The following is a 115,343-nucleotide window of genomic DNA, read 5'->3' on the forward strand; positions in this document are numbered from 1 at the left end:
CTGATGCCCTGATGATCGCGAAGGCATGGCGACGCAAAGCCGTAAAACGCAAACGGCCGCCCGAATGGGGCGGCCGAGTGTTTAAATCTTTAGAAAGACTTAGGCGAGGGCGAGGTTGATCGCGCTCTCACGGCCATCACGGCCGGCTTCGATGTCGAAGGTCACCTTCTGGTCGTCTTTCAGGCCGGTCAGGCCCGAACGCTCAACTGCAGAGATGTGCACAAACACATCCTTGGAGCCGCCATCGGGCTGAATGAAGCCAAAACCTTTGGTTGCGTTGAACCATTTCACTGTGCCAGTGGCCATGTGAATATTCCTTATCGTTTTCGTTGCTGTCCGCGGAGTGCGACAGCCCGGCGAGGTCACGTTCGAATCGATAGCCTGAGCGCCGGTTAGGGAAAACAGAGGGTCGAAGAGAAGTTCGTCAGCCCGCACCATATGACACGCCATTCGCATTCTGGCAAGACATTTCGCAGTTGATCTGACGCCATGGCGCGTCGGGAGTGTGACCGTAAACAAATTTTGCAAAACCGGCGATGAGGGGTCGCACATAGGATTTCGCGGCAGAATGCTCTGGGATATAACTGCCTGAGCAGGGCCGAAATACAGGAGGTGCCGCATGACTTTCGCCGTTCAGGCCCCGTCGCAGGACAAGTATGACGTGGTGATCGTCGGTGGCGGCATGATGGGCGCTTCGGTCGCGTGGTTTCTGACCGGGGAACAGGGGTTTGACGGCCGGGTTCTGGTGGTCGAGAGGGACCGGACCTATCGCGACGCCTCGACCACGCACACCAACAGCTGCATGCGGCAGCAATTCTCGAACACGCTCAACATCCGAATTTCGCAATTCGCGGCAGAGTTCGTCAAGAATCTGCGGCAGTTCATGGGCGGGGACGACCGGGTACCAGAACTGAAGATCCACAATTTCGGCTATATGTATCTGGCGGACAACGCGGCTGCGGCAGATGTCCTGCGTATGAAACACGCGACGCAGGTTGCTGCCGGGGCGGGTACGCAGTTGATGTACCCGGACGAGATCGGCGCAGCTTACCCGTTTTACAATCTCGATGGGATTATCCTTGGATCACATAACCGCATCGACGAAGGTTTTTGGGATGCTACGGCGGTGTTCGACTGCTGGCGGCGGCAGGCGCGTGAGCGCGGGGTCGAGTTTGTCGAGAACGAAGTGGTCGCGATGACGTTGAACACTGCCGGTACCAGGGTCGACAGCGTGACGCTGAAATCGGGCGAAGTGGTGGCCTGCGGACAGGTGGTCAACGCCTCTGGTCCGCGCGCGGCTGCGACGGCGCGGATGGCGGGAATCGCTTTGCCGGTTGAACCGCGCAAGCGCTTTACCTGGGTGTTTTCGGCGGAAACGCCGCTGGATCGCGATTTGCCGCTGACGATCGACCCGTCGGGCGTGCATGTGCGCGAATATGGTGGCGGCAGTTACCAATGCGGAGCGCATACCGCGCTTGATCCGGCGGTGGCCTACGACGATTTCACCATGGACCCGGATATCTGGCAGGATCACGTCTGGCCCATCCTCGCCAACCGCATCCCGCAGTTCGAGGCGATTCGGGTGCAATCGGAGTGGGCCGGCCACTATGCCTACAATACGCTGGACCAGAACGCCATCAGCGGGCCCCACACCACGATTGCGAACTTTTTCTTTCTCAACGGGTTTTCCGGCCACGGATTGCAGCAATCGCCCGCCATGGGGCGTGGCACCGCCGAATATCTGGTGCATGGCGAATACCGGACCCTCGACCTAAGCCCGTTTCATTTCGAACGAATCGCGGCCAATCGCCCAATAGTTGAAGAGGCAATCATATAACCGCTTTTAACCGCGTTGCATGGCGGTGCGTCTCGGGCCATTCACGTAGGCGTCGGATCGACTGTCGGCAAAGTGGCGTGACCAACTGGCGGTACAGACCCTTATAGAAGGAACCAAACAGATGAAAAAACTCGTCCTGACCGGGGCTGCAGGCCGCCTGGGATCGTATCTGCGCGAACCACTTAGCAGGATGTGTGACACGTTGGTGTCAACGGATATTGTGGATGATCTGGGCACGCTCTATCCCGGTGAAACCTATGTTCGCGCCGATCTGGCCGACCTCGCTCCGATGGTCGAGCTGTCAAAAGACGCTGATATGATTGTGCATTTCGGTGCCGTCTGCGACGAGGCCCCGTTCGAGCAGCTGCTTGGCCCGAACTTTGTTGGCGCCTACAATGTCTGGGAAGCGGCCTACCGCAACAATGTGCGTCGCGTGATCTATGCATCGTCGATCCATGCGGTTGGGATGCATCCCAAAACCGATTTTATCGGCATTGATGCACCGCATCGGCCTGACACCTTTTACGGTCTGGCCAAGTGCTTTGCCGAGGATCTGGCCAGCCTGTATTGGGACAAGCGCCAGATCGAGGCGGTGTGCTTGCGGATTCTGAGCTGCGCGCAGGTCAGTAATCCGCGCGCTGTCGGATCGTGGCTGAGCTATGATGATCTGATCCAGTTGGTGACGCGGGCCATTGATACGCCGGTCACCGGGTTCTCGGTGATCTATGGCGTGTCGAACAACGACCGCGCCCCGGTGGACAATTCCGGCGCGGCCTATCTGGGCTACCGACCAAAGGACAACGCCGAAGAGCATGCTGTAGCAATCTTTGCCGAGGCAGGTCCGCTTGACCCGGCAGATCCCGGCAACATGTGCCACGGTGGCCCGTTTGCGTCGGTCCAACTGGGCAACAGTGGCGTCGCGACCATGAACATCGTCGACGATCGCAAGAAGACCTAAGTCAGTCTCGTCCGAGGTGCAGGAACGGAAAAGGCCAGACCCGGTGCCCCGGATCTGGCCTTTTCATTGATACGCTGGGGCAGCGTCAGCCGACAAACAGGAAGTCGTCGACCCCAAGGTTCGCGGCGCTGATGCCCGTGACGTTGATGGTATGACCGTTAAAGCTCATCGTGATGCCCGCTGCCGTTGCATTGCCGGCGTCGCCGTCGATGTCGATGAGTGCATTGGTGATGTTGAGTGCATCAACCCGTCCCTGAAGCCCCTGACCGGTGACGCCGGACAGTCGGATGGTGTCGATGCCGTCTTCGAAGTTCAGGATCAGATCGATTTCACCCGGCGTCAGTTCGTTGAAGATAAAGATATCTTCACCAGCACCGCCATTCATAGTGTCGTTACCCGCACCGCCGTTAAGCCGGTCGTCACCCGCGCCGCCAAAGATCAGGTCGTTGCGCCCGCCACCGGCAAGGAAATCGTTGCCGGTGCCGCCGTCCACGGTGTCGTCACCTTCGCCACCGCCGATGTCGTCGTTGCCATTGCCACCAATCAGGCTGTCCCGTCCGGTGCCACCGCCAAGGCTGTCGTCACCGTCGCCGCCATCCACAGTGTCGTTGCCGAACGAGGCACCCATGGTGTCGTTGCCATTGCCGCCCCGCGTGCTGTCGTCGCCCGGGCCGCCGTTGACAATGTCGTTGCCTTCGCCACCGTCCATGACGTCGTTGTCCTGACCGCCGCCCATGGTGTCGTTGCCGCCGCCACCGTTCATGGTGTCGTTGCCTTTGCCTCCGCCCATGTTGTCGTTGCCGCCGTTGCCGTTCACCACATCGTTGCCGTCGGCCCCCGAGACCCGATCATTGCCCGCGCCACCATTTACGGTGTCGTTGCCTTCTCCGCCACCGACCAGGTCGTCGCCGCCTGCACCATCGATAGAGTCGTCGCCGCCTTTGCCATCAATGGTGTCGTCGCCGATGCCCCCTTCAAGAGTATTGTTCCCCTCGGTGCCGGAAATATTCTGATCCGGGTTGGGGTTGACGATCGCGGCTGTGTTGGCAGACAGCACCGATTCTGCGGTGCCCTGCCCGTCGATGTAATCGACCGCGACTCTGATGGTTTGCCCGACATCGGCAAGCGTCGGCGCATAGGCCGCCGCGTTCGCGCCCGCAATCTCGGCCCCGCCGCGCAGCCACTGGAAGCTGAAGGCACCCAGACCGTCCTCGTCCGCAATGGTCGAGGTGTTGACGCTTAGCGTGCCGCCGACAGTGGCAGAGCCACTGACATTCGCCGCACCGTTGGGTGCATCGTTGACGTTTGTGACGTCTGCGGTGGTGGTGCCAATCACGCTCTCGTCTGTACCAAATCCGTCGGTATAGCTCAACCGGACCGAGATACGCGCGCCCACATCCGCCTGACCCAAGGCCAGCGTGGTGACGGTCGCGCCAGAGATCGCCACCCCGTCCCGCAGCCACTGGAGCGAGAGGGCGCCCAGCCCATCAACATCGCCGATACCGGAGAACGACACCGACAATATCTGATCTTCGGCAAGCGTACCACTGATCACCGGGGTGCCAGTGGGTGCGTCGTTGACATTAAGCACCGTGGCGGCAACCGGAGCGGCGGTCACGGTTTCATCGACACCGCGCCCGTCGGTATAGCTGACCCGCAGGGAAATCGCCTGGCCGACATCGTCCTGCCCAAGAAGATAGGTTGATCCAGTTGCGCCCGAGATGTCGGTGCCGCCGCGCAGCCACTGGAAGTTCAGTGTGCCCAGCCCATCCGCATCCGCAAGTGCGCTTGTGTTGGCAGAGAGCGTCTGGCCCTGGGTCGAGATGCCGGTGATTGTTACGCCGCCCGTTGGTGGGTTGTTCGGCTCGACCACAGATTGGGTTTCGCCGCTCTCAACAGTTTCGTCGGTGCCGAACCCGTCAGTATAGCTGACCCGGACCGAGATCGAGGAACCCGCGTCGCCGATAGTCAGATCATAGGTTGTCCCGGTTTCGCCATCGATGTCGCTGCCGTTCCGCATCCATTGGAAGCTGAACGTACCCAACCCGTCGTCGTCGGTCAGGCCGCTGGCATCCGCCGTGAGTGTGCTGTTGACCGCCGCGGTACCGTTGATGATCACTTCGCCATCCGGCAGGTCATTGACGTTCGACACTGCAGGCGTCGGATCGCTGGTCGCCGTCTCAGCCGCGCCACCGTTGATCGAGGCGGTCACAGTCAGCGTCATTTCGGCGTTCACATCCGCCTGTTGCAGCACATATGTGGATGCCGTCGCCCCGTTGACCGGCGTGCCGTCCCGCAGCCATTGAAAGGTGACATCTGACACTGTGCCAAAGGCTGACAGGCCATCGGTGTTGCCGGTCAGAGTCTCGCCCTGCGTCGGCGTCCCTTCGATGATCACCGGGTCGGGACTGACGATTGCCACTGCCTCATCTTCGGTCGGGATCAGCACAGACGCCGCCGAGTCAATGAACGACAGACGGCCCGTCAAGGCAAAGTCCAGCACCGCGTTGTCAAAGTTGACAGTGCCCGGCAGCACACCGGCATTGCTGACAACCTCGGTCGCCAGCGCGATTTGCTGCGGGGTCAGATCAGCCAGTGTGACAATGTCGTCGGGGGTGCTGAATCCGTTAAAGAAATCGTCAAAGCTTTCGCCAGAACCATAGTGAAACAGGCTGTCGCTTTCGAACTGAAGACGCCAGTCCCCGGCATAGTCACCATAAAGCGTCTCGAATTCCAGCGGGCGGTCCACCGGGAAGCCATCGACAAAGGCGATATCGTTGTCGGGGTTGCCGTCACCGTTGCCCAGCAAACCCTCAAGCGTGCCGCTGTATTCGGACGACAGGCGAATATCCACATCGACGCGTCCGTCAATCACGGTCACGATCAACTGGCCATCACCATCCTCAATAGTGCCGTTCGCGCCGGCATAGACCACCGTGTAGGTGTCACCCTCGCGGTAAATCCGGTCATTGCCGATGTCGAGGAAGCTGAAGTCAGTGATGTTGACGGCAGTGCCGTTGATGAACACCGGCGTTGTCTCGGACCCGTCGATCATTACGGACGAGGTGCCCATCTGGGTCGCCACTGCCTCGGTCACGCTGACATTGGCGACGCCGTCCAGAGCGACAAAGCGCGCCTGAATTTCGAACGCTGCGGGACCGGTGCCCGGGGTGACACCATCGGTGCGCAGCAGCACAAACTCGCCAACCGCCTGGAAGTCATAGGCCAGCCCGTCCAGCGTCACGATATGCGGATCGCCCGAGGTCCAGCCAGTCAGATTTGCGTCGGGCAAGTCAGGCACCAGCGAAGTCAGGAAGTTGCCGTCGCGCACAAAGAATTCCCACAGGCCAGGAAGGCCAGTGTTGCCCAGCGTGGCGTCCAGCGCCAGCATCTCTTCCTGATTGCCGGATTGCGTCAGCTCGAAAAAGCTGCCGCCGGTGCCGGTGGACCAGCCAGCTCGGGCCACGACGCCGCCCAGACCGTCGGTGCCGCCGGTGAAATCACCGGAGGTCCAGTTGATATCTTCGTAGCGGAATTCGATGTTGAAATCGCCGTCGCCAGTATCGGTCAGAACCAGCTGGAAGGCATTGGGAATATCAGCACGGTTGTTGAAGAACCCGACATCGTCCCAGGTGATGATGATCTCGTTCGTATCCGGGTTGATATCCCAGAAGATGAGATTGGTGCCGGTCGAATTGCCACCCGGCGTAATGGCGCCGGGGCCGCTGTCTGTGTCCACATCGGCAAAGAACGGCGCAATGATCGGGTTACCCGTCGAGCCGTTGATCGCGGTCGGGCTGAACGCGCCCGACGCGGTTTCAAAGGTCACGTTGCCGTTGGAGTTGATGAACATCGAATTGTAGGTGGTGCCGTTCAGCAGGATGCCGCCTTCGAACACCGACGTGATATCAATCGACTGCGACCCATCGTCGATACGCGCCAAGGCGTTTTCGCCAAAACCGCTTGACCCGCCCAGACCGGTGCGCAGCGCCAGGCCGCGCTGCATTTCGTTCAGATCGACCGAGATGTCGGTGGTCATGTCGTCGAACTGGATCCGTTCGATGCCGATCAGCGTGTTCACATCACCTGACGAGGTGTGGGTCAGCTCACGCGTCTGTTCATCGACAATCGCCATCGTGTAATCCGAAGCATTGCCCGAGAATACGGCCGTGTCGAGGCCCTGACCACCCACAAGGGTATCGCGGCCTTCGCCTGCGATCAGAGTATCCTCACCGGTGCCGCCTTCGATGCTGTCGTCGCGGACACCGCCGTCCAGCACATCGTCGCCCTCATCGCCGCGCAGCGTGTCATCGCCATTGTCGCCGCGCAGCGTGTCGTTGCCGATGCGGCCCCACATCAGGTCGTCGCCGGTGCCGCCGTCAATGCTGTCGTCGCCGTCGCCACCATCGAGTGTATCCAGCCCCGAACCACCGTCGATCAGGTCATTGCCACGCTCGCCCAGAATGGAATCGTCGCCGTTGCCGCCCAGCAGGGTATCCTGTCCGCGGTTGCCGCGGATTGTGTCATTGCCGCCCAGTCCGACCAGACTGTCGTCAAAGATCGTGCCGTCCAACGCGTTGGCGTCATCGTCGCCAGTTTCGGTCTTGCCCAGCAGCGACGACACGGTCACCGTCTGGTCGCTAAAGCGCAGCAATTCGACATCATCCAGTTCGTCAATGCCGTCGGCCGAGGTCACGATGACGGTTGAGGTGCTGCCAGCCTTCAGCGCCACGGTGCTGTTGGCCAGCGTGTCGTTGAACACCGCAACGTCAAGCTCGCCCGAGCCGCCGTCGATGGTGTCGTCGCCAAGGCCACCTTCGAGTTCATCATCCTCTTCGTTGCCAAACAGTTCGTCGTCGCCGGCACCACCGCGCACCGTGTCTTCGCCCTGGTTGCCGCGCACTGTATCGTTGCCGTCGCCGCCATCTGCGGTATCATTGCCGTCGCCTGCGATCAGCTGGTCGTTGCCGGCGTCGCCGTTCAGAAGGTCGTTGCCGACGCCGGAATTCAGCGTGTCGGCGCCATTACCGCCGTTCATGACATCGTCGCCATCGCTGTCGATCAGCGTGTCGTTGCCTTCGCCGCCGCTGAGTGTGTCATCGTCGTCGCCGCCGGTCAGGGAATCCGCGCCGATGCCGCCAATGATCTCGTCATCGCCGCTGCCGCCATCGACGGTGTCGTTGCCGGTGCCCGCGTCGATAGTGTCGTCGTCATCGCCGCCAAAGATGTTGTCGTTGTTATCGCCGCCCCTGATCGAGTCATCACCTGAGCCGCCAAAGAGCGTGTCATTCCCGACACCGCCGTCGATGGTGTCGTCGCCGTCGATACCATCAATTGCGTCTGTTCCCGAGCCGCCCAAGAGGGAATCGTCCCCGGCGCTGCCGAAAATATCATCGTTGTCGTCGCCGCCGTCGACGATGGCGGACGTGCTGCCCTGCATCGAGATGGTGTCGTTGCCAGATCCGCCCTGTACGGTATTGTTCCCGTCGACGTCAAAGATGGCGTCGTCGCCCGCGCCGCCGTCCAGGCTGTCATCGTCTCCTGCGCCCTGCAGGGTATCATTGCCGTCGCCGCCCAACAGTGTGTCGTTGCCATCGCCGCCATCAAGGCTATCGTCCTCGGACCCGCCGTCCAGGCTGTCGTTGTCGTCGCCCCCCTCAAGGGTGTCATTGTCGGTACCACCGAACAGCGTGTCATTGCCGTCGTCGCCCTTTAGGGTGTCGTTGCCGGTGCCGCCATCAAGGCTATCGTCGCCGTCGTCGCCGAACAGGCTGTCATCCCCTTCTGACCCCAGCAAGGTGTCGTTTCCGGACCCACCGTCCAGAGTGTCGTTGCCGATTCCACCGTCCAGAGAGTCGTCATCCGCATCGCCGAGCAGGGAGTCATTGCCGCCGAGCCCAAAGATTGTGTCATTTCCGCCACCGCCCGGGATGGTTTCATCAGTGGCATCCCCAAAGATGGATTCGGGGTCGGGTGTGTTTTGGCGGATAAGGGACATGGCAGATGATCTCCGGTAAAAGTATAAAAGGATCGGTTAGGTGAGTGAAATTATGGAATAATACAAAAACAACTCGTCTAATTAAACGACATATTTCAATAACTCCAATGACCCCGCGCGACAGCAGGGTACTTTGCGCGGTAGGGTACTCACGAATGGTTTAACCGGACAACTGTTCTTTGGTCTTGACATTGGGTCGTCGGGCCGATTTGCGATGCGCCTTCTGAATGGCCCTCTGGGGTGCTGCGATGCGGCACTCTGGCGTCAAGCGGCCGAGGCGGCGGGTTGTGTTCCGTAACGTCATGGGAAGGTGCAATGTTTTTCAGATACGGAACGGGCATTTATTGAACCAATGCAGCTGTCTGGCTGGCGAACAGTTCAGAGTTAGGCGCTGGATGAGCGATCTCAGCCGGAAAAAAACTTTTCCGATTCGGCAGCTTAGCAGCATATCGGGCTGGGCGATGTCTCTTATGCGATTGTCGATTCGGCGCGACTCGTTCATAGGTTGTTTTGCGCGACATATTTTCGGCATCACGAACCTTCGCTGGCTCTGCGCTTCCGCGCCTGCAATCTATGAGCGTAAGCGCAATAAATTCCGTCACTTATCGCTGTTCTAGGCGCCGGCCAGATGCCGATGCCAGCTTTGGCATTTTACACAGGCGTGGTTTCCAGCCAAACTGCGGCCATGCCATCCGCCTCTGGGTTTATGGAGTGCCGCACCATGCAAGCCAGTTTTTCCCGTCGCAGCCTGATCGCGCCTGACCGTCTGCGGGCACTAATGCAACGATCCGACCTGCGTGGCGGGCTGCAATTGGGCGGCCATCTCGGAGCACTGTGTCTGACGGGTGCTGTGCTTTGGCAGCTTTGGGGCAGCTGGTGGGCGGTGCCAGTTTTCATGGCGCATGGCGTGCTGATCAACTTTCTTTACGCTGGCCAGCACGAGCTGAGCCACGAAACCGTGTTTCGCACCAAGCCGTTGAACGCGCTGTTTGGGCGGATCTTTGGCTTTGTGCTGATCTATCCGCGCGATTTCGACAAGATCCAGCATTGGGCACATCACCAGCACACGCAGAACTGGGAAAAGGACGGCGAATTGGTGCGCGAACCCTATACTCTGCGGACTTATCTGCTGTGGTTCTGGGGGCTGACCTATTGGCAGACGCGGGTGACGCGGATCGTGCGGTTCTGTCGTGGTGTGGTGGTCGAACCCTATATCCGTCCCGACGAAAATCGCATCGTGATCCGCGAGGCGCGCATTCACGCGGCGCTATATGCCACGATTGCAGGGGTGTCGCTTGTCACCGGCAGTTGGGCGGCGGTGATCCTATGGCTGGCGCCGATGATGCTGATGAAGCCGGTGCATCAGTTGCAAAACACGATTGAACATCTGGGTCTGAGTCACAAGAACGACATTCTCGAAAACACCCGCTCGACCCGCGCGAACGCGATACTACGCTGGCTGTGCTGGCAAATGCCCTATCACACCGCGCATCATACCTTTCCGGCGGTTCCGTTCTGGCAGTTAGGGCAGCTGGACGCCGTGATGCGTGAAAACGGTGCTGCGCCTCATGCGATGGGCTGGATCGAATTCCAGATCGAGGTGATCCGCAAACTACGCGCCAAATCCGAGGCGGACTATCCCTATGACGAGGTCTGGATCGTGCCGCGGGGCGATGGCCGCAGCCAGCGGGTTGAGGCCACATGAGACGTTTGCGCATCTTTCAATCGCTCTGGGCGATGCAGCCACACGATCAAAGCGGTGAGATGCTGCCATTGGACCGGGTGGCGGGCATGGTGGCGGACGCGGGATATGCCGGGCTGGCGATTGATCTGGGGGCGGCGGATATCGAGGTGGCGCATGCGGTGCGTCCGCATCTGGCACGCGAAGGGTTGACGCCGCTGATCGTCGCCTTTCCCCGCAGTGTCGAAAGCCTGCGAGACACGTTGAAAATGGCGGTGGATTTTGGGTCGCCCTATGTCAACGTGGTCGGGCAGGTGTTCCCGCTGACGGTCGAAGGCGCGATCCCGGTGATCCGCCGCTGGATTGAGATGTCGGATGAAATCGGCATGCCGATACATTTTGAAACCCACCGTAACTGCATCACCAACGATCTGTTTTCCACGCTGTCGCTGCTGGATGCAGTGCCCGAGATGCGATTGGCGGCGGATCTGTCGCATTACATCGTCGACCGCGAATTCAAACTTCCGCTCGCGGATTGGGAACGTGGCCTGCTATCGCGCTGTCTGTCACGATCCGACAGCTTTCAGGGCCGGGTGGCCAGCCGCCAGCAAATCCAGCTTCAGATCGGATTTGCCCAACACGCGAAATGGGTCACGCTGTTCGAATCCTTCTGGGCCGAAGGGTTTGCCGACTGGCGCGCCCGCAACGATACCGGCGATCTGGTGTTTTTGTGCGAACTTGGCCCGCCGGAATACGCCATGACGGGGGCGGACGGGCGGGAATTGTCGGACCGCTGGTCCGAGGCGCGCACGCTTATGGCGACGGCCGAGGCGCTGTGGGCGGATCTGGGTGGCGATGGATGAACGCTACAATGCGCCGCCACTGTCGAGTGGTCTGACACCGCTGGCCTGACCTTTGGATGCCAGGCAGCGCCAGCGGTCTTGCGGCGATCCAACGCCGACGATGACCAGCGTGTTGGCCGGGGTGAAGTCCGAGCTGATGACCGTGCCAGTTTGCCTTGCGGCGGTCTGCACGGCGCCCAGGCAGGCAGATTCGTCAGCGGTACTTCCGGTACGCAGGGCCGAGGGGGTGCGGTCTGACCCACCACTGCTGCACCCTGCCAGCGCGAGAAATGTCGAGACCATGATGATCCAGCGGTGTGACGTTGCCATTTTGTCGTCTCCGATCCGTTCGCTTTGACGATAGGGAAGCACAGATCGCTGCGGCGGGGCAACGCGAAATCCCAATGGGGTGCGCGCTCAGGCCTTTGAGCGGCTTAGAAAGCTGGCGACCGTCGCCGCAGCCGCGACGCCGTCGATGATTGGCGCCATGATACGCCCTCGCGCGCGGCGTGGGATGTCGACCATACCGGCGCAGCCCAGCACCAGCGCGTTGATGCAATCCTCGGCCTCGGCGCGTGCCATCTCGTCCAACACCCGCTCAGCGGCCGCGTCGGGATCATTCTCAAGCGCCAGCACCGGCACACCGCTGGCCCGGACACGGGCGCAGGCACCGCGCAGCCCGTAGGTTGTTATATTCCCTTCGAGAATCGGGATCGACACGGCAAGCGTTGTGACCACCGAAAACCGCGCCCCCGCCATCGCCGCAGCGTGATAGCCCGCCTGCCCGATGCCGATGACCGGACAGCGCGCCGCGCTGCGTGCTGCGGCCAGTGCCGTGTCGTCAAAGCATCCGATGATGATCGCGCCCGCGCCGTTGTCTGACGCCGCGCGCACCAGTTCCAGCAGCGGAGCGGTGGCGCGCTCTCCATCTTCAACTCCCTGGATCGACGGCGGCCCCTGATGCGAGGTCACGCCGATAAACCCGCCGCCCGGCACGGCCCGCCGTGCGGCGTCAAGCATCGCCGCCGTCATTGACACTGTGGCGTTCGGATTGATGATTGTAACGGTCATTCAGGTCAGACCATGCCCTTGCCTGCGTCTGAACCGGCCCGCGCCTGACGCCGGTTCATCAGCCATACGGTGATCAGAAATACGCCGATCACCAGAAATGAGAAGACAGTGGTCATTGTCCCCAGCGCAAAGATCACTGGCGTGGTGACGTTGGTGGTCATGCCGTAAATCTCAAGCGGCAGCGTGTTATAGCTGCCCGCCGTCAGCAAAGTGCGGGCGAACTCGTCATAGCTCAGGGTAAAGCCGAACAGCGCCACCCCGATCAGTGACGGCGCGATGATCGGCAACACCACATGGCGGATCGTCTGCCAGTTGGTCGCGCCCTGATCGCGGGCGGCCTCCTCATAGCTTTTGTCAAAACGGTTGAAGACTGCGAACATGATTAGCAGGCCAAAGGGCAGGGTCCATGTCAGTTGTGAGCCAAGGCCCGAGGTGGCCCAGTGGATCTTGAACCCCAGCTGCGAAAAGATCAGCCCGACGCCCAGCGACACCAGAATCGACGGGATCACCAGCGACGTGATGATCAGATAGAACAGCACTGCTGACCCGGCGAACCGCTTGCGAAACGCAAGGCCACCCATCACCGACACCACCACCGTGACCACCATCACAATCACCCCGAGCGCGAGCGATCGGCGGAATGATCCCCAGATGTCGCCGACGGCCTGCTGCTGAAACAGGTCGCGGAACCAGTGTATCGACGTGCCGCGCATCGGAAAGGTCAGCCCGCCTTGCGGCCCCTGAAACGACAGGATCGCAATGGTGATCGTCGGGCCATACAGAAACAACAGGAACAGGCCAAAGAATGTCGCCAGCACATAAAAGGACCGGGGTCTGGGTTCCATGTTCACAGCTCCTTTCGGATGTCGACAAAGCGCAGGAAGATGCCGATGGTGATCAGCACCGTACACAGCAGCACGACTGCGGTGGCCGAGGCCGAGGGGTATTGCAGTAGCGCAATATCGTTCGAGATCAGGCGCCCGACATTGGCGGATTGCGATCCTGACATGAACCGCACGGTGATGAAATCGCCCATGACTAGAGTGACGACAAAGATTGTGCCGATCATGATGCCGGGTTTTGTCAGCGGAATGATCACGTTCCACAGTATCTGACCGCCAGTGGCACCGGCGTCTCGGGCGGCCTCGATCAGGGATTTGTCGATCCGCATCATAGTGTTAAAGATCGGCACCACCATGAACAGCGTATAAAGATGCACAAAGGCAAGGATCACCGAAAAGTCGGAAAACAGCAGCCATTCCAGCGGCTCATCTATCACGCCCCAGCTGATCAGCGTCTCATTGGCCAGCCCGTTGCGGCCAAGGAACGGGATCCACGAGATCATGCGGATGATGTTCGAGGTCCAGAATGGGATCGTGCACAGCAGAAACAGCGCGATCTGCCAGGTCAGTGACCGCACGTGAAACGCCAGGAAATAGGCGACCCAAAAGCCGATTCCCAGCGTCAGTGCCCAGGTGATCGCGGCATATTTGAAGGTGTTGCCAAACACCCGGTAGGTCACGGGTGACCCAAAGAGGAAATCGTAATTCTCACCGGACAAGGCCGGGATGATGGAAAACTCGGTCGCCTGCCAGAAACTGACAATCACGATCACAATGATCGGTAGCACCAGGAACATCGCCAGGATCAGCGCCATGGGGGCGGCCATAAGCCAGCCGGTCACATGGCGGCTTTGAAGGGCCTGTTTCAGCATCATTGGCAGTCTTCCCCTGAGTCGGTGCAGGTCTGGAATGCCGCGCCCCCAGACAGCAGGGGCGCGGCGTGTTGTCTGTGTCAGCGCCAGATCAGGCCGCGATGAATTCGTTCCATTTGCGGACCATGTACTGGTTTTCGTCCATCACGGCGTTCCAGCAGGCCACTGCCCCCATCCGGTCGTTGAACGAACCGCCGTCGCGCACGTCGCCCGCAGCGGCCAGCTGGTCGCCGGTCGGGCTGCTAATGACGTCGGTGGCGGGCTTGCCTTCGAACCAGTAGCCCCATTCGTTTTCGGACATGAATTCTTTGGAGGTTTCCGGAACAGCCGAATAATAACCCTGACGCATCAGGTAGCCGCCGACCCAGCCGCTGAGGTACCAGTTGATGTATTCATACGCCGCTTCGAGTTCGAGGCCGCTCAGGCTGCTCGACAGACCGATGCCGCCGCCCCAGCTGCGATACCCCTCTTCCAACGGCTGGTAGACGCATTCAATGCCGCGCGATTTGACCGCTGTGATGGCGGGGGACCACATCGACTGGATGACCACTTCGCCTGATGCCATCAGGTTGACGCTTTCGTCGAAAGTTTTCCAGAAGGCGCGGAACTGGCCGGCTTTCTTGGCCTCGGTAAAGATCCCGAGGGTCATGTCGATCTCTTCTTTCGTCATGTTGCCCTTGTCGGGGTATTTATATTCGCCCATGGATTCCACGACCATCGCCATGTCCATGATCCCGATGGACGAGATGTCGAGGATCGACGCCTTGCCCTTGAATTCGGGGTTGAGCAGTTCCGACCATTTGCTGATCGGACGGCCAATCAGATCGGGGCGGATGCCCAGTGTATCGGCGTTGTAGATCGTCGGGATCAGGGTCATCCAGCCGGATTCTTCCTGAACAAAGTCGGTGCCGCCGGGACCAGAAGTAAAGCCGACGCTATGCGGTGCGGTGCCCTGCGCGATAGTGCTTTCGGGGGTCAGTTTACCACTGCGAAAGATGCCGACGATCTTGTCGTAATTGGCAATTTTGCTGGTATCCATCGCCTGAAGGTTGCCGGTCGGCCAGACCTTTTTGCAGATCCAGTATTCGATATCGGCAATGTCAAAGCTGTCGGGCTGCGTCGCGGCGCGTTGTGTCACCGCGTCACTGTCCAGTGCCGTCATTTCGAGGGTAAAGCCAAGGTCTTCTTTCACCTTGTTCGCGACGTCGTTCAGGTTTGATACCCCGGTGCCGAACTGGCGCAGGGTCACGTTCTTGATGTTTTGCGCCCAAAGCATCGGTGCCGGAAACGCCGAAGCGGCGGCAGCGGCCGTCGCGCCCTTGAGCACGCTGCGGCGGTTCAGTTTTGTCGATTTCATATCCATGTCTCTCTCCTTGTCAGACGTTCTGCGTGTGGCTGAGGGGGCCTCAGGCCAGCGCATGCAGTTGGGTGGCGTCCCAGCTCAGACCGATCTGGTCCCCTGGGCTTCGTGGTTTGTCGAAAAATGTGCTTTCGGGGACTAGGGCAGTGACCTCCTGATCGCCGGTCATGCGGGCCGTCACGGCCACATGGGTGCCCTGATATTCCACATGCATCACCGCTGCCTGTGTTTCGGATGCGGCAGGGTCAGTGATGGTAATGGCATCCGAGCGGACGGCAAAATGTCCGCGCGGCAGGGCGATCACGTTATGCCCGCCCATGAAACGGGCAACAAATTCAGTACGCGGCGCGTTGAATACATCACGCGCCGGGCCGGCCTGTTCGATCACCGCATTGTTCATCACGACGATCTCGTCAGCCAGCGCCAGCGCCTCGTCCTGACCGTGGGTGACATGCAGAAAGGAAATGCCCAACTCGCGTTGCAGCTTTTTCAGCTCACCCCGCATCCGAATGCGCAGGAACGGATCCAGCGCTGACAGCGGTTCGTCCAGCAGCAGCACTTGGGGCCGCGTGATCAGCGCACGCGCCAATGCGACGCGCTGTTGCTGTCCGCCGGACAGTTGCGCGGGCAGGCGGTCGGCATATTGGATCATATCGACCAGTTCTAGCATTTCCAACGCAGTTTTGTGCCGTTCCGTCTGATCGACGCCCTTCATCTTGAGGCTGAAGGCGACGTTGTCCTTGACGCTGAGATGCGGAAACAGGGCATAGCTTTGAAACATCATCGCGGTGCCGCGCTGGGCAGGGGGCAGATAGGAAATGTCGCGCCCCGCCAGCACGATTGAGCCGTCGCTGACCGTCTCATGCCCCGCGATCATCCGCAGAGTCGAAGATTTACCGCATCCCGATGGCCCAAGCAGGCAAACATACGAGCCAGAGGCGAAATGATGATTGATCGCATTTACGGCGACCGTACTGCCATAGCGTTTGGTCAACGACACCAGTTCAAGATCGTTCTGTTCCATTGTCGTCGAAGCCCCCGTTAGCGATTTGGACTGATGCGACAATGGCGGCAGTTTTCAGGCAATGAAAAACCCGGCGATGGGGCGCGACAGACGCAAGGCGATGAAAATTTACGCACATGCGATGGGGGTGTGCCCGCTGATTGCGCACATGATTGTATACAATGACCCAGAAGATCGCATCCAGACGGGAATCGGCTTGCCCACATCTGAACAGAGCGGCACCCTAAGCGTATGGCGCATACAGATTTGAACAAACAGATGATCCAGATGCCAGCTCAGGGGCGCGACGGCGGATCAAAGGCGGTGGTCGACGGGCTGTCGCTGGCGATCCACGAACATCGGCTGGCTCCGGGCACCAAGCTGGGCGAAGATGAGATCGGAGAGATCTACGGCGTCTCGCGCACGGTGGTCCGGGCCGCATTGCAGCAACTGTCGCATACGCAACTGGTACAGATCGAACGCAACCGGGGGGCCTATGTGGCGCAACCCACGCTGCGCGAAGCACGCGAGGTGTTCGAGGCCCGCGCCCTTCTTGAGGGCCGCACCGCCTGCTGGGCTGCGGAACGGGCCACGCCGCGGGATGTTGATCGGCTGGAACGCCACATCGCAGAGGAGCACGCCGCGCTTGATGTGCAGGACATGGGCCGGGCGCTGCGCCTGTCAGGGCAGTTTCATATCGAACTGGCGCGGATCGCGGATCAGGACACTATCGCAGGTTTTGTCGAAACTCTGATTGCGCGCTCGTCGCTGGTGATCGCGCTTTACTGGCGCCGCTCGGCTGCCTTGTGTGAAAGCAACGCGCATCACGCGCTGATTCAGGCGATCGCGGCCAATGACGGTCCCCGCGCTCAAGAGCAGATGTCGTCGCATTTGATCGACATTCTGTCATCGCTTGACCTGCGTGATCGAACCGCGCCGCCGCGGACCCTGCGCGATGCGTTGCTTGGCCATGCGTGAGGGCGCGCAGATCACGGTGATGACACTGCTGGATCTGGCGCAGGTGCTGGATTGGGCGGCGGCCGAGGGCTGGAATCCCGGCTTGGACGATGCGGATGCCTTTCTGGCCGCCGATCCTGCAGGGTTTCTGGTCCGCAAGGTCGATGAAACTCCGGTTGCCGCAATTTCGGTGGTGAACCACGATCCTGACTTTGCCTTTCTGGGGCTTTACCTCTGTGCGCCAGAGTGGCGCGGGCAGGGGCATGGTTTGGCGATCTGGCAGGCTGGTCTGGTTCACGCCGACGGGCGCACGGTCGGTCTGGACGGCGTTCCCGCGCAAGAGTCGAATTATGTCCGCTCGGGCTTTGTCCGTACTGGTGGCACCGCGCGTTTTGTCGGTCTTCTGACCGGGGCAATAGCCAAGGCGACCGGGTCAGATGTGCCCGGTGCAGTGGCGCCTGACCAGATCCCGGCACTGCTGGCGCGCGAATGGGTTCTGACCGGCATGGCGCGCGAAAGATACCTGACCAATTGGTTTGCCGAGACGCCGACGCGCCGCACCCGCGTGCTGTGCCGCCACGGTGCTGTGGCCGGGTATGGCACGGTCCGCCGCTGTCGTGACGGCGTCAAGGTCGGGCCGTTCTGGGCCATCGACAGCGCAGCCGCCGAAGCGCTGCTGGCCGATCTCGCGGCGGTGTTTGGGGTGACCGAGTATATATTTGACCTCCCGGACAGCGCGACAGATTTTCGGGAAATGCTGGCGGCGCGCGGCTTTGTTAGCACGTTTGACACCGCCCGCATGTATCTGGGGCCAGCGCCCGTCGCCGCGCCCGCGATGTTTCAGGCGGTCACGACGCTGGAGCTGAGTTAACCGGCGCCAGTCCTGCTTGACCCGCGATACTGCTTGCTCTTGACTGGCCGCAATACCGAAGGGGGAGGGAGCCAATGCGACCGATCATCGCCGCGATCTGCGCCGCAGTCGCGACCTCTGGATGGGCCGCGCAAGAGGTCGCGCTGCCCAAGCCATTCACCGACGCGGATTTTATCACGGTGAGCCAGGCCGAAGCCGCATTGGGCCAGCTGCTGTTCTACGATCCGATCCTGTCGGGCAACCGCAACATTTCTTGCGCGACCTGCCACCATCCGCGCTTTGCCACCGGCGACGGGCTGTCGCTGGGGTTGGGCGAGGGCGGCATCGGTCTGGGGCCAGAGCGGGTGGCCAACCCGGACAACCCGCCCGAACAGCGCATCCCACGCAATGCGCCGCCGCTCTTTAACCTTGGCCTGCGGGACATCCGTGTGATGTTCCATGATGGCAGGATCGAAGTTGACCCGACACGCCCATCAGGTTTTCGCACGCCGCTTGAGACCGATATGGAGCAGGGGTTTGTCAGCCTGCTCTCGGCGCAGACCATGTTTCCTGTGTTGTCACCGGACGAAATGGCCGGGCATTACGACGAAAGCGATGTGTCGCAGGCGGTCAGGCGCGGACAGCTGACGGGCGAGGGCGGCGCGTGGCAGATCCTGTCGCAACGGGTCGCTGCGCTTCCGGCCTATGCCGATGCATTTGCGCAGGTTTACCCGGCGATTGCCGGTGGCGCGCCGATCCGGTTTACCGATATATCCAACGCCATCGCCGCCTTTGTTGCGCTGGAATGGCGCGCCGATAACAGCGCTTTTGATGCTGCCCTGCGGGGCGAGGCGCCGCTGAATCCGCAGGCGCAGCGCGGGGCGGATCTGTTCTATGGGGCGGCGGGATGTGCGGCCTGCCATTCGGGCACCATGCTCAGCGATCAGGGTTTTCATGCCATGGGCCAGCCCCAGCTTGGCCCCGGAAAAGCTGAGCGGTTCGAAAATCACCAGCGTGACCTTGGCCGGATGCGTGTGACCGGGCGTTTGTCGCAGGCCTATGCCTTTCGCACGCCGCCGCTGCGCAACGTAACCCGCACCGGCCCATGGGGCCATGCCGGGGCATATGCCGATCTGCGCGCCTTTCTACGCCAGCATGCTGATCCGGCGGCGGGGCTGGCGCGTTATCAACCGCAGGCCGTGCTGACCAAAGGTGAGGTGGGCAAACCGGACTGGACGATCCTCGACGATCCTGCCGAGCGCGCAGAGATTGCCGCCGCAGTCACGATGGTCCCGGTGCCGCTGGCCAAAGTCGATCTGGACGCATTGATGGCGTTTCTCGACAGTCTCACCGATGCGGGGGCGATAACGGGCCGAATGGGGGTGCCGGATACGGTGCCGAGCGGACTGCCGATTGATCGCTGAGGCGGCTACTGGCCAGGTGTGTTTCTGAGGATCTCAATCCGCTGGTCTGATTGGACCATCTGCCAGGGATCCACGGTGCCATCTGGCCAGGTGATCTGCACCTGCACCTCCTGCGCATCGCCCAGACCAAAATGCATCGGCCCGGCCTGTCCGCTGCCATGCCCGCCGCCGATTGTCACCTCCTGCACCCATTTCGCGTCTTCGCCTGCCCGAACCGTGACCCAGGCACCAACCGCGCGGCTGTTGACGCCCTTTTGGCGTGGCTCGACCGCCAGCCAGTGGCTCGCGCCGGGGGTCAGATTCTGCCACAGTTCCAGCGGCGCGCGGCGATTCACCACCACAAGATCCAGCCGACCGTCACCGTCGAAATCCGCCAGACCCGCACCGCGTGAGCGCTGCGGCCCCGCGATCCCCGCCGCGCCGCCTGCTTCGGCAAAGGTGCCGTCCGGCTGTTGCATCAACAGGTTATTGGGGTCGGCCATGGCGTTTGAAGGCATCTGATCCACATTGCCCTTGGCGATGAACAGGTCGATCCGCCCGTCATTGTCCACATCGCCGAACTGCGCGTGCCAGCCAGTCGAAGGTCGCCCGTCGTCGCCCTGATAGGGTCGTTGCGCATAGGTGCCAAAGGCGTAGGGCACCGACCGCAGCGTCCCACCTTCATTGATCTGCAAGAGTTGATCGCCCATTGAGGTCAGCATCACATCCGGCAACCCGTCGCCAGATATGTCGCCGCTGGCGATCCCCATACCCCAGAGCGACACACGGTCCCAACCGTCCGCCTCGGTCCGAGGGGTCAGGGGATCCAGCCGCCACATTTCTTCGTAGCCGCCGCGCACATAGTAATGCCGGTCGTTCGAGATCCGCAGTTCAGGCACGCCAATACGCATCCAATCCGAGATCAGCATCGACAGCGCGCAAAAACCCGGTTCGAGCAGTATGGGCGCGCGGTAACCCGCCGCCCTGGGCCGGTGCAATTCATTGACGTCGCAGGCCTCGAACGGGCCATCGGGATCATCTCGGTTGACGTAATTACCAATCGCCAGGGTCGGCCAGTCGCGGTCTGCCTCCCATGTGGCGGAAAACGCGGTACTCCAGCGGTCGCGGCCGTGAAATCCCCAATCGGCGCGAGTGAAACCGCAGGCGCCGTCACCACGAAGCAGCAGGTTTTCGCCCACCCGCAGCAGCATCAGGTCCAGTGCTCCGTCACTGTCTACATCCAGCGGATATGCTCCGGTCACGCCGGTGAAGTCTTGGATTGTGCCAAGGTCAAACGCCAGCGGTGCACCCGGCGCGCTGGTGCGGTTGATGAACAGCCGCCCGGTGTTTTCGCCACCGGCGGCGTAGAAATCCGGCAGTGTATCGCCGTTGCAATCCAGCACGGCGACGCCACCGCCGACAAAATGCTCCCATCCGCCGCCATAGATGTGCTGCACGGGCAAAGCGCCAGCGCGGTCTTCAAAAACCGGGCCGGCAACGGCGCTGCAGGCCGACACAACCCAGATGGCGAATGCCTTCATCCGCTGACACCGTCGCGCGACTTGCTCAGACGAGCTTCAGTGACAGAGGACAGGGCCAACGCCGCCGCGCCGCGCGCCCAAAGCAGATCACCCCAGGCATGAACCTCGATCGCGGGGGCAGGGCGACCCGAGCGCAGGATCAGGTTTTCCATCTCGGCCAGAGTGTCGTCAGCATAGAGGTAGTCAAAGCGCATTCTCTCACCGCTTAGAATGATCAGCGCAGGGTCAAACAGGTTGGCGATATTGGCAAGCCCTACCGCCAGATAGCGACCCGCCCGGCGAAAGATCGACCGCGCCGCGCCATTCCCGGCCTTGGCATGATCAAAGAGGCTTTCGAGCAAAATTGACATGCTCTGCCCGTCCTTGTGCATCCAGTTCAATGCCGTCGTCGCCTCGCGCGCCAACGCATAATCGGCGACATATGCCTCAAGACAGCCGCGCTGACCGCAGCGGCACAGCGCCCCGTCCAACTGCACCTTGGTATGGCCCAGCTCAAGCCCCAGCCCCTGCGAGCCGCGATACAGCCGATGGTTCAGCACGAGACCCATGCCGACACCGTGTTCGATTGTCACAACGGCAAAATCCGCCATGGCACGTCCGGCACCGAACCACAGTTCGGCCAAGGCGACCAGATTGGCGTCGTTGTCGATGATTACTGGCAGGCCCAGCCGTTCGCTGACGATCCCGGCAAAGTCCAGATCCGATTCCTGCATGATCGGCGACCAGAATACCCGGCCCTGCGAATGATCGACAAATCCCGGCAGTCCCATGCCCAATGCTGAAATCTGCGAGCGCTCAAAACCGGCCGCCTGTATGACGCGATCAACGAGTTGCTCACAACCGGTCAGGATGTCCTCGGTGCTGCGCCGTCCCGGTTCGGCCGGGATCACTTGCGACGCGATCACGTTGCCGGTGAAGTCGACGACAACCGCAGTATGTTCGCGATCCGAAAACTTCATTCCGACGACGTAATGCGCATTGGCCCGCACCCCCAGCGCCACCGGGGGGCGTCCGCGCCCGGAATCGGCACCGTCGCGCGAAATTGCCACCTCTTCGAGCAGTCCAGCCTCGATCAGGTCAGAAGTCAGGGTGGTCACGGACGCCGGGCTGACGCCCAGCTCTTTGGCGACCTGAACGCGGGGCATCGTGCCAACCGCCCGCACCCGCTCAAATATCTGCTGGCGCAGCGGGCGCATTGCTTCGCTCAGCGGCGCGATCAGAGGACCGCAGCCATTTCGGTCAGTGGCGGGGGCGTTCGCGGTCTCTGCATCAAGTGACATTTTTTTGTTTGCCCGTAAAAGTAAAGCTGCGTCGAATTCTTTGCGTTCACCCTGCTTACTATCACTTTGCGCAAAAATCCTGCAAAATATTTATGCCATCGACGAAATCGTCGCGATTTTTATTTTGACAGCTAAATTAAACTAAGGCATCGTCACAGCACTCCGGAGAATCTGCCGGACGGGCCCGCAAAGGGGTCCCGTATCTATGGGAGGATACCTATGAAACGCACAATTCAGGCCGCCACATTGGCGGCCGCATGTTTTGCAGCGCCTGCATTCGCGCAAGATATGACCGTCGGCGTAAGCTGGTCCAACTTTCAGGAGGAGCGCTGGAAAACCGACGAAGCTGCCATCAAAGGCGCGCTTGACGCTGCCGGCATCGGCTATGTGTCGTCGGACGCGCAATCATCCTCGGCCAAGCAGCTGTCGGATGTAGAAAGCCTGATCGCGCAGGGCGTTGACGCACTGATCATTGTGGCGCAGGACGCAGCTGCCATTGGACCGGCCGTGGAGGCCGCGTCGGACGAAGGCATTCCCGTGGTCGCCTATGACCGCCTGATCGAAGATCCCCGGGCCTATTACCTGACCTTTGACAATGTCGAGGTTGGCCGGATGCAGGCCCGCGCGGTATTTGCTGCGCAGCCCACAGGCAATTACGTCATGATCAAGGGCTCGGCCCAGGATCCCAACGCGGATTTCCTGCGCGGCGGCCAGCAAGAGATTATTCAGGCCGCAGTTGACGCGGGCGACATCACCATCGTTGGCGAGGCCTATACCGATGGCTGGCTGCCCGCCAACGCGCAGCGCAACATGGAGCAGATCCTGACCGCGACGGACAACCAGGTCGACGCGGTTGTGGCTTCGAACGACGGTACCGCGGGTGGTGTCGTCGCGGCGCTGACGGCGCAGGGCATGGACGGCATTCCGGTGTCAGGTCAGGACGGTGATCATGCCGCGCTGAACCGCGTCGCACTGGGCACGCAGACCGTGTCGGTCTGGAAGGACGCACGTGAGCTGGGCAAGAATGCGGGCATGATTGCCGTCGCTCTGGCCAATGGTTCCGCAATGGAAGCGGTTGGCGGGTCGGTGAAATTCACCACCCCCGGTGGCAACGAGATGAACGCCACCTTCCTCGCCCCCGTTGCCGTGACCAAGGACAACCTGTCCGTTGTGGTCGATGCGGGCTGGATCACGCAAGAGGCGCTGTGCCAGGGTGTGACCGCAGGCCCCGCGCCCTGCAACTAAGCCACTGACGCGCCTCCGGCTGTGACCGGGGGCGCGACACCAGGGCGGATACCGCAGGCCGATGGTGCCGCGACACCGCCCTCCCAACTTACACGCGCAGATGAACGAGGTACGCCCATGGCCGATACCGCTACAAACGCTCTGACCGGGCGCAAAAAGAGTATTTTCGAGACACTCGAACTGGATACCCGCCTGCTGGGCATGATCGGTGCGTTCATTGTCCTGTGCCTGGTGTTCAATGTCTTTACAGATGGCCGGTTCCTGACACCGCGCAACATCTTTAACCTGACGATTCAGACGGTCAGCGTGGCGATCATGGCGACCGGGATGGTCTTTGTGATCGTCACACGCCACATTGATTTGTCGGTCGGCTCGCTCCTCGCGACCTGTTCCGCCGTGATGGCGATGACGCAGACCGTGGTGATCCCGCAGTGGCTGGGCCTTGGACTTGATTCGGCGTTGACCACGCCTGTGGCCATTCTGGTCGGGCTGGTTGTAGGCGGAGGCATCGGCGCGCTGAATGGCTGGTTCATTGGATATCTGGCGATACCGTCCTTTATTGTGACGCTGGGTGGGCTTCTGGTCTGGCGCAACACCGGCTGGTATCTGACCAACGGCCAGACCATTGGCCCGCTGGACGAGACGTTCCAGCTGTTTGGCGGCACCAACGGTACGCTGGGGGAAACGGCATCCTGGGTGGTGGGGGTCGTGGCCGTGGTGGCGGCGCTGTTGGCGCTGATATCGGCACGGCGCTCCAAAATCCGGCATGAGTTCCAGGTCAAACCGATGTGGGCCGAAATCCTGCTGGGCGCGATCATCGCCGGCGTTATTCTTGGCTTTGTCGCCCTGCTGAACGCTTACGAGGTTCCGGGTCCCCGACTGGAGCGGATGTTCGAAGCGCGCGGAGAGGTCATGCCCGAGGGCTATACCCAAGGGTACGGCATCCCGATTTCAGTCCTGCTATTGATCATCATCACCGTGACAATGACAGTGGTGGCGCGGCGCACCCGATTGGGGCGCTATATCTTTGCCACCGGCGGCAACCCGGATGCGGCGGAACTGTCGGGCATCAACACCCGCCTGCTGACGGTCAAGGTGTTTGCCCTGATGGGTGTGCTTTGCGCAATCTCGGCGGTGGTCGCGTCGTCGCGGCTGACCTTTCATTCCAACGATATCGGCTCGCTGGACGAGTTGCGCGTGATCGCGGCTGCCGTGATTGGCGGCACAGCGCTGGCAGGTGGGATCGGCACGATCTACGGCGCCATCCTGGGTGCGCTGATCATGCAGTCGCTGCAATCGGGCATGGCCATGGTCGGCGTCGATGCACCATTCCAGAACATCGTGGTCGGCATGGTGCTGGTGGCCGCCGTCTTTATCGACATCCTTTACCGCAAGCGCACGGGAGCGAAATGATGACCGAGACCAAGCTTGTTGAACTCCGCGACATCTCGATCTCGTTTGGTGGGATCAAGGCTGTCGATCACGTCAGCGTCGATCTGTATCCGGGCGAAGTCGTCGGTCTGCTGGGCCACAACGGCGCGGGGAAGTCGACGCTGATCAAATGCCTGTCCGGGGCGTACCGGCAGGACAGCGGCGACGTGTTCGTGAACGGCGAAAAGGCCGTGATCAACAACCCCCGCGACGCGCGGCGCTATAATATCGAGACGATTTACCAGACGCTTGCGCTGGCGGATAACCTTGATGCGGCGTCCAACCTGTTTCTGGGGCGTGAATTGGTCACGTCCTTGGGGCTGGTCGACGATGGCGCGATGGAGGCCGAGACCCGCAAGATCATGGCGCGGCTGAATCCGAACTTCCAGAAATTCTCGGCCCCTGTATCCGCGCTGTCGGGGGGGCAGCGCCAATCGGTGGCGATCGCCCGTGCGGTCTATTTCAACGCCAAGATCCTGATCATGGACGAACCGACTGCCGCCCTTGGCCCGCAGGAAACCCAGATGGTGGCCGAGCTTATTCAGGAACTCAAACGGCAGGGGCTGGGCATCTTCCTGATTGATCACGATGTGCATCAGGTCAAACGCCTCTGTGATCGTGCCGCCGTGATGAAGAATGGCGAACTGGTCGGCGTGGTCAAAGTCGATGACGTGACCGAGGATGATCTGCTGGCCATGATCATTCTGGGCAAGAAACCTGAACATTTGGCGGCGTGATGTATATTGGACTGGATCTTGGGACTTCGGGTCTCAAAGGAATTGTGATCGACGATGCGCAGCGCGTGGTGGCCGAGGCCACTGCGCCACTGACAGTCAGCCGCCCCCGCGATGGTTGGTCGGAACAGAACCCGGCTGACTGGATCTCAGCGTCAGAGCATGTGCTTGATGCGCTGTCGGCGACTGTATCTCTGGGCGCGGTTCGGGCGATTGGACTGTCAGGGCAGATGCATGGCGCGACCGTGTTGGACACCGCTGACGAGGTGCTGCGCCCCTGTATCCTGTGGAATGACACGCGTTCTGCGACGCAGGCCGCAGCAATGGACGCTGATCCGCATTGGCGGGCGATTTCGGGCAGCATCGTCTTTCCCGGATTTACCGCACCCAAGATTGCCTGGCTTCGCGAGAATGAACCGCAGGTATTCGACAGGATCGCCCGCGTGCTGCTGCCCAAGGATTTCCTGCGGCTGTGGCTGACGGGCGAACACGTGGCCGAAATGTCGGATGCGGCGGGGACAAGCTGGCTCGACACTGGCGCGCGGGATTGGAGCGATGATTTGCTGAACGCCTCGGGCCTGACTCGCGCTGCGATGCCGCGCCTGGTCGAGGGGTCTGACGTTTCGGGAACATTGCGTGCGGATATTGCCGGGCGCTGGGGTCTGCCTGCGTCCGTTGTGGTGGCTGGCGGCGGCGGTGACAACGCCGCATCGGCCATCGGCATGGGCGTGGTGCGGGCTGGTCAGGCGTTTGTTTCGCTGGGCACCTCGGGAGTGCTGTTTGCCGCCAATGACGGGTATCAGCCCGACCCAGCGACTGCTGTACACACTTTTTGCCATGCGCTGCCCGGCAAATGGCATCAGATGGGGGTGATCCTGGCCGCGACCGACGCGCTCAATTGGTATGCGGGGCTGGTGGGCAGTACTGCGACCGAACTCACAACAAATCTTGGCAGCCTGCAAGCTCCTGGAAAGACGCGGTTCCTGCCCTATCTTGGAGGCGAGCGGACGCCACTGAATTCGGCCACCGTGCGCGGTGCCTTTCTGGGGCTGGAACATGCTACTGACCGCGCTGCCGCAACGCGCGCCGTTCTCGAAGGTGTGGCGTTTGCGCTTTGTGATTGCCGCGATGCGCTGGCGGCCACTGGCACGACGATCAACACCTGCGTGGCAGTGGGGGGCGGCAGCCGGTCAGACTACTGGCTGCGTCTAATCGCTACCGCGCTGGATCTGTCGCTGTCGGTGCCCAAGGACGGCGATGTCGGCGCGGCCCTTGGGGCGGCGCGTCTTGGCATGATGGCGGCAACGGGCGATACCACCCTCGCCACGCTGCCGGTCCTGTCCCACACAATCGAACCAGAGCCCGCCCTGCGGGACGCCTTTGCTGCGGGCCATGCCCGCTATCGCGCCGCATCTGCGGCCCTTTCGGAGCTCACATGACTGATTTCTTCAAAGATATCCCCGCCGTCACCTATGAAGGTCCAGACAGCAGCAACGAATTCGCCTTTCGCCACTACAACCCGGACGAGGTTGTGCTGGGCAAGCGGATGGAAGATCACCTGCGCTTTGCCGTCGCCTACTGGCACAGCTTTGCCTGGCCGGGCGGCGATCCGTTTGGTGGCCAGACCTTTGATCGCCCATGGTTCGGCGACACGATGGATCTGGCGAAACTCAAGGCCGATGTCGCGTTCGAAATGTTCGACCTGCTGGGCGCACCGTACTTCTGTTTCCACGATGCGGATGCCCGCCCCGAGGGCGGCAGTTTTGCCGAGACGCGCCGCAATCTCGAGGAAATCGTCGATTACTTCGGCGAAAAGATGACCACCGCCAAAACCAAGTTGCTTTGGGGAACGGCGAATATGTTCACCCACCGCCGCTATATGGCGGGTGCTGCGACCAACCCTGATCCAGAGGTTTTTGCATATGCCGCCGCCACGGTGAAAAGCTGTATGGATGCGACGCAGAAACTTGGGGGCGAAAACTATGTCCTCTGGGGCGGGCGCGAAGGCTACGAGACGCTGCTGAACACCGATCTCGGGCGCGAGACGGAACAGGCTGGCCGGTTCCTGTCGATGGTGGTCGAATACAAACACAAGATTGGTTTCAAAGGCGCGATCCTGATCGAACCCAAACCGCAAGAGCCATCCAAGCATCAGTATGACTATGACGTCGCGACGGTCTTTGGCTTTCTCAAGCGGTTTGGACTGGAGAACGAAGTGCAGGTCAATATCGAGCAGGGTCATGCCATCCTTGCGGGGCATTCGTTCGAACATGAAATCGCGCTCGCCTCGGCATTAGGGATCTTTGGGTCCATCGACATGAACCGCAACGACTATCAGTCCGGCTGGGACACTGACCAGTTCCCCAACAATGGGCCAGAGGTGGCGCTGGCCTATTACGAGATCCTGCGCGCAGGTGGATTCACCACCGGAGGCACCAATTTCGACGCGAAACTGCGGCGCCAGTCACTGGACCCTCAGGATCTGATTTTGGCTCATGTCGGCGGAATGGACAGCTGCGCGCGCGGGCTCAAGGCGGCGGCAGCGATGCTGGCGGATGGCGGGCTTGAGGCTGCTCGTTCCGACCGTTATGCGGGCTGGGACACGCCAGAGGCGCGGGCTATGTTGACGAGCGATCTTGCCACGATCGCCACTGGAGTTGAGGTCAACGCTACCGATCCTGCGCCGCGCTCGGGTCGTCAGGAACGGCTTGAGAATCTCGTCAACCGCTTTGTCTGATCTTGTCGGGTGGTCGGCAACGCGTCGACCACCCAGTTTGCGGGGCAACAGTGCTGTGGCGTCAGTCTAGCCCGTCCGCCGCACTGGTGACTTTCAGCTTCCAATCTGCGATTAGAGTTCCTTCGGTCTGGAGCCTGCTTGCCAGATAATAGAGCCGTTGCGTCGCCGGGCCAGTCGGTGCCGTGACAAACCGCTGGCGCAGGTAATAAGGCGGAATCGCCTGCGAATAGAGCGTCGCCGTCACTGTGACTTTTTTGAGGTCGATGCCTGCGGGCAGGGAAATTCGATATTCTGTCCGGTCCGTGCCGGGTTTGAAATCCGGGTCCTGTAATGCGCGCCCTTCGGGTCGTGTCGCCTTCATGAAAGCTTCGGTCACTGCGCTGTCGCCGAATTTGGCCTGGAACGCGTCACTGCCCGGATCCAACGTGCCATGTGGTGTCAGCCGGTTGTCCTTGGGGTGGAAATCGCGCTGGACAAAACTGGTGGTGAATTCGCGTTTCGCATTCTGGGTCAGCTCCTCGTAGATTTGTACCTGATTTTGGTCATAGATCACCTGATGGTGCGGCTGATACAGCGCTTCGGTCGCACCTTCGGGCACAACATCCAGAAACTCGGTCTTGAGTGGTGTCTTGTCCGCGCCCAGGATCACCCCGGCGCCATTGGTACATCCCGAACACCACAGCATGTCACCATCGGCATCCACGGCGCGAACCTCAAGAAACGCGCGGCGAAATCCAACGCCCGAGGGCAGGCGATGCCCGGTCTTGTTGGTCACATCGACTTGCGCCAGCAGCCCGTCATAGCCCGCGGTCACAGCAACTGTGACATCAGCCGTTTCGTCCCGCGCCTGTAGCGCCATGGTGTCGATCGACAGTTGCGCGCCGTTGGTGGCTGACGTCATCGGATCGGTGCGGCTCATCCCCAGCTCGGCGCTGAATTGGCGAAGCATCTCGACCATAAAGACATTCAGCCCGACAAAGCTGTGACGTTTGTAGTCGTCTCGGAAGGGGACATCGACCTCATCCGTCGGCAGCAGATTTTCGACATCCGGCATCATGGAGTCCTGGATCGACGCGATCTGGGTTGTGATGCTGTCCAGTTTAACCTTGCCGTCCGCGCTTTCGAAATTGCCCTTCATGTGGCAATCTTGACAGGATTGTGCCGTGCCAGGTTCGTTGTAGATCGAGTTGACCCATTCCAGATAGGTTGCCTGTTCGACCGAATGCTGGAAATCGGTCAGCGCCTCGGGAAAGGTGACGCCGTACTGATCCTTGAGGAACGCCGCGCCATTGGCGCCGGCCGCATTGAATACGGCCTGATCGGCGGCGGTGTACCCTTCGAGAGGTTCGGACATATTTGCATCGACATTAGGCAGGTTGATCGTGTGGCAGGCGCCGCACAGTTCACTGTCCTTGATATAGTCGTCATGAACCGGGGTGATCCCCATAGCGTTCTGCATCGGTTTCTGCCGCACGTCCTGAAACGGGCCGATCAGGCGGTCGCTGTCGTTCAGGCGAAACACCCCTGTGGTGCCGTTCATCAGGTAGGTGTCGAGGGTGTTGTAATCCGGCTGTCCTTCGGCGCGCTGCGGCGGGGCAATGTGGTGGCAGACGGCGCAAGAAATGCCCTCACGCGCGAGATTGCCGTATTCATGGTAGGGCAGGGTGCCATCAGCCTCTTGCTTGGCCTTCTCTGCCTCGGTCAAGGGGTCGTGTAGCAAGGTGTAGGCGACCTTGAAATTGTTGGGATCCAACCCTTTGTTGGGCATCGCATGGGCGTCGATGCCAAGCTGGCGCTGGCCCATCGCACCGTGGCACGACAGGCATGTCGTGCCAAGATTCGAGGTAAGATCGCCGTTGCCCGCCTGTTTCAGCAGGGCGAATTCGCTCTCCAACTGGGCGTAGAAGATCGGGTCGCGCCCGGCCAGCCCCATCGGAGACCAGCGCCATTCGCCATATTCCGAGATGTTATAGCCTTCGCCGTAATTCGGCCCGGTCTGAAGGAACATTGTCGTTCCGTAGGGGGGACCGCCCAGCCCACCGTGACAGCCGACGCAATTGTCCGAACTCAGGAAGTGCTGCGGTGTGTCCGGGCGCGACGGCACGTGATCCAGCCATTGGCTGGGCAATGTCTGCACCTGAGTCACGTCGATGCCGCCTGCAGGCGGGAATGTTGCTGCAAACGCCGGATTGACCGCAGTGGGGGATGCCTCGGCCATGGCGTTAAGCTGACGCAACGCAGACTCGTCGTGAAAGAAATCGTCGATCAGGGCGGCTTCGGTTGCGCCCATCGCGGGGCGCTGCCACTTTGGCAAGTTGAAGGGGCCGGGAGGGAAGCCGGACAGATTGCGCCAGCTTTCATCGACGTTAAAAATTAACGGTTCGCCCGGAAAACCTTCGATATTGGCGAGCGCAGAGAAGATCAGTTCCTCGGCGGCAGAGGCGTGGCAGCGCATGCACGTCCCTGCGCCGGCCTGACCCGACGCCGGGCTGTAAGGCGGCTGGAAATTGTCAATCGCAGCGTCTTGCCCCACGGATGCAAAGAACCAGCCCCCGTGCGATATGGTCTGATCCTTGACCATCACCGTCCAGTTCAGCCCACCATCCTTGCGCAGATAGTCGAGCATCTCTTCCTCGACCTTGGCGGGGTCGTCGGGGTGCAAAAAGGTTAGCATTTCCCGGTATTCATTATAGTGGGCAGAGGGCGGAGACACCATTTCCTTGACCACCATCGCGCCGTCGGGAATGGCGCCGGTGCGCCCCCCCTCAAGCCAGGTCAAAACCTCGGGCGAATAGTAGATCCGCACGGCAGGGTGGACGCCGTAGCTGGTGCCAAGGACAAACGGCCCGGTGTCGCGCCAGCTTTTGTCGCGGGTCCAGCCAAGGACCGCAAAATCCCGCTCAGCGATAAAAGGATACAGCGCGCTTTCGTAGTCTAGCAGGGGTAGATCTGACGGCAAAGGCAGGGTGGCGGGCGCTTCGGATTGCGCCTGTGCAAGGCCCGGCTGGCCTGACATTCCAAGGGCAAGCGCCGCCAAAAGTATGAAACGAGCCATTCCAAAATCCTCCCTCAAATGCCTGACGTCAGAATGACCACAGGGATCCGATCACGCAACTTTTAATTGAAGTTTATTTTTTAACTCTCCGAATCGCGCGATGCATCCGGCTGATGGGGGTGCGGTCGCATGCATAAACTGGGTTAGTTTAGCGAACAAATTACTAAGATCGGACCGGGATATCTGGAAGCAACCGCACAATAGCCGCTGTGCGGGGTCTGGCCTGCCGCCATTCGTCTGATCCCGGGCTTGAGCTGACACAGTTCGATGGTTCAGGCGGGACAACATCGTGACACCACTTGACCTGGGCGCGGGCGCTGCCTAACCCTTTGGCCGTCGGTCCGGCGATCAGCATCCATTCTGTCCGCCGGCAAAAGGGAATACGGTGCGCCCATCGGGCAAACCCGGAGCTGCCCCCGCAACTGTGAGCGGTGAGCGACGCTGAACATGCCACTGGTACGGGATACCCGCACCGGGAAGGCCAGCCGAGCCACGACCCGCAAGCCAGGAGACCTGCCGACGCATTCACCCATACCTTGACGCGGGGCGCGTCGGGGTGGCGGAGAGTCCGCAGTGGTGTCATCCACGTCCTGCGGACAGGTCTTCCGGTCCCTGGGCATAGCGACACGTGACAGACCCTGACTGGGGTTCGCTCTGAAACAAGGACAGATCTTGCGCAATTTCTTTCGATCCGTCGTGGCGCCGACCGCGCTATTGCTGTCCGTCCTGATCGGGGCTGCTCAGGCCGATACTGATGTGCCAAGCGTGGTCTCGATGAACCTGTGCACGGATCAGCTGGCAATGCTGCTGGCTGCGCCGGGTCAGCTGCTGTCTGTCACGCGGGTCAGCGCTGATCCCAAAAGCTCGCCTATGGCGGAGGCCGCCGCGGCCTACCCGCTGAACAACGGTCACGCCGAGGAAATCGCGCTGTTTCAGCCTGACATTGTCCTGGCCGGGGCGTATTCCGATCCGCTGGCGATCGACATGCTGCGGCGCATCGGAGTCCGTGTCGTACAATTTCCGCTGACCTATGCGCTGGCCGAAATTCCCGACCAGATCCGCCAGATCGGTCAGGCCCTGAACCGCCCCGACGCTGCCGAGGATATGGCCCGCGACGTGGAACGCCGCCTTGATTCACTGCCCGCCGTGCCAGAACATCGCCCGCTGGCCGCATTCTTTTACGCCAATGGCTATTCGCTGGGAACCGGCACACTGGGCGACGATATTCTGACCTCTGCCGGGTTCGAGAACCTCTCGACCCGGTTAGGCCGCAGTCAAAGCGGCGCACTGCCATTGGAGATACTCGTCCTTGCGCAGCCGGATGCCCTTGTGTCGTCGATGCCGTATGGCGGCGCATCGCGCGCCGAGGACCTGCCGCAGCATCCGGCGCTGCGGCGCTATGTCGCCGAAGATCGCGTGCTGTTCAGCACCGCGGATTGGGTTTGCGGCACTCCATTTACCCTGCGCGCTGTCGAAGAGATGGCCGCCGCCCGTCTGGCTCTTACCCAAAGGATCGCGTTTCGATGACCGAAGATATCAACGCCAAGCACACCGAAAAGATGAAAAAGGTGCAGGCCGCGCGCAAAAAGATGATGGCCAAAAAGACCGTCACCAAGGGGTTGATCATCGTCCATACCGGCAATGGCAAGGGCAAGAGCAGCTCGGGTTTTGGGATGATCCTGCGCTGCATCGGGCATGGGATGCCTTGCGCGGTGGTGCAGTTCATCAAGGGGTCGATGCAATCCGCCGAGCGGGATCTTTTGAAAGAGCGGTTTGCCGATAAGTGCGCGTTTCATGTGATGGGCGAAGGCTTTACCTGGGACACGCAGGACCGCGAACGCGACATCGCCGCCGCCGCCAAGGCGTGGGACAAGGCCAAGGAGTTGATCCGCGATCCGGCAAACCGCATGGTGCTGTTGGATGAGATCAACATCGCCCTGCGATACGACTATTTGGTGGCCGAGGATGTGGCGCAATTCCTGCTGACCGAAAAGCCCGAGATGACGCATGTGGTGATGACCGGGCGCAACGCGCCGGACCGGTTGATCGAGATAGCCGATCTTGTGACCGAGATGAAAGAGATTAAGCATCCCTTTGCCAAGCAGGGCATCGCCGCCCAGCCCGGCGTCGAGTTCTAGGGCACGATGCCGCGCGCATTGATGATTCAGGGCACCGGCTCGAACGTCGGGAAATCAGTGTTGGTGGCGGGGCTGTGCCGCGTCGCTTTGCGGCGCGGGATCTCTGTTGCGCCGTTCAAGCCGCAGAACATGTCAAACAATGCTGCCGTGACGGAGGACGGCGGAGAGATTGGCCGCGCGCAGGCGTTGCAGGCGTTGGCATCGGGCCGTGCGCCGGTGGTGGATATGAACCCGGTGCTGCTAAAGCCCGACACGGACACCGGTGCCCAGGTCGTCGTGCTGGGCCGGTCGCGCGGACGGCTTTTGGCGCGCGATTACACCGGGATCAAACCGCAGCTTCTGGCCGAGGTGGCCGGCAGTTTTCGTCGTTTGGCGTCAACCGCTGATCTGGTGATCGTCGAAGGGGCCGGGTCCCCCGCCGAGGTCAATTTGCGCGGGGGTGACATCGCCAACATGGGCTTTGCCCGCGCCGCTGGTGTGCCGGTGGTGCTGGCGGGGGATATCGACCGGGGTGGGGTGATTGCGCAAATCGTCGGAACCCGCGCCGTGCTGGACGCAGGTGACTGCGCGCAGATCAAGGGATTTCTGGTCAACAAATTCCGTGGCGATCCCCGGCTGTTTGACGATGGTTATGATCTGATCGCGCAGCACTCGGGCTGGCCCGGTTTCGGGGTGGTGCCGTGGTTCGACCGGGCGCATCTGCTGCCTGCAGAGGATGCGGTCGACCTTGGCTCGGGCCCCGGTGATGGTCCGTTCCACATCGTATGTCTAATGCTGTCGCGGATTTCGAATTTCGACGACCTTGACCCCCTAAAGGTAGAACCATCAGTGCGCATGACCATGGTGCCGCCGGGCCACCCTTTGCCCGGCGATGCTGATCTGGTGATTTTGCCCGGCACCAAATCGACTCGTGGCGATCTGGCGTTTCTGCGCGCGCAGGGCTGGGATATCGACTTGTACGCCCATGTGCGGCGCGGTGGGCAGGTGCTGGGGATCTGCGGCGGATATCAAATGCTGGGCCACTGCGTTGCCGATCCCGACGGGATCGAGGGCGCGCCGGGAACCTCACCCGGCCTTGGCCTGCTGGACGTTGAGACAACGATGATCGCGAACAAAACCCTGAGTCGCGTCACCGCCGTTCATCTCGCGACCGGTGAAGGCGTTTCGGCCTACGAAATCCACATCGGCCAGACCACCGGCCCCGACACTTCGCGCCCCTTTGCTCGTATCGCTGAGCGGTCTGAGGGTGCCGTTTCGCCTTGTGGCCGGATTATGGGCACATATCTGCACGGGTTGTTTGGTGCGGACGGGTTTCGTGCTGCGTGGCTGCGCGGGCAGGGGCAAGTGCCGGGGGTGACGCAGTATTCTGCAACGGTTGAAACGATCCTCGATGCGCTGGCGAACCATCTTGAGGCGCATCTTGATATTGACGGGCTGTTCGCTCTGGCACAAGAGGTCCGTACCCCCACCTGAACCCGGAGCCGTCTCATGCCCCATATCATGCTTGTCACCGGTGGTGCAAAATCTGGCAAGAGCGCCTTTGCCGAGGCACAGGCGCGCACCCACTCCGGTCAGCCGGTTTATATCGCAACGGCTGAGCGCGGCGATGCCGAGATGCGCGCGCGAATTGACCGGCACCAGCTCCAGCGTGGCCCGGATTGGCGCACAATCGAAGAGCCGCTGAACCTGCTGGGTGCGCTGGAGCGCGCGCAGGGCAATGGTGCGGTGCTGGTGGATTGTCTCACACTCTGGCTGTCGAACCTGATGCTGGCGGGCGCGGACTGGCAGGGTGCGGTTGCACAGCTGTGTGCCGCGCTGCCGATGCAGCCCGATCCGGTCATCCTTGTCACCAACGAGGTCGGGCAGGGGATTGTCCCGGCAAATGCGCTGGCACGCGAATATTGCGATGCCTCCGGCGTGATGAATCAGGCGCTGGGCGCTGTGGCCGATTCCGTTGTTCTGGTCGTTTGCGGCCAGAGCCTGCGCATCAAGTGACCCTTAGTCCTTGGGCGAAAAACTGGCGGCGTCAGCCCGCGCCCAGCGTTCGGTGTACCCCTTGTCATCGCCAGACCCGTTGATCAGGAACCCGGCTGGCATGTAGGGAAACGCCTCGTCTCCGGTGACCATCTGATTGTCCGACTGCCGTGTCATGAAATGCCGCGGTAGAAAGGCGCGGGGATCGTCCAGACCGGCAGCCCCCGCCATTTCCCCCAGCGCCTTGAGGGTGTTGGTGTGGAACCGGGCGACACGCAGGCTTTTGTCGCCCACGTCCAGCGCTCGTTGACGCAGAGGGTCCTGCGTGGCCACGCCGACCGGGCAGTGGTTGGTGTGACAGGCCTGCGCCTGAATGCAGCCGATGGCGAACATAAAGCCACGCGCCGCGTTGCACCAATCCGCCCCCAGTGCCAGCGCCCTTGCGATGTCAAAGGCCGATGTGATCTTGCCTGCCGCCCCGATCTTGACCTGATCGCGCAGCCCCGCGCCAAGCAGGGTGTTGTGTACGAACGTCAGCCCCTCGTTCATCGGCATACCGACATGGTTGGAAAATTCCAGTGGGGCTGCGCCTGTGCCGCCCTCGGTGCCATCGACGACGATAAAATCGGGGACGATCCCGGTCTCGAGCATCGCCTTGACGATGCACATGAATTCCCGGCGATGCCCGATACACAGCTTGAAACCGACGGGTTTTCCCCCCGACAGATCGCGCAGGTCACCGATGAATCGCATCATCTCCAGCGGAGTCGAAAACGCCGAATGCCCGGCGGGCGATACACAGTCGATCCCCATCGGAATCCCCCGCGCCTCGGCAATCTCGGGCGATATCTTTGAGGCAGGCAGCATACCGCCATGGCCGGGCTTGGCGCCCTGACTTAGCTTGAGTTCGATCATCTTGATCTGATCCAGCGACGCCGTCTCGCGGAACTTGTCGCGGTCAAAGGTGCCGTCTGCCGCCCGTGCGCCAAAATAGCCCGACGCGACCTGATAGATCAGATCGCCGCCGCCAGCCTTGTGATAACGACTGACTGATCCTTCGCCAGTGTCATGGGCAAAGCCACCCAGCTTGGCGCCAGTGTTCAACGCCTGAATCGCGTTTGCCGACAACGATCCAAAGCTCATCGCCGAGATATTGTACAGCGAGGCATCGTAGGGCTGTGAACAGGCGGGATTGCCGATCCGAACCCGGAAATCGCTGTTGTCGAGATGCTTGGGCGCGATGGAGTGGGTCAACCAGGAATATCCGGCATCGTATACCCGCTTGCGGGTGCCAAAGGGGCGCTTGTCCTCGACCCCTTTGGCCCGCTGATAGACCAGCGCGCGGGAATCGCGGCTGAACGGTTCCTCATCCTGATCGCTTTCGATCAGGTATTGGCGGATCTCGGGGCGCACACCTTCGAACAGGAACCGCATATGACCCATCACCGGATAGTTGCGCAGAATCGAATGGCTGGTTTGGCGCAGGTCGTGAAACCCCAGCAGCGTCAACGCCACAAAGATGACGAGAGGGATCAGCATCCAACCCGACCACAAGCTGGCGACAAGGCACAGAATTGCGATCAGGGCGCAGCCAAAGAGCGTTGCATAGCGGTCCAGAGTGGCGAGGTGTTTCATAAAGTTTCCTGATTGGGCAATCGTTGCGGCGGCGTCATTTGACCAAAGTGCTATAGGGGTGAATTGTAAAAATCGTCAGAACGTGGCGGGGGTGCAGGCGCTGATCAACACGCAGCGCGCCTCACCCGAATTGCGAAACCGGTGTGGGGTCCGACTGTCAAAGATATAGGCATCACCTGCACCAAGGGTCGATGTTCTGTCGCCAACTGTCAGTTCGATCTCACCTTCAATGATGATGCCGGCCTCTTCTGCGGCGTGGCTGTAAAGTTCGGGTCCGGTGTCAGCCCCCGGCGAATAGGTTTCCCGCAGCATCTGGATGGTGTGGCGCGCGGCGTCGCCGACCTGACGTAATGACAATAGTCGCGCGGCATCGCGCGGCAGGTTCAGCGCCTCGGCCGGATTGATCTCTCGCAGCTCGTGGGCGCGAAAGATCATCGTGTCGCCGGGTTCGTCCGGCAGGTCGTTGGAAAAAAACTCGGAAAATGTCATCGGAACCGCATCCAGAATCCGCTTGAGCGAGGCGATTGACGGGCTGGATCGATTCTGTTCGATCATCGAAATCAGGCCGTTTGTCACCCCCGCCCGTTTGGCCAGTTCGCGCTGCGAGAATCCGTTCGCGTTGCGCAGGGTTTTTAGGCGCCGACCAATATCCATGTTCATTTCGAATCCCCCGGGTGACGTTCAATATGCTGAAAGAAAAAGAATAAATCGCGCATTGTGGACGTCTTTCCAAACCCGACCGTAACCGACTTGATCGAAATAATAAACAATACTACGCTGAGTCGACTCGTCGGTGCATACACCGGGAGCAGGGCACAAGACCCGTGGTAATGAAACATTTGCCGTCAGGCAGCCCAAGGGGGGGCACCGCGCGCCAAAGCCAGGGTGCAGGAGCGGCGGAAAACTGGACCATAGATTTTCAGGACGTCGGGGCATGATGCTTTGACACCACAGAAGACGTGTATTCTATCGCTGGATCCGCCGACGACCGGATGCACCTTTACGACCAACTACATCATTCAGGGAGACACGAATGACCTATCTCAAATCCATCGCCTTGGCCTCGGGGTTACTTGCCTCGACTGCTGCCATGGCGCAGGAAAAGTTCATCACCATCGGCACCGGTGGTCAGACCGGCGTGTATTTCGTCGTCGGCCAGTCGATCTGCCGTCTGGTGAACCGCAACAGCGCTGAGACCGGCCTGAAATGCACCGCCCCGTCGACCGGCGGCTCGATCGCCAACATCAACGCGATCAAGGCGGGTGACATGGACATGGGCGTCGCCCAGTCCGACTGGCAATACCACGCGTACAACGGCTCTTCGCAGTTTGAGGGCGACAAGTTCGACAAGGAACGCGCGGTGTTCTCGGTTCACTCCGAACCCTTTACCGTGATCGCCCGCAAGGATGCCAACATCAATTCCTTTGACGATCTCAAGGGGAAGCGCGTCAACGTCGGCAACCCCGGTTCCGGCCAGCTTGCCACGATGGAAGTGGTTCTCGACGCCAAGGGCTGGACCATGGCCGACTTCGCGCTCGCTTCCGAGCTGAAGCCCGCCGAACAAGCTGCTGCGCTGGGCGATAACAAGGTGGATGCGATCATCTACACCGTCGGCCACCCCAACGGATCGATCCAAGAAGCCGTATCCACCATCGAGGCCAACCTCGTGCCGGTGCAGGGCGAAGCCATCGACAAGCTGATCGCCGACAACCCGTTTTACGCGACAGCTACCATTCCGGGCGGCATGTATGCAGGCACGGACGACGATGTAACCACGTTCGGCGTCAAGGCGACATTTGTGACCTCGGCTGATGTTCCCGACGATGTGGTTTATGAAGTGGTCAAGGCAGTCTTTGACAATTTTGACCGCTTCAAAAAACTGCACCCGGCGTTCGAGAACCTCAAGGAAGAGGACATGATCAAGGACGGTCTGTCCGCGCCGCTGCATCCTGGCGCTGTGAAATACTACACCGAACGTGGCTGGATGTAATCCACACCCGGCGTCCCTGCGGGGACGGTAGCAACAATCAGGGTGGCGGCCAGATCGCCGCCCTGCTCTAACGATGTTCCCGGGTAGCAAGCCCGGCTCGGGGCGATGACCCTACAGGGATAATGTGACATGTCGGACAAAGACCAACAGCAGGCCGCCGCCGTTGAAATGGAAGCCGCAGGCCACGGGGGCCTGAGCCAGAACGAGCTGGATGAGCTTGTTGCCTCCTCCGACACTGGCGGGCGCAGCGTTGCGGGCCCGGTCGGCACGTTTCTTATGTTGGTCGCGCTGGCTTGGTCGCTGTTCCAGCTCTGGTTCGCCTCGCCGATCCCGTTCATCGTCGGCTGGGGTGTCTTTAACGATACCGAGGCGCGCTCGATCCATCTGGCATTCGCGGTGTTTCTCGCCTTTGCTGCCTTTCCCGCCACACGTACAAAATTCCAGCTTGGGCTGGGCATTCTGATCCCGGTGATCCTTGGCGTGCTGTTCATGATGGGGGCCAAGGATGGATCGTCGATCTGGTGGATCCCGATTGTGGTGATCGCGCTGGTGGCCTGCATTGTGCTCGGTTCACCCAAGAATAAGGTGCCTGTCTGGGAATGGGCATTGGCGATCATTGGCGCTGCGACCGCGCTGTATCTCTATGTCTTTTACCGCGACATTGCCGGGCGGGTCGGTGCGCCGATCACGCAGGATTTTGTCGTCGCGGTTATCGGCATAATGATCCTGCTTGAGGCGACCCGCCGCGCATTGGGCCCCGCCCTGATGATCGTGGCCTCGGTGTTCCTGATGTACACGGTGCTTGGCCCGTATATGCCCGGCATCATCGCCCACAAGGGCAACAATCTGTCGGAAATCGTCAATCACCAGTGGATCACCACCGAAGGTGTGTTCGGCATCGCGCTGGGGGTTTCGACCAGTTTCGTATTCCTCTTTGTGTTGTTCGGCTCTTTGCTGGACCGCGCCGGGGCGGGCAATTATTTCATCCAGGTGGCGTTTTCGCTGATGGGTCATATGAAGGGCGGACCGGCCAAGGCGGCTGTCGTATCCTCAGCCATGACCGGCCTGATTTCGGGATCTAGCATTGCGAACGTCGTGACCACCGGCACATTCACCATTCCGCTGATGAAGAAGGTCGGCTTTAGCTCGGAAAAGGCCGGAGCCGTCGAAGTGGCAAGTTCGGTCAACGGCCAGATCATGCCGCCGGTGATGGGGGCTGCGGCCTTTCTCATGGTGGAATATGTCGGCATTCCGTATTTCGATGTCGTCAAACACGCGTTTGTCCCGGCGGTCATCTCGTATATTGCGCTGGTCTATATCGTCCATCTTGAGGCCCTCAAGGCCGGGATGGAGGGGCTGCCGCGCGCCTATACGCCCAAACCTATCGTTCAGCGTCTGATCGGCATGGCGTTTATCGTGGCGATGATCTGCTTTCTGTCGTTTGCAGTCTATTATGGCATGGGCTGGATCCGCACATTGTTCCCGTCAACGGCTGGGTACATCATCTTTATCGGCCTCAGCGCGGTTTATGTCGCTCTGCTGCGGGTCGCGTCAAAAGAGGCGCCACTGGAACTGGATGATCCGAACGCGCCGGTGACATCGCTGCCGCTGCCGGGGCCGACGATCCGTTCGGGTCTGCACTATATCCTGCCGGTTGTGGTGCTGGTTTGGGCATTGATGGTCGACCGTCTCTCGCCCGGCCTCTCGGCGTTTTGGGCGGCGAGCTATATGGTCTTTATCCTGCTGACCCAGCGTCCGCTGATGCAGATGTTCCGTGGCGAGAGCCGTTTGGCCAGCGATATCAAAGATGGCTTTCACGACCTGATCGACGGTCTTGTTACTGGTGCGCGCAACATGATAGGCATCGGCATCGCCACGGCGACCGCCGGTATCATCGTGGGCGCGGTCAGCCAGACCGGCGTCGGTTCAGCCCTTGCCGATGTGGTCGAGGTGTTGTCAGGCGGCAATATCATGGCGATCCTGTTGCTGACGGCGGTCCTGTCGCTGATCCTGGGGATGGGGTTGCCGACCACGGCGAACTATATCGTGGTTTCTGCGCTGCTTGCCCCGGTCATCGTGACGCTGGGCCAGCAGAATGGGTTGATTGTGCCGCTGATCGCTGTGCACCTCTTTGTGTTCTACTTTGGGATCATGGCGGATGTGACGCCACCTGTTGGCCTTGCCTCGTTTGCCGCTGCGGCCGTGTCTGGTGGCGACCCGATCAAGACCGGAGTGATCGCATTCTTCTATTCGCTACGCACCGCCGCGCTGCCATTCCTGTTCATCTTCAACACCGAACTGCTGCTGATGAACGTAACGATTGCGCAGGGTATATTTGTCTTTGTCGTCGCCACCATTGCTATGCTGCTTTTTGCTGCTGCGACGCAGGGCTGGTTCTTAGCCAAAAACAAGGTGTACGAGTCGATTGCCCTGTTGCTGATCGCCTTTACCCTGTTCCGGCCCGGTTTCTGGATGGATATGGTGTTCCCGCCCTATAGCGAAGAGGCTCCGACCGAAATCGCCGCTGCTGCTGAGGATGTTCCTGCGGGGGACGAGTTACGCCTGCGGGTGTCGGGGGTCAACGATCTGGGTGATCCGATCGAATTTGTGGCCCTGCTGCCCATCGGCGAAGGGGCCACGGGCGAGGAAAAGCTAGAGAATGCCGGTCTCGCCTTCCGTACCGAGGAGGACAAGATGTTCATTGACGATGTGGCTTATGGCTCAGTCGCGTCCGATGCCGGGCTGGATTGGGATCAAGAGGTACTGCGCGTGCTTAAACCTGTCAGCACGCCGTCGAAATACCTGATGTTCATTCCTGCGCTGCTTTTGCTGGCTCTGGTCGTGTTCCTGCAGCGCGGTCGCAACGAAAAGAGCGCGCGCCAGAAGGCGGCAGCCTAATGCGCGCGAATAACCAGCATATAGGTAACATGTTTGTGGCTTTCCCGTGCGTCGCCGTGTCGGGAACTGCCCTGATACATTGCACTCAGGGCGCAAGAGCGTAAGACATGGGCAAAGCGGAACCACTCGGCGGGATGATCCCAGGGCGGTTCCGCGTCTATGGAGACCTTACCAAATGACGCCTTTCGCAATTGCCGGTGTACAAATGTACGTCCAGGCCCTTCAGCCCAATGTAGATGGCATGATCCACCGGCTTGACGTGCTGATGGCCCGTTTTCCTTGGACCCAGATGGTCCTGTTCAGTGAACTGGCACCCTATGGCCCGCTGGATAAATATGCGCTGCCGCCGGAAAATGACACGATCAACCTGTTTTGCGAGGCGGCGCGCCGCCATCGCGTCTGGCTGATCCCCGGCTCGATGTTCCTGCGGGGCGTCGATGGCTTGGTGCGCAACACCGCCGTGGTGATCAACCCGGATGGCCAGATCGTCAGCCGCTATGCCAAGATGTTCCCGTTTCGCCCCTATGAGGCGGGGATCACGGCGGGTACCGATTTCTGCGTGTTTGACGTGCCGGATGTGGGCCGCTTTGGCCTGTCGATCTGCTACGATATCTGGTTCCCGGAAACCACACGGCAACTGACGTCGATGGGTGCCGAGGTCCTGTTGAACCCAGTGCTGACCGGCACCACCGACCGCGACGCCGAACTGGCAATTGCACGGGCCACTGCGGCGCAGTTCCAGTGCTACGTCTTTGCCGTCAATGGCCTTGGTGCCGGCGGTGTGGGCAAATCCATCGTCGTCGATCCCAGCGCCACCGTCCTGCACCAGTCCGCTGGCCAGGAGGACATGTTCCCGATCGAGGTCGATCTGTCGATGGTGCGCCGTCAGCGCGAAACCGGCATGAAGGGTCTTGGCCAGGTGCTGAAATCCTTTCGCGATCGGTCCAACGATTTTCCGGTCTACGATCGGACCAGTGGCTCGGATGCGTACCTGTACACGCTCGGGCCGCTTGAAATTCCGCAACAGGGTAGCCGCGCCGGTTTGCACGTGCCGACCGGTCCAGAGGCACAGCTAGTGCCCGATGTGGCGCCCACTCACGACCCTCAGACGGCTCAGATCAACCGGCCTCACGGGATCCAGGCGGTCATGGGGAAAACATCCAGCGGCTGACACTGGCGCACTTCGAACGATGTGTTCGGACTGCACCGCCTGTCATCTGCCCAAGGGGAGACCAGACCGATGCAGTCCGTTAACGAATATTACTCCGCCGTGCAGCTCAGGTCGGATCGGTGGGCCGCACTGCGCGAAACCACCGACGCTCTGGCCAAGGGGGCGCCGGAACGCCAGATCACCGCGCTCAGGAAACGCGCGACGGCGCTGTTTGATGCCCTGGCCGTGATCGAACCCTATTGGGCGTTTCCGGGCATGTCGGCGTTTGAACACATGCGCCGCCAGTTCGAGCATGGCAAATTCGAAGATGTTGCCTTTTCCGTGCATCGTGCGCTGCGCGCTCTGACCTCGGGCGCGTATCGGCGGCGGCATGTACCGCTGGACCGCGACTCGGCTGATCACGACGAACAGGACGACGAGGCGATGCTGCCGCCCGAAGCGCGCGCCCTGTCCAAACCCTATTTCGAAGTGCTGATCGTGGATAACGTCAACGAACATCACGAACGTTGGCTCAAAAAGAACGTCCAGAGTATGCGCCGCCCCGAAGATCCGTTTCTTTACGAGGCGGTTGTGGTGCCAAGCCTTGAGGATGCGCTGATTGCGGTGTTGTTCAACCATAATATTCAGGCGATTGTGGTGCGTCCGGGCCTTGTGCTGAAATCCAAGGTCGCGATGCCGATGATCGACCGCTATCTGCAAAACGCGGCCGATCAGGGCGAAATCGACGGACTCAAACCCGAGGATTTCGGTCCTGAACTGTGTCGGCTGGTGGCCAAAGTCCGTCCCGAGCTGGACGCCTATCTGGTCACCGAACGCTCGGTCGAGGATATCGCCGGACTCGATCTCGGGATTTGCCGCCGGGTGTTCTATAATCAAGAAGACTTCATGGAGCTGCACCTGAACATCCTTAGGGGGGTGCAGGCTCGCAACAAAACCCCGTTTTTCACCGCATTGGTCGAGTATTCGAAGCAGCCGACCGGCGTGTTCCACGCGATGCCGATTTCGCGCGGCAAATCGATCACCCGAAGTCACTGGATCCAGGACATGGGCGCCTTTTACGGCCCCAATATTTTCCTTGCTGAAACCTCGGCCACGTCCGGCGGGCTGGACAGTCTGCTTGAACCGCACGGCCCGATCAAAGAGGCGCAGGAACTGGCCAGCCGCGCCTTTGGGTCGAAACAGACCTTCTTTGCCACGAATGGCACCTCGACCTGTAACAAGATCGTGGTGCAGGCGCTGGTGCGCCCCGGTGACATCGTGCTGGTCGATCGTGATTGCCACAAATCGCACCACTATGGAATGGTGCTGGCCGGGGCGCAGGTCTGTTACCTCGACAGCTATCCGTTGAACGAATATTCTATGTATGGTGCAGTGCCGCTGCACGAGATCAAGAAGCTCCTGCTCGACCTCAAGGCTGCGGGCAAACTCGATCGCGTGCGGATGCTGCTGCTGACCAACTGCACCTTTGACGGCCTAGTTTACAACGTCGAACGGGTGATGGAGGAATGTCTGGCGATCAAGCCCGACTTGGTTTTCCTCTGGGACGAAGCGTGGTTCGCCTTTGCCAGGTTCAACCCGACATATCGCGGACGTACCGCGATGAATGCTGCCAACAATCTGCGCGCCAAGTTTCGCACCGATGCACACGCCCGCGCCTATGACAAACAGCAGGCCAAGCTAAAGGACGCAGATGACGAGGTGTTGCTGAAAACCCGGCTGATCCCGCCGCCCTCAGCGCGGGTGCGGGTCTATGGCACGCAATCCACCCACAAAACACTGACCTCGCTGCGGCAAGGGTCGATGATCCATGTCAACGATCAGGACTTTAAAGGTGAGGTCGAACAGAGCTTTCACGAAGCCTATATGACCCATACCTCGACCTCGCCCAACTACCAGATTATCGCTTCGCTGGATGTCGGCCGCCGTCAGGTCGAACTCGAAGGGTTCGAGTTTGTACAACGTCAGATCGAGGCGGCGATGTCGATGCGCCGCGCCATCACCACCCATCCATTACTGCAAAAGTATTTCAAAGTGCTGACAGCAGGCGACATGATCCCCGAGACGCATCGCGAAAGCGGAGTGCAAAGCTATTATGACGCTGAGCAGGGTTGGACTGATCTGTGGGATTGCTGGGAAATGGACGAATTTGTCCTCGACCCGACCCGTGTGACGCTGGCCGTCGGTGGCACCGGCTGGGACGGCGATACGTTCAAAACCCAGATCCTGATGGACAAATACGGCATCCAGATCAACAAAACCTCGCGCAACACCGTGTTGTTCATGACCAATATTGGCACGACGCGGTCGTCGGTGGCCTATCTGATCGAAGTACTGGTCGAGATCGCCAAAGGCCTTGACGATCTGCTTGATGATGCCTCTCTGATGGAGCGCAAGGGCTTTGACCGGCGGGTGCGCAACCTGATGGAGGACTTGCCGCCGCTGCCTGACTTCAGCCGCTTTCACGACGCCTTCCGCGCCGATAACGGCACCCCCGAAGGTGACATCCGCACGGCGTTCTTTCTGTCTTATGATGAAAGGAACTGCGATTATCTGGAACTTGACGGCAGCCTCAAGGATGCGATGGATTCGGGGCAAGAGGTGGTATCGGCCTCGTTCATCATCCCTTATCCGCCGGGCTTTCCGATCCTCGTGCCGGGCCAGGTCGTCAGTCAGGAAATCCTTAGCTTTATGCGGGCGCTCGACGTCAGCGAAATCCACGGCTATCGCGCCGATCTGGGCCTGCGGGTCTTTACCAAAGAGGCGCTGGACGTGCTTGTCGGCGCCAAACTTTCCACCGCTGCAGAATAAACCAACAGATAGGGATACAAACACATGGCCACTACGGTTCTGAAAAACATCTCGGAAATCCGCCGGTTCTTTCACCGCAACGAAGACCCGGTCTATTTCATCTCGGCGACGAACTTTAACCTGCTCGGCATCGACGAATGGGTCAAGAATTTCAAATATATCTGCTATATCGACTGCTACGATGGCAAGCACCCGAACGTGTTCTGCCCGTCCGAACAGCCACACGCGGAATTTCAGTCGATCGAGGATATCAACAACTATCTGTTGCAGCACAAAGAGGTCATCGACTTCATCAAACGACGCGGCGGCAAACCCAAGTTTGTGTTCCTGATGTTCGATGAAGAAACCGAACGCCTGTCCAAAGAGTTTGGCGCCGATGTTTGGTTCCCCAAGGCCAAACTGCGCCAGTCGATGGACAACAAGATCGAAACCGTCCGCATCGGCAACAAGGCCGGCGTGCCGTCGGTGCCGAACGTTCTGGCCGAGGTGAAATCCTACGAGGATCTGCGCGCCACCTGCGAACAGGGCGGCATCGGGCACGACCTGGTGCTGCAATCGGCCTTTGGAGATTCGGGCCACACCACGTTCTTCATCAAATCCGAGGCTGATTTCCGCCGTCACGAGCATGAGATCATCGGCGAGGGCGAGATCAAGATCATGAAACGGATCGACTGCCGTGGGTCCGCAATCGAGGCATGTGCCACATCGCAGGGAACCATCGTCGGCCCGCTGATGACCGAACTTGTCGGTTTCAAAGAGTTGACCCCCTATCGTGGCGGCTGGTGCGGCAACGAGATCCTCAGCACGGCCTTCCCGCCCAAGGTTCGCAATCAGGCGCGTGATCTCACCTTCAAGTTCGGCGAACAGCTGCGCAAGGAAGGCTACCGTGGCTACTTCGAACTCGATTTCCTGATCGACAAAAAAACTGGCGATCTCTGGCTGGGCGAACTCAATCCACGCATCACCGGCGCATCGTCGATGACGAACCACGCCGCCTTTGCCCATGCCGATGCGCCTCTGTTTCTGTTCCACTTGCTGGAATTCTCGAAAAAGAAATTCAACCTTGATGTGGACGAACTGAACAACCGCTGGGCCGACCCCGAAATGATCGACGGTTGGTCGCAGATGGTGATCAAGCACACGGATGACAGCGTCGACATCTGCACCTCTGCGCCAGAAACTGGCATTTACAAGATGCTCGAAGACGGGCGTGTGGTGTTTGATCGCTTCGATTATCACCGTCGCGCTGTGGAATCCGAAAACGAGGCGTTCTTTCTGCGTATCCTGGGCCCCGGAGACTACCGCTATGAGGGTGCCGATATCGGCATCCTTGTGACCCGTGGCCGCTCAATGACCAAAGCGTTCCAATTGAATGATCGCGCCAGGAAATGGATTCACGGGATCAAGCAATCGGTGTCGGGTCGCCCCCTGCCGGTGGCCGAGGCAAGTCCGGCCTTTGCCGATCCCGCCTTTAAGATCATGTAGCGGATGACCATGTACTGGCGCGCCATATCCGAGGATCAGCCCGGCCCGAAATGGGCTGGGCTCTTCCGCGAATATTGGCCGGATTATCAGCGCTGGTGGCTCAAGGAGGGCGACAGCATGCGTGCCTCCTATATGGAGAGTGTGCGCATGTTGAAACGCCACATGCCGGAAATGCTGCCGCTCTACGATCAGCTTTGCGAGTTGGCGGGCGGCGGCGATCAGGCATCCCGATTCCTGTCGTTCTATTGCCCGCCGCCTTATCTATCGGGCTGCTCTCAGGCGCTCTGGCCCGGCAAGGCCCCTGTGCTGGTGCGCAACTATGATTACAATCCGAACGCATTCGATAGCCTGATTCTGCACACCAACTGGCAGGGCAGGCAGGTGATGGGCACATCTGACGGCCTTTGGGGGCTGGTCGACGGGATGAATGACGCAGGGCTTGCCATTTCGCTGACCTTTGGTGGTCGACGCATCGTCGGCGAAGGCTTTGGGGTGCCGCTGATTCTGCGCTATGTTCTGCAAACCTGCACGACGGCGGCCGAGGCCGAAGAGGTGCTAAAACGCGTCCCCACCCACATGAGCTACAACGTCACAGTTGTGGACCGAACCCGCAAATATTTTACTGCCATGATGGCGCCGGACCGCCCGACGATCATCACCCACGCCGCGGTCGCGACGAACCATCAGGAAAACGTCGAATGGATCAGCCACGCCCGCTTTACCGCCACGGTGGAGCGCGAACGTTACCTGTTGCAGCGCCTGACCCTGCACCGCGATACCGAAGACAAGTTCATCGCGGCTTTCCTCAAGCCGCCGCTCTACTCAACGGCGTTTGACCATGGTTTTGGCACGCTCTACACCGCCGTCTACCGCCCCCGGAAAAAGCAGATGGAGATTCGCTGGCCCGGCACAACGTGGCCCTTGTCGATGGACGCGTTCGAGGAAGGGACCCGCCAGGTCCAGATTCCGGGCGCGGCGTGACATCCGCCATCGCGTGATCGGCCAAGCCTTCTTCTCTTTCTAAATACGCCGGGGGGCCGGGGGCAGCGCCCCCGGTCGGCTCTGGAAACCCGCACCACCGTCACAGTTTTCTCCCCGACGCCAGCAACTTCAACATCGGATGCCCCATGTCCCACATCTTTCCCCGCTCGATGAAATCCGCACCACCGACAGCCGTAGGCGGGCAGGGCTGCTACCTTATCGATTCTACAGGCAAGCGATATCTCGATGCCTCCGGCGGCGCGGCGGTCTCTTGTCTCGGCCATGGCGACGCTACTGTGATCAACGCGATCAAGGCGCAGCTCGATCAGCTTGCCTATGCCCACACTGGTTTTTTCACCTCTGAACCAGCCGAGGCGCTGGCCGATCTGCTGATCGAACACGCGCCGGGTACGCTCGACCGGGTCTATCTGGTTTCCGGCGGCTCCGAGGCAACCGAGGCCGCGATCAAGTTGGCCCGGCAGTACTGTGTCGAAAAGGGCGAGCCACAGCGCGGTCGTGTCATCGCCCGCAAGCAAAGCTACCACGGCAATACCATCGGGGCACTTTCTGCTGGCGGCAATGAATGGCGTCGGGCGCAATTTGGTCCTCTGCTGCTCGACATGAGCCATATTGATCCCTGCTACCCCTACCGTTTGCAACATATGGACGAGAGCGATGCGGACTATGGCCTGCGTTCAGCCAATCTTCTGGAACAGGAGTTGCTGCGCGTCGGCCCGGAAACAGTCATGGCTTTCATCGCCGAGCCGGTTGTGGGTGCTACCGCGGGGGCACTTGCGCCTGCGCCCGGCTATTTCAAACGCATTCGCGAAATTTGCGACCAGTACGGCATCCTGCTGATTCTGGACGAAGTCATGTGTGGCATGGGGCGGACTGGCACGCTGTTTGCATGTGAACAGGACGGGGTCGCGCCGGATATCCTGTGCATCGCCAAAGGGCTGGGGGCGGGATATCAGCCCATCGGTGCCATGCTCTGTACAGCTCGGATTTACGATACCATCGGCGCAGGCTCTGGTTTCTTTCAACACGGCCACACCTATATCGGCCATCCGACCGCGGCGGCTGCGGCTTTGGCCGTTGTCCGGTCGGTACTGGATCGCAACTTGCTCGAGCGGGTGCAAACGCAGGGCGTCGCGCTGAAATCACTGCTCGACGAACGGCTGGGCCAGCACGCCCATGTTGGGGATATTCGGGGCAGGGGGCTGTTTCTGGGCCTCGAACTTGTACAGAATCGCGACACGAAAGCGCCCTTCGACCCAGCCCTGAAGCTGGCTGCCAAGATCAAGCAGGCTGCCTTTGACGGCGGCCTTGCCTGTTATCCAATGAGCGGCACAATTGATGGCAAACGGGGGGACCACATCCTGCTGGCCCCGCCGTTCATTATCGACGACGCGCAGATCACTGAACTTGTGGACAAGCTGGCCGCCGCGATCACGACGTCACTGCCGGGTTAATCCCCAAGCCGAACATTGGGACTCGCGCTAACATCCGCCTGAGAAAAGCCAATCTCGTCCAGTGCGAGATTGGCGCCGATGGCAATCACGATCATGGCGCCGATTCCGAGGATCATGGCTTTCATATTTCACTCCTTGGGCGCGGTTTGTGCGCGCAGATAGGCAATCAGATCGGCGCGATCCTGCGCGCCGGTGATGCGTTGCATGGGCATCTTTGTGCCCGGAATATAGTGCTCGGGTCCGATATCGAACAGGGCGTCCACCGTTTCAGCGGTCCAGATCAACGCAGTTTTGTCCAGCGCCGGGGAATAGGTGTAGTCGGCCACCGTGCCTGCCTGTCGTCCGAACAGCCCGGACAGGCTGGGTCCGGCTTTGCGCGCGCTGCCCGGAGTCAGGCTGTGGCAGATCGAGCACTTGCGCTTGAACTGTCTCTCGCCATTGGGCATCGCGTCGGGATCGGCAAGAAAGGATCGGTCGGTGGTTTGCATCTGACCGTGTTCGTCGATTGTCGCAATCGGCCAAGAATGCAGGGTGTCGTCCAGTCCGCCGGCATGAATATTTGCGCCATCCGGTGAAAATGCCAGGGTCCAGACCGGCCCGCGGGCGGCAGCACGGAAATCGCGCAGAACGCGCCAGGTGGCAGTGTCGACGACCATGATATACCCTTCGCCGTCACCCACGGCGAGCAGGCTACCATCGTTGGACGCTGCAAGCGCGAGGATCGGGCGGCGGTCAAGCGACAGGTCCGCCAATTCGTTGCCGCTGACAGGATCGACCACCCGCGTACCGCCATCCACCGCCCCATAGGCTAGCCAGCCTGCCACATCATTCAGCGCCAACTCGTTGATACCAAAGCCGTGTTCGACCAGTCGCAACGCCTCTTGACCGGTCGCCACGTCCCAGACCCGCAGCGACCCGTCCGCCGAGGCGGAATAAAGGCGCGTGCCGTCATCCGAGAACACAACATCGTTTACCGCGCCGGAATGGCCCCGCAGGAATTGCGTCGCCCCCCCCGTCAGCGACCATATCCCGATGCTGCCGTCCCAACTGGCAGATGCCAGAGTCGCGCCGTCAGGGGACAGCGCGAGTGCCTTGACCTTGCCTGCATGTCCCTCAAGCTGGGTCGCCGTACCGGTTGTCAGATCCCAGCGCACCAGCGCGAAATCGTCCCCCCCCGAGATGAGCTCGGTTTCGGAAACGAACAAGACGCAATTTACCGCCGCACGATGTTGATCCAGCCAGCGCGGCGTCTCGTCCTGCCAGAGTCCGACGGCATTGTCGAAACTCGCCGTCGCGATGCGCCCGGCGGGGGAGACGGCGATGCCCATGATTGGCCCGCCGTGACCGCTCAGCGCAAAGTACTCATCCGACGCCGCCGGGATGGGCCGCGCGGCCAGGCCCAGTGTCAGGACGGTCGGCGTCAGCAAGGCCAGGATCACCCCGCGCATGGCCTCATTCCGCCGGGGTTGCGCCCTTGGGGGATGGGCCTTTTCGCGCTTTGACCTCTTCGGCCCAAAGCGAATGGTGCTCTTTGGCCCATTGCTCTTCGACCAGGCCGCTGCCCATGGCGTCATAGGCACCTTCCATACCGAGCGTCCCGATATAGATATGTGCCAGGATGATCGCCATCAGTACAAAGCTGACAATCGCGTGCCAAAGCTGGCTGTACTGCATCTCTTGATGTGGGGTCAGATCGGCGGGCAGCGGGGCAAAGCCCAGCAACTCGGGCACACCCAGCGCGTTGATTTTGGCAAAGGTCGCGCCGAACAGCGGCATTTCAAACGGAAACAGCAGCGACAGACCCGAAACGGCGATCGACGAGCCCAGCACGATCACCGACCAGAAGATCAGTTTTTGCCCGACGTTGAATTTCTTGGCTGGCGGGTGGCCATGGCCGATGATGCCGCCGCCCTTGAGGATCCAGTTGATGTCAGTACGGTCTGGCAGATTGTGGATCACCCACATGATAAAAATCAGCACAAGCGCGACGATAAACGCCCAGCTGACGTTGTTGTGGAGCCATTTCGACCAAGTTGCGATAAACGCAAAGCTGTCGTGACCAAAGGTGGGTATCAGGAATTTCCGCCCCATGAGAGAGATCAGCCCGGTAAATCCGAGCAGCAGGAATGATCCGGCCAGCATCCAGTGGCTCGCTCGTTCGATCAGCTTGAACCGTTCGAGCTTGGTACCAGTCTTTTCGCCCTCGATCCGGATACGACCGCGGATCAGGTAGAACAGGGCCAGCAACGCGATGGTGCCCAGTAACAGATAACCGCCGTAGGTGATCAGTGGACCCCGGCGGAATTGCAACCACCACATGCCGTTGTCTTGGATCAGCACCTTGGCCCCCGGCCCGCGCTGCTGCGTCGAAACCTGTGCCTCGTCAAACCGTAGGGCGCGCCATAGTTCCGGATCCGATGCCCCGCCACGGGTGCCGAGGGGGGTATCGGCAGGTGGGGCGTCATCGGGATTCCCGATATTGTCGGCCCGGTAGTCATTGTCGACGTTAAGGCCCTGCTGACGCCGCAAAATATCCTCGAGCGTGGTTGCGCCGCCGGTCTGGCTGCGGTCGATGACAGGCGCAGGCTCAGCGGTGTTCTGGGCGTGTACTGAACCGGTGCCGATCAGCCCCGTGCATAGGGCAATCAGGCAAAGCAGTCGTGAAATCAGGGTCATCCTGAGTCTCCCTTGCAATGGGCGCGGGCCGGTGGTGCGGCCGGGTGCCATGGCGTTGTGGTCAGATCGTCTGGCCGTCAAATGGTATCGCACGGGGCGGCGTCGGCAAAGGCTTGGTTGCTCTGTTCGGCCAACCTCTGCCTGATGGTCAGAAGCCCCGGGCAATGCCGGGGCTCTGATTGTCGCGGTACAGGGGGGCGTTGATCAGCCGCCCTTTTGGTCGTAGGCCGTCCCCCAGCCCCATGCGCCAGATCCAAAGCCACGCGCGACAACGCGTTCGCGGTAGATCCCGGACACCACGTCACCGTCACCGGCCAGCAGCGCCTTGGTCGCGCACATTTCGGCGCAGATCGGCAGTTTGCCTTCGGCGATCCGGTTGCGACCATACTTCTGGAACTCGGCGGTGGAGTTGTCCTCCTCTGGTCCGCCAGAGCAGAACGTGCATTTGTCCATCTTGCCGCGCGATCCAAAGTTGCCGGCCTGCGGATACTGCGGCGCGCCAAACGGGCAGGCATAAAAGCAGTAGCCGCAACCGATGCACAGATCCTTGGAGTGCAGAACGACACCCTCTTCGTTCTGATAAAAGCAGTCTACCGGGCAGACCGCCATACAGGGCGCATCGGAACAATGCATGCACGCGACCGAGATTGACCGCTCACCAGGCGAGCCGTCGTTGATCGTGACCACCTTGCGGCGGTTGATCCCCCACGGAACCTCGTGCTCGTTCTTGCAGGCCGTGACGCAGGCGTTGCATTCGATGCAGCGTTCAGCGTCGACGAGGAATTTAGCTCGTGCCATGTGTCATATCCTCCTTATGCGGCCATGATCTTGCAGAGAGTCACTTTGGTCTCCTGCATCTGGGTCACGCTGTCATATCCATAGGTCTGTGCGGTGTTGGTCGATTCCCCCAACACATAGGGATCAGCGCCCTCGGGATATTTGTCCCGCAGATCGACCCCTTGCAGATGACCGCCAAAATGGAACGGCATAAAGGCAACGCCAGTGCCGACACGTTCCGTCACCATGGCCATCACCTTGACCTTGCCGCCTTCGGGGCCTTCAACCCATACTTGCGATCCGTCTCGAATGCCAAGGTTGTTGGCGTCACGAGTGTTGATCTCGACGAACATGTCCTGTTGCAGTTCGGCCAGCCAAGGATTGGACCGGGTTTCGTCGCCGCCGCCTTCGTATTCAACCAATCGGCCCGAGGTCAGGATGATCGGATACTCCTCTGAAAAGTCGTTCTTCTGGATCGACGCGTACATCGTCGGCAGACGCCAGAATTTCTTGTCCTCATAGGTTGGATAATCCGCAACCAGATCGCGCCGGTTGGTATACAGCGGTTCGCGGTGCAGCGGCACCGGATCGGGGAAGGTCCAGACCACGGCGCGGGCCTTGGCATTGCCGTAGGGGGCACAGCCATGGGCAATCGCGACGCGCTGGATGCCGCCCGACAGGTCGGTCTTCCAGTTGATGCCGCCGACCTGTTCGGCATAATCCGACGGCATTTCCCCCTGCTGCGAGGTTTCGCCGACTTCTTCGGTGCCATCGCCCGCGTTTTCCGGAGCCTGATAGCCTGCGACCTTTTCAATGGACGCGCGCTCTTCGGCCGTCAGATCACCGTCCCAGCCCAGATCCATCAGCATTTGCATGGTGAATTCTGGATATCCGTCCTGAATCTCCGACCCCACCGGGTAGACGCCTTCGGCCAGCAGGTTGTCTCCGTTGCGCTCAACGCCATAGCGGGCACGGAAGCCCATGCCGCCTTCTGCCACCGGCAGAGACATATCGTACAGGTTGGCCGATCCGGGATGCTTCATCTCGGGGGTGCCCCAGCACGGCCACGGCATACCGTAGAAATCGCCATCGGCCGGCCCACCCACGGCCCGCAGCGTCGTGCGGTCAAAGGTGTACTGGTTTTCCATGTGCAGCCGCATCCGTTCGGGCGACTGGCCGGTATATCCGACGGTCCACATGCCGCGGTTAAATTCGCGAGTGATATCCTCGATCAGCGGTTCGTCACCGTTGATCGCGATGTTTTTGAACATCCGGTCAGTGAAACCGAATTTGTCCGAGAACAATTTGAGGATAGTGTGATCCGGCAGGCTTTCGAACAGCGGTTCGACCACCTTTTCGCGCCATTGGAGCGAGCGGTTTGAGGCAGTGACCGAGCCGTAGGTTTCGAACTGGGTCGCCGCAGGCAGCAGATAGACACCATCGGTGCGGTCTTGCATGACGGCCGACACGGTCGGATATGGGTCGACCACAACCATCAGGTCGAGCTTTTCCATCGCCGTCTTCATTTCCAGCTGACGGGTCTGCGAGTTGGGCGCGTGGCCCCACAGAACCATCGCCCGGGTGTTGTCGGGCTGGTCGATGTTTTCTTTATCTTCCAGCACGCCGTCGATCCAGCGCGACACCGGAATCCCGGTTTCGTTCATCATCAGGCGGTCAGCGCCATCTGCTCCGGCACCGGGCATGGTGTCGAACCGGCCCTTGAGCCAATCCAGATCTTCCTCCCAGACGCGGGCCCAATGTGCCCAGCTGCCCGGTGCCAGACCGTAGTAGCCCGGCAGAGTATCGGCCAGAACGCCCAGATCGGTCGCGCCCTGCACGTTGTCGTGGCCACGGAAAATGTTGGTGCCGCCGCCGGCGGTGCCCATGTTGCCCAACGCCAGCTGCAGGATGCAATAGGCGCGAGTGTTGTTGTTGCCGTTGGTGTGCTGGGTGCCGCCCATACACCAGATCACGGTGCCGGGGCGGTTGTTGGCCAGCGTCAGCGCGACACGGCGCAGCTGCGATCCGGGCGTGCCGGTGACGCGCTCAACCTCATCGGGGGTCCACTTGGCCACTTCGTCCTTGATCTGGTCCATACCCCAGACGCGGGTGCGGATGAATTCCTTGTCTTCCCAGCCATTCTCAAAGATGTGCCACAGCAGTCCCCAGACCAAGGCCACGTCGGTGCCGGGCCGGAAACGCACATATTCGTCGGCATGTGCGGCGGTTCGGGTGAAACGCGGGTCACACACGATCAACGGCGCGTTGTTCTGCTCTTTTGCCTTCAGGATGTGCAACAGCGACACTGGATGTGCCTCGGCCGGGTTGCCACCGATCAGGAAGATCGCCTTGGAGTTGTGGATGTCGTTGTAGCTGTTGGTCATGGCGCCGTAGCCCCATGTGTTTGCAACGCCGGCAACGGTCGTCGAATGGCATATCCGTGCCTGGTGATCGACGTTGTTGGTGCCCCAGTAGGCGGCAAACTTGCGGAACAGATACGCCTGTTCGTTGTTATGCTTGGCCGAACCCAGCCAATAGACTGAATCTGGACCGCTCTCGTCGCGGATGGCGGACATCTTGTCGCCGATCTCGTTGATCGCCTGCTCCCACGAGATGCGGACCCATTCGCCGCCCTCTTTCTTCATCGGGTATTTCAGGCGGCGTTCACCATGTGCGTGCTCGCGGACCGCAGCGCCTTTGGCGCAGTGCGCGCCAAGGTTAAAGGGGCTGTCCCAACCGGGCTCTTGGCCGATCCAGACGCCATTGGACACTTCGGCAATTACGGTGCAGCCGACGGAGCAATGGGTGCAGACGGATTTAATGGTTTGGACCGCGCCAGTCACGGCCTGCTGCGCCGTTGCCTGCGTTACCGATCCTGCGGTGGCGGCAATCGCGGCCAGCCCGCCGATAGCAAGGCCAGAGCCCCGAAGGAAGGCGCGCCGATCAACCGAACTTCCTGCGATCTCGGTCAAAATGCCGGTGCGCTGGGACCGTCGTGCCACCCCGTTGGTCTTTTTTCTTAGCATGTTACCCTCCCTTGGTTCCCGATTGGTGCCTGGGTTTATCTATGTGCCGACCAAATCCACGTGCGTAGAAGGGTCGGTGTGTTGTTTGACCGGATCAGAACCGGGCGCTGTCAAAGTAAGCGCGGGTGTGCGCCGTATCCTGCATTTTCCCGTCGGTCTTGGCCGGGGCCGCTTCAGCGGTCTGACCGCTGGTCGCAACGGCCACAATCGCCGCAGGACCCGCTGTGCCGGCGAGCTTCAGAAAATCGCGTCGGCTGCTGGCCGTTTCGTCTTTCTTGGTCATCTTGGGTCTCCCTGTTGTTCGTGATCCGGCCGTGCGACCGGTTTCGATTTTGATGGACGCCTGCCCGCCATGTTATTCGGGGGCAAGGCGAAACGCCTCGCGCTCGATATCCATAAACGCGCGTCCGACTGATCCGACGGCACTATAAAGTATGGCTGTCTTGGCCTTCTCCAGATCGGCAAAGAAATGCCCGGCCCAAGGTGCCACGTGGCGGTTAAAGAACACCTGCTGGTCGGCCAATGGTGCGGGCGTGGCAAACCGGCCAACGATCAGTCCGGCCATCACCTCCATCAGGGTGGCGATGTTGTCCTCGGGCTCATAGACATTGGGCGCGCGAATGATCCGACGCGCGGACAAGTCATTTCGCAGGACCGACAGCGGCTTTTCGTTTAGAAAACCGGTGAGGTAATAGCTGGCATACGGCAGCAGTTCGCCCCGCCCCAAACCGATAAACAGCGCGTTGAACTCCGAACGCACACCCTTTGGTTTGGCGCTTTGGGCGCAGCCCGCCAGACGGGCGATCGCGCTGCCCAGCGGAGTGTCATCGCCGGTCAATCCTGCGGTCTGGACCAGCAGCATCTCGTCCGGCGGCGCGGCCAGCATCAGCCCAAGATAATTGTAAAGATCGGCGCGCAGCCGGTCCTCGGGGGATACGTCCGTGGTGCGGGCAGCGGCGCTGCTCATCCTGTCTCCGTTCCGAATCTAAAGCGCATGCGGCGCGGTTGCGCAGCAAACTCTTGTTGTGGTTCAATTTTCTCACCAATTACCGGTTCGGACATTGCGACTTTAGTCGTAGATGCAGGCGCGGCAATGGGGGTTTCCTGCGTGTGATCCTGTATGACTGCATTATTTACGAATTCGTCGGAAATATCCGTAATTTCTGCAGTTTCAGCGGAAATTTTCTCATCCTCTTTGTCTACATTGGCCTGCGCGCTTTCACGGGCCAGGGTTTCGATATGGTGGAGCATGCCCTTTCCCACCCGATAGGCGGTTGCGACTCCGGGGGCGTCTGTGGCGGCATTGGTAAAGTCGCCATCGTAGTCATTGAGCCCGTCCAGACAGGCCAGCACAGGGTTGGTGCGCCAGAATCGCCGCAGCGCCCGGCGTCGCAGCCGTTCCGGCACCTCCTTTTTCAGAAACGCGGTGAGGTCATCACCCAGTTTTAATGATTCGGGGTCGGGCAGGTTCAGCTCTGCCAGCAACTCGGCATCGCTCTTGTCGGCGGCTGCGGTCTCTCGGCGGCTTGTCTCGGCCTGTTCAAGGCTCTCGGCCTCTTTGGCGGATTGGGCGGCCGCTTCTGTTGCCACCCGCGCGCGTCTTCGGGACCAGAAATCGGCTGACTCAGTCATGACCCCTCTGCCTTTCTGGCGGTGCCCGGTGCGCGGTAGACATCCGTCGCCTGCTGAATCCGAGCGTCGCCGATACCGTTCTCGACGGTGTCATCCATATGCTTGCGCCGCTTGCGCTTGATGAACTGTTCTTCAACGTAGTGCGCGTCGACCCATGCGGCAACCCATGCGATCAACCCCTCGGACATCGGCAGTTTTTCGACAATCTCTTCGCCGCTTTCAGCATACATCTGGCCCTCGTGTGGCGAGGCAGTCACCAGATGGATCCGGTAGGGATACTCTCCACCCTCGGTGGCCCGAAGGACGACATAGAGGCAAGGCGCCGCCTCGGAGAGGGTGATTTTGTAGGCCTCGGCCTCACCACGGTAAAGGGTTAGGGGCATTGTGCCTGCATGATACTCGACCGCGTCGCCATCGGTGCGCAAGACCTTCCAATGCGCCGGTCCTGCGCCGGGCAACAGTGCCACCGGGGTCCATGCCCATTTGGCCCACCGGGTCACCCCCGGCAACCGCCGGATGACTACGCCCATGCCCATGCTGATGCTCTTGCGGTTGTGCAGATCCACGGAAACTCCCAGAGTGTGTGAGGCTTCCAGTATCGCCCGGTCCTTGTTTATGGCAAGCGCCTTCGCTATGCCAAGGGTCAGATTTTACAAAAATTTGTCCGGGGCCAAGGTCGCCAGAGTGCGGGTCAGAGTGCGTCGGCAAGGGGGAGCATCATGGGTAAAACGCTGTTGCTGTGTGATTGTCTGGGTAGCCAGACGGTTGACGCGGACGCCATTGCTGCTGCCACCGGGATGACCTGTTCGCGGGTTCACACGGGATTGTGCCAGCACCAGACCGACATTGCGGCCCGCGCGCTGGCGACGGGTGACGTGATCGTTGCCTGCCAACAGGAGAGCGCGCATTTCGAGGCGCTGGCCGAAGAACTGGACGTCGATGTCCCCGGTTTTGTCGACCTGCGGGACCGCGCGGGCTGGAGCGACGAGGGCGCGCAGGCCGCACCCAAGATGGCGGCGCTGGCTGCCGAGGCGGCGCTGGTGCTGCCCGAACCGCGCGTGCTGGATGTGGTGTCCGAGGGCGTGTGTCTGATCCTTGGGCCCGGAGATGTAGCCTTTGCGGCCGCCACGACCCTGGCCGATACGCTGGCCGTGACGGTGTTGCAAAGTGATGATGCGGACGTGCCGCTCGACCGCCGTTTCGACGTGATCAGGGGGCGGCTGACCCGCGCGCAGGGTGCGTTGGCCGGATTTCACCTGACGATTGACGGGTTCCGGCAGATCCGCCCCGGTGGGCGCGGCGCTCTGGGCTTTACCGATCCGCGCGATGGCGCGCAGTCGGACTGTGACATCATTCTTGACCTGCGCGGCGACACCCCGCTTTTTCCCGCGCCGGAAAAACGCGAAGGCTATCTGCGCGCCGATCCACGTCAGCCCGTCGCCGTAGCTGCGGCTGCGGCCCGCGCGGCGGCTCTGGTCGGCACGTTTGAAAAGCCGCTGTATGTCCGGCTCGAAGAATCGCTTTGCGCCCATTCCCGTGCGGAACAGGTCGGCTGCTCGAAATGTCTGAACATCTGCCCGACCGGTGCGATCACCTCTGCGGGCGAACATGTGTCGATAGACCCGATGATTTGCGCTGGTTGCGGCGCATGTTCGGCGCTGTGCCCGTCGGGCGCGATCACCTATGATGCACCGCCGGTTTCCAGCGTGTTCCGCAGGCTCGACACGCTGGCGTCCACCTATCGCAAGGCAGGGGGGAATGAACCGCGCCTGCTGGTGCATGATGACGATCACGGGGCCGAGATGATCCGCCTAGCTGCCCGATTTGGCCGGGGTCTGCCAGCGGATGTGATCCCACTGGGCATTCCTGCGTTGGCGGGCTTTGGCCATGCTGAAATGCTGGCGGCGCTGGGTTGCGGTTTTGCCGGGGTCGACGTGCTTCTGGCCCCCCGGACCGAGCGCGACACACCCGAGGGAGAGGCCGCGCTTGCCAATGCAATCGCGGGCCGTGCGGCTGTGACGTTGCTGGACCTGAACGACCCCGAGGCACTGAGCGATCACCTGTACACTGCACAATCCGGTGCGGCGCTGGCGCAAACCGTCTTGTCGATCGGCGCCCGTCGTCAGGTGGCCCGCGTCGCCGCCAAGGCACTGCGCCCCGAAGGTGGCGTGATCGACCTGCCGCCCGCTGCCCCTTATGGTGCGGTGTTGGTGGACACCGATGCCTGCACGCTTTGCCTGTCGTGTGTGTCGCTATGCCCTTCGGGCGCGTTGGGCGACAACGAGGACAAGCCACAACTGCTGTTTCAAGAGGACGCCTGTCTGCAATGCGGGATCTGCGCCACGATCTGCCCCGAACAGGCGATCACGCTGAAACCGCAGCTTGACCTGAATGACGCGGCGCTGTCGCAGCGGGTTCTGAATGAGGAAGAGCCATTTGCCTGCGTCGAATGCGGCGGGCTGTTCGGCGTCAAATCCACGGTTGAGAAGATCGTGGAAAAGCTGGCGGGCAAACATGCCATGTTCGCCAACCCACAGACGGCGCGGATGATCCAGATGTGCGACAAATGCCGGATTGCGGCGCAGTACCATTCCGAAAACAACCCGTTTTCGATGGGCACACCGCGCCGCCCACGCACCACGGACGATTATCTGGCGGAACGTGTGGCAGACAAACCTGTGCGCAAGGATCACTGACGCCCAGCCGGTGCATTCCGGTTTATCATCTGGCCATCACTGCGACTGAATCGGCGCGCCCAGATCTGCGGGCGACACGGCAGCCACAAAGGCCAGGATATCTTCTAGCTCGTCCAGCGTGATCTCAACCGGCGTTATTGGTGATGGATAGCTTTGATCGAATGGCAGCGTGACTTCGGCCACCTGCGTGAACGCCGGATGCGGATTCAAGGCATAAAACCCCATGAACCGGTCGCGCCAGTTCGAGAGGGTGCGCAGCACCGCAAAGGATGGCGTCGATCCGATCGCTTTCATCCGGTTCACCGCCCCGACCACATGGCAGCGCCCGCAATGCTGCAGCGACAGCACCGCCCCGCGTGCCGCGTCGCCGTCAAACCGCATCGGTGCCACAATGCGTTTTTCCGTCACCTCGGTTGAAAAAACTGCGACTCCATCCGCCATGAACCCGCCCACAGCCGAGCGTCCCGCATCTGATTGCAGCCAGTCGGCAAAGCGCTGCGCGTCCGCGTCCGTGCTGACCTCAAGCCGCCAGACCTGTCCCAGCCCCTCGAACGCCACGGTGCCTGTGTCGCCAAAGGTCGCATCCGCCGCAGCCCCCGCATCCACCAACGCCACCCGCGTTGCCGTCTTTAGCGAAAACCGTGGCAGCATGTATTTCATCAGACCGCTGTCTGCCAGGATATCGGGAACCGCCAGCCGGAACATCTTGTCCGCGTCCTGCGCCATGGCGGACGTCGCGGCCAGTATCGCCATCAACGCACCAATGATGAGCTGTTGCATGATGGCTCCTCCTCCGGCCCCGTCAAGCTTGGCTTGCAAGCCTAGGGGTCGTGCCCTAAACCCGTCAATGCTTCATGCAGAGTTCAGGGGAGAGACGGATGAGCGACGATTTCAACATGTCGATGCGCAAGTTTCTGAAACAGGTCGGTGTCACGTCGCAGCAGGCTATCGAAGAGGCCATGCGCAAGGTCGACGCGCCCGAAGGCAAGACATTCGAGGCCAAGGTGGTGCTGACGGTTGACGGGCTCGACCTTACACATGTCGTCACCGGCAAGATTCAGGGATAGCGATTTGGCACTGACACGCGATGCGGTTCTGGCCGCACTTAAGGCGCTTCGCGATCCTGTCTCGGGTGACGATATCGTCACGGCCGGACTGGTCCGCGCTCTGACTGTCGAAGATGGCGCTGTGCGTTTTGTCCTCGAAGTGCCGGGTGACAAGGCGCAGGCCTATACCCCGGTCCGCCAGCAGGCCGAGGAATTGGTGCGCGCCCTTGACGGGGCGTCCGCCGTGTCGGTGGTGATGACCGCCCATTCGGCGCAAAAGGCCCCACCGGATCTTAAGGGGTCAGGCCATTCGCACGCACCAAAGCCGCTTCAGGGCGGGCCCGAAAAGATTCCGGGCGTGGATCGCATCATCGCTATAGCCAGCGGCAAGGGCGGTGTCGGGAAATCCACCCTGTCGTCCAACCTCGCCTGTGCGCTCGCGGCCGAGGGGCGGCGCGTCGGGTTGCTGGATGCCGATGTCTATGGGCCGTCGCAGCCGCGGATGCTGGGTGTCTCGGGGCGGCCTGCGTCGCCGGACGGCAAGACGATCCTGCCAATGCGCAATTTTGGCGTCACGATGATGTCCATTGGCCTGATGACAAACGAAGGTCAGGCGGTTGTCTGGCGCGGCCCGATGTTGATGGGTGCCCTGCAACAGATGCTGACGCAGGTGCAATGGGGGGCGCTTGATGTGCTGCTCGTGGACCTGCCGCCCGGCACTGGCGATGTGCAGATGACGCTGGCGCAAAAGGCGCAGGTCGACGGCGCGATTGTGGTCAGCACACCCCAGGACGTGGCGCTGCTCGATGCGCGCAAGGGGATCGACATGTTCAATCAGATGAAGGTGCCGATTCTGGGCCTGATCGAAAACATGTCGACGCATATCTGTTCGAACTGCGGATTCGAGGAACATATCTTTGGCCATGGCGGTGTCGCGGCTGAGGCGGCCAAACTGGGCGTGCCGCTGCTGGCAGAAATTCCGCTGCACCTGGATATTCGGCTGGCATCGGACGGGGGCGCGCCTATCGTGATCTCGAAACCCGATAGTCCGCAGGCGCAGGCGTTCCGCGATGTGGCGCGCGCGATGATCGCGGCAGGGCAGGCATGACCACCGCCCCGCAGTTCCCCCCGCTGCTGAGCGGGCTGCATTCTGCGGGGCATGACCCGTTTGACGCCGCCTGCCAGACGGCGCGGACGGGCTGCGATGCCGGTCTGATTCTCTATGATGCAGGCCCTGATCTGCGTGCGGCGATCATCCTTGCGCCCGAAGTGCCGCTGGCGCAGGCCGTGGCGATGCTGCCGCTTTGCGCCGTCGGGTTGCAGAACGCGCTGGGGGCATTGGCGCCGCCGGAATTGCCGGTGCATTTGGAATGGGGCGGCGCGGTGCGTGCCAACGGCGGGCGCTGCGGTGGCTTTCGGATCGCTGCGTCGACCAACGATCCCGACGCGGTGCCGGATTGGCTCGTCACTGGCTTTGAACTGCGGTTTCAGCCTGCCCCCGGCGACGCCGGTGAACACCCAGACGAGACCGCGTTGCACGCCGAAGGTTGCGGCGACCTTGAGCCGCTGGCGCTGTTGGAAAGCTGGTCGCGACACACGCTCAACGGTCTTAACCGTTGGGACGTGGACGGCATCGCCCCACTACATCGCGAATGGAGCGGGCTGGCCCACGGTCTGGGCCAACCCATGACGTTCAAAGGCCAGTCGGGCACCTTTCTCGGGGTGGACGAGGCACTGGGCCTGCTGCTCAAGTCAGGCAAAGACACCCGCCTGATCCCGCTCACTGCTTTGCTGGAGCAATATTGATGAAACTTGCCCGCGCAATCCACTTTGACACCTCGGATATGAACGTTTTTCATTCTCCGGCCCGGACCGGGGAATGGTGCATCTCTGGCGGGTTCGAATTCTCGAACTGGAGTGACGGCGATCTGGTCGGCAAGGCGCGTCAGGCGTTTGCCAACGGCTGGCTGGGGGTCGAGACCTTTGGGCGCGTCAGCTTTGTCGCCGTGACACAGATGGAACAGGGTGAACATGATGCGCTGGTGGCAGCGTTGGCGCAGCACTTTGTTGATGTCTACGGTGCGCCGTCGGTCGAGGCCGCGCAGGGCGTTGCAGCGGCAGAGATCGACCAGATGATGGCGCTCTGCGATGAGCATGCGCCCAACACCTTAATCACTGTCGCCCGCGATCTGACCGAGGCGGGGGTGCGCGAAACCTACCGGGTGATCGAAGCACAAGACGCCGATATCATGCAGTTTGCCGTGCACGGGTCGCTGGACGAGTGACCGAAGCGCGCTTTGCCAACTTCAGGGCGTGTCGGCGGGGATGGTTTTACAATAGCGCCCTGATCGGCTCTAGCATCCCTTTGTTGCGAAGGGTGCGCACCGGGTAGCTGTCGTCGTTCAAAAATCGGTCGAGCGAAAATCCCGGTTCGATCTTGATCAGCTTATCGGCCACGGTGCGGGCCTTGTCCAACTGACCGTCCATCGCATACAGCGCCAGAAGATGACGGTGCGCCGGGCGAAAGGACGGCGCCTGCCGGGCTGCGGCCTCGCCTGCCTCAATCGCGGCGGCGGACTGGTTGCAGCCAATGCAGACGATGCAATGATACAGATCCCACCATTGTCGAAACGGCGAAAAGCGCGCGATGTCACGGGCGCGCTGCGACATGGCAATCGCTTCGATTTGATCGCCTGCCAGCATCCGGGACACCGACAGCGACAACCAGCCAAAGCCACTGGTCGGGTTGCGTTCGACCGATTGTTCGGCCAGATCCAGACCACCCGCCGCATCGCCCAGCATCATCACTCGCACCTGAGAGATCAGCGCCTGAACCAGCGCGTTGTCGGCGCCTTCCTCAAGTGCGCGCTGGTTGAAAAACAGTGTCTCATCGCGCAGCGCCTCTGGGTTGGGTTCCAGAAGTTCGATCATCTGGATTGTGCGGATCAGGCTGCGCCATGCGGTGTAGATGCCGTTTTGATCCACGTCATGGGCTTGTGATAGCAGCGAATCCGCTTCGCGCAGCGCATCGGGTTCAAAGCTGAACATGCGGTACAGCGCCAATCGCGACAGGGCCGTGGCGCGTGCCTCGGGGCGGGCGTTTTCGACCGTCAGCGGCAGTTTCCCCAGCGCCCGGTCTGCGGCTTCGAACACAATCGCGGCGACCTCGTGTTGCGAGGTCAGAACCTGTTGCGGATTGCGGACTTCCTTGAGCTTGGAATACAGAATCCGCCCGGTCGGCACATGCACAACTTTGATAAAGACCATGCTGCCGCCGTTTTCACCGACCATGCCATCCAGGCTTTCACCGACATCGGTGATATCGCACGAGATTTCCAGATCGCCGCGATCATCGCTGCCAGCATCCAGATGACGACCGGATTGGCGCCAGGCGCGCACCTGTTCGGCGATGCTTTCGCCGATCTGATTGGCCAGCACTTCGCCGATGAACTTTAACTTCCCGCTGCCGTGGTCGGCAGTGGTGCAGCGGATCAGCAGGCCGGTGGCAAGGGCGGGGCGGGCGGCATCCAACCGCGCCTGATAGCGGGCCCGTTCCTCGCGCAGCCATTCCTCAAACTCGGGATCGCGCACGTCCAGCCCTTCGAGCAGCTCGCGTCCTTCGTCGATGCGCAGCGCGTGGTCGGTGACATCCACCGCCACCTTGTCCGGGTCCAGCGCAACCGAGTTCCGGTCGCTGATCAGCGCATCGGCGTGTTCCCCCAGCGCGTTGCGCAATTTGGTCAGGGCCTGCCGCATGTTGGCGCCAGACTGTTCGGGGGCAAAGGTGCTCCATAGCTTGTCCTCGATCCAGCGGCGCGGGCGGCTCATGCCTGGTGACAGTGCCAGCAATGCAAGGATCGCCTGGTTCTTGGCCCCAGAGGGGGTGCGTGCCACGTCGTCCCTGATCAGCACCATGAATGGGCCGACCAGTCGCAGGCTGACGGGCTTTCTGGTGCTCACGACTGTCCCCTAAGCTTACACCTCGCCGGAGTCTGACGTCATCCCGGCGGTTATTCTGGATCATCCATTCGGACATTGCGTCACACATCGTGGCGCGCCACACTGCCCTCAGACGCAAACGTTAACATTTTGATGTGATCCGGGCAATCCGCGTGAATAGCGCGTGAAATTTTCTTGCGCTGTGCAGATGGTCTTTGACCGTTTGGGGGCGATCAGGGCACAACAGACCTATATTTCTTACACGACGAGGTTGGATATGACTATTTTTGGCGGGCAAGGTGGTCAGGGCGGCCAAGGAGGTCAAGGTGGCCAGGGCGGTCAAGGTGGTCAGGGCGGTCAAGGGGGGCAGGGTGGACAAGGCGGTCAGGGTGGCCAAGGAGGGCAGGCCCATGCTGGCGGTCCCGCTTCGCCTTATCTGAGCACCGCGCTGGCGGCGGCCCGTGACGGCACCATGCACAGCTGGTCTGGTGCCGCGTCGCGCATTCCGGCGCAGACCGGTCGATCCTCATGGGAGGCGTTCCAGAAGCTGGACAGTTTCCCGCGCCGCGCCGTGCTTGACCAGATGTTGCATGGGCTCTTCGCGCTCGACATCGCTGATCCGACCGGCCCCAACGCTGTTGCCCACCTGACCATCGGCACTCAGCGCCTTGTGACGCTGCACAAACCGACCGACGCCTTTCTGGCCGAGCATCAGCTGCCGTATCTGCGCACGGCCGCTGATCTGCGGATGGACCGGCTGGCCGAGATTCAGGTTCAGACCTCGGACATCATGTCGTTCTATGGCGGTGTTGGTTACATGCATCCCGAGGCGACCAAGTGGAGCCACTGGATCGCCGCTGCCGTGTTGCGCCTGTGTACCCATGTGGAAATGCCGATCAAGATGGCGTTTGACGCGGCACGCCCCATTTCGATGAGCTATGAGGTGCAGCCGATCATTCAGACGCCGGGTCATGGTAGCTGGCCATCGGGTCACGCGACCGAAGCATTTGCGTCGGCCACCGTCCTTAGTCGGCTGCTCTATCAGAGCGCGTTCAACCCGGTTACTGCAGTTGCGCAGCAAAACGAACTGATGCGTCACGCTACGCGTATTGCCACGAACCGGACGGTGGCGGGGGTGCATTTCCCATCCGACAGCATGGCCGGCGCCGTGCTGGGCATCACCATGGCCGAGGCATTGGTGAATCTGCTCGAGGGCAACAGCACGACGCCTGCGCGCACCTTTCATGGTGACAGCTACACCGGCGATTTCAACCTAAGCCTGCTGTCCGGTGGTCTGGGTGATTCGACAATTGTCAGCACCGGGTCGGCCACGCTTGACCCCGCGACGGTACCGGCATGGCTGAAATCCATGTGGGAAACCGCCAAGGACGAGTGGTGAGGCAATGCGTGGCAACTGACCGCGCCGGATCGGTCAGGCGCGGTCAATTGCCACAGTGAGAACTCTGGCAATTGTGGTCCGGTTGACCTGCTAGTCGCGTCACAAACGCGGGCGCGCGCCGTCTTGCATGTCCACCACAGCGATGCCCAGCCGCGCGGCATATTCTGGCGCGGTCGGCGCGAGAACCAGAGCGGTGGGATCCAGGTCGTCCATCTGTGTTCCGCCGCCCTGCGCGGCATTGGCCGAAATGACCTCTGCGCTGCGCGCCAGGGCCCGGGTCAGGCGCCCCGCTGCCGCCGAGGTGCCGTTCAGCAACCGGGCCGAGCCTGAGTAGGTTCCGCTGGCCAGAACGCCCCAGAATATCCGGCTATCATCGGCGCGCGTGCTGGCATTGACCGGGCCTGGCGTGGTCCATACCGCCCCCTCCGAGGTGTAGACCGACGGGCGATAAGTCCCGTCCGCAGCATACCATTCAGCCGCGCCGACGCAGAACACCTGCCGTGTCTGCATAGTGGTCAGGGCATTCAGGGAACCATCACGCCGGATCGGGCAATCCGGGCCCAGCCCGGACCAATCCTGCTGCTCGGCATCCCAGGCATAAGCTGCGGTATCGTCGAAATAAGATTGCCGCCCGCGCGGCGCATAGTCTGGCAGGCTTTCTCCTCGCTGGATTTGCAGGGATATCCGGGCTGCTGCTGATCCGCAGTAGCGCACGGCGACGGTCCAGGCCCCGGACGGTGCGATTGCCTCACCGGCGATCTGGGCGTTGGTCGGACCCAGCGCGAGCATATAGCAGGCACGCTGCGCCACGCCCGGCTCAAGCACATGTTCGGGCACGTGATAGATCCGCGCGACGGCTTCGCCTCCGAGTTCGAGCGAGCGCATAGAGCCGGGTGCCATTGCCACAAATCCCGAGGATATGCCGTCGGGAGAGGTCAGCGACAGTTCTAAATCGGTCGATGCGGTGTCGGAATCACAATGCACTTCGAGATACGAAGCGGTCAGATCATCAGGCTGCGACCGCCAGGTGATCTGCCGGTCTGTGGCATGGCGCGGCACCGCGTGCGGATAGTCGAACGTCGCGACCTGCCGACTGCGCCAGTTGTTGCCAAAGGACCAAACGATTCGCACCGGCTGGCCCGTGATGGTTTCCCAAAGCCGCGCCTCGCGGGCGATTTGGTATTCGGCAAAGCGGGTGCCGTTCTTGGGCCCGGCCAGCATCCCCATCGACAAGTTGACGATCACGGGCGCCTTTGGGTCGATCATCTGCGCCTGTTTCAGGATCCAGCGCAGACCCTGCACCATGTAGCTTTCGAACCGTGTACCCGAGGTGTCCTCGATCGCTTCGGGGGGCAGTTGTACCGCCAAAAGCGGCCAGTCGCGCACCGTCTCAGTCGCGTCATCGGGGTCGGCACCAGCCGCGAGGTCGAGCACATGAGTTCCGTGGCTTTGACCGAATTCGGTCGACCGGTGGCCGCGCTGCCCGTACAATTCGGCGTTGAGTTCTGCATAGGTTGCGGGTTCGTCCAGCGCTGAGCCCTGAGCCAACATCGCGTCAATTTCGGTTGCAGTCAGGATACGGCCCAGATGCGCCCTCCGCTGGCCACCGGCGGGCTTCTGCAGGCGTTCGAGCGATTGCAGCCAAACCGCGTGAAACCGGGTCTCGTGTCCCCCTTCTGCGCCAGAATTACGCCGAAACCGCGTGTTGAGAAAGCCGATGCCGTCGTCAATGATCGCCACAATCGGCGCAGCGTTCCGTGGCTTGGCTGTGCTGGCGATCACCGCCTCGAGCATGTCGGTCAAGTCCAGGTCAACGGTGCTGCCCACATCCAGCAACTCAAACAGCGTGGCATCCGTTGTGGTGCCGCTGTTCAGCCTTCGGTAGAGTGCATATTCGTCAGGCAACCCCTTGTCGACCGTAGGATCGGCGATGCGGGCCGCCAATCTGGCGTATTCCAATGGGTCCATCACCAGCGGATCGGCGGCATCGTTGACGCGTGCGGCGAGCGCCTTGCGCGCAGAGCCCATGGCGCTGGTCTGGCCTTGCGGTCTTAGCCGGACAAAGATCGGCTCGAACCAGTCATGGCCGTCGGGATCAGGCGGCAGCAGCGTGGCGCGCCGGGTTTGCAGCAGCCGGGACCAATCCAGATAGGCATCCCAGAAATCGGCTGTGACTGGCGCGCTCCACTGCATTGACATCAATGTACTCCTGAAAATCTGTGCTACTATAGATGTCAGCAAACGCCTGGTCCGTCCTAGCGTCAAGTTGGACCGGGTGATTTGCGCTAATTTTACGGGCACCCGGGCAAGGTCGATGCTTTCCCCTAGGGAAATTTTGACCTGATAGCGCTGGAATAACGCCCCACTCACGCTGGGTTCACGCTGACATGGCATCCTGGCGTTAACATCTATGAAGATCCGACAGGGCGCTGCGCCATAACGGATCCGATCTGCCGAAACAGGGGGAACTATCATGACCGCCCAAAGACCCGCCAATACCGTTCTGTTCCAAGTGATTACCGGCGGTCAGAATCGCGCCGCCAATCAACCACCCGACACCACCGCCGCGTTGCCCCGCGCCCCGCACCTTGGGGCCGATGCGCTCGCGGCGCAGATGGCCGAGCTGTATGCGCTGGCGCTGATCCGTGACTTGCCGCTCGACGCTCCGTTCGCCCCGGATGATGTGGTGCGGATCGACGGTGTCGCCCGTTTCACCCTGCACGACCTGCTGTGCGAATTGCATCGCCTCCCGTGGTTCTCCCGCCACACCGTTCCCAGCGGTGATGCTTTTCCGGCAGGGACGCTGTCCCCGTCCCGGCAGGGTGTTGCCGGTCATCGCGCTGTGCTGCGGCACGGCTGCGATGGCCGGTCTGTTCTAGACAATCTATGGCCGGATCAGCCCGGTCCGGATGGGTCCGGGCGTGGCCTCTCGGCGTTTCTGGCGCTGTGCCCGCCGCGTGACCATTCGGGGGGCGAAGGCGCCGCGCCGACCGTTCACTGCGCCATGTCGCACTGGAGCCGCTGGATAGCGGCAACCACCGGTGCAGAACTGCCGTTTCCCGGCCGTGCTGGCACTGCGCAACAGGGAATCGCGACGCCGCGCGACCTTGCCGGGCACACCCGCCGCCATGGCATGCAAGCGCCTTACGGTGCTGCGCTCTGGTTGCTTGCTCGGGGTATGCCACTGGACGCTGGGTTGCGTTCCGGCTGGAACGGGCCACGTCTGATGGCTGTGATGACCGAGGCGGCGCAGCGGGCGCAGGCCTTGTCGGACAGGATGCGGGCCCGGCCGGGACGCATGGTTCGACCCGGAGTCACGGCGGCGCGCCTCACGCTGATGCAAGCGGGAGAGGATATGCAGACTGGCGGCGAAAGTGCGTGTCTGCACTCAGCTTTGGTGCTGCTGAACCGTCATTGTCCCCGTCTGCTGACCTGGATCGCGCAGTTCAACACTCAGCTCGGCACCGGTCGCTTTGCGCTTCCTGATCGCGATGGCGGGCATTGCGACGGCTGGAGCCCGCTGCATTTTGGCCAGAATCTGATGCTGCCGCAGATGCCGTCGCTGCATCCGGGCGAAGCAACGGGCCGGACCCTGCTGGTCGGTACGATGATGACGCTTCTCAAGGCGGTATTCGCAAGCGATTCTGCAACGCTGCCCGGCACAGACCGCGATCTGGGGGCCGAATGTGATACGCTGGCTGCAAACATGGCACTGGGCCGACTGATGAGCAGCGGGATCTATCCGTCGGAAAGCCGTCAAAGCCTGCGCATGGGTCAAAGCCTGGCCTTGCAAGTCCTGCGCTGCGCGCTCGAGTCGGATTGCGGCCCGGCCAGCCTGACCCTGACGGATTTCGACGGTCAAAGGTTGCGGCTGTGCCGACGTGGTCAGGGCGCGGGCTTGTCACGCGTCACGCTCGAAGTGGATGGCGTTGCAGCACTTTGGCCAAGCCAGGGCGAAAGCGCGGGTCCGATACTGACTGCCGTGGTGTGATCCGCTAGCGCGACATCGCATCAGTCGATGGGGTTCGCGCCATCCGGGGGTATCCGGGCGTCGGACATCCGTGCCGAGATTTCCAGGATCAGCTTGCGCTTGACCGCCTCGGCAAAGTCGGCGCGGCTGTGGGCCGTCACGACAAAGGCACCCGGCCCGCCAATGACCCGCTCTTCATACAGCGCCTCAAGCCCGCCCTGCGCCCGCCCCGGATCGTCCGGCGACAGGATCGGCAACGCGTTGATTGTGACGCCTGCGGCAATAACCTGTGTGCGGGCCTCGTCAATGCCGGGCCCGGACCAGTTGTTGGCCGAATCGCCCGAGAAATCGATGACCCGCCGCCAACCGTAGATGTCATTTTCGTCCATCAACCGCAGCCCTTCGAGCAGCGCCGCCCCGATGGCATTGCGCCCATAGGCCAGCCGGGGCTGCGCCTGCAACGCCTGTGCAAACCCTTCGGCCGACTCGGGTCCGTCAATGCGCGTCCAGTCGACAACCGTCACCTGATTTGCGGCCCATTCCACATAGGTCACAGCAATTTCGCCATATGCCGTGCCGCGGATTGCCGCCAGAACTGCGGGATCGGTAATCGCCTGGGCGTAGCCCTGCCGCTGAAAGGCGATCTCGCGCGCGTCGATTGAGCCTGAGGCATCCGCCAGCAGTACAAGTTCAAGATCCGTGTCCTGCGCCTGCACGGCCAACGGCATGACGATGGCGGCAAGCAGGATCACGGCAAGATGGCGCATGGTGGCAGTCCCCGGCTTGGTGGATATTGGGGTCGAGGATGGGATGTCGTACCCTGCCTGTCCAGCCTTAGCGGCAGATCCCGCGCCGCGCGGCGCCGCGCCAGGGCAGGCGTACCGCAGGATTGCCTAGAACGGCATCAAGGCGCGTCATCGGCATCGCCTCGGTGATCATCGCCCGCAGCCGTTCGGTACGCGGTGCTTCGGGGTCGAGCAGTTGACAGCAGACATATTCCTCGACCACGGCACCCTGTTGCTCGTAACCGTAGTCCAGAAACCGCCCCGGGCTGTCGGGGTCGAACAGGTAGGGATCGGCGCTGGCACCATGTTCAGACACGGCCTTGAGCGGGTGGTACCCGGTCAGGGCCCTGTTCTGCCATTGCCAGACGTGGGTCATCTCGTGCGCCAGCAGCATCGCGTCCGCCACATCAATCCGGTCGGGAAAGCCCGGCACAAAATCGTCCCGATACAGATCTTTGCGAAACAGAACCGTGCCGAACAGCGTGGTGGCGCCGGGTGCGACGGTGACAGTCTCACCTTTGGACGGCGGGTAGAGGCGCTCCTGACAGGTCAGCCGGGGCCGCACCGGACGGGTCGTGGTGATCGCTGCCGCCGGATGGCCACGCACCAGCCGCACCTGATCGGGGTTCAGCGCGGGCCCGTGCATCGCGTGCAGGAAACGCACCTCGTTCGGGGTGAGCGGGCGCCCGCAGGCGGTGAGGATCAGCAGGACAAATAAAAGGGCACAGCGCATGGCGGCGATAGGACCGCAGGACGCGGATGCTGGCAAGGGGCCGTTGAGCGTCGGCATCAGGGGAACGGCGCGCGGGCGCAGTGCGCCACGCGCGCCCGGCGGGTGGCTACACCTTCTTACCGGCGATTGTGGTCGCACCCTTGGCGCCGGAATTGGCGGTGGCCAGCACCTTTACCTTTTCCTTCTTCGGTTTCTTGGCTTCCTTGTTGCCTTTGTTCTTTTCCTTGGACATGGGGGTCTCCTGCACACACGGGTTCCCGAACGGCGATTGCCCATCGGGTCGATGCTCAGAGGGGGCAGGGGAGCCTGACTGTTGCGGTCAGGGCGATGTCACCGGTGAGGCAACGGGTATCTGCGCGGTTTCGCGACGATTTGCCCGTGGGTGGAATGTGCGCCTGCGCAGGCCGCCGCACAAGGGGCAAGAGACGGGATTTTGTGTCCCTGCACCACGTGTCATGACGTTTGCATAACTCCGAATTCGGCGTGATGCCGCACGGTTGGCCAAGCAAGGTTTACAACTGGGAAAACGCCGCGGGCGCGACCCCGACGCGTATGCGTGCCGCGTGATTCCGCTGGCTCGCAGCGCCCCGCAACTTTGGCGGGGCGCTGTATGGGATCGTACGAATGCGGGCAATCGCGATCAATTCCGGCCGGTAGATCGGCATGCATGCTCGGAATCGGTTAGGTTACAGTCACGCTCAAGGAGCCTAGCCCGGCGACAGCGATTTCCATGACGTCGCCTTTGGCCACCGGCCCCACGCCGGAAGGAGTCCCGGACAGGATCACATCCCCGGCGGCAAGTTCGAAATATTCTGACAGATATGCGATCATTTCAGGCACTTTCCAGATCATCTGATTCAGATCGCCCTCTTGCTTGAGGTCGCCGTTGACCTTGAGTGTGATCGCGCCTTGGGACAAATGCCCGACAGAGGCGACCGAATGCACTGGGCCGACGGGGGCAGAGCGTTCAAACGCCTTGCCAATTTCCCAGGGACGGCCAGCCTTTTTCATCTCGCCTTGCAGATCTCGGCGGGTCATATCCAGCGACAGGGCGTAGCCATATACGTGATCCAGCGCAGACGCGACCGGGATATCGGTGCCGCCGGATTTGAGCATCACGGCAATCTCAGCTTCGTGATGAACGTCTGAGGAATGTGGTGGATAGGGGAATTCGCCCGACGGATCGAGGTTGTTGGCATTTTTCTGAAAGAAAAATGGCGCCTCGCGGTCCGGGTCATGCCCCATTTCGACCGCGTGCGCGGCATAGTTACGCCCGATGCAGTAAACCCGGCGCACCGGGAAGCTGGCGTCGCTTCCGGCAACGGGCAGCGCCACAACAGGCGGCGTTTCAATCACGAATTCAGCCATCAATATCTCCGATCTTGCAGCCAAGGACTTGGCGCGCTGATTGTTAGCGTAAGTAAAATCAATCGCAACCAATTTTTACGTTTAAGATATATTTCTTGATTTACCTTATTGATCGGCCAATATTCAACGCAATAGCCGCGCTTTGGTTGATCAATATGGAGGACGCAGGTGTATTCACGGCCAGAATCGTCAGACCGGGACGACGCGATCACCGTCTTGCGTGAGTTCATCGAGGCGGGCACCTACGCGCCCGGCGACCGGTTGCCGTCAGAACGTGAACTGATCGGCAGTCTTGCGATGAGTCGCTCAACCCTGCGCAAGGCGCTTGATGCGCTTGAGCGGGAGGGGACGATCTGGCGGCATGTGGGCAAGGGCACGTTTGTCGGCAGTACAGATGCCACCGGCGGTGTCCCGGAACTGTCGCAGCAACTGACACCCGTCAAGATGATGCGCGCACGGCATTGCATCGAAACCGCAATCGCCCGCGAGGCGGCGATCAATGCCTCAGCCGAAGCGCTGGCCCGCATTCGGACGGCCCGTGACCGTGCTGTCGCGGCGACGACCTGGGTTGAATACGAAGCGCAGGATGATCGGTTTCATCGCGCCATCGCCGAGGCGACTGACAACATCATGCTGCTGACGATCTTTGACCAGCTCAATCAGGTGCGTCGGGCCGTGGCATGGAGTACGGTTGTCCGCGAAACCGCGCGCCCGTCACCGGGTCATTCCAGTTTCGCCGAACATGACGCCATCACTGCTGCGATTGAGTCGAGAGAACCAGCAGCGGCCTTTGACGCCATGCGCAAACATCTTGGGTCGGTTTCGGCACGTTTGTTCGACGACGCATGAACCGGTCCTTCTGTCGTGGCGCCTTAGGAACAAAGGGCCTATCCTGCGGCGCCGTCTGTTACCCTGCCGAATGATCGCGCGGCGCTTGATGCTGGTGACGATCCCTTGCAAAATGCCGCGCAAAGCATCGCATCAGGAGAGATCTACCATGGCCAAACTCAAGACCACCGCAGCCGAACTGGTTGCGGCTGCCCGCGCCAGGATTGTTGAGGTCGAGACACCGGATGCCATCGCTATGGTTGAAGATCCGAATGTGGTTTTTGTCGATTTGCGGGATGTACGCGAACGGGAACGGTCGGGATTTATCCCCGGCAGCTTTCACTGTCCGCGTGGGATGGCCGAATTCTGGATCGACCCGGACAGCCCTTATTTTAAGGATATCTTTGGTCAGGAGGACAAGAAATTCGTGTTCCACTGCGCCTCGGGGTGGCGATCAGCAATCACCACCGCCACGCTGAATGACATGGGGTTTGAGGCCGCGCACCTCAAAGAGGGTTTTTCGACATGGGCCGCGCAAGGTGGGCCGGTCGAAAAGCCATGATCCCGACGAAGTAGCCAAACGCGAGTCAGGGCGGGCGGCCCGGATCAGCCGACGTGCCAGAAATGCGCGACGAGCAACGTTGCGCCAACGCCTAGCGCCAAGCCCAGACCGGACCACAACAGGCGTCCCGGCCAGCGGCGCGACGCCTCGGGCTGGCTGGGTTGCGCCTGACGAATCAGCGCCGCCTCGACCAGTCGGGGCAGGCGCGGACCAAAACGGGCCATGACCATCGCTGTTTTCCCCAGATCACGCGCCACCGCACGCGGGCCAATCGAAGTTTTGATATAATCCTCGACCACCGGCTGCGCGACTTTCCAGATGTTCATATGCGGATTGAGCGACCGCGCCACCCCTTCGACCACCACCATCGTGCGTTGCAGCAGGATCAGTTCGGTTCGCGTCTCCATGCCGAAACGTTCGGTGACTTCAAAGAGATAAGACAGCAACCGTCCCATGGAAATCCGCGTCGCATCCATACCGAAAATCGGCTCGCCCACCGCACGCAGGGCGCGGGCGAATTCATCGACGTCGCGGTCGGCGGGCACATAGCCTGCCTCAAAATGCACTTCGGCGACGCGCATATAGTCGCGACGAATGAACCCGAACAGGATCTCGGCATAGACGCGGCGGGTATATTCGTCGATATGCCCCATAATGCCAAAATCGAGCGCGATCACATCGCCATTGGGCGCCACCTTTAGGTTGCCCTGATGCATGTCAGCATGAAAGAATCCGTCGCGCAGTGCGTGCTTGAGAAAGAGTTGCAGAACCCGCTCGCTTATCGCGATGCGATCATGACCGGCGGCGTCGATCGCGTCATTGTCCCCCATCGGCACACCGTCGGCCCAGCCCAGCGTCATCACGCGGCGTCCCGACAGATCCCATTTGACCGAAGGTAAGGTGAAGCCGACGTCATCCGCCGTGTTCGCCGCATATTCCGAGGCAGAGGCAGATTCCAAACGCAGATCGAGTTCGCCCATCACCACACCTTCGAAATGGGTGATGACATCCATGGGATGCAATCGGCGCGACGCGGGCGACAGCCATTCGATCAGCGTCGCCGCCAGATAGAACGCGTCGATATCCTTGCGAAAGGCACGTTCGATCCCGGGGCGCAGCACCTTGACCGCGACGGTTTCGCCGGTCTCGGCTATTTCAGCGCGGTGGACCTGCGCGATAGAGGCCGCAGCCACCGGATCGCTGAATGTCGAAAACAGCTTATCTGCCGGTTCGCCCAATTCCATCTCAACTGAGGCTTTGGCTTCGGCGACCGAGAACGGCGGCAGCTTGTCCTGCAGCACGCGCAATTGCACGGCCATGGCATCGCCCACCACATCCGGGCGCGTCGAAAGCACCTGTCCGAATTTGATATAGGCCGGTCCCAGCGCGGTCAGCGCCCGCGTGGCCGGTGGCATCGTCACATCGCCTTCGTAACCCAGCCATTTGAACGGCCAGCCAAGCACCCGCGCGGCCATGCGCAGCGGCCGGGGCGCGTCCACAGCATCCAGAAAGACGCCCATCGCGCCAGTCCGTTCAAACGTGGCACCGGTGCGGATCAGCCGCCAGATATTGTGCGGTCCACGCATGTCAGAGTTTCCAGCCGGAATGCAGGCAGGCAACACCCATCGTCAGGTTACGATACTTTGCCTGCTCGAACCCGGCGGCACGTACCATGCCCAGAAAGGTTTCCTGATCCGGGAATTTTCGGATCGATTCGACGAGATACTGGTAAGAGTCGCGGTCCCCCGCGATGATCTGACCCATCGCCGGAATCACGTTGAACGAATAGCGGTCATAGGCCCATTGCATTGCCGGGCTGGGAATCTGGCTGAATTCCAGCACCATCAGGCGCCCACCGGGTTTGAGCACACGGAACGCTTCGTTCAGCGCTTCTTGCGGGCGGGTCACATTCCGGATGCCAAAGGAAATCGTGTAGACGTCGAATGTGTTGTCCTCAAAGGGGAGCGCCATTGCATCCCCTACAACCCAGTCAAGCGATCCGGCCATCGCCTCGGCCTCGGCGCGTTTGCGACCTTCGATCAGCATCGGTTCGGTCAGGTCAAGGACTGTCGCATGACCGCGCCCGGCACGTTTCAGGAAACGGAACGATATATCGCCAGTCCCGCCAGCCACATCCAGCAAAGTTTGCCCGGCACGCGGTGCCAGCCAATCCATCATCGCATCCTTCCAGACGCGGTGAATCCCCATCGACATGGCATCGTTCATCACGTCGTATTTCGACGCGACCGACCCAAAGACGCCCCGCACGCGCCCGGCCTTTTCATCCTCCGGGACAGTTTCAAAGCCGAAATGCGTGGTCTTTTCATACGGTTCAGTCATAATTTCGATCCGTTCGCGCCAGTGTGCCGTAGCATTTGTGCATAAAGAGATGTGGTGCAAAGAACAAACAGTCAAATCCGCGCAAGTGTTCCGCAGCGGAGAACCCGGAAATTGGGTCCACTTGCTGCTTTTGGTCCGGGCCGTGCAGGACGAATACATGCCGACAACGTTGCCGGGCAGGAAACTGGTCCGCGTTCAGTAGGGCGACATCCGGACACCAGAACCCAGACTAAAGCGCCTGTTCACTCTGGGTGCGGCGTATTTTCTTCGGAGGGGTCTCCGGCCACTCCGACCTATGTCGGGGGCAGACGACGTTGCGTCCCATTCTGATCACTACTCTAAAGATTAATGGATACTGACAAAGCGTCATTCATTCCTCTGATCGGACAGCATATACTGGTCGCTCTGCCCCGCATGATCCTGACTGGATATCCGAATGCCCGAATTACCCGAAGTCGAGACTGTTCGTCGTGGCCTCGCCCCCGTGATGGAGGGGCAGAGGATCGCGCAGGCCGACGTAAACCGTCCGAATTTACGATGGCCGTTTCCACCGAGCATGGCGGGGCGGCTGACGGGGGCCAAGGTGTTGCGGCTGCGCAGGCGATCGAAATACATCCTTGCCGATCTGTCCTCTGGCGAAACACTGTTGATCCACTTGGGTATGTCGGGGCGGATGCTGATATCAGGCGATCCGTTGGGCCGGTTTGTGCAGGAACACCCGGCGGCGCAGAAACATGACCATGTGGTGCTGCATATGGAATCGGGTGCCCGCGTCACCTTTAACGATCCGCGACGGTTTGGCGCGATGGATCTGTTGGCGTCAAACACTGTCAATATGCACCCGCTGTTGGCCGCAATCGGACCCGAACCGCTGGGCAATAGCTTTGATGAGGGATATCTGATTTCTCGGTTTGCCGGACGGAATACACCGGTGAAATCGGCACTGCTGGATCAAAAGACCGTCGCCGGGTTGGGGAATATCTATGTCTGCGAAACACTTTACCGGGCGCGGATTCATCCCGCGCACAAGGCAGGGCGCATCGCTGCTGCACGGGTTGGGGCGCTGGTCCCAATCATTCGACAAGTCCTGGAGCAGGCCATCGAGGCCGGCGGATCCAGCCTGCGCGATTTTCGCCAGGCTGATGGGGAATTGGGGTATTTCCAGCACAGCTTTGACGTTTACGGGCGCGAAGGCGCGCCCTGCCGAACGCCTGACTGCCACGATTCTGTGCAGCGACTGGTCCAATCCGGTCGGTCAACGTTCTATTGTCCGACTTGCCAGAGATAGCTTGAATACCGATCCCGAAGTGGTAAGGCTTCAATTTCTGACCGAAACAATCGAAGGCATGTTTCATGGCCTATGAGACGATCATCGTCGAAGTAGAAGACCGCGTTGCTACCGTAAAACTCAACCGCCCTGATGCCCTGAATGCCCTGAACACCCAGATGCTGGGTGAGCTGGCTGCGGCGTTGCGGGATCTGGATGCCAACGACAAGGTTCGCTGCATCATCCTGACCGGCTCGGCCAAGGCGTTTGCCGCCGGCGCGGACATTAAGGAGATGTGCGAGAAAAGTTTTGTCGAGATGTTCCTGTCCGATTTCTTTGCCAGTGAGCACAAGGCCATTGGGCAGATCCGCAAACCGATCATCGCCGCTGTTTCTGGCTATGCGCTTGGGGGGGGGTGCGAATTGGCAATGATGTGCGATTTCATCATCGCCTCGGACACGGCCAAGTTCGGCCAGCCTGAAATCAACCTGGGCGTGGTCGCGGGGATTGGCGGCACACAGCGCCTGACCCGGCTGGTCGGCAAATCCAAAGCGATGGATATGAATCTGACAGGTCGCTTCATGGATGCCGAAGAAGCCGAGCGTTCCGGCCTGGTCAGCCGCGTCGTTCCAGCCAAGAGCCTGATGGAAGAGGCACAGGGGGCCGCCGCCAAGATTGCGGACAAATCCATGCTGACGACAATCGCGGTCAAAGAAGCGGTGAATCGGTCGTACGAAACGACTCTGAGCGAGGGTCTTTTGTTCGAGCGTCGGCTGTTTCACGCCATGTTCGCCACCGAAGATCAAAAAGAAGGCATGTCTGCCTTTCTGGAAAAACGCACGGCGCAGTTCCGCGACAAATGACGCAATCCGCAAAGCGGCGGTTTTCCTGTTTGCATTTGCGCATAACTGCCTTATAGGACGCCGCTACATGCGTGTGATGCCCGCTCTGGCAAGAATCGATCCCGAGCTGTGCTCTTGGGGCAGGTGTCCTTACACGACGACATTTTGACCTTTAGACACTGGGAATCGACACATGGCCAATACGCCGCAGTCCAAAAAACGCGCAAAGCAGGCAGATGCCCGTTTTGCTGTCAACAAAGCCCGCCGCTCGCGGATTCGCACATTCCTGCGCAAAGTCGAAGAGGCGATCGCATCGGGTGATAAGGACGCCGCGACTGCCGCATTGCGGGCGGCACAGCCCGAACTGATGCGTGGTGTGACCAAAGGCGTGTTCCATAAAAACACCGCTTCGCGCAAAATTTCCCGGCTTTCTTCGCGGGTTAAATCGCTCGGTTAAGCCGACCCCGATATTGGGTAAAATTGCAAAAGACACCACTATCAGTGGTGTCTTTTTGCATTTTATTTGCGCTTGAACGGCTTAACAGATTCTTTTCCGTGGAAAGCTGAGTCAAGCGTGAAGAAGAGTTGTCGGCCCTCTGCCAACGCTGGTACCTTCACCAAGCGAGTCACATCGCATTTCGGGGGGACATGATGGCGAACGCGCTGCCACAGCTTGGTGGTCAGCGGTCGCATATTCGAACTGGTCAATTGACCAGGGAACAAAGGCGTTGCCTTTGAACATGTCCGTATACAACTGCCGATCGCGGGCAGTTCTGATGTTTTGGGGTGGGGCCCCAAAATGCTCAGGCGCGCGGTTCGGAGAATATACCAACAGGTATTTGGCCTTTGCCGCTGCGGCAAGGGACCTGACCTGTCGTCGCGAATGCATGTGGCTGATGCGCGTTTGGGTGTGACCGCGCAATGTGTTGTTGGGGCACGATCTTGGGAATGGAACTGAGGAAATATGACACAGGAACAATGGGGCGCGTTGCAGCACAAGTTGTGTGAGACGGTAGGCGAGAACAATTACAAGACGTGGATCAAACCACTCAGCTACGATGGCGTGAACGAAGGGGTGGCCCTCTTCAAAGTGCCAACAAATTTCATGAGCACCTATGTGTCTCAGAATTACGGCGACCTGTTGCTGGCGCAACTGTCGACCGTCACGACGGAAATTCGCAGAGTCCAATTCAAGGTCGCAAATGGAGAGCGACCGCGCGTTGCGGCACCGGCCGCGCGTGTGGAACCAACTGCCCCCAGTAGCGATCTGCTGCGCGGCGCACCGCTGGACACGCGGTTCACCTTTGACACCTTCGTCGTCGGTAAACCCAACGAACTGGCCCATGCGGCTGCGCGCCGCGTCGCCGAAAACGGCCCGGTCACGTTCAACCCCCTGTTCCTGTATGGGGGCGTTGGCTTGGGTAAAACTCACCTGATGCACGCCATCTCTTGGGAACTGCGGGCCCGCAGCCCGGAACTGAACGTGCTGTATCTTTCGGCGGAACAGTTCATGTATCGATTCGTTCAGGCACTGCGTGAACGCCGGATGATGGATTTCAAAGAGATGTTCCGTTCGGTCGACGTGCTGATGGTTGATGATGTTCAGTTCATCGCCGGCAAGGACAGCACGCAGGAAGAGTTCTTTCACACCTTCAACGCGCTGGTGGATCAACAAAAGCAGATCATCATTTCTGCCGACCGCGCCCCGGACGAGATCAAGGATATGGAAAACCGTATCCGGTCGCGGCTGCAAAGCGGTCTGGTCGTTGACCTTCACCCGACAGATTATGAACTGCGCCTCGGCATCCTCCAGACCAAGCTTGAGGCCCATCGCGCGCTGTATCCCAGCCTCGGCATTGACGGCGGCGTACTGGAGTTTCTCGCGCATCGTATCTCGACCAACGTCCGGGTGCTTGAGGGTGCGCTGACCCGGCTGTTCGCGTTTGCGTCGCTGGTGGGCAAGCCGATCACGATGGAATTGACGCAGGATTGCCTTGCTGATGTCCTGCGTGCATCCGAACGCAAGGTCAGCATCGACGAGATCCAGCGCAAGGTTGCCGAGCATTACAACATCCGTCTGGCCGACATGATCGGGCCGAAACGGTTGCGCAGTTTTGCCCGTCCGCGTCAGGTTGCCATGTATTTGTGCAAACAACTCACCAGCAGATCGTTACCGGAAATCGGCCGCCGTTTTGGTGGCCGGGACCATACCACGGTGATGCACGGCGTGAAACGGATCGAAGAGCTTAAAATTCAGGACGGACAGATCGCCGAGGACCTGGAATTGCTGCGTCGCGCGCTCGAAGCCTGAGCCGCGAAAACAACAAACGTTGCGCGGGCTGCCGTTGGGTGGCCTGTCGCCCTTGACGCTTCTGCAAAACAATCGGACAAAACGCATAAATCGGTTGGAGCAGAGTGTGCGCCGGGCTACGGTGCACCCCCGACCAAGCGGAGAGGGTCAAGAAATGAAGTTCAGCATGGAACGCGGTGCGCTGCTCAAGGCAGTGTCGCAGGCACAATCAGTCGTCGAGCGCCGCAACACGATTCCGATCCTCGCCAACGTGCTGATCGAGGCCGAAGGCGACAGCGTGATGTTCCGCGCCACCGATCTGGACATCGAGGTGCTGGACAAGGCACCGGCCCAGGTCGAACGCGCCGGTGCCACGACAGTATCTGCCGTCACCCTGCACGAGATCGTGCGTAAACTGCCCGACGGCGCGCTTGTCTCGCTCAGCGAAGATGGTGCTTCTGGTCGATTGACGGTTGAGGCCGGTCGCTCGACCTTCTCGCTTGCCACGTTGCCCAAAGAAGATTTCCCGGTCATGGCGACCTCGGAATATACTGCCAATTTTTCGGCCCCGGCGCAGGTGTTGCGGCGGTTGTTCGACAAATCGAAATTTGCGATCTCAACCGAAGAGACGCGGTATTACCTCAATGGCGTCTACATGCATGTGGCAGACGGTGACGGCGGGCAGAAACTGCGCTGCGTCGCAACCGATGGCCACCGCCTTGCCCGGATCGACGCCGACCTGCCCGCCGGAGCCGTAGCCATGCCGGGCGTGATCGTCCCTCGCAAGACGGTGAACGAGATGCGCAAGCTGCTGGATCAGGACGACATGGCGATTGCCGTGTCGGTGTCGGAAACCAAGGTGCGCTTTGCCACGCCGGACATCACGCTGACTTCCAAAGTGATCGACGGCACATTTCCCGACTACACCCGAGTCATTCCGCAGGGCAACACTCGCAAGCTCGAAGTCGATGCCGCCGAGTTTGCCAAGGCTGTCGACCGTGTCGCCACCGTCAGTTCTGAACGCTCGCGCGCGGTAAAGCTGTCGCTGGATGAGGATCGGCTGGTCCTGTCGGTCAATGCGCCGGATTCTGGCGCCGCCGAGGAAGAGTTGGCTGTGGCCTATGGCGACGAAAAGCTGGAAATCGGATTTAACGCGAAATATCTGCTGGAAATCGCCAGCCAGGTGGATCGCGAGAATGCGGTATTCCTGTTCAACTCTTCGGGTGATCCGACCCTGATGCGCGAAGGCAATGATCTGTCCGCGGTCTATGTCGTGATGCCGATGCGGGTGTGACGTACCCGACCCACGTTGCGCCAACCGGTCTGATGCCCCTATCGGCACGCCGGTAGGAGGCCCTGGTGCCGCTCTATCTCGAATCCCTGACCGTTTCGCACTTCCGCTCGCATAAGCGGGCAGTGGTTTCGGTGGACGCGCGCCCCGTTGCTTTGTCCGGCCCCAATGGTGTGGGTAAGACGAACCTGATCGAAGCCGTATCGCTGTTTTCACCCGGTCGCGGGATGCGCCGTGCGTCAGCGCAGGAGATGACCCGACGCCCCGAAGCGCTGGGGTGGAAAATCACCGGCCTGTTGCACGGGCCGCAGGGTAGTCACGAGGTCAGCTTTCTCTCCGAGAATGGCGCGCCGCGTCAGGTCCGTATTGACGACAAACCGGCATCGCAGACCGCCCTTGGCCGCATCGCGCGGGTGCTGTGGCTGGTGCCGTCGATGGACCGGTTGTGGATCGAGGGTGCCGAGGGTCGGCGGCGGTTCTTGGACCGCATGACGCTTAGCTTCTTTCCAGATCACGCCGACTTGTCGCTGGACTATGAAAAGGCGATGCGCGACCGCAACCGGCTGCTCAAGGACCAGGTTCGCGATGCGGGGTGGTACGCCGCGCTTGAGGCGCAGATGGCCCGCACTGGCGCTGCGATCCACACCAACCGGCTGGCAGCGCTGGCGCAGCTAAGTATCGCGCAAGCAAGTGCCGAGACCACCTTTCCCGCCGCTGATCTGGCGCTGATTCAGACCGAAGGCACCCTGCCCGAATCCGAGGACGCCCTGCGCGCGGCATTGGCCGACAGCCGCCCGCGCGACCTGATGGCCGGGCGCAGCCTTGTCGGGCCGCACCGCGCCGATCTGCTAGGCACATACCAGGCCAAAGATGTGCCCGCCGCCGATTGTTCGACAGGAGAGCAAAAGGCGCTGCTGATCTCGCTCATCCTGGCCAATGCGCGGGCGCTGGCACAAGATTTCGGTGCGCCACCATTGCTGCTGCTGGACGAAGTCGCGGCACATCTGGACGCAGACCGGCGCGCCGCACTTTATGACGAGATTTGCGCGCTCGGGGCGCAGGCGTGGATGACTGGCACCGGGCTTGACCTTTTCGACAGCCTCGGCGAAAGGGCGCAATATATTCACGTAACGGAATCTGGCGGTCTGTCCGCCGTGGCGGGGCCGACATGACGATTAGTATTGCCGATATCGCCCTTTATGCCGGGGCGTTGCTGATCCTGTTCCTGACGCCGGGGCCGGTCTGGGTGGCGCTGATTGCGCGGGCGCTGTCGGGTGGGTTTCAGGCGGCCTGGCCGCTGGCACTGGGCGTTGTTGTCGGCGACATCCTCTGGCCGTTTCTGGCGATCCTTGGGGTTACGTGGATCGTCAGCGTCTTTGCCGGGTTCATGACCTTTCTGCGCTGGGTCGCCTGTCTGACATTCCTGATCATGGGCGGCCTGATCATTCGCAATGCCGATGCAAAAATCTCGACTGACAACCGGCTGACACGGCCGGGCATGTGGGCCGGTTTCGCGGCTGGACTTGTGGTCATCCTGGGCAACCCCAAGGCGATCCTGTTCTATATGGGCGTGCTGCCAGGGTTCTTTGATCTGACCGCCCTGCGCTGGCCCGACATGGTGGTGATTGCGGGGATTTCGGCCATCGTGCCGCTGCTGGGCAACCTTGTGCTGGCGGCGTCTATTGACCGGGCAAAGCGGTTGCTGACGTCGCCGCGCGCGTTGGGGCGGACGAACCGGATCGCTGGATCGCTGCTGATTGCGGTGGGTCTGATCATTCCGTTCATCTGATTTCTCTGACACCGGCCGACGATGTCTGAACTGCTGTAGGGCGCCTGTTGGGGTGCCACAAAATATAGTGTCAGTTGCGTGACAATCCCCCTGGAAAACCCTATAACCCGGTCACCAAGAACAAGGAAAAACCGAATGGCCGATAACGAACAGATCCCCGAAGAATATGGTGCAAGCTCCATCAAGGTTCTCAAGGGCTTAGAGGCTGTTCGCAAACGTCCTGGGATGTATATTGGCGACACTGATGACGGCTCGGGTTTGCACCATATGGTCTACGAAGTTGTGGACAACGGCATTGACGAAGCGCTGGCCGGTCACGCAGACGCGGTGAACGTCAAAATCCACGCCGACAACTCGGTCTCGGTCAGTGACAATGGTCGCGGCATCCCGGTCGATATTCACGACGGCGAAGGCGTGTCGGCGGCCGAGGTCATCATGACCCAGCTGCACGCCGGCGGCAAATTCGACCAGAATTCCTATAAGGTGTCGGGCGGTCTGCACGGCGTCGGTGTCTCGGTTGTGAACGCGCTGTCCGATTGGCTTGAGCTGCGCATCTGGCGCAATGGCAAGGAACATTACGCCCGCTTTGAGGGCGGATTCACCGTCGAATCCTTGCGCGTTGTCGGTGACGCCAATGGCCGCAAAGGCACCGAGGTGCGCTTTCTCGCCTCGACCGAGACCTTCTCGAACCTCGAATACCACTTCGAGCAGCTGGAAAAGCGTTTGCGCGAACTGGCCTTCCTCAATTCCGGCGTCCGCATCATTCTTGAGGATGAACGCCCCGCTGAACCGCTGAAATCTGAATTGTACTATGACGGCGGCGTGCGTGAGTTTGTGAAGTACCTTGATCGTTCGAAATCGTCGATCATGGCCGAACCGATCTACATGACCGGCGAAAAGGATGACATCGGCATCGAAATCGCGATGTGGTGGAATGACACCTATCACGAGAACGTCCTGCCATTTACCAACAACATCCCGCAGCGTGATGGCGGCACCCATATGGCCGGGTTCCGTGGCGCGCTGACCCGGACAATCAACAATTACGCCCAAGCCAGCGGCATCGCTAAACGTGAGAAGGTCACCTTTACCGGCGATGACGCGCGTGAAGGGCTGACTTGCGTGTTGTCGGTCAAGGTTCCCGACCCCAAATTCAGCTCGCAAACCAAGGACAAACTGGTCTCGTCCGAGGTCCGCCCGGCGGTTGAAAGCATGATGAACGAAAAGCTTGCCGAGTGGTTCGAAGAAAACCCGAACATCGCCAAGGTCATCGTAGGCAAAATTGTCGAAGCGGCCCTGGCCCGCGAGGCGGCGCGAAAAGCGCGTGACCTGACACGACGCAAGAACCCGATGGATGTGAATTTTCTGGCCGGGAAACTCAAGGATTGCTCTGAAAAAGACCCCTCCAAGACCGAAATCTTTCTGGTCGAGGGCGACAGCGCCGGCGGGTCCGCTCAGACCGGGCGTGACCGTGGTACACAGGCAATCCTGCCGCTCAAAGGCAAAATCCTGAACGTTGAACGCGCCCGTTTCGACCGGATGCTGGGTAGTCAGGAAATCGGCAATCTTGTCATGGCGCTTGGCACTGGCATCGGGCGCGATGAATTCAACATCGCCAAGCTGCGCTACCACAAGATCGTCATCATGACCGACGCTGACGTCGACGGCGCACATATCCGTACCCTGCTGTTGACGTTCTTTTATCGTCAGATGCCCGAACTGATTGAGAACGGGCATCTCTACATCGCGCAGCCGCCGCTATACAAAGTTGCGCGTGGCAAGTCCGAGGTCTATCTCAAGGATCAGGCCGCGATGGACGAATACCTGATCCAGCAAGGCGCGGACAATGCGATGCTGCGCCAGGGCAACGGCGAAGAGATCGCCGGTCAGGATCTGTTGCGCGTGGTCGACGAAGCACGGCAGTTGCGCCGCGTTCTGGACGCCTTTCCCACACATTATCCACGCCATATTCTGGAACAGGCTGCCATCGCCGGTGCGTTTGTTCCCGGTGCCATTGACGCCAACCTTCAGGGCGTGGCCGACAAAGTGGCAGAGCGGCTGAACCTGATCGCGCTGGAATATGAAAAGGGGTGGATGGGTCGCATCACCCAGGACAAAGGTATCCGTCTTGCGCGTATCCTGCGTGGCGTCGAAGAGGTGCGCACAATGGATGGTCCCATGCTGAGGTCTGGCGAGGCACGTAAAACCGGCAGTTTTACCCAGAGCCTGCAAGCGATTTACAACCTGCCCGCCACGTTGGAACGCCGTGACCGCAAGCAACTGATCCATGGTCCGCTGGACCTTTTGGCCGCTATTTTGGAAGAGGGCGAAAAAGGCCTGTCGCTACAGCGTTACAAGGGCCTCGGAGAGATGAACCCGAGCCAATTGTGGGAAACCACACTAGACCCAGACGCACGTACTCTGTTGCGGGTCAAGGTTGATGACATGGCCGAAGCCGATGACCTGTTCACCAAACTTATGGGCGACGTCGTAGAGCCACGCCGCGAATTCATCCAGCAGAACGCACTGAATGTGGAAAATCTCGATTTCTGACGGTTTGTAGGGAAGCACATAAAATTGCGCGGCGCGTATAACTTTGCGCGTCGCGGATGATACCGAAAATATGAAGACCCATTAATTCAATAACTTACGTGATCGTCGCAAAAATACTGGACTTAGAGGTTCGCGCCAAGTTCGCTGCTTCTCTTTCAAACCTGAGTGTACTTTCAAATTGCCCCTCGGTCAGTCTTTGCCCATCGCCCATGACAGCGCGCACGTAGTTTGTATCCTCTCCGTCGTAGCTAAGCCTTTAGATTAAATTCTATATTCTCTCAAAAAATTCACTAAGGACAGTTTCGAACTGAGGACCAAGTCTGGCTTTTGCCATCCAGATGCCAGAAGCGCAGAAAATAGACTACCGCGGAATACGCGAGGCACCAAATATTGATGGCGAAAGCCGACTTTGGTTACTCGGTTTGACAGGACCGCGCAATGAGTGGAGCCTCGAGGCCATTTGTCGCTCTCTTGGCGTTCAAGAGGGAGATAAGGGACGTTGCCATGGTCCCTGACGGTTGACGGCAAGCCCTACGTGCCTCACCGATTTCATGGAGATTTCGTTCGGTTTTCAGATTGATTTATTTTCACTTTTTATCAATACTTGCAGGTGTTTAGCGCAAGAATTATAAAATTCCGAGACTTCATGTCAACGGCGGAGACAAAACCGGCCACGTGGCGGCGCAAAAGTAGGCCAATGGCGGGGCACCAAGCGCCATGGCGCGTGCGCTCTCCAGATAGCCGGCGCGTGCCATGGCGCATTGGCCCGGAGGGCCAGTTCTGCAAGGTGTGATCAGGTGGCGGCTTGGGCCTTTCGGGCGCGGCTTTGGCTGAGGCGATAGCTTTCGCCGTTCATCTCGAGAATGTTGACGTGGTGTGTCAGCCTGTCGAGAAGGGCGCCGGTCAGGCGCTCGGTGCCGAAGGTTTCGGTCCATTCGTCGAAGGGCAGGTTGCTGGTGATCAGCGTGGAGCCGCGCTCATAGCGCTGCGAGATCAGTTCGAACAAGAGCTCGGCGCCGGTCTTGGAGAGCGGCACGAAGCCCAGTTCGTCGATGATGAGCAATTTTACGGCAGCCAGCTGCTTTTGCAGCCGTAGCAGCCGACGTTCGTCGCGGGCTTCCATCAACTCGTTGACCAGCGCGGCGGCGGTGATAAAGCTGACAGGCAGCCCCTTCTGGCAGGCGGCCAGCCCCAGCCCGAGGGCAACATGGGTCTTGCCGGTTCCACTGGGCCCCAAGGCGATGACGTTCTCGCGTCGGTCGATCCATTCGCAGCGGGCGAGTTCCAGCACCTGCATCTTGTTGAGCTTCGGGATCGCCTTGAAGTCGAAGCTGTCCAAGCTCTTGGTTGCCGGGAACTTCGCGGCCTTGATACGCCGCTCGATCATCCGCCGCTCGCGGTCGATCAATTCCAGCTCGACCAGACGCGCCAGGAACTGGACATGATCCAGCCCCTCGGCGGCGCATTGGCGGGCGAGTTTGTCATATTCCCGCAGGAAAGTCGGCAGCTTCAGCGTCTTCAGATGATCCGCAAGCAGGATCTTCGGGGGCACGGTCATGCTGCATCCTCTGACATCAGGGACATATAGCTGGCCGCGGATGTGGTCTCGACGTTCGCCCGCGGCAGGTATGGGTAAACATCGAGATCCAACTTCGGCGGCCGTTTCTCGACGTGGCAGAGGACAAGGTGCTTGACGGCATCAAAGCCGACCGCGCCCAGTTGCAGAGCCTTCTTCACGGCGGCATGCAGATCGTCGATGTCGAAGGTCTCGAGCAGGCGCAGCACCTGCACATATTCCCGGCGTCCGGCTTTGATCATGCGCGCTTCCATCAAGCGGCGCAGGGTCGCGAACTCCGACGGCAGGTCCCATTCTGCCAAGGGAGCCGCCTGGTCGAGAGCGTTGATCTTCTGCTCGATCAGCGGAAGGTAATGCCGCGGATCGAAGACCATGTCCTCGCGGTCGTAGCAGCGCGGATGACGTGCGATGACCTCGCCGCCGCAGCCGATCACGACCACGTCGACATAGCCCCTGATCCAGACGTCACGATGGCCGTAGGCAACCGGGACCGAGTAATCATTGGTTTTGTAGCGCACCAACGCCTGCGAACTGACCCGTCCGGTTGTCTGATCGCAGGCATCGAACGGCGCCACAGGCAGGTCGGACATCGCGGCCAGATCCCGCTCGAGGCGTTGGCCAATCGTCTCGGACTGACCTCGCAAGACATCCGCCTGACGTTTGAGACACTGTGTCTCCAGGTAATCGTTGAACGCGTCCCAGGTCGCGAACCGCGGGATTGGCACCATGAAGTTGCGGCGCGAGTAACCGACCAGGCCTTCCGCATTGCCCTTGTCATTTCCCTTGCCGGGTCGCCCGTAGCGGTCACGGAACAGGTAATGTGACAGGAACCCGCTGAACAGCGTAGCCCTCTGACGTGACCCGTCCGGCAGGATCTTCGCAACCAAACAGCGGTCGTTGTCGTAGAGCACCGACACCGGCACCTTGCCGAAGAACGCGAAGGCGTGGACGTGGCCATCAACCCAGGCTTCGGCAGTGGCCGCCGGATAGGCACGGACATAGCAGGCGTCGCTGTGCGGCAGATCCATGACAAAGAAATGCGCCTTCTGCTCGATGCCGCAGATGACGACCACCGCCTCGCCAAAGTCGGCCTGGGCATGACCGGGCGGATGCGCCAGCGGCACGAACATCTCGCGGCCGCGCCGTTCGCGCTGTCGCATGTAATCCTTCACGATCGTGTAGCCCCCGGTGAAGGCATGCTCGTCGCGGAGCCGCTCGAACACCCGCTTCGCCGTGTGCCGCTGCTTGCGAGGGACCTCCCGATCGCCGTCCAGCCAACCGTCGATGATCCCGGTGAAGGCATCCAGCTTCGGTCGCTTGACCGGCGCCTTCCGCCGATATCCAGGTGGAACCGAAAACGCCATCATCTTGGCTACGCTATCGCGCGAGATGTTGAAATGCCGCGCCGCCTCACGCTGGCTCATGCCCTCAGCACAGGCCAGCCGAACCTTCCGATACAAATCCACAGTGAAAATCCTCCCGCCCTCCCTGTCACCAGAAAGGGTAAAGGTGGACGACTTTTACACCGCCCGCAGCAGGCTCATCCCGCCGCTACCGTGGCCGACTTTCGCACCGCCGTTTTCACTTCATCTACGCTTGGAAGCTCGACAGCTACAATGCGATGAGCAAGGTCTGCTTTCCTTGCGTCTTTCTCACGCTTGTTCAAGCCATCCCAGCTTCTGAGATAATTGGTGGAGATGGTAGCTGTTTCTGGATTGGCGTCTTCGTAACTGTCCGAAAGACACCTATGGGCGAATACATATCTTTGTGGGTGCTTAATAAACCCTGCCCAAGCACGGATGTTTTTGTCTGCTTCAGTCTCTTGATAGCGATCTGGCTCTGAAGCCGCCTGAATGTACTCCCTGAGAACATCAAGGGATATCAGGAATATGGACTTGTCCCGATTTAGTTCCGGTCTCTTTCGAGCGATATTCGCAATGAAGGAGACACAAATTGGCACCAAGATACAGCGACGAGTTCAGACGTGATGCGGTTCGCATTGCAACAAGCAGTGGACTGACGCGACCTCAGATTGCGTCTGATTTAGGGGTTGGTGTTTCGACACTGAACAAGTGGGTTCAACACCATCAGAATGATGACCTGATGTCCGGCCCGCATGAGGATGTGGAGAAGGAGAACGCCCGCCTTCGCAAAGAGAACCGGCTACTCCGCGAGGAGAGGGAAGTGTTAAAGAAGGCGACGATCTTCTTCGCAGGCCAAAAGGCGTGAGGTTTGCCTTTATCGACACCTGGAAGAAGATCTGGCCCATTGAGTTTCTATGCCGCGTTTTGCGGGTAACTTCCCGTGGGTTTCGCGCCTGGAAGATCCGCCCTTGTCTGACGTCAGCGCTTTTGGGACAGATTTGAGGATTTGAACAACGGAGGATTTCTGGTTCATCGTAGCTTTCAAGGAGCGAAGATGAACAAGACATCCGGAACGTCGAAGGACGCAGCTGACAAGCTGGTCAAGAACATCCGCCGCAAGACGCGGCAGACCTATTCTGCAGAGGAGAAGATCCGCATCGTCTTAGCTGGCCTGCGCGGTGAGGAAAGCATTTCGGTGCTATGTCGGCGGGAGGGTATCGCCGAGAGCCTGTATTACAGCTGGTCGAAGGAGTTCCTGGAGGCTGGCAAGCGTCGCTTGTCTGGCGATACGGCGCGCCAAGCCACGTCGCCGGAGGTGAAGGAGCTTCGCTCTGAGTCTTTGGCCCTGAAGGAATGCGTGGCCGATCTCACCCTGGAAAACCGTCTGCTCAAAAAAAGTATGACAGGGGCTGGGGAGGTGGAGGAATGAGATACCCTGCAACCGAGAAGCTTGAGATCATCCGCACCGTTGAAGGTTCGCATCTGCCCACCAAAATGACGCTGGATATGCTGGGCATTCCGCGCACGGCTTTCTACCGCTGGTATGATCGCTACGTCGAGGGCGGGTTCGATGCGCTGGCCGATCGGTCTCCTCGACCAGGGTCGGTCTGGAATCGAATACCCCAAGACCGGCGCGATGACCTGATCGAGTTTGCGTTAGAACATGAGGCGCTGACGACACGTGAACTGGCGGTCAAATACACCGATGAGAACCGGTATTTTATCTCGGAATCATCGGCTTACCGCATTCTTAAAGCAGCTGATCTGATCACGGCGCCGGACTATGTGGTGATCAAGGCCGCGGACGAGTTCACGGACAAGACCACGGCCATCCATCAGCTCTGGCAGACCGACTTCACCTACTTCAAGATCATCGGCTGGGGCTGGTATTACCTGTCCACCATCCTCGACGACTACAGCCGCTACATCATCGCCTGGAAGCTTTGCACAAACATGCGGGCCGAGGACGTGACGGACACGATTGAACTGGCTCTGAGCGCATCGGGCTGTGACCAAGCCGTCGTCCGGCACAAGCCGCGCCTGCTGAGTGACAACGGGGCCTGCTACATCTCTGGCGACCTCGCCAAGTGGTTGGGAAATCAAAAAATGGGCCACGTTCGCGGGGCACCATTCCATCCGCAAACCCAGGGCAAGATTGAGCGCTGGCACCAAACTATGAAGAACCGGGTTCTGCTGGAAAACTACTACCTGCCCGGCGATCTCGAACGCCAGATCGGGGCCTTCGTAGAGTATTACAACAACGCGCGATACCACGAGAGTCTCAACAACGTCACGCCCGCCGACGTCTACTTTGGGCGCGACAAAGCCATCCTCAGAGAAAGGAAGAAGATCAAGATACTGACAATCCGCGAACGCCGCTTGCAACACCAAAAACAAGCCGCATAATCAATCACACAAACGAGCCAGAGCCTCCAATGCTCAAGCCGCTCTGATGTCCCATTTTATATGACGACGGACATCTTGGTGCCAATTTGTGTCTCCTTCATTGCGAATATCGCTCGAAAGAGACCGGAACTAAATCGGGACAAGTCCAAAACGCCGACGAAACCTCAATCTTCCGCCGCTTAACGTGTCAACATGCTTCATGGTTACTGTCATAGCCATTGCCCAAAGAGTCTCCGTTGTGACCCGGAAAGTGTCCCAACAAACCGTCGAAGAGCCTGATAAGCTTGAAAATAAGGGTGATCGGCATGCGATCTGGTGCCCAGGAGAGGACTCGAACCTCCACGGCCTTGCGGCCACTGGCACCTGAAGCCAGCGCGTCTACCATTCCGCCACCTGGGCAGGTGTCGTGAAGCAGGCATCTAAGCTGGGTGCGCTGCACTGTCAACGGGCTTTTTTACGAATTAGGCAATCGCGGCCACGCAGCACTTGTGCGCGCAATTGCAGGTCATTAAGCAGAGAGGGCAGGCTTGGCTGGAGAGAGATCAGATGTTCAAACTCGTCACCATCTACGGCGGCTCCGGTTTTGTCGGACGCTATGTCGCACGGCGCATGGCCAAAGCGGGCTGGCGCGTGCGGGTTGCGGTGCGGCGTCCAAACGAGGCGCTTTTTGTCAGACCTTTTGGCGCAGTCGGACAGGTCGAACCTGTGTTCTGCAATATCCGGGACGATGAATCGGTTCGCGCGGCGATGATTGGCGCCGATGCCGTCGTCAATTGCGTCGGCGTTCTGGTGGGGCGTGGAAAGAACAGCTTTGACGCGGTTCATGTCGATGGTGCCGAACGGATTGCCCGTCTGGCGACCGAGCAAGGTGTGGCGCAGCTGGTTCAGATGTCGGCCATCGGCGCGGATTCCGCAAGCGAGAGCACCTATGCCAGCACCAAAGGCAAGGGGGAGGCCGCGACGCTGGCGGTTTACCCCGATGTGGTTATCCTGCGCCCGTCGATTATCTTCGGGGCTGAGGATGAATTCTTTAATCGCTTCGCCAAGATGACGCGCTTTGGACCGGTTCTGCCGATTGTAGGCGCCGACACGCGGTTTCAGCCGGTCTATGTGGACGATGTGGCCAAGGCGGTTCAGCAGGCGGTCGAGGGGGGTGTTGCCCCAGGCGTTTATGAACTGGGTGGGCCGGATGTCAGTACGTTCCGCGAACTGATGGATCAGATGCTGCGGGTCATTCAGCGCCGCAGACTGGTGATTAACGTGCCGTTCCCCGTGGCGCGAATGAAGGCATATGGTCTAGATATGATTGAAAAAATCTCTCTGGGACTGGTGCGCAATGGGCTGATCACCCGCGATCAGGTCCGCACCTTGCGATATGATAATGTCGTCGCGGACGGAGCAAAAGGGTTTGCCGACTTGGAGATCGCGCCCGTGCCATCTGAGGCGGTGTTGCCGGATTACCTCTGGCCTTACCGGCCTTCAGGTCAGTACGCGGCGATCAAGGATTCGGCGAAGAACCTGCGCGCCCGCTAAAGACGTTTGTGGCGCATCAGAGCCCGGCAACGGTGCGGCGCACCACCTCGACCCGCGCAGCGTTGGGCGGATGGCTGCCCAGGAAACGGTTGCCGGGGTCGGGAATGCGGGCAAAGAACGCGGCCCCGCGCACGGGATCAAACCCGGAGCGAACCGAAATGATGGTTCCCAACTGATCAGCTTCAAGCTCGAATTCCTTGGAATAAGTACGCGCGCCGACAGCAGCGCCGAATTCTTCGGCTGAGCGTACGCTTTCTGCGCTGGCTCCGCTCATCGCGGCAAGGCCGGAAAAGATCACCGCGCCAACTGTAGCATTCTGTTGCGTCCGCGCTAGGTGACCAAGGATGTGATGGGCGGATTCGTGTCCCATGACAAAGGCCAGTTCGTCAGCATTCTGGGCCGACGCGATCAGAGCCAGATTGAACGCGACGATCGGACGGCCATCGCGGGCAACGGTCTGAAATGCGTTCGGTTCCTGTCCGGGGCGATCATCGACCACAATCAGGAAATCGCAATTCATCCGGGGCGCGATACGGCGGCATTCCTGTTCGGCCACGGGTTCGACTGTGTCGACCACCTGAACAAACGTGCGCGCGGCACGTTGCGCGCGCGTGCGTATTTCCGTTTCATCCGATGTTTCGCCCGGAATCGGCAGGGTTGCTACGCTTGGCGGCACGGCGCAGCCCGAGAGGGCAAGACAGAATAGCGGGATAAGCCAGCGCATGTAGGCTCCAATTTGACAGAGGTTCAGAAATAGAGTGCGATGGCCTCTGAGGCCAGTCACATTTTCACAATCCGAGTGATCCCTTTGAATATTCAGCAAATATGGACAATCGACGCGACAGAGGCCGCAGGGGCTGGGCAAGACCCGGCAGGCTGGATATTCTGGGCGCATGTTTAGCATAGAGCATGAATTTGACGCGACCGTCGTCACCCTTGTTGACGAGGGTGAGGTGCCGTTGCAAGAAGATGTGATCGTCAGTTCCTTTGAGGAATGCGTCACGGTCGAACAATACGATCCGCGCACTGACAGAGTAAACAAGATCACGCTGTCGATGACGCAGATGCGCGATCTTGAGGCGGCGATTTCGCTGCCCGAAGGGGTCTATACCCGATCGGGCTAAATCCCCCGACCAATCTGGCTATTCGACCCGGAACACCTTGTCGCGGCTGTGTGCACCGTGTTGCAGGACAAGACGGGTTCGCGCGATGCCCATCGCCTTGGCCAGCAGCTTTTGTACTGCGGTTGTCGCCTTGCCATCCGTCGGTGCGGGGGTGACATAGATCCGCAGCGCGCCGGTGTCGTCCGTGTCGATACGGTTCGCTGCTGCCTTTGGTGTAACGCGCACACGGATCAGCGTATTGCTGTGGGCAAGGTGGGACAGGTCGGGCAGGGACATGCGGACGGCTTAGCACAGGGGCTTTGCATGGTGTTGATGAAATCTGTGACGATTTGCGGTTGAAACCTGACAGTTTGCGTCAGACATATGAACAAATTGCAAGGAGCTGACGATGCCCGTACCCAACCCCGCCGCGCTGGAATTTCTGCTGACCCGCCGGTCACGCCCGGCCAAGACGCTGTCCGGCCCCGCGCCGACCCGCGATGAACTGGTCCCGATCCTGACAGCGGCTGCCCGGACGCCGGACCATGGCAAACTTGAACCATGGCGCTTTGTTGTGCTTGAACGCGGCGCGCTGGATCGCATGGCCGCTGCTGCCACTGCGCGGGCGGCGGAATTAGAGCTGGACCCCCTCCAGGCAGACAAGGGGCGCGCGCAGTTTTCCGACAGCCCGCTGTGCGTCGCCGTGATCGAGGTGCAGCGCGATAACCCCAAGGTGCCCGAAATCGAGCAGACCTATTCCGTCGGCGCCGTCTGTCTGGCGTTGCTGAACGGCGCGCTTGCGGCGGGTTGGGGCGCCAATTGGCTGTCAGGTTGGGTGGCGCATGACCGCGACTTTACCGCCACCACGCTGGGGCTTGAGCCGCACGAACGTGTGGCGGGCTATATCCACATCGGCACCGAAACATCGGCCCCGCCAGACCGTCCGCGCCCGGACCTGGACCTGATCACAACCTGGGCCAGCGAATGATCCTGGCATCTTTTCTGCGATCCCTGGGCCAGATGGGCGACCCGCGCTTTCGCCGGGTGCTGTTTCTGGGGATCGGGCTGGCTGCCGCGCTGCTTGTCGGGTTCTATGCCGGGTTCCTGTGGCTGCTGAACGCGATGGTGGGCGATACGACAACTGTGCTTCTGCTGGGCGAGGTGCGCTGGCTCAACGATCTGCTCAGTTGGGGATCCATCGGGTTGATGCTGATCCTGTCGGTGTTCCTGATGGTGCCGGTTGCCTCGGCCATAACGTCGATGTTCCTCGACGATGTGGCGCAGGCGGTCGAGGACCGTCATTATCCGGGTTTGCCGATCGCGACTCGGGTGCCTTTTGGCGATGCCATGCGCGACACGATCAACTTTCTTGGTGTGCTGATCGGAGCGAACCTGCTGGCGTTGCTGCTGTATGTGTTTCTGGCTCCGGCGGCGTTGTTCATCTTTTGGGGGTTGAACGGCTTTTTACTGGGGCGTGAATATTTCACCCTTGCCGCCATGCGCCGGGTCGGACGGGACGGGGCCAAGGCACTGCGGCGCAAGCATATCGGCACAATCTGGCTGGCCGGCGTGTTGATGGCGATGCCGCTATCCCTGCCGCTGGTCAATCTGGTGATTCCGATCCTTGGCGCGGCGACGTTTACCCATCTGTTCCACGCACTTCGGGCAGAGGGCTCATCCGGTTAAAATAGTCGAGATCGCGGACGGTGAGCATGCCGGAAAAGATCACCCCCGCGATGATTGCCCACAGGACCGCAGTCACGCCCGTGGTGATCCATGCCTTTTTCTTTAGCCCGTGCACCTCGGGCGATCCCGCATGTGTGCCGGGGACAACGCGCCCGACATCCCCCTGGGTTTGCAATCGAATCGGAATCACCACCAGAAAGGTCAGAAACCAAAGGACAGCGAACAGCACGATGGCAGATGTGATGGACATAGAAGGTGTTCCTTGCTCGGTTCATACGATCAAATAGGGCGCGTTCAGACCTGTTCCAGTTCGACCAGGCATCCGTTGAAATCTTTTGGGTGCAAGAACAGCACAGGCTTGCCGTGCGCGCCGATTTTTGGCTCTCCTGATCCCAAAACGCGGGCGCCGGTCGTCACAAGATGATCGCGCGCGGCCAGAATGTCATCGACCTCATAGCAGATATGGTGGATGCCGCCCGACGGATTCTTGTCGAGGAAGCCTTTGATCGGGCTGTCTTCTCCTAGCGGGTAGAGCAGTTCGATTTTGGTGTTGGGCAGTTCGATAAAGATGACGGTAACGCCGTGGTCGGGCTCGTCCTGTGGGGCGCCCACCGTCGCGCCCAATGCGTTTCGATATTGTGCGGCCGCTGCGTCCAGATCCGGTACAGCGATGGCGACATGGTTAAGACGGCCGATCATAGATGTGTCCTCCGCAGAACATGATTTGCCCGGTTATGGCCCCGCAGGACGACAAGGGGCAAGTGTCCGATGTGGATTAACGGTCTGTTAGCGTTGATATCACATCCTCGGTTTACCAGAATCGGAGGGCGCAATGGACGATACGGACCAATTCGGAGTCACGCAAAAACCAACCGCGATTCGACCGCTGCTTGGGCTGACGGTTCTTGTAGTCGAAGACAGCCGGTTCGCCTGCGATGCCATGCGGCTTTTGTGTCTGCGGGGCGGTGCGCGGATTCGGCGTGCCGATTGTCTTAGATCCGCGCGGCGTCACCTACAGGTCTACCGACCATCCGTGGTCATTGTCGACATGGGGCTGCCTGACGGACCCGGGGAAGATCTGATAGCAGAACTCGCTGTCTTGTCGCCGCGTGTTTCGGTTCTGCTGGCGACGAGTGGCGATGAATTCGCCGAAGGCAGGGCCATGGCGGCAGGTGCCGACGGCTTTCTGGCCAAGCCGATTTCCAGTGTCTACGCGTTTCAACATGCGATCATTTCGCAATTGCCTGCGGCGCGCCGCCCGCGTGGTCCCCGCGCCGTTCACGAGGAATCGGTAACGGCCGATCCGATCGCGTTTCGGGACGACATGGTTCATGCTGCGGATGTGCTTGTCGCCGATGCGGATGACTGGACATTGTCCTACGCGGCCCAATTCCTGTACGGGGTCGCCCGCAGTGCGGGAGATGGTCCGCTGGCCTCTGCGGCGCAATCCCTGAGCGAAGCATGCGCTACCGGAGACCATGTCGGATCCACGGTCTCGCGCTTGTCGATGATGGTTCAAGACCGGCTGGCAGAGCGAATGGCGATCTGAGGGGGCCGACACCAGGTCACAACAGCAGCCGCGGATCGGTGCCAAGGTCGAGACCGGGAAAGACCACATTTTCGATCAGGCCGGTGTCCAACCCGTAAAGTGAACGCAGAATCCATCCCGCATGGGCCCGCACATCGCGTGTCGGCATAAGGTCGCGCCGGTCATACAGATCGGCTTCGCTCAGGCCCGGCCAATCGGACACAACCCGCCCGCCGCGCACCGCACCGCCAGCGAGGATCATCAGCCCGCCGGTGCCGTGGTCGGTGCCCTGTGTTCCGTTCAGCCGTGCAGTGCGGCCGAACTCGGTCATCGCCATGACTGTCGTGCGGTTCCAGACCGAATCCCCCAGTCCCTCCTTTAGGTCGAGGATCGTCCGGGCCAGACGGTCCAACGCCTTGCCCAGATTCCTGGCCTGTTGCTCGTGTGTGTCCCAGCCATTGATGGAAAAGGTCGCGATTCGCGAGTCACCGCGCAGCCTGTCTGCGGCAAAGCTGGCAATTCGGGTTTCGGCATTGCCCTTGCGGGCATTTTGCCTGTCTTCTGCGACCATCGACATCATCTGATCAAAGCCGCCCGGCGCGGCCACAGCATCGCCGTCGCTTTCAGCGAGGGCCAGAGCTTGCGTCATGGCTGCGGCGAATGCCGGATCGTCCTGCATCACCCGCCGGGCCAGCCTGACGGCCTGAGGGGTCAGCGCCAGATCCGCTTCGGGCGACCAGCGGGACACTGGCGCCGGGCCATCTATTACGGCCATATTCTCTTGACCGATGGCATAGGCGGTTTCGGAATGCAGACCGGGATAATGCTGTAGCAGACGGTTAAGCCAACCGTCGCGGCTCAGCCCCCCGCTTAGATCGGGTATTCCCGCCTCAAGCAGATCCTGCCCGTCGAAATGGCTGCGCTTGTCGCGATAGGGGGTCGAGACCGCATGAACAAAGCCAAGCTGCCCCTGTCGCCACATCGGCAGTAGGGGGCCAAGCGCCGGATGCAGGGCGAAATATCCGTCCAGATCAATCGGTCCGTCCGCCGTGCCGGGGCGCGGACCACCCCGAAGCGCGGCAAAGGCCGGGTCGCCGTAGGGCTGCACCACATCCAGCCCGTCCATCCCGCCGCGCAGGATGATCACCACCAGCCGGTTGTCCCCCGGTGCGGCAGCAAAACTGACCGGGGTCATCAGCGGGCTGGCCGCAAGCGAGCATCCAACAAGCGCAGAGCGCGACAGGAAACCGCGACGGCTCAGGGTTTTCGACACCATGGCTTTTACATCCTCTGAAACGCGGGCGAGGCAAGGATGATCCCGACCCCGTCTGACCGGCTTTCTGCCGCGCTGGCTGCGAATTGCACGGTCGGAGTCGCCCGTGGACCCAGCGCAGTTTCAACAAAATCGCGCGGATCGGGCAGATCCGGTCGCAGCATCTGCGGCACAGTCACGGCCCATTGCAGCCGCGCGGCCAACCCTTGGGGCGTGATCCAGGCGGCGTCATCTTCATCCAGCCCGTCCGGGCCGTCGGGCAGTTCCCAGGTCTGGCCCATCAGTCCCAAGGGGCGGATCAGCTGCTCCAGCATCCTGCGGCGCGTCCAGTCATCAAACCGATTGGGCGGAACCGCCAGGGCCCGCATTGTTGAGCCGATGAAATCCATCGGCTGTTTCACATTCGACTGATCCGTTTGCATACTGGCTGGATGACGCAGCATTTCCCCGTAAACAGCGCGCAAATCACCACGCGTTTCAACGAATCTCTGCTCCAGCGCCGCCACAAGGTCCGCATCAGGACTGTCTGAGACAAAATGCATCGCCAGCTTTCCCGCAATGTGCCGTGCCGTTGCGGGATGCCGCGCAAGGTCGCGCAACGCGGCCTCGATGTCGTTTCGGATAGTGTCCCCGCCGCCATAGGTCCGACCCAGCACGGTTTCCGCGCCCGGTTCGGCGAAATCCTCGCGAAACTGTATGCCGGTGCGGGGGTGCAGTGTCACGCCGGTGAACAGCTTGGCCAACTCGCGCACATCGGTCTGGGTATAGGGGCCGTTGACGCCCAACGTGTGCAGTTCCATCACCTCGCGGGCGAGGTTTTCATTCAGTCCGCGGGCGGTCTTGCCCTTGGCCGCATGGGGGCTGTTCGGGCCGACCGATCGCCGCTGATCGAGGTAATATACCATCAACGGGTGCATCACCGTCGCGATCAACAGATCTTCGAACAGGCCGCTCATGTGGGGGCGTATTGCCGATTCGATATAGGGGGACGTGCCGGCCCGCCGCACCCCGGTCTTGCCGCTTGCCGTGAAATGGTCGGCCCAAAAAAACGCCAGCCGTTCGCGAAAGGGCTGCGGGCTCCAGGTGCGGCGCATCAGGTGCTGGCCAAACCAACGGACCTGATCGCTGATCGACTGCTGCCTGGTTGCCTCTTGTGCATCGGTGGCGGCCTGCTCTTTGTCGGTGCCGCGCGCGTCGCGGCGGGCCTGGGCCTGCGTGTCAAACGTGAACAGCCGGTGTTGAAACTGCGGGAACGGCTCAATTTCAAAGCGCTGGGCAGCCTTGTCCGGGCCATCCAACGTATCGAGAAGTGCCTCGGGCGATTGCGCAGGTGCCAAGCCGGGCGACAGACCGCAGCCGAACCGTATATCTGCAAGTATGGGATCAAAGCGCACGGGCGCTGGCCTCCTGCCATCACGACCTGACTAATATAGGACAGGCCGGGCGGATTTGCATCTGCTCGGCCTGTCCGGTCGTGTATTCGGCAAAAGGTTGCGGGCCGGTCCTAGTCCTGCGGGATCACGCGCAGCGACAATTCCATCAGCTGATCTGGTGTCGGATCAGAGGGGGCGTTCATCATCAGGTCTTCGGCGCGCTGGTTCATCGGGAACATGATGACTTCGCGGATGTTCGCCTCGTCCGCCAGCAGCATCACGATACGGTCGATGCCCGCAGCACATCCGCCGTGTGGCGGAGCACCGAACCGGAAGGCGTTGACCATACCGCCAAAGCGCTTGCGCACCTCTTCTTCACCGTAACCGGCAATCTCGAACGCCTTGAACATGATCTCGGGACGGTGGTTCCGGATTGCGCCGGACACCAGTTCATAGCCGTTGCAGGCCAGGTCATACTGATAGCCCAGCACGTCCAGCGGGTCACCCAGCAGTGCGTCCATCCCGCCCTGCGGCATGGAGAAGGGGTTGTGTTCAAAGTCAACCTTGCCGCTTTCGGCATCCTTTTCGTAGATCGGGAAATCGACGATCCAGGCAAAGGCAAAGCGGTTTTTGTCTGTCAGCCCCAGCTCTTCACCGATGGCGGTGCGGGCACGACCTGCGACCGCCTCGAATTGCTTGGGCTTGCCACCCAGGAAGAAGGCGGCATCACCGACACCAAGGCCAAGCTGCTGGCGGATCGCTTCGGTCCGCTCGGGGCCGATGTTTTTGGCCAGCGGACCGGCGGCTTCCATCGCGCCAAAAGTTAGATCATTGATTTTCCGAGCTTCATCGATGTCTAGAACGTCGCCCGTTCTCACCAAATTTCCAATCCGGACGAAGGCTGACTGAAACTCAGAACTTCCTTCCTTTTCAGCGACCTCAATGAAACTCTGGAGCTTGGCTTCGTCTAATTGTCGACTTTCGATCCAACCGGATAGAACTTCGTGAACCGGATGAGGGGTACGCTCCCTCCAGAAGATATACCCCATTCCCGGCAAGCCCTCTTTCTGGGCAAAGGCGTTCATGCGGTCACAGAACTTGCGCGACCCGCCTGTCGGCGCCGGAATTGCGCGGATCTGGGTGCCGTCCTGTTCCAGCAGCTTGGCGAAGATTGCAAAGCCGGAGCCTGCGAAATGTTCGCTGACGACCTGCATCTTGATCGGGTTGCGCAGGTCGGGTTTGTCGGTGCCATACCACAGGGCCGCATCGCGATACGAGATTTGCGGCCACTCGTGCGGCGCATCGACGGGGCGGCCGCCGAACTCTTCAAACACGCCCGCGATCACCGGCGAAATGGTGTCGAACACGTCCTGCTGGGTGACAAACGACATTTCCATGTCGAGTTGGTAGAAATCGGTGGGCGAGCGGTCGGCGCGGGGGTCTTCGTCGCGGAAACAGGGCGCGATCTGGAAATATTTGTCAAAACCGCTGACCATGATCAGCTGTTTGAACTGCTGCGGTGCCTGCGGCAGGGCGTAGAATTTGCCCGGATGCAGGCGTGACGGCACCAGAAAATCGCGCGCACCTTCGGGGGACGACGCGGTGATGATCGGCGTCTGGTATTCGCGGAACCCGTTGCCCCACATCCGTTTGCGGATCGACGACACCACGTCGGACCGCATGGTCATGTTTTTCTGCATCACTTCGCGGCGCAGGTCGAGATAGCGATAGCGCAGGCGGGTTTCCTCGGGGTATTCCTGGTCCCCAAAGACGATCAGCGGCAGTTCGTCCGCGGCACCCAGCACTTCGATATCGCGGACGAAGACTTCAACCTCACCGGTGGGCAGCTTGGGGTTGATCAGGCTTGCGTCGCGGGCCTTGACCTCCCCGTCGATACGGACACAGTATTCCGAGCGGACCTTTTCCACGTCTGCAAATGCAGGCGAATCCGGGTCGCACAGCACCTGTGTGATGCCGTAATGGTCGCGCAGGTCGATGAACAGGATGCCGCCGTGATCGCGGATGCGGTGAACCCATCCCGACAGGCGGACATTGGTGCCCACGTCGGTTTTGGTCAGATCGGCGCAGGAATGGCTGCGATAGGCGTGCATGAGTTGACCCCTTGGGATGCGCAAAAGTTAGCCGCCGATACACCCGTCATGGCCGTGAAAGTCAAGGGAACTGCCGGTTTCGCGCCTCATATTGATGGAAAAGTGGTCTTTGTCCGGGCCTGAGCAGCAAGGCGGCGGCGTCAGGTCGGCGCGGTGGCGTGGATGACGCGGCGTCTGGGGGTTGCGCCGACCCCCGCGATGTCTATAACCCACGACAATTTGCACCCCGGAGGTTCCTTCCGAGGGTCGATCATCCCTGCCGAATAGATGAGGTCAGCCATGCCCAAACGTACCGATATCAACTCGATCATGATCATCGGAGCGGGGCCCATCGTGATCGGGCAGGCCTGCGAATTTGACTATTCCGGTGCTCAGGCATGCAAGGCGCTGCGGGAAGAGGGATACCGGGTCATTCTGGTCAATTCGAACCCCGCCACGATCATGACCGATCCGGAACTGGCCGATGCCACATATATCGAGCCGATCACCCCCGAGATTGTCGCTAAGATCATCGAAAAAGAACGCCCCGACGCGCTGCTGCCAACGATGGGCGGACAGACCGGGCTGAACACCTCGCTCGCTCTCGAAGAGATGGGCGTGCTGGCAAAATACGGCGTCGAAATGATCGGTGCCAAGCGTGAGGCCATCGAGATGGCCGAGGATCGCAAGTTGTTCCGCGAGGCGATGGACCGGATCGGACTGGAAAACCCCAAGGCGTCGATCATCACCGCGCCCAAGTTGCCCAACGGCAAGGCTGACCTGAAAGAAGGTGTGCGGCTGGCGCTGGAAACGCTGGAATATGTCGGCCTTCCGGCGATCATCCGCCCGGCCTTTACCCTTGGCGGCACAGGCGGAGGCGTTGCGTATAACCGCGAGGATTACGAACACTACTGCCGCACCGGCATGGATGCCTCGCCGGTGAACCAGATCCTGGTGGATGAGTCGCTGCTGGGCTGGAAGGAATTCGAGATGGAGGTGGTCCGCGACAAGGCGGACAACGCCATCATCGTCTGTGCCATCGAAAACGTCGATCCCATGGGCGTGCACACCGGCGATTCGATCACCGTGGCCCCGGCACTGACCCTGACCGACAAGGAATACCAGATCATGCGCAACGGCTCGATCGCCGTTCTGCGCGAAATTGGCGTCGAGACCGGCGGGTCGAACGTGCAGTGGGCGGTGAACCCCGCCGACGGCCGTATGGTTGTGATCGAGATGAACCCGCGGGTGTCGCGCTCGTCGGCGCTGGCGTCCAAGGCGACGGGGTTTCCTATTGCCAAAATCGCGGCGAAGCTGGCAGTCGGCTACACGCTGGACGAGTTGGACAATGACATTACTCAGGTGACGCCCGCCAGTTTCGAGCCGACAATTGACTATGTCGTGACCAAGATCCCGCGCTTTGCGTTTGAGAAATTCCCCGGTTCCGAACCGCACCTCACCACGGCGATGAAGTCGGTGGGCGAGGCGATGGCGATTGGTCGCACGATCCACGAATCGATGCAAAAGGCGCTGGCGTCGATGGAGACCGGGTTGACCGGTTTTGATGACATCGAGATCCCCGGCGTGGGGGCCCCGTCCGGTGATGGGGCGTCTGCCGCTGTCAAGGTCGCGGTGATCAAGGCGCTGTCCAAGCAGACGCCGGACCGGATCCGCGTGATTGCCCAGGCGATGCGTCATGGGCTGACCGATGACGAAATCCATGGCGTGACAATGTTCGATCCTTGGTTCCTGGCGCGTATCCGCGAAATTATCGAAGCAGAGGCCGGGGTTATTGCGGCGGGGCTGCCGCAGGATGCCGACGGGCTGCGGGCGCTCAAGATGATGGGCTTTTCCGACGCGCGGCTGGCCCTGTTGACAGGCTTGCCTGAACAAGCGGTGCGCAAAGCCCGGCAGGACAAGGGAGTCGTGGCGAGCTTTAAGCGGATCGACACCTGCGCCGCCGAATTCGAAGCGCAGACGCCTTACATGTATTCCACTTATGAAGTGCCGATGATGGGCGAGGCCGAATGCGAAGCGCGCCCCTCGGACCGCAAAAAAGTGGTGATCCTTGGCGGCGGGCCCAACCGTATCGGTCAGGGGATCGAGTTCGATTATTGCTGCTGCCACGCCTGCTTTGCCCTAACCAAGGCAGGATACGAGACCATCATGGTCAACTGCAACCCCGAGACGGTCAGCACCGATTACGACACCTCCGACCGGCTGTACTTTGAACCGCTGACCTTCGAACACGTGATGGAAATCCTGCGGGTCGAGCAGGATAACGGCACCCTGCATGGCGTGATTGTGCAATTTGGCGGACAGACCCCACTGAAGCTGGCTGATGCGTTGGAAGCCGAGGGCATTCCGATCCTTGGCACCACGCCGGACATGATTGACCTGGCCGAAGACCGCGAGCGGTTCCAGGCGCTGGTGAACATGCTGGGCCTGAAGCAGCCGCACAACGGCATCGCCAGCACGGACGCGCAGGCGCTGGCCATTGCCGAAGGCATCGGCTTCCCGTTGGTGATCCGTCCGTCTTATGTTCTGGGTGGCCGCGCGATGGAAATCGTGCGCGACATGGCGCAGCTTGAACGCTACATCCGCGAGGCGGTTGTGGTTTCAGGCGACAGCCCCGTTCTGCTGGACAGCTACCTGTCCGGCGCGGTGGAACTGGATGTGGACGCGCTGTGCGACGGCAAGGACGTGCATGTGGCGGGCATCATGCAGCATATCGAAGAGGCTGGCGTACATTCGGGCGATTCCGCCTGTTCGCTTCCGCCCTATTCGCTACCAGCCGATATCATTGCCGAGATTGTCACCCAGACACGCGCGCTGGCGCTGGCGCTGAACGTGGTTGGCCTGATGAACGTGCAGTTCGCCGTTAAGGGCAAAGACATCTATCTGATCGAAGTGAACCCCCGCGCATCGCGTACCGTACCCTTTGTCGCCAAGGCGACGGATTCGGCCATCGCCGCCATCGCCGCGCGCATCATGGCCGGAGAGCCGCTGTCGAACTTCCCACTTCGCGCGCCCTATCCCGAAAACGCCGATTACGATTCCGTCTTGCCGCTGGCCGATCCGATGACATTGGCCGACCCGAACATGCCGTGGTTCTCGGTCAAAGAGGCGGTGCTGCCGTTTGCCCGCTTCCCCGGCGTCGACACCATTCTGGGTCCGGAAATGCGATCAACCGGCGAAGTCATGGGCTGGGACCGGTCGTTTGCCCGCGCTTTCCTCAAGGCGCAGATGGGGGCGGGGACCATGCTGCCCGAAGGCGGCACAGTCTTTCTGTCGATCCGCGATGACGACAAGACGCCGCAGATGGCGGAATGTGCGCAGATCCTGTCCGACCTCGGCTTTCGCATCCTCGCCACAGGCGGCACAGCGGCCTTTGTCAAGGCACAGGGCATCGCCTGCGACGTGGTGAAAAAGGTCTATGAGGGGCGCCCGAATGTTGTCGACTTGATGAAGGACAGCGGCATCGATTTGGTGATGAACACCACCGAAGGCGCCGCAGCGGTCGAGGATTCACGCGAAATCCGTTCAGTCGCTCTGTATGACAAGATCCCCTATTTCACGACGGCTGCAGGGGCGCATGCCGCAGCTTTGGCGATGAAGTCGCGGACCGAGGGCGAGCTGGTGGTCAAGTCGTTGCAGGGGTAACATAGCCTTCGACCTTGTCGGGCATAGGGCGGCGCTGGGCCGCCCCGGTCGATCAGTTGACCAACACCCGTGCAACAAATCCGCCGTTGCGCCATTGTACCAGCGCCGCCGTAAAGTTCCGGCCCGGCAGACCATCAACGGTGCTGGTGTAATACCCCGCGTCTTTCAGGCGTTCTTGCACTGCGGCGATGGTCTCGCGGGACCACTGGTCGGCTGCGTCGGTCAGTTGGCCCAGGATTTCACCCCGGTCTTCTGCCGCTCCGCGAAGCAGCATGTTGGCCGCCCCCTGCGGATCGCGGTCGATGCCGCGCCCCTCGTCCAGTAGAATCGCGGCGGCGAGATACCCCTCGCGTGCGCCATCATGCGCCGCACGGGTGAAATATTCCAACGCGTCAGCGGGCGCGTCCACCTGTTCGTTCTGCGCCAGAACACCCAGATTGTAGGTCGCCTTGGCCGACCCTTCGGACGATGCCCGTTTAAGCAGCGCAATCGCTCCCGCGCTGTCCGCGGCGCCCCCCGTCCCTTCGAGCAGGGAAATCGCCAGGTTGATCATCGCGTCATGGCTGCCTGCCTCTGCCGCCGTGCGGTACAACGTGATTGCGGCCTGCACATCCATTTCAACGCCGGTTCCTGTCTCGTACAATTGCGCCAGGCTGACCATGGCGCGCAAATCGCCCCGCCCCGCCGCATCGCGATAGAGCCGCACCGCCTGCCGCAAATCCCCCGACGCCGCCGTCGCCCGTGCCAGCAAGGCCACATAATGCGGTAACTCGGGTGAACGCGCGGCGGCGGCGCTGCAGGCGCGAATTGCATTCAGCGCATTCTCGCTCAGCCGATCGAACGGCACTCCGGGGTTTTCCGCCGTGGCGTCGCGCGGATGGGTCGCCAGGCGCTGACAGATGGTGCCCGGCAGCGCATCCTCGGGGCGCGGAATCGACGCCAGCAACCGCTGCGCCTCATCTACATTCAAACCCTGAGGATAGCGCTCTACATACACTTCGAGCAGTGGGCGCATCCGGCTGCGGCGCGCCAGTTCCCACAGCCGATCCGCATCATCCGCCAAATTCAGCGCCCGGGTCTGAGTTCCGGTTTGCAGATGCGCGACCGCCTCGTCGATATGCGACCCCGCCGGATAACGATCAACGTAGAGCGTCAGCAGTTGCGGATCGCCAGCGTTGACCGCCAGTTGATACAGCATGCTTTCCTCGGAAATGGTCTGCGGCCCGTCGTCGAACTGGAACCGCCGGGTGAGCGACGAATTCTCCCACGGGATCTGTCGCCCGCCGGTCGCGGCCAGCACATCGCGCCGCACCCCGATCATCATCTGCGCAATGTCCTGCCCCGGCGTGTAGATGTGATGCAGCAGTGCCTCGGTGAAAAAGCTGTTTCGCCCGGTGCCGTCGTAAGCGACGTTGTCGGGCTGGGTGGCATAGGCAAATAGAAAATTCGCCGCTGTTCCGACCCGCGCCAGACCTTTTCCAAGGCGCGGGTCTTGCTCCAGCGCTGCACCAAAGGGATTGTCGCGACAAGCATCCAAAAGGACGAGTTTGACGCCGTCCGACCGCTCCATCGCGTTCAGGACCCGCGACAGATCAGCCGTTTGCGTCGTGACATCCGCCGTTGACCGGATCGTCGCATCCGCAGGCACCAGGTAGTTGCGCCCATCCGCCTGAAACCCGTGGCCGGCGTAGAAGAACAGCACCACATCCGCCTCCTCTGCGGCATTGCCAAAGTCGCGCAGCACTGCGTCCATCCGATCCTTTGTCACGTCAGTCTCAAGCGTGACCGTGAACCCGAGCCCGCGCAGCGCCACCGCAATGTCCAGCGCGTCGTTGCGCGGGTTCTCAAGTGTGTCGAACTGCTGGTAATCCGAATTTCCGATGACCAGCGCGACCCGTTCTTCGGCTAACGCTGCCCCGCCCGTCAGCAGGACGGAAAAGACAAAGACGAATACGCGCAACACCGGTATCATGGCGCCAATGTCACAGCCCGACCGCGCGCGACAACTTGATCCCGACGCTGTCGACCGCTGCGGCAATGGTGGTCACTGTCGCCGATTGCAACGACACCAGTTCCGGATCGTCGGCGCGGGCAAAGCTGATCGCCTTGCGAATCTCCGAAGAAGCGGTGCTGACGGCCGCACGCGCTTCGCTCAGGGCGTCACGGCGGATCGCGTCGCGTTGCGCGTCGGTCGTGGCCCCCGCCAGACGCGTATTGGCGCGCGCGCGGGCCCTGTCGGTCTGCACCCGTGCCGTACGCACGATGCGCGCTACGTTCTCCAACCCCGGTGGCAGATCGGTTGAAATTGCATCCAGCTCGTTGGCAAAATCGTCCAAGGCATCCGACAGGCAGGCCAGGTAGCGGTCGGCATCCGACAGGTTCTGCGCACAAGCATCCGCTGCGATCTCCAACGTCGCGGCAAAAGACTGCACAAGCGTCAGCGTGTCGCCTGCATCTTCAACCGCAGCCTCGCCGCCACGCGTAAGCGAGGTTTGCAGGTCATCGGATGGATTGGATGCCGGGGCCTCCATCGCAAGCGGCAACGGTTGCTCGGGCACCGGCCCGCCAGTCACGTCCAGCGCGCCGGTGCCGTAGGTGATGGCGTAATTGTCCAGACCGGCCCCGACGGCAGCGGCGGCGGTGATGTCATAGGGCGCCCCGGCCACCCCGGCGTCAGCGGCGGCGCCATCGCTCGAGAGGCTCAGCGCGGTGACGACATCGGCGAACAGCAGGCCGGTCGCAGTGAAGGCCGAGCCGTCAAAGCTGAAGAGCTCGCCATAGGTTTTGGTCTGGTCGTCGGGTGTCACGATCAGCGGGGCGGGGGTGACGTCCAGCGCGCCGGTGCCGTAGGTGATGGCGTAATTGTCCAGACCGGCCCCGACGGCAGCGGCGGCGGTGATGTCATAGGGCGCCCCGGCCACCCCGGCGTCAGCGGCGGCGCCATCACTCGAGAGGCTCAGCGCGGTGACGACATCGGCGAACAGCAGGCCGGTCGCAGTGAAGGCCGAGCCGTCAAAGCTGAAGAGCTCGCCATAGGTTTTGGTCTGGTCGTCGGGTGTCACGATCAGCGGGGCGGGGGTGACGTCCAGCGCGCCGGTGCCGTAGGTGATGGCGTAATTGTCCAGACCGGCCCCGACGGCAGCGGCGGCGGTGATGTCATAGGGCGCCCCGGCCACCCCGGCGTCAGCGGCGGCGCCATCGCTCGAGAGGCTCAGCGCGGTGACGACATCGGCGAACAGCAGGCCGGTCGCAGTGAAGGCCGAGCCGTCAAAGCTGAAGAGCTCGCCATAGGTTTTGGTCTGGTCGTCGGGTGTCACGATCAGCGGGGCGGGGGTGACGTCCAGCGCGCCGGTGCCGTAGGTGATGGCGTAATTGTCCAGACCGGCCCCGACGGCAGCGGCGGCGGTGATGTCATAGGGCGCCCCGGCCACCCCGGCGTCAGCGGCGGCGCCATCACTCGAGAGGCTCAGCGCGGTGACGACATCGGCGAACAGCAGGCCGGTCGCAGTGAAGGCCGAGCCGTCAAAGCTGAAGAGCTCGCCATAGGTTTTGGTCTGGTCGTCGGGTGTCACGATCAGCGGGGCGGGGTGACGTCCAGCGCGCCGGTGCCGTAGGTGATGGCGTAATTGTCCAGACCGGCCCCGACGGCAGCGGCGGCGGTGATGTCATAGGGCGCCCCGGCCACCCCGGCGTCAGCGGCGGCGCCATCACTCGAGAGGCTCAGCGCGGTGACGACATCGGCGAACAGCAGGCCGGTCGCGGTGAAGGCCGAGCCGTCAAAGCTGAAGAGCTCGCCATAGGTTTTGGTCTGGTCGTCGGGTGTCACGATCAGCGGGGCGGGTGTGACGTCCAGCGCGCCGGTGCCGTAGGTGATGGCGTAATTGTCCAGACCGGCCCCGACGGCAGCGGCGGCGGTGATGTCATAGGGCGCCCCGGCCACCCCGGCGTCAGCGGCGGCGCCATCACTCGAGAGGCTCAGCGCGGTGACGACATCGGCGAACAGCAGGCCGGTCGCGGTGAAGGCCGAGCCGTCAAAGCTGAAGAGCTCGCCATAGGTTTTGGTCTGGTCGTCGGGTGTCACGATCAGCGGGGCGGGTGTGACGTCCAGCGCGCCGGTGCCGTAGGTGATGGCGTAATTGTCCAGACCGGCCCCGACGGCAGCGGCGGCGGTGATGTCATAGGGCGCCCCGGCCACCCCGGCGTCAGCGGCGGCGCCATCGCTCGAGAGGCTCAGCGCGGTGACGACATCGGCGAACAGCAGGCCGGTCGCAGTGAAGGCCGAGCCGTCAAAGCTGAAGAGCTCGCCATAGGTTTTGGTCTGGTCGTCGGGTGTCACGATCAGCGGGGCGGGGGTGACGTCCAGCGCGCCGGTGCCGTAGGTGATGGCGTAATTGTCCAGACCGGCCCCGACGGCAGCGGCGGCGGTGATGTCATAGGGCGCCCCGGCCACCCCGGCGTCAGCGGCGGCGCCATCACTCGAGAGGCTCAGCGCGGTGACGACATCGGCGAACAGCAGGCCGGTCGCAGTGAAGGCCGAGCCGTCAAAGCTGAAGAGCTCGCCATAGGTTTTGGTCTGGTCGTCGGGTGTCACGATCAGCGGGGCGGGGGTGACGTCCAGCGCGCCGGTGCCGTAGGTGATGGCGTAATTGTCCAGACCGGCCCCGACGGCAGCGGCGGCGGTGATGTCATAGGGCGCCCCGGCCACCCCGGCGTCAGCGGCGGCGCCATCACTCGAGAGGCTCAGCGCGGTGACGACATCGGCGAACAGCAGGCCGGTCGCGGTGAAGGCCGAGCCGTCAAAGCTGAAGAGCTCGCCATAGGTTTTGGTCTGGTCGTCGGGTGTCACGATCAGCGGGGCGGGTGTGACGTCCAGCGCGCCGGTGCCGTAGGTGATGGCGTAATTGTCCAGACCGGCCCCGACGGCAGCGGCGGCGGTGATGTCATAGGGCGCCCCGGCCACCCCGGCGTCAGCGGCGGCGCCATCACTCGAGAGGCTCAGCGCGGTGACGACATCGGCGAACAGCAGGCCGGTCGCGGTGAAGGCCGAGCCGTCAAAGCTGAACAGCTCGCCATAGGTTTTGGTCTGGTCGTCGGGCGTCACGATCAGCGGGGCGGGGGTGATTTCGGCCGCAGCGCTGGCGATGACCGGGCGGTAGTCCTGGCCCATCGCGCTGGTGAACGTGCCCAGAGATACGGTCACGCGCTGCGTTCCCACCGTGATGTCGGAAAAGATCGGCGTGTCAAAGGTGCCGGCAGTGTCGAGGGTGTCGCCTTCTGGGCCAAAGACATAGGATCCCGGCCCGCCATAGAGTGTTCCGCTGATGCTGGTCGTATCGTTGTCGCCGTACGTCAGGGAGACCGGATTTGGCTGCGCAAAGACAACTGGATCGATGGAGTAGAGCGCGGGATATTCCACTGTGTCGCCAGGGGCCCAGACGGCTGTGAAATCCCAGCCCGCAGCCGTCGCGATGGTAAGGAACCCGTCGGTGTCCTGAAAGGCGGCGGTACTCAGCCCGGCGCCATACCCAGGTTGCCCGCCGTCCGGCTGTGCCGAAACGTCCACGTCCCAGAAACCGGCGGTCACAGCGGTGGTCGGATCCAGGGTTCCGGCCGGGACGTTGACATTGGCGCCGACCAGGCCGCCCTGAGCCGTCTCGCCGGGACCTGCGACGCTGAGCACCGCGCTGGAATAGGTGTTGGTGATCGACCCGCCAGAGGTGAGGCCGACCAGACCACCGATGCTTTGGGGGGCCTGCGCCGTGCTGCTCAGCGCTGAATTGAGGGCATAGCTGTCCAGAATGCTGCCATCGAGGTTCAGTCCGGTATGCCCTCCTAGCGCCAACGTCACAGCATTGGTCGTGGCATCCACCTGCCCGCTCGCCGAGGTCCGAGTGATGTTGCCAGAATTGGCCCCGGCAAAGCCACCTACATAGGCGTCATTAATAAAGGTGCCCGTCACCGGGCTAAGATCGGTGTAGCTTATCAACGGTCTGGAGAAAGAGTCCGAGATGTCGTTTTGGTTGGTTCCGACAAAACCGCCAACGCTCATGTCGTCATCTGCAGCGGCCGAGAACACAATTGCGCCGTCTGCCCATGACTGGGTGATTGTCCCGACGCGACCGCTGCTGTCCGGGGCCCCCGAATTGGCCCCGGCAAAGCCACCGACGTCAAAGCCTGTCCCTTGGGTGCCGACGGTGACGTCGCCCGACGCGCTTGCCTGACTGATCGGGGCAATGTTGTCCCCCACAAGTCCGCCGACGCGGCCCGGTGCCAACAGGGCAAACGGTGCCGTTGATGAGACAAGCACATCGCCCGACGCAAACACGTTGTTGATCGGTTCACTCGCGTAATTCAGAGCGTAGCCCAAAAGTCCGCCGACCACGGGGGCACCACCGCTCTGGACTGAGATATCGCCAAGCGCGAAGGAATCCAGCACTGACACCTGGCTATTGCCGACCAGACCGCCGGCATAGATCTGGTCGCTGCCCAGCATCTGAATGTCGATGAGAACGTCGCTGGACACACCCGACATCGCATCTGTGCTCAGCGCGCGACCTGCCACGCCGCCGACATGCGTTTCACTCGATCCGGTGATGGTCATGGTCCCGCCAGCAGTTGTGTTTGCGACAAGGCCCAGATTTCCGCCCACGACACCGCCAATGGCGCGGATATCAGTGTCGCTTGCGGCCCCGGTTGCGGTGATGGTGCCGTCAAACGCGCCTCCGGTGATGGACCCGTCAAAGACATAGCCAGCAAGCCCGCCAACATACTGGGAAATCGTGCTTGTGGTGTCCGAGTCGATGCTGCCTGTGAAGGTCGAATTCAGCAGATCGCTTTGCCGCAGCTCGCCAACGATGCCTCCGGTAAAGTAGGCGGTTTCGTCGCCGTCGCCCACTCTGCCCTGCACCGTGACTGTGTCGATTGTGGAATCGATTGCATCGGCCACAAGCCCCCCGACCTGCGGGCCGCCCTGCACATCGACATTGGTCATGTTCAGATTCGTGATGGTGGCGTCCTGCGTCAGCGCAAATAGTCCCGCGTCGCCGATCAGAATCGAACCGGCCTCGTCCGTGTTGATGAACAACCCGTCGATTGTGTTGCCCTGTCCGTCCAGCGTGCCGGAAAACCCGGTAAAGCCCAGCCCGACAATCGGCGTGAACCCGGCAGGGCCACCGGATCCCATGTTCCATGTGGTTGTGCCGGTGGCGTCGATATCGTTGATGAGGGCAAAGTTCTGATCCAGCAGGCTTTGCGAATCCACGCCCTGTAGCCCGTAGATATCGGTCAGCTGGTAGGGATCGGCCACAGTGCCCACCCCGCCCGCCGCGCGCAGAAAGGTCGATTCGTCGGACAAAGTGAAACTGAGGGCGGAAAACGCCGACAGGGTAGGTGAATTCTGCTGCCACGTCCCCGAGGTTTGGCCAAACACCTGGTCCATCGAGAAATTCTGCACGTCGACGCTGCCGCCGCCCAGGCTTTCGACCAAGCTGCCGCTGTTGACAAAAAGGTTCATCGCCGTGGCTGAGAAGCTGCCCACCGCGACGTCTCCGCCGGGGTTGAGCGAAATTGTCCCCGGCGCGGTCAGCACAAAGCTGCCCGAGGCGCTGGTGACGGCCTGGTTTACCACAATATCATTGTTTGATTGCAGCGTCAGGGTCGAGGCGAGCAGCCAGTTGATTGGGGCATCAAC

At 60.9% G+C, this 115,343-nt stretch carries 92 protein-coding genes, 1 tRNA gene and 1 riboswitch (1 of these 94 running past the window's edge); of the genes, 49 read left to right on the forward strand and 44 right to left on the reverse strand.

The annotated features are described in order from the left end of the window. Window positions 1-99: 99 nt before the first annotated feature. On the reverse strand, window positions 100-306 hold the full coding sequence (locus tag IMCC21224_RS02660) for a cold-shock protein (RefSeq protein WP_047994029.1): 207 nt from the start codon (window positions 304-306) through the stop codon (window positions 100-102). 313 nt (window positions 307-619) lie between these two features. Between IMCC21224_RS02660 and IMCC21224_RS02665 the strand changes: the two genes are divergently transcribed. Both IMCC21224_RS02665 and IMCC21224_RS02670 read left to right on the forward strand, forming a co-directional pair. Beyond that, window positions 620-1,837 (forward strand): FAD-binding oxidoreductase, encoded by a 1,218-nt coding sequence (locus IMCC21224_RS02665; protein WP_047994030.1) that lies wholly within the window; start codon window positions 620-622, stop codon window positions 1,835-1,837. 121 nt (window positions 1,838-1,958) lie between these two features. Continuing rightward, on the forward strand, window positions 1,959-2,795 hold the full coding sequence (locus IMCC21224_RS02670) for an NAD(P)-dependent oxidoreductase (RefSeq protein ID WP_047994031.1): 837 nt from the start codon (window positions 1,959-1,961) through the stop codon (window positions 2,793-2,795). 85 nt (window positions 2,796-2,880) lie between these two features. Here IMCC21224_RS02670 and IMCC21224_RS26350 read toward each other — a convergent pair whose 3' ends face one another. Then, window positions 2,881-8,793, reverse strand: coding sequence for a nidogen-like domain-containing protein (locus IMCC21224_RS26350; protein WP_053078874.1), 5,913 nt, complete (start codon window positions 8,791-8,793; stop codon window positions 2,881-2,883). A gap of 721 nt (window positions 8,794-9,514) precedes the next feature. Here IMCC21224_RS26350 and IMCC21224_RS02680 point away from each other — a divergent pair. Beyond that, the gene (locus IMCC21224_RS02680) at window positions 9,515-10,498 is read left to right on the forward strand and encodes a fatty acid desaturase (protein ID WP_047996825.1); all 984 of its coding nucleotides are present in this window, start codon (window positions 9,515-9,517) and stop codon (window positions 10,496-10,498) included. Beyond that, a complete protein-coding gene (locus IMCC21224_RS02685; RefSeq protein WP_047994032.1) occupies window positions 10,495-11,337 on the forward strand; it encodes a sugar phosphate isomerase/epimerase in 843 nt (280 codons plus the stop codon). Before IMCC21224_RS02680 ends, IMCC21224_RS02685 begins: the two co-directional genes overlap by 4 nt. A gap of 3 nt (window positions 11,338-11,340) precedes the next feature. Here IMCC21224_RS02685 and IMCC21224_RS02690 read toward each other — a convergent pair whose 3' ends face one another. From IMCC21224_RS02690 to IMCC21224_RS02715, 6 genes are all read right to left on the reverse strand, one after another. Further along, the gene (locus tag IMCC21224_RS02690; RefSeq protein ID WP_047994033.1) at window positions 11,341-11,646 is read right to left on the reverse strand and encodes a hypothetical protein; all 306 of its coding nucleotides are present in this window, start codon (window positions 11,644-11,646) and stop codon (window positions 11,341-11,343) included. Between the two features lie 87 nt (window positions 11,647-11,733). Beyond that, the gene (locus tag IMCC21224_RS02695; protein ID WP_047994034.1) at window positions 11,734-12,387 is read right to left on the reverse strand and encodes an aspartate/glutamate racemase family protein; all 654 of its coding nucleotides are present in this window, start codon (window positions 12,385-12,387) and stop codon (window positions 11,734-11,736) included. A 5-nt stretch (window positions 12,388-12,392) separates the two neighbouring features. Further along, the gene (locus IMCC21224_RS02700) at window positions 12,393-13,232 is read right to left on the reverse strand and encodes an ABC transporter permease (RefSeq protein ID WP_047994035.1); all 840 of its coding nucleotides are present in this window, start codon (window positions 13,230-13,232) and stop codon (window positions 12,393-12,395) included. A gap of 2 nt (window positions 13,233-13,234) precedes the next feature. Continuing rightward, complete coding sequence (locus IMCC21224_RS02705; protein ID WP_369795983.1) at window positions 13,235-14,104, reverse strand: ABC transporter permease; 870 nt, start codon at window positions 14,102-14,104, stop codon at window positions 13,235-13,237. A gap of 88 nt (window positions 14,105-14,192) precedes the next feature. Further along, window positions 14,193-15,458, reverse strand: coding sequence for a PotD/PotF family extracellular solute-binding protein (locus IMCC21224_RS02710; protein ID WP_047996827.1), 1,266 nt, complete (start codon window positions 15,456-15,458; stop codon window positions 14,193-14,195). Window positions 15,459-15,507: 49 nt separating this feature from the next. Further along, a complete protein-coding gene (locus tag IMCC21224_RS02715) occupies window positions 15,508-16,485 on the reverse strand; it encodes an ABC transporter ATP-binding protein (RefSeq protein ID WP_047994036.1) in 978 nt (325 codons plus the stop codon). 258 nt (window positions 16,486-16,743) lie between these two features. Between IMCC21224_RS02715 and IMCC21224_RS02725 the strand changes: the two genes are divergently transcribed. The 3 genes from IMCC21224_RS02725 (at window position 16,744) to IMCC21224_RS02735 (ending at window position 19,695) form a co-directional block, all read left to right on the forward strand. Further along, the gene (locus tag IMCC21224_RS02725; RefSeq protein WP_047996828.1) at window positions 16,744-17,442 is read left to right on the forward strand and encodes a GntR family transcriptional regulator; all 699 of its coding nucleotides are present in this window, start codon (window positions 16,744-16,746) and stop codon (window positions 17,440-17,442) included. Continuing rightward, entirely contained in the window at window positions 17,420-18,292 is an 873-nt protein-coding gene (locus tag IMCC21224_RS02730) for a GNAT family N-acetyltransferase (RefSeq protein ID WP_231582002.1), read from the forward strand. Before IMCC21224_RS02725 ends, IMCC21224_RS02730 begins: the two co-directional genes overlap by 23 nt. Window positions 18,293-18,366: 74 nt before the next feature. Beyond that, complete coding sequence (locus tag IMCC21224_RS02735; protein ID WP_047994039.1) at window positions 18,367-19,695, forward strand: cytochrome-c peroxidase; 1,329 nt, start codon at window positions 18,367-18,369, stop codon at window positions 19,693-19,695. 5 nt (window positions 19,696-19,700) lie between these two features. Here the strand turns inward: IMCC21224_RS02735 and IMCC21224_RS02740 are convergent, their stop codons facing one another. Together IMCC21224_RS02740 and IMCC21224_RS02745 are read right to left on the reverse strand one after the other, a co-directional pair. After that, entirely contained in the window at window positions 19,701-21,215 is a 1,515-nt protein-coding gene (locus tag IMCC21224_RS02740; RefSeq protein ID WP_047994040.1) for a CRTAC1 family protein, read from the reverse strand. Then, window positions 21,212-22,495 carry an ROK family transcriptional regulator gene (locus IMCC21224_RS02745; protein WP_047994041.1) on the reverse strand — a complete coding sequence of 428 codons (1,284 nt, stop codon included), beginning with the start codon at window positions 22,493-22,495 and terminating at the stop codon, window positions 21,212-21,214. The genes IMCC21224_RS02740 and IMCC21224_RS02745 overlap by 4 nt, the downstream gene beginning before the upstream one ends. Window positions 22,496-22,714: 219 nt before the next feature. Between IMCC21224_RS02745 and xylF the strand changes: the two genes are divergently transcribed. From xylF to xylA, 5 genes are all read left to right on the forward strand, one after another. Further along, complete coding sequence (gene xylF / locus IMCC21224_RS02750; protein ID WP_047994042.1) at window positions 22,715-23,740, forward strand: D-xylose ABC transporter substrate-binding protein; 1,026 nt, start codon at window positions 22,715-22,717, stop codon at window positions 23,738-23,740. Between the two features lie 117 nt (window positions 23,741-23,857). Beyond that, a complete protein-coding gene (locus tag IMCC21224_RS02755; RefSeq protein ID WP_047994043.1) occupies window positions 23,858-25,153 on the forward strand; it encodes a sugar ABC transporter permease in 1,296 nt (431 codons plus the stop codon). Further along, a complete protein-coding gene (locus IMCC21224_RS02760) occupies window positions 25,153-25,908 on the forward strand; it encodes an ATP-binding cassette domain-containing protein (protein WP_047996829.1) in 756 nt (251 codons plus the stop codon). Before IMCC21224_RS02755 ends, IMCC21224_RS02760 begins: the two co-directional genes overlap by 1 nt. Further along, a complete protein-coding gene (gene xylB / locus IMCC21224_RS02765) occupies window positions 25,908-27,344 on the forward strand; it encodes a xylulokinase (protein ID WP_047994044.1) in 1,437 nt (478 codons plus the stop codon). Before IMCC21224_RS02760 ends, xylB begins: the two co-directional genes overlap by 1 nt. Continuing rightward, window positions 27,341-28,642, forward strand: coding sequence for a xylose isomerase (gene xylA / locus IMCC21224_RS02770; RefSeq protein ID WP_047994045.1), 1,302 nt, complete (start codon window positions 27,341-27,343; stop codon window positions 28,640-28,642). Before xylB ends, xylA begins: the two co-directional genes overlap by 4 nt. A gap of 61 nt (window positions 28,643-28,703) precedes the next feature. Here xylA and IMCC21224_RS02775 read toward each other — a convergent pair whose 3' ends face one another. Next, window positions 28,704-31,697, reverse strand: a complete 2,994-nt coding sequence (locus tag IMCC21224_RS02775; RefSeq protein WP_047994046.1) for a cytochrome P460 family protein — start codon at window positions 31,695-31,697, stop codon at window positions 28,704-28,706. Between the two features lie 320 nt (window positions 31,698-32,017). Then, a riboswitch (cobalamin riboswitch) is annotated at window positions 32,018-32,233 on the forward strand. Window positions 32,234-32,369: 136 nt separating this feature from the next. On the opposite strand from IMCC21224_RS02775, the gene IMCC21224_RS02780 reads away from it, so the two are divergent. The 4 genes from IMCC21224_RS02780 to cobU are packed head-to-tail and all read left to right on the forward strand — an operon-like array spanning window position 32,370 to window position 35,830. After that, a complete protein-coding gene (locus tag IMCC21224_RS02780; RefSeq protein WP_231582003.1) occupies window positions 32,370-33,224 on the forward strand; it encodes an ABC transporter substrate-binding protein in 855 nt (284 codons plus the stop codon). Further along, window positions 33,221-33,835 carry a cob(I)yrinic acid a,c-diamide adenosyltransferase gene (gene cobO / locus IMCC21224_RS02785; protein ID WP_047994047.1) on the forward strand — a complete coding sequence of 205 codons (615 nt, stop codon included), beginning with the start codon at window positions 33,221-33,223 and terminating at the stop codon, window positions 33,833-33,835. Before IMCC21224_RS02780 ends, cobO begins: the two co-directional genes overlap by 4 nt. Window positions 33,836-33,841: 6 nt before the next feature. Next, window positions 33,842-35,308: a cobyric acid synthase gene (locus IMCC21224_RS02790; RefSeq protein ID WP_047994048.1), complete on the forward strand. Its 1,467-nt coding sequence runs from the start codon at window positions 33,842-33,844 to the stop codon at window positions 35,306-35,308. A gap of 15 nt (window positions 35,309-35,323) precedes the next feature. Continuing rightward, on the forward strand, window positions 35,324-35,830 hold the full coding sequence (gene cobU / locus IMCC21224_RS02795) for a bifunctional adenosylcobinamide kinase/adenosylcobinamide-phosphate guanylyltransferase (RefSeq protein WP_047994049.1): 507 nt from the start codon (window positions 35,324-35,326) through the stop codon (window positions 35,828-35,830). A gap of 3 nt (window positions 35,831-35,833) precedes the next feature. Here the strand turns inward: cobU and IMCC21224_RS02800 are convergent, their stop codons facing one another. Both IMCC21224_RS02800 and IMCC21224_RS02805 read right to left on the reverse strand, forming a co-directional pair. Further along, window positions 35,834-37,444, reverse strand: a complete 1,611-nt coding sequence (locus tag IMCC21224_RS02800; RefSeq protein WP_047994050.1) for an FMN-binding glutamate synthase family protein — start codon at window positions 37,442-37,444, stop codon at window positions 35,834-35,836. 75 nt (window positions 37,445-37,519) lie between these two features. Beyond that, window positions 37,520-38,098: a cupin domain-containing protein gene (locus tag IMCC21224_RS02805; RefSeq protein WP_047994051.1), complete on the reverse strand. Its 579-nt coding sequence runs from the start codon at window positions 38,096-38,098 to the stop codon at window positions 37,520-37,522. Window positions 38,099-38,477: 379 nt separating this feature from the next. Here IMCC21224_RS02805 and IMCC21224_RS02810 point away from each other — a divergent pair, with 379 nt between their 5' ends. The 7 genes from IMCC21224_RS02810 to IMCC21224_RS02840 all read left to right on the forward strand — a co-directional run bounded on the left by IMCC21224_RS02810 (window position 38,478) and on the right by IMCC21224_RS02840 (window position 50,249). Then, entirely contained in the window at window positions 38,478-39,434 is a 957-nt protein-coding gene (locus IMCC21224_RS02810) for a TAXI family TRAP transporter solute-binding subunit (protein WP_047994052.1), read from the forward strand. Between the two features lie 129 nt (window positions 39,435-39,563). Further along, complete coding sequence (locus IMCC21224_RS02815; RefSeq protein ID WP_047994053.1) at window positions 39,564-42,332, forward strand: TRAP transporter permease; 2,769 nt, start codon at window positions 39,564-39,566, stop codon at window positions 42,330-42,332. Between the two features lie 175 nt (window positions 42,333-42,507). Beyond that, on the forward strand, window positions 42,508-43,503 hold the full coding sequence (locus IMCC21224_RS02820; RefSeq protein WP_082135111.1) for a carbon-nitrogen hydrolase family protein: 996 nt from the start codon (window positions 42,508-42,510) through the stop codon (window positions 43,501-43,503). 69 nt (window positions 43,504-43,572) lie between these two features. After that, window positions 43,573-46,311, forward strand: coding sequence for an aminotransferase class I/II-fold pyridoxal phosphate-dependent enzyme (locus IMCC21224_RS02825; RefSeq protein ID WP_047994054.1), 2,739 nt, complete (start codon window positions 43,573-43,575; stop codon window positions 46,309-46,311). Between the two features lie 24 nt (window positions 46,312-46,335). Next, window positions 46,336-47,796: a biotin carboxylase gene (locus IMCC21224_RS02830; protein ID WP_047994055.1), complete on the forward strand. Its 1,461-nt coding sequence runs from the start codon at window positions 46,336-46,338 to the stop codon at window positions 47,794-47,796. A 9-nt stretch (window positions 47,797-47,805) separates the two neighbouring features. After that, entirely contained in the window at window positions 47,806-48,777 is a 972-nt protein-coding gene (locus IMCC21224_RS02835) for a C45 family autoproteolytic acyltransferase/hydolase (protein ID WP_047994056.1), read from the forward strand. Between the two features lie 146 nt (window positions 48,778-48,923). Next, the gene (locus IMCC21224_RS02840) at window positions 48,924-50,249 is read left to right on the forward strand and encodes an aspartate aminotransferase family protein (RefSeq protein ID WP_047994057.1); all 1,326 of its coding nucleotides are present in this window, start codon (window positions 48,924-48,926) and stop codon (window positions 50,247-50,249) included. Here the strand turns inward: IMCC21224_RS02840 and IMCC21224_RS28805 are convergent. The 9 genes from IMCC21224_RS28805 to IMCC21224_RS02880 all read right to left on the reverse strand — a co-directional run bounded on the left by IMCC21224_RS28805 (window position 50,246) and on the right by IMCC21224_RS02880 (window position 58,926). Continuing rightward, a complete protein-coding gene (locus IMCC21224_RS28805; protein ID WP_255347981.1) occupies window positions 50,246-50,374 on the reverse strand; it encodes a hypothetical protein in 129 nt (42 codons plus the stop codon). The two genes, IMCC21224_RS02840 and IMCC21224_RS28805, sit on opposite strands and share 4 nt — an antisense overlap. Before the next feature lie 3 nt (window positions 50,375-50,377). Next, window positions 50,378-51,697, reverse strand: a complete 1,320-nt coding sequence (locus IMCC21224_RS02845; RefSeq protein WP_047994058.1) for a c-type cytochrome — start codon at window positions 51,695-51,697, stop codon at window positions 50,378-50,380. A 4-nt stretch (window positions 51,698-51,701) separates the two neighbouring features. Beyond that, the gene (locus tag IMCC21224_RS02850; RefSeq protein WP_082135112.1) at window positions 51,702-52,925 is read right to left on the reverse strand and encodes a formate dehydrogenase subunit gamma; all 1,224 of its coding nucleotides are present in this window, start codon (window positions 52,923-52,925) and stop codon (window positions 51,702-51,704) included. A 204-nt stretch (window positions 52,926-53,129) separates the two neighbouring features. Further along, window positions 53,130-53,723, reverse strand: coding sequence for a formate dehydrogenase FDH3 subunit beta (gene fdh3B, locus IMCC21224_RS02855; protein WP_047994059.1), 594 nt, complete (start codon window positions 53,721-53,723; stop codon window positions 53,130-53,132). Window positions 53,724-53,737: 14 nt separating this feature from the next. Further along, window positions 53,738-56,728 (reverse strand): formate dehydrogenase subunit alpha, encoded by a 2,991-nt coding sequence (locus IMCC21224_RS02860; RefSeq protein ID WP_047994060.1) that lies wholly within the window; start codon window positions 56,726-56,728, stop codon window positions 53,738-53,740. A gap of 94 nt (window positions 56,729-56,822) precedes the next feature. After that, complete coding sequence (locus tag IMCC21224_RS02865) at window positions 56,823-57,011, reverse strand: twin-arginine translocation signal domain-containing protein (protein WP_047994061.1); 189 nt, start codon at window positions 57,009-57,011, stop codon at window positions 56,823-56,825. 72 nt (window positions 57,012-57,083) lie between these two features. Continuing rightward, window positions 57,084-57,695: a molecular chaperone gene (locus tag IMCC21224_RS02870; protein WP_047994062.1), complete on the reverse strand. Its 612-nt coding sequence runs from the start codon at window positions 57,693-57,695 to the stop codon at window positions 57,084-57,086. Continuing rightward, window positions 57,692-58,318: a DUF3306 domain-containing protein gene (locus tag IMCC21224_RS02875; RefSeq protein ID WP_231582004.1), complete on the reverse strand. Its 627-nt coding sequence runs from the start codon at window positions 58,316-58,318 to the stop codon at window positions 57,692-57,694. The genes IMCC21224_RS02870 and IMCC21224_RS02875 overlap by 4 nt, the downstream gene beginning before the upstream one ends. A gap of 38 nt (window positions 58,319-58,356) precedes the next feature. Further along, window positions 58,357-58,926 carry a DUF3305 domain-containing protein gene (locus IMCC21224_RS02880; protein WP_369795984.1) on the reverse strand — a complete coding sequence of 190 codons (570 nt, stop codon included), beginning with the start codon at window positions 58,924-58,926 and terminating at the stop codon, window positions 58,357-58,359. A gap of 153 nt (window positions 58,927-59,079) precedes the next feature. On the opposite strand from IMCC21224_RS02880, the gene IMCC21224_RS02885 reads away from it, so the two are divergent. Next, window positions 59,080-61,056, forward strand: coding sequence for a 4Fe-4S binding protein (locus tag IMCC21224_RS02885; protein ID WP_047994065.1), 1,977 nt, complete (start codon window positions 59,080-59,082; stop codon window positions 61,054-61,056). 36 nt (window positions 61,057-61,092) lie between these two features. Here IMCC21224_RS02885 and IMCC21224_RS02890 read toward each other — a convergent pair whose 3' ends face one another. Next, window positions 61,093-61,836 (reverse strand): hypothetical protein, encoded by a 744-nt coding sequence (locus tag IMCC21224_RS02890; protein WP_047994066.1) that lies wholly within the window; start codon window positions 61,834-61,836, stop codon window positions 61,093-61,095. Window positions 61,837-61,934: 98 nt separating this feature from the next. On the opposite strand from IMCC21224_RS02890, the gene IMCC21224_RS02895 reads away from it, so the two are divergent. The 4 genes from IMCC21224_RS02895 to IMCC21224_RS02910 are packed head-to-tail and all read left to right on the forward strand — an operon-like array spanning window position 61,935 to window position 64,387. After that, window positions 61,935-62,123: a DUF6494 family protein gene (locus IMCC21224_RS02895; protein ID WP_047994067.1), complete on the forward strand. Its 189-nt coding sequence runs from the start codon at window positions 61,935-61,937 to the stop codon at window positions 62,121-62,123. Between the two features lie 4 nt (window positions 62,124-62,127). Beyond that, window positions 62,128-63,210 (forward strand): Mrp/NBP35 family ATP-binding protein, encoded by a 1,083-nt coding sequence (locus tag IMCC21224_RS02900; RefSeq protein WP_047994068.1) that lies wholly within the window; start codon window positions 62,128-62,130, stop codon window positions 63,208-63,210. Further along, window positions 63,207-63,908, forward strand: a complete 702-nt coding sequence (locus IMCC21224_RS02905) for a biotin/lipoate--protein ligase family protein (RefSeq protein ID WP_047994069.1) — start codon at window positions 63,207-63,209, stop codon at window positions 63,906-63,908. The genes IMCC21224_RS02900 and IMCC21224_RS02905 overlap by 4 nt, the downstream gene beginning before the upstream one ends. After that, a complete protein-coding gene (locus IMCC21224_RS02910) occupies window positions 63,908-64,387 on the forward strand; it encodes a DUF6505 family protein (RefSeq protein WP_047994070.1) in 480 nt (159 codons plus the stop codon). The genes IMCC21224_RS02905 and IMCC21224_RS02910 overlap by 1 nt, the downstream gene beginning before the upstream one ends. Window positions 64,388-64,433: 46 nt before the next feature. Here IMCC21224_RS02910 and IMCC21224_RS02915 read toward each other — a convergent pair whose 3' ends face one another. Continuing rightward, complete coding sequence (locus IMCC21224_RS02915) at window positions 64,434-66,062, reverse strand: transcriptional regulator (RefSeq protein WP_231582005.1); 1,629 nt, start codon at window positions 66,060-66,062, stop codon at window positions 64,434-64,436. 256 nt (window positions 66,063-66,318) lie between these two features. On the opposite strand from IMCC21224_RS02915, the gene IMCC21224_RS02920 reads away from it, so the two are divergent. After that, window positions 66,319-67,440 (forward strand): phosphatase PAP2 family protein, encoded by a 1,122-nt coding sequence (locus IMCC21224_RS02920; RefSeq protein WP_047994072.1) that lies wholly within the window; start codon window positions 66,319-66,321, stop codon window positions 67,438-67,440. Window positions 67,441-67,539: 99 nt separating this feature from the next. Here IMCC21224_RS02920 and IMCC21224_RS02925 read toward each other — a convergent pair whose 3' ends face one another. Continuing rightward, window positions 67,540-69,639 (reverse strand): S8 family serine peptidase, encoded by a 2,100-nt coding sequence (locus tag IMCC21224_RS02925; RefSeq protein WP_053078875.1) that lies wholly within the window; start codon window positions 69,637-69,639, stop codon window positions 67,540-67,542. Between the two features lie 274 nt (window positions 69,640-69,913). Between IMCC21224_RS02925 and IMCC21224_RS02930 the strand changes: the two genes are divergently transcribed. Beyond that, window positions 69,914-71,431, forward strand: a complete 1,518-nt coding sequence (locus IMCC21224_RS02930) for a hypothetical protein (protein WP_047994073.1) — start codon at window positions 69,914-69,916, stop codon at window positions 71,429-71,431. A gap of 20 nt (window positions 71,432-71,451) precedes the next feature. Here IMCC21224_RS02930 and IMCC21224_RS02935 read toward each other — a convergent pair whose 3' ends face one another. The 4 genes from IMCC21224_RS02935 to IMCC21224_RS02945 form a co-directional block, all read right to left on the reverse strand. Further along, the gene (locus IMCC21224_RS02935) at window positions 71,452-72,177 is read right to left on the reverse strand and encodes a DUF1194 domain-containing protein (protein ID WP_047994074.1); all 726 of its coding nucleotides are present in this window, start codon (window positions 72,175-72,177) and stop codon (window positions 71,452-71,454) included. A gap of 67 nt (window positions 72,178-72,244) precedes the next feature. After that, on the reverse strand, window positions 72,245-72,928 hold the full coding sequence (locus IMCC21224_RS02940) for a hypothetical protein (protein ID WP_047994075.1): 684 nt from the start codon (window positions 72,926-72,928) through the stop codon (window positions 72,245-72,247). 106 nt (window positions 72,929-73,034) lie between these two features. Continuing rightward, the gene (locus IMCC21224_RS28810; protein WP_255347982.1) at window positions 73,035-73,160 is read right to left on the reverse strand and encodes a hypothetical protein; all 126 of its coding nucleotides are present in this window, start codon (window positions 73,158-73,160) and stop codon (window positions 73,035-73,037) included. Window positions 73,161-73,609: 449 nt separating this feature from the next. Then, window positions 73,610-74,296, reverse strand: a complete 687-nt coding sequence (locus IMCC21224_RS02945) for a fumarylacetoacetate hydrolase family protein (protein WP_047994076.1) — start codon at window positions 74,294-74,296, stop codon at window positions 73,610-73,612. A 168-nt stretch (window positions 74,297-74,464) separates the two neighbouring features. On the opposite strand from IMCC21224_RS02945, the gene IMCC21224_RS02950 reads away from it, so the two are divergent. Together IMCC21224_RS02950 and IMCC21224_RS02955 are read left to right on the forward strand one after the other, a co-directional pair. Then, window positions 74,465-75,145, forward strand: a complete 681-nt coding sequence (locus tag IMCC21224_RS02950; RefSeq protein ID WP_053078876.1) for a FadR/GntR family transcriptional regulator — start codon at window positions 74,465-74,467, stop codon at window positions 75,143-75,145. 148 nt (window positions 75,146-75,293) lie between these two features. After that, complete coding sequence (locus tag IMCC21224_RS02955; RefSeq protein ID WP_047996835.1) at window positions 75,294-75,686, forward strand: rhodanese-like domain-containing protein; 393 nt, start codon at window positions 75,294-75,296, stop codon at window positions 75,684-75,686. 44 nt (window positions 75,687-75,730) lie between these two features. On the opposite strand, the gene ubiB is transcribed toward IMCC21224_RS02955, so the two are convergent. Both ubiB and ubiE read right to left on the reverse strand, forming a co-directional pair. Further along, window positions 75,731-77,272 carry a 2-polyprenylphenol 6-hydroxylase gene (gene ubiB, locus IMCC21224_RS02960; RefSeq protein ID WP_047994077.1) on the reverse strand — a complete coding sequence of 514 codons (1,542 nt, stop codon included), beginning with the start codon at window positions 77,270-77,272 and terminating at the stop codon, window positions 75,731-75,733. Between the two features lies 1 nt (window position 77,273). Next, the gene (gene ubiE / locus IMCC21224_RS02965) at window positions 77,274-78,026 is read right to left on the reverse strand and encodes a bifunctional demethylmenaquinone methyltransferase/2-methoxy-6-polyprenyl-1,4-benzoquinol methylase UbiE (protein WP_047994078.1); all 753 of its coding nucleotides are present in this window, start codon (window positions 78,024-78,026) and stop codon (window positions 77,274-77,276) included. Between the two features lie 436 nt (window positions 78,027-78,462). On the opposite strand from ubiE, the gene mutM reads away from it, so the two are divergent. From mutM to gyrB, 8 genes are all read left to right on the forward strand, one after another. After that, on the forward strand, window positions 78,463-79,314 hold the full coding sequence (mutM, locus tag IMCC21224_RS02970) for a bifunctional DNA-formamidopyrimidine glycosylase/DNA-(apurinic or apyrimidinic site) lyase (RefSeq protein WP_047994079.1): 852 nt from the start codon (window positions 78,463-78,465) through the stop codon (window positions 79,312-79,314). A gap of 65 nt (window positions 79,315-79,379) precedes the next feature. After that, complete coding sequence (locus IMCC21224_RS02975) at window positions 79,380-80,156, forward strand: enoyl-CoA hydratase (RefSeq protein ID WP_047994080.1); 777 nt, start codon at window positions 79,380-79,382, stop codon at window positions 80,154-80,156. 172 nt (window positions 80,157-80,328) lie between these two features. After that, the gene (rpsT, locus tag IMCC21224_RS02980) at window positions 80,329-80,592 is read left to right on the forward strand and encodes a 30S ribosomal protein S20 (protein ID WP_047994081.1); all 264 of its coding nucleotides are present in this window, start codon (window positions 80,329-80,331) and stop codon (window positions 80,590-80,592) included. Window positions 80,593-81,099: 507 nt separating this feature from the next. After that, entirely contained in the window at window positions 81,100-82,446 is a 1,347-nt protein-coding gene (dnaA, locus tag IMCC21224_RS02985) for a chromosomal replication initiator protein DnaA (RefSeq protein WP_047994082.1), read from the forward strand. A 154-nt stretch (window positions 82,447-82,600) separates the two neighbouring features. Next, a complete protein-coding gene (gene dnaN, locus IMCC21224_RS02990; protein ID WP_047994083.1) occupies window positions 82,601-83,719 on the forward strand; it encodes a DNA polymerase III subunit beta in 1,119 nt (372 codons plus the stop codon). A 62-nt stretch (window positions 83,720-83,781) separates the two neighbouring features. Next, on the forward strand, window positions 83,782-84,888 hold the full coding sequence (gene recF, locus IMCC21224_RS02995) for a DNA replication/repair protein RecF (RefSeq protein ID WP_156178087.1): 1,107 nt from the start codon (window positions 83,782-83,784) through the stop codon (window positions 84,886-84,888). Further along, the gene (locus IMCC21224_RS03000; RefSeq protein ID WP_047994085.1) at window positions 84,885-85,505 is read left to right on the forward strand and encodes a LysE family translocator; all 621 of its coding nucleotides are present in this window, start codon (window positions 84,885-84,887) and stop codon (window positions 85,503-85,505) included. The genes recF and IMCC21224_RS03000 overlap by 4 nt, the downstream gene beginning before the upstream one ends. 135 nt (window positions 85,506-85,640) lie before the next feature. Beyond that, window positions 85,641-88,058 carry a DNA topoisomerase (ATP-hydrolyzing) subunit B gene (gene gyrB / locus IMCC21224_RS03005; protein ID WP_047994086.1) on the forward strand — a complete coding sequence of 806 codons (2,418 nt, stop codon included), beginning with the start codon at window positions 85,641-85,643 and terminating at the stop codon, window positions 88,056-88,058. A gap of 793 nt (window positions 88,059-88,851) precedes the next feature. Here the strand turns inward: gyrB and istB are convergent. Both istB and istA read right to left on the reverse strand, forming a co-directional pair. Continuing rightward, window positions 88,852-89,616, reverse strand: coding sequence for an IS21-like element helper ATPase IstB (gene istB / locus IMCC21224_RS03010; RefSeq protein ID WP_047994087.1), 765 nt, complete (start codon window positions 89,614-89,616; stop codon window positions 88,852-88,854). After that, window positions 89,613-91,058, reverse strand: coding sequence for an IS21 family transposase (gene istA, locus IMCC21224_RS03015; protein ID WP_047996836.1), 1,446 nt, complete (start codon window positions 91,056-91,058; stop codon window positions 89,613-89,615). Before istA ends, istB begins: the two co-directional genes overlap by 4 nt. Before the next feature lie 529 nt (window positions 91,059-91,587). Between istA and IMCC21224_RS03020 the strand changes: the two genes are divergently transcribed. The 3 genes from IMCC21224_RS03020 (at window position 91,588) to IMCC21224_RS03030 (ending at window position 93,404) form a co-directional block, all read left to right on the forward strand. Next, the gene (locus IMCC21224_RS03020; protein ID WP_047994088.1) at window positions 91,588-91,863 is read left to right on the forward strand and encodes an IS3 family transposase; all 276 of its coding nucleotides are present in this window, start codon (window positions 91,588-91,590) and stop codon (window positions 91,861-91,863) included. Then, window positions 91,860-92,000 carry a hypothetical protein gene (locus IMCC21224_RS27635; RefSeq protein WP_156178091.1) on the forward strand — a complete coding sequence of 47 codons (141 nt, stop codon included), beginning with the start codon at window positions 91,860-91,862 and terminating at the stop codon, window positions 91,998-92,000. The genes IMCC21224_RS03020 and IMCC21224_RS27635 overlap by 4 nt, the downstream gene beginning before the upstream one ends. 52 nt (window positions 92,001-92,052) lie before the next feature. Continuing rightward, a protein-coding gene (locus tag IMCC21224_RS03030) for an IS3 family transposase (protein WP_156178093.1) occupies window positions 92,053-93,404 on the forward strand; the annotation gives its coding sequence in 2 pieces (ribosomal slippage) (window positions 92,053-92,389 and window positions 92,389-93,404; 1,353 coding nt in all). A gap of 313 nt (window positions 93,405-93,717) precedes the next feature. Here IMCC21224_RS03030 and IMCC21224_RS03035 read toward each other — a convergent pair. Further along, window positions 93,718-93,803: transfer RNA gene (locus IMCC21224_RS03035), tRNA-Leu, on the reverse strand. Window positions 93,804-93,950: 147 nt separating this feature from the next. Here IMCC21224_RS03035 and IMCC21224_RS03040 point away from each other — a divergent pair. Continuing rightward, complete coding sequence (locus IMCC21224_RS03040) at window positions 93,951-94,937, forward strand: complex I NDUFA9 subunit family protein (protein ID WP_047994091.1); 987 nt, start codon at window positions 93,951-93,953, stop codon at window positions 94,935-94,937. A gap of 16 nt (window positions 94,938-94,953) precedes the next feature. Here IMCC21224_RS03040 and IMCC21224_RS03045 read toward each other — a convergent pair whose 3' ends face one another. Next, a complete protein-coding gene (locus IMCC21224_RS03045; RefSeq protein WP_047994092.1) occupies window positions 94,954-95,661 on the reverse strand; it encodes a M48 family metallopeptidase in 708 nt (235 codons plus the stop codon). 169 nt (window positions 95,662-95,830) lie between these two features. Between IMCC21224_RS03045 and IMCC21224_RS03050 the strand changes: the two genes are divergently transcribed. Beyond that, window positions 95,831-96,061 (forward strand): hypothetical protein, encoded by a 231-nt coding sequence (locus IMCC21224_RS03050; RefSeq protein ID WP_047994093.1) that lies wholly within the window; start codon window positions 95,831-95,833, stop codon window positions 96,059-96,061. 18 nt (window positions 96,062-96,079) lie between these two features. Here IMCC21224_RS03050 and IMCC21224_RS03055 read toward each other — a convergent pair whose 3' ends face one another. Continuing rightward, entirely contained in the window at window positions 96,080-96,337 is a 258-nt protein-coding gene (locus IMCC21224_RS03055) for a DUF167 domain-containing protein (protein WP_047994094.1), read from the reverse strand. A gap of 112 nt (window positions 96,338-96,449) precedes the next feature. On the opposite strand from IMCC21224_RS03055, the gene IMCC21224_RS03060 reads away from it, so the two are divergent. Then, complete coding sequence (locus IMCC21224_RS03060; protein ID WP_047994095.1) at window positions 96,450-97,028, forward strand: nitroreductase family protein; 579 nt, start codon at window positions 96,450-96,452, stop codon at window positions 97,026-97,028. Next, a complete protein-coding gene (locus tag IMCC21224_RS03065) occupies window positions 97,025-97,726 on the forward strand; it encodes an EI24 domain-containing protein (protein WP_047994096.1) in 702 nt (233 codons plus the stop codon). The genes IMCC21224_RS03060 and IMCC21224_RS03065 overlap by 4 nt, the downstream gene beginning before the upstream one ends. Here the strand turns inward: IMCC21224_RS03065 and IMCC21224_RS03070 are convergent. Both IMCC21224_RS03070 and mce read right to left on the reverse strand, forming a co-directional pair. Then, window positions 97,680-97,976 (reverse strand): DUF1467 family protein, encoded by a 297-nt coding sequence (locus IMCC21224_RS03070; RefSeq protein ID WP_047994097.1) that lies wholly within the window; start codon window positions 97,974-97,976, stop codon window positions 97,680-97,682. The two genes, IMCC21224_RS03065 and IMCC21224_RS03070, sit on opposite strands and share 47 nt — an antisense overlap. Before the next feature lie 44 nt (window positions 97,977-98,020). Continuing rightward, window positions 98,021-98,425: a methylmalonyl-CoA epimerase gene (gene mce / locus IMCC21224_RS03075; protein WP_047994098.1), complete on the reverse strand. Its 405-nt coding sequence runs from the start codon at window positions 98,423-98,425 to the stop codon at window positions 98,021-98,023. 133 nt (window positions 98,426-98,558) lie between these two features. Here mce and IMCC21224_RS03080 point away from each other — a divergent pair, with 133 nt between their 5' ends. Beyond that, complete coding sequence (locus IMCC21224_RS03080; protein WP_047994099.1) at window positions 98,559-99,275, forward strand: response regulator; 717 nt, start codon at window positions 98,559-98,561, stop codon at window positions 99,273-99,275. A gap of 16 nt (window positions 99,276-99,291) precedes the next feature. Here IMCC21224_RS03080 and IMCC21224_RS03085 read toward each other — a convergent pair whose 3' ends face one another. From IMCC21224_RS03085 to aspS, 3 genes are all read right to left on the reverse strand, one after another. Next, window positions 99,292-100,530: a DUF1501 domain-containing protein gene (locus IMCC21224_RS03085; protein WP_047994100.1), complete on the reverse strand. Its 1,239-nt coding sequence runs from the start codon at window positions 100,528-100,530 to the stop codon at window positions 99,292-99,294. Between the two features lie 5 nt (window positions 100,531-100,535). Then, the gene (locus tag IMCC21224_RS03090; RefSeq protein ID WP_047994101.1) at window positions 100,536-101,921 is read right to left on the reverse strand and encodes a DUF1800 family protein; all 1,386 of its coding nucleotides are present in this window, start codon (window positions 101,919-101,921) and stop codon (window positions 100,536-100,538) included. Between the two features lie 110 nt (window positions 101,922-102,031). Then, window positions 102,032-104,011 (reverse strand): aspartate--tRNA ligase, encoded by a 1,980-nt coding sequence (gene aspS / locus IMCC21224_RS03095; protein ID WP_047994102.1) that lies wholly within the window; start codon window positions 104,009-104,011, stop codon window positions 102,032-102,034. A gap of 279 nt (window positions 104,012-104,290) precedes the next feature. On the opposite strand from aspS, the gene carB reads away from it, so the two are divergent. Next, window positions 104,291-107,653 (forward strand): carbamoyl-phosphate synthase large subunit, encoded by a 3,363-nt coding sequence (carB, locus tag IMCC21224_RS03100; protein ID WP_047994103.1) that lies wholly within the window; start codon window positions 104,291-104,293, stop codon window positions 107,651-107,653. A gap of 52 nt (window positions 107,654-107,705) precedes the next feature. Here the strand turns inward: carB and IMCC21224_RS03105 are convergent, their stop codons facing one another. The 3 genes in view from IMCC21224_RS03105 to IMCC21224_RS03115 are tightly spaced (at most 19 nt apart) and all read right to left on the reverse strand, a layout consistent with a single transcriptional unit that may run on beyond the window. After that, entirely contained in the window at window positions 107,706-109,616 is a 1,911-nt protein-coding gene (locus IMCC21224_RS03105; RefSeq protein WP_231582133.1) for a caspase family protein, read from the reverse strand. 19 nt (window positions 109,617-109,635) lie between these two features. Further along, on the reverse strand, window positions 109,636-111,225 hold the full coding sequence (locus IMCC21224_RS03110; protein WP_047994105.1) for an MBG domain-containing protein: 1,590 nt from the start codon (window positions 111,223-111,225) through the stop codon (window positions 109,636-109,638). A 2-nt stretch (window positions 111,226-111,227) separates the two neighbouring features. Then, window positions 111,228-115,343 carry the 3' portion of an MBG domain-containing protein gene (locus IMCC21224_RS03115; RefSeq protein ID WP_082135113.1) on the reverse strand. The gene runs 1,587 nt beyond the window's last position, so 4,116 of the gene's 5,703 nt are visible here — the last part of the coding sequence; its start codon lies off the right edge, out of view; its stop codon occupies window positions 111,228-111,230.

It is taken from the genome of Puniceibacterium sp. IMCC21224 (genome assembly GCF_001038505.1).
Lineage (GTDB): Bacteria > Pseudomonadota > Alphaproteobacteria > Rhodobacterales > Rhodobacteraceae > Puniceibacterium.

What these genes read in the sequence shown, in the direction of transcription:
- IMCC21224_RS02660 (WP_047994029.1), bottom strand. Translation starts at nt 306, where the DNA reads ATGGCCACTGGCACAGTGAAATGGTTCAACGCAACCAAAGGTTTTGGC.
- IMCC21224_RS02665 (WP_047994030.1), top strand. Translation starts at nt 620, where the DNA reads ATGACTTTCGCCGTTCAGGCCCCGTCGCAGGACAAGTATGACGTGGTG.
- IMCC21224_RS02670 (WP_047994031.1), top strand. Translation starts at nt 1,959, where the DNA reads ATGAAAAAACTCGTCCTGACCGGGGCTGCAGGCCGCCTGGGATCGTAT.
- IMCC21224_RS26350 (WP_053078874.1), bottom strand. Translation starts at nt 8,793, where the DNA reads ATGTCCCTTATCCGCCAAAACACACCCGACCCCGAATCCATCTTTGGG.
- IMCC21224_RS02680 (WP_047996825.1), top strand. Translation starts at nt 9,515, where the DNA reads ATGCAAGCCAGTTTTTCCCGTCGCAGCCTGATCGCGCCTGACCGTCTG.
- IMCC21224_RS02685 (WP_047994032.1), top strand. Translation starts at nt 10,495, where the DNA reads ATGAGACGTTTGCGCATCTTTCAATCGCTCTGGGCGATGCAGCCACAC.
- IMCC21224_RS02690 (WP_047994033.1), bottom strand. Translation starts at nt 11,646, where the DNA reads ATGGCAACGTCACACCGCTGGATCATCATGGTCTCGACATTTCTCGCG.
- IMCC21224_RS02695 (WP_047994034.1), bottom strand. Translation starts at nt 12,387, where the DNA reads ATGACCGTTACAATCATCAATCCGAACGCCACAGTGTCAATGACGGCG.
- IMCC21224_RS02700 (WP_047994035.1), bottom strand. Translation starts at nt 13,232, where the DNA reads ATGGAACCCAGACCCCGGTCCTTTTATGTGCTGGCGACATTCTTTGGC.
- IMCC21224_RS02705 (WP_369795983.1), bottom strand. Translation starts at nt 14,104, where the DNA reads ATGATGCTGAAACAGGCCCTTCAAAGCCGCCATGTGACCGGCTGGCTT.
- IMCC21224_RS02710 (WP_047996827.1), bottom strand. Translation starts at nt 15,458, where the DNA reads ATGAAATCGACAAAACTGAACCGCCGCAGCGTGCTCAAGGGCGCGACG.
- IMCC21224_RS02715 (WP_047994036.1), bottom strand. Translation starts at nt 16,485, where the DNA reads ATGGAACAGAACGATCTTGAACTGGTGTCGTTGACCAAACGCTATGGC.
- IMCC21224_RS02725 (WP_047996828.1), top strand. Translation starts at nt 16,744, where the DNA reads ATGATCCAGATGCCAGCTCAGGGGCGCGACGGCGGATCAAAGGCGGTG.
- IMCC21224_RS02730 (WP_231582002.1), top strand. Translation starts at nt 17,420, where the DNA reads ATGCGTTGCTTGGCCATGCGTGAGGGCGCGCAGATCACGGTGATGACA.
- IMCC21224_RS02735 (WP_047994039.1), top strand. Translation starts at nt 18,367, where the DNA reads ATGCGACCGATCATCGCCGCGATCTGCGCCGCAGTCGCGACCTCTGGA.
- IMCC21224_RS02740 (WP_047994040.1), bottom strand. Translation starts at nt 21,215, where the DNA reads ATGAAGGCATTCGCCATCTGGGTTGTGTCGGCCTGCAGCGCCGTTGCC.
- IMCC21224_RS02745 (WP_047994041.1), bottom strand. Translation starts at nt 22,495, where the DNA reads ATGTCACTTGATGCAGAGACCGCGAACGCCCCCGCCACTGACCGAAAT.
- xylF (WP_047994042.1), top strand. Translation starts at nt 22,715, where the DNA reads ATGAAACGCACAATTCAGGCCGCCACATTGGCGGCCGCATGTTTTGCA.
- IMCC21224_RS02755 (WP_047994043.1), top strand. Translation starts at nt 23,858, where the DNA reads ATGGCCGATACCGCTACAAACGCTCTGACCGGGCGCAAAAAGAGTATT.
- IMCC21224_RS02760 (WP_047996829.1), top strand. Translation starts at nt 25,153, where the DNA reads ATGACCGAGACCAAGCTTGTTGAACTCCGCGACATCTCGATCTCGTTT.
- xylB (WP_047994044.1), top strand. Translation starts at nt 25,908, where the DNA reads ATGTATATTGGACTGGATCTTGGGACTTCGGGTCTCAAAGGAATTGTG.
- xylA (WP_047994045.1), top strand. Translation starts at nt 27,341, where the DNA reads ATGACTGATTTCTTCAAAGATATCCCCGCCGTCACCTATGAAGGTCCA.
- IMCC21224_RS02775 (WP_047994046.1), bottom strand. Translation starts at nt 31,697, where the DNA reads ATGGCTCGTTTCATACTTTTGGCGGCGCTTGCCCTTGGAATGTCAGGC.
- cobO (WP_047994047.1), top strand. Translation starts at nt 33,221, where the DNA reads ATGACCGAAGATATCAACGCCAAGCACACCGAAAAGATGAAAAAGGTG.
- IMCC21224_RS02790 (WP_047994048.1), top strand. Translation starts at nt 33,842, where the DNA reads ATGCCGCGCGCATTGATGATTCAGGGCACCGGCTCGAACGTCGGGAAA.
- cobU (WP_047994049.1), top strand. Translation starts at nt 35,324, where the DNA reads ATGCCCCATATCATGCTTGTCACCGGTGGTGCAAAATCTGGCAAGAGC.
- IMCC21224_RS02800 (WP_047994050.1), bottom strand. Translation starts at nt 37,444, where the DNA reads ATGAAACACCTCGCCACTCTGGACCGCTATGCAACGCTCTTTGGCTGC.
- IMCC21224_RS02805 (WP_047994051.1), bottom strand. Translation starts at nt 38,098, where the DNA reads ATGGATATTGGTCGGCGCCTAAAAACCCTGCGCAACGCGAACGGATTC.
- IMCC21224_RS02810 (WP_047994052.1), top strand. Translation starts at nt 38,478, where the DNA reads ATGACCTATCTCAAATCCATCGCCTTGGCCTCGGGGTTACTTGCCTCG.
- IMCC21224_RS02815 (WP_047994053.1), top strand. Translation starts at nt 39,564, where the DNA reads ATGTCGGACAAAGACCAACAGCAGGCCGCCGCCGTTGAAATGGAAGCC.
- IMCC21224_RS02820 (WP_082135111.1), top strand. Translation starts at nt 42,508, where the DNA reads ATGACGCCTTTCGCAATTGCCGGTGTACAAATGTACGTCCAGGCCCTT.
- IMCC21224_RS02825 (WP_047994054.1), top strand. Translation starts at nt 43,573, where the DNA reads ATGCAGTCCGTTAACGAATATTACTCCGCCGTGCAGCTCAGGTCGGAT.
- IMCC21224_RS02830 (WP_047994055.1), top strand. Translation starts at nt 46,336, where the DNA reads ATGGCCACTACGGTTCTGAAAAACATCTCGGAAATCCGCCGGTTCTTT.
- IMCC21224_RS02835 (WP_047994056.1), top strand. Translation starts at nt 47,806, where the DNA reads ATGTACTGGCGCGCCATATCCGAGGATCAGCCCGGCCCGAAATGGGCT.
- IMCC21224_RS02840 (WP_047994057.1), top strand. Translation starts at nt 48,924, where the DNA reads ATGTCCCACATCTTTCCCCGCTCGATGAAATCCGCACCACCGACAGCC.
- IMCC21224_RS28805 (WP_255347981.1), bottom strand. Translation starts at nt 50,374, where the DNA reads ATGAAAGCCATGATCCTCGGAATCGGCGCCATGATCGTGATTGCCATC.
- IMCC21224_RS02845 (WP_047994058.1), bottom strand. Translation starts at nt 51,697, where the DNA reads ATGCGCGGGGTGATCCTGGCCTTGCTGACGCCGACCGTCCTGACACTG.
- IMCC21224_RS02850 (WP_082135112.1), bottom strand. Translation starts at nt 52,925, where the DNA reads ATGACCCTGATTTCACGACTGCTTTGCCTGATTGCCCTATGCACGGGG.
- fdh3B (WP_047994059.1), bottom strand. Translation starts at nt 53,723, where the DNA reads ATGGCACGAGCTAAATTCCTCGTCGACGCTGAACGCTGCATCGAATGC.
- IMCC21224_RS02860 (WP_047994060.1), bottom strand. Translation starts at nt 56,728, where the DNA reads ATGCTAAGAAAAAAGACCAACGGGGTGGCACGACGGTCCCAGCGCACC.
- IMCC21224_RS02865 (WP_047994061.1), bottom strand. Translation starts at nt 57,011, where the DNA reads ATGACCAAGAAAGACGAAACGGCCAGCAGCCGACGCGATTTTCTGAAG.
- IMCC21224_RS02870 (WP_047994062.1), bottom strand. Translation starts at nt 57,695, where the DNA reads ATGAGCAGCGCCGCTGCCCGCACCACGGACGTATCCCCCGAGGACCGG.
- IMCC21224_RS02885 (WP_047994065.1), top strand. Translation starts at nt 59,080, where the DNA reads ATGGGTAAAACGCTGTTGCTGTGTGATTGTCTGGGTAGCCAGACGGTT.
- IMCC21224_RS02890 (WP_047994066.1), bottom strand. Translation starts at nt 61,836, where the DNA reads ATGCAACAGCTCATCATTGGTGCGTTGATGGCGATACTGGCCGCGACG.
- IMCC21224_RS02895 (WP_047994067.1), top strand. Translation starts at nt 61,935, where the DNA reads ATGAGCGACGATTTCAACATGTCGATGCGCAAGTTTCTGAAACAGGTC.
- IMCC21224_RS02905 (WP_047994069.1), top strand. Translation starts at nt 63,207, where the DNA reads ATGACCACCGCCCCGCAGTTCCCCCCGCTGCTGAGCGGGCTGCATTCT.
- IMCC21224_RS02910 (WP_047994070.1), top strand. Translation starts at nt 63,908, where the DNA reads ATGAAACTTGCCCGCGCAATCCACTTTGACACCTCGGATATGAACGTT.
- IMCC21224_RS02920 (WP_047994072.1), top strand. Translation starts at nt 66,319, where the DNA reads ATGACTATTTTTGGCGGGCAAGGTGGTCAGGGCGGCCAAGGAGGTCAA.
- IMCC21224_RS02925 (WP_053078875.1), bottom strand. Translation starts at nt 69,639, where the DNA reads ATGTCAATGCAGTGGAGCGCGCCAGTCACAGCCGATTTCTGGGATGCC.
- IMCC21224_RS02930 (WP_047994073.1), top strand. Translation starts at nt 69,914, where the DNA reads ATGACCGCCCAAAGACCCGCCAATACCGTTCTGTTCCAAGTGATTACC.
- IMCC21224_RS02935 (WP_047994074.1), bottom strand. Translation starts at nt 72,177, where the DNA reads ATGCGCCATCTTGCCGTGATCCTGCTTGCCGCCATCGTCATGCCGTTG.
- IMCC21224_RS02940 (WP_047994075.1), bottom strand. Translation starts at nt 72,928, where the DNA reads ATGCGCTGTGCCCTTTTATTTGTCCTGCTGATCCTCACCGCCTGCGGG.
- IMCC21224_RS28810 (WP_255347982.1), bottom strand. Translation starts at nt 73,160, where the DNA reads ATGTCCAAGGAAAAGAACAAAGGCAACAAGGAAGCCAAGAAACCGAAG.
- IMCC21224_RS02945 (WP_047994076.1), bottom strand. Translation starts at nt 74,296, where the DNA reads ATGGCTGAATTCGTGATTGAAACGCCGCCTGTTGTGGCGCTGCCCGTT.
- IMCC21224_RS02955 (WP_047996835.1), top strand. Translation starts at nt 75,294, where the DNA reads ATGGCCAAACTCAAGACCACCGCAGCCGAACTGGTTGCGGCTGCCCGC.
- ubiB (WP_047994077.1), bottom strand. Translation starts at nt 77,272, where the DNA reads ATGCGTGGACCGCACAATATCTGGCGGCTGATCCGCACCGGTGCCACG.
- ubiE (WP_047994078.1), bottom strand. Translation starts at nt 78,026, where the DNA reads ATGACTGAACCGTATGAAAAGACCACGCATTTCGGCTTTGAAACTGTC.
- mutM (WP_047994079.1), top strand. Translation starts at nt 78,463, where the DNA reads ATGCCCGAATTACCCGAAGTCGAGACTGTTCGTCGTGGCCTCGCCCCC.
- IMCC21224_RS02975 (WP_047994080.1), top strand. Translation starts at nt 79,380, where the DNA reads ATGGCCTATGAGACGATCATCGTCGAAGTAGAAGACCGCGTTGCTACC.
- rpsT (WP_047994081.1), top strand. Translation starts at nt 80,329, where the DNA reads ATGGCCAATACGCCGCAGTCCAAAAAACGCGCAAAGCAGGCAGATGCC.
- dnaA (WP_047994082.1), top strand. Translation starts at nt 81,100, where the DNA reads ATGACACAGGAACAATGGGGCGCGTTGCAGCACAAGTTGTGTGAGACG.
- dnaN (WP_047994083.1), top strand. Translation starts at nt 82,601, where the DNA reads ATGAAGTTCAGCATGGAACGCGGTGCGCTGCTCAAGGCAGTGTCGCAG.
- IMCC21224_RS03000 (WP_047994085.1), top strand. Translation starts at nt 84,885, where the DNA reads ATGACGATTAGTATTGCCGATATCGCCCTTTATGCCGGGGCGTTGCTG.
- gyrB (WP_047994086.1), top strand. Translation starts at nt 85,641, where the DNA reads ATGGCCGATAACGAACAGATCCCCGAAGAATATGGTGCAAGCTCCATC.
- istB (WP_047994087.1), bottom strand. Translation starts at nt 89,616, where the DNA reads ATGACCGTGCCCCCGAAGATCCTGCTTGCGGATCATCTGAAGACGCTG.
- istA (WP_047996836.1), bottom strand. Translation starts at nt 91,058, where the DNA reads ATGAGCCAGCGTGAGGCGGCGCGGCATTTCAACATCTCGCGCGATAGC.
- IMCC21224_RS03040 (WP_047994091.1), top strand. Translation starts at nt 93,951, where the DNA reads ATGTTCAAACTCGTCACCATCTACGGCGGCTCCGGTTTTGTCGGACGC.
- IMCC21224_RS03045 (WP_047994092.1), bottom strand. Translation starts at nt 95,661, where the DNA reads ATGCGCTGGCTTATCCCGCTATTCTGTCTTGCCCTCTCGGGCTGCGCC.
- IMCC21224_RS03050 (WP_047994093.1), top strand. Translation starts at nt 95,831, where the DNA reads ATGTTTAGCATAGAGCATGAATTTGACGCGACCGTCGTCACCCTTGTT.
- IMCC21224_RS03055 (WP_047994094.1), bottom strand. Translation starts at nt 96,337, where the DNA reads ATGTCCCTGCCCGACCTGTCCCACCTTGCCCACAGCAATACGCTGATC.
- IMCC21224_RS03060 (WP_047994095.1), top strand. Translation starts at nt 96,450, where the DNA reads ATGCCCGTACCCAACCCCGCCGCGCTGGAATTTCTGCTGACCCGCCGG.
- IMCC21224_RS03065 (WP_047994096.1), top strand. Translation starts at nt 97,025, where the DNA reads ATGATCCTGGCATCTTTTCTGCGATCCCTGGGCCAGATGGGCGACCCG.
- IMCC21224_RS03070 (WP_047994097.1), bottom strand. Translation starts at nt 97,976, where the DNA reads ATGTCCATCACATCTGCCATCGTGCTGTTCGCTGTCCTTTGGTTTCTG.
- mce (WP_047994098.1), bottom strand. Translation starts at nt 98,425, where the DNA reads ATGATCGGCCGTCTTAACCATGTCGCCATCGCTGTACCGGATCTGGAC.
- IMCC21224_RS03080 (WP_047994099.1), top strand. Translation starts at nt 98,559, where the DNA reads ATGGACGATACGGACCAATTCGGAGTCACGCAAAAACCAACCGCGATT.
- IMCC21224_RS03085 (WP_047994100.1), bottom strand. Translation starts at nt 100,530, where the DNA reads ATGGTGTCGAAAACCCTGAGCCGTCGCGGTTTCCTGTCGCGCTCTGCG.
- aspS (WP_047994102.1), bottom strand. Translation starts at nt 104,011, where the DNA reads ATGCACGCCTATCGCAGCCATTCCTGCGCCGATCTGACCAAAACCGAC.
- carB (WP_047994103.1), top strand. Translation starts at nt 104,291, where the DNA reads ATGCCCAAACGTACCGATATCAACTCGATCATGATCATCGGAGCGGGG.